This is a genomic window from Nonomuraea sp. NPDC049758 (assembly GCF_040674635.1).
Taxonomy (GTDB): Bacteria; Actinomycetota; Actinomycetes; order Streptosporangiales; family Streptosporangiaceae; genus Nonomuraea.
The window spans coordinates 1-113,466 of sequence record NZ_JBFAMZ010000016.1; the positions used below are offsets into that span (position 1 = coordinate 1).

The following is a 113,466-nucleotide window of genomic DNA, read 5'->3' on the forward strand; positions in this document are numbered from 1 at the left end:
GGCCGGTTCTCGACCGGCCGCGCGCCTCACGGACGAAGCACAGCGCCACCGCGCCCGCCACGGGCCCGGCGGCCAGGGTGGCGAACGCGGCGGAGAAGGAGCCGCCGGCCTGGTAGACCGCCCCCACGACGACCGGCACGGTCACGCTGCCCAGTTGCGCCACCGCGTTCGTCGCGCCCGCCGCCGAGCCGGCTCGCGCCGTCCCCGACAGGCCGGGCACCATGGCGATCAGCAACGGCGAGTACAGGTACGCGCCCAACCCCGCGAACCCGGCCGTCACCAGGAACGCCGTCTCCGTCTCCATGCGGCCGAACAGCAGCAGGCAGCCGGCGAAGGCCACCAGCACGGCGACCGCCGGGCGTTTGCGCCCGCGTCCGGCCAGGTCGGTGGCCAGGCCGATGACCGGTTTGCCCACCGCGCCCGCCGCCGCGAACACCACGACGACCGTCCCCGCCGTCACCGGGTCCAGCCCGTGCCCCTTCACCATGAGGGTGTTGGACCAGGTCACGAAGCCGTACGTGCCCCACAGCCCGCCGAAGCCGGCCAGGCCGATCAGCAGCAGGTCGCGGTCGCGGGCCAGGCCGCGCAGCGACGGGCGCGCGGCCGGCGGCTCGCGCCGGTCGCGCAGCAGTGTCAGGCACACCAGCGCGAGCCCCATCGACACGATCCCGAACAGGTGGTACGAGGCCCGCCAGTCGTACCACTGGATCAGCCGGGGCACGAGCACGTTGGCGATCATCGTGCCGAGCGAGGAGGCCATGGTGAACACGCCCATCGCCAGCCCGCGCTCCCGCTCGCCGAACCAGGACGCGATGAGCTTGACGCCCGCCGCGAAGTCGGCCCCCGCGCAGAGCCCGATCAGCGCCTGCACCGCGATCCCGGCCCCGGCGGACGGCACGGACCCGAAAACGATCATGAAGCCGCCCGCCGTGAACAGCGACCCCGACAACACGACCCGGCTGCCGATCCGGTCGCCGAGCAGCCCGCCGCCGATGTTGGACAGCACGTAACCGACGTAGTACGCCGTCGCGAACGCCCCCAGCCCCGCCAGCGACACCCCCAGCGCCTCGCCCGCCTGCAGCGACGCGGGCCCCCAGGTGGAACGGTCGACGGAGGTCATGGTGAGCGAGGCCCAGCAGAGCAGCAGCACGACCCACCGCCGCAGGGACCGGGGGCCGACCGACGGTGACAGTGTGTAATCGCTCACGTGCGCAGACGCTACTGCCTCACCCCACGCCTTGTGACTGTCTGTACTTGAGCAATGACAATCTGCTACTCTCGGCGGTCCTTCCAGACCACGTCGAGGGGACCTCGAAATGTTCAAGAGAAGACGCGGATCAGCCGGCCTCGCGATCACCGCCGCCGTGGCCGGCGTGCTGGCCTCCGCCGCGCTGGCCGGGCCGGCCCGCGCCGCCGCTCCCGTCCCGCTGCCCCACCCCTACCCCGGTTTCGGCCCCGCCTGGCCGGCCCCGGCGGGCACGGCCCACGTCCACAAGCCCGCCCAGGCCGCCTCCGGCGGTCAGGGCCTGCTGAACAAGATCGCCTCCGGGGTGTCGTGACCCCCGCACCGGCGCAGGCGCCGGGCGTCGGCGTACGGCGGCGCCCGGCCCGTCCACTCCGCCGGGAACTCCTCGCCTGATCACCCGCAGAGCCGACGCGGCACGGAGATCAGGCGCCGGGCGCTCCTCCGGGCCCGTCGGCGAAGTGCCGCAGCACCATCTCGGTCAGCGCGTGGACGTCGGCCTCGACCATCGGCTCGCCGGTCATGCCCATCCGGTGGAGCAAGGTGCCGACGACGACGTCGATGTAGAGCAGGACGCGCTGCTCCGGCTCGCCGAGCGCCTCCTGGAGCGCCAGCCGGTACGGGTCCTGGAACCGGGTGGACAGGACCTCGCGCAGGGCCGGATCGCTGACGGCGTCGCTGAACACGCCCGCGAACGCGTCGCCCGTGCCCGGCTCGCTGACCTTCCCCGCGATCCAGCGGATGGTCGAGGACATGATCTCGGCCCGGTCGGCGCCCTCCAGCGGCGCCGGGCCGAACGCGTCGAGCAGGCAGTCGACGATCAGCTCGCCCTTCGTCGGCCAGCGCCGGTAGACCGTCGTCTTCGCCACACCGGCCGCGGCGGCGATGCGCTCGACGGTGGCCCGCGCGTAGCCGAGCTCGTGGACGGTGCGCAACGTGGCGGCGAACACCTCGGCGTTGACGCCGGTGCGCGGGCGACCGGGCGGTCTGGCGGAAGTGCTCGCTCGGGACATGCCTGAACGATATCCGATTGCGCTACCTCGAGTATCGATACTTCAGGTAGCGGAATTGGAGGACCCATGACCGGCAGCCGCGATCCGAGCCGGGGACACCGGCCCGCCCCCGAACCGCCCGAGGCCGTCCCGCCGCCGGAACCGGGTGCGGGCGGGCTGCTGCGCCCGCACGTCCCGGCGTTCGTCGCCGTCGTCGTGTCGCAGGTGATCGGCGCGGTCGCGGGCCTGGCGCCGCCGCTGCCGGAGCCCGCCCGTCCGGTCGTGCCCCGGGGGCACCGGATCGAGCTGCGGGACGTGCGGTTCGGCTACGACGACGGCCGCGAGGTGCTGCGCGGGATCGACCTGGAGCTGGAGCCCGGCACGGTCACCGCGGTCGTCGGACCGTCGGGCGGCGGGAAGTCCACGCTGGTGCGGCTGCTGCCGCGGTTCTTCGACCCGACGCACGGCTCGGTCGTCCTGGGCGGGGTCGATCTGCGCGAGATCGGCAGCCGGGAGCTCTACCGGCGGGTCTCCTTCGTCTTCCAGGACGTCCGCCTGCTGCGCGCGTCCGTCGCGGACAACATCGCGCTCGGCGTGCCGGACGCCGCCCGCGAGGAGATCGTGCGCGCCGCCCGGCTCGCGCACATCCACGAGCGCGTCCTGGAACTGCCCCGCGGGTACGACACGGTGATCGGCGAGGACACCGGCCTGTCCGGCGGTGAGCGTCAGCGCGTCTCGATCGCGCGGGCGCTGCTGAAGGACGCCCCCGTCGTGCTCGACGGCGGCCGGATCGTGGAGGCGGGCGGCCACGACGAGCTGCTGCGCCGCGGCGGCCGGTACACCGGATTCTGGCACGTCTCGACGGCCGTCCCGGACTCGATAATGGAGTGAACCTTCTGGATCATGTGCGTACCGTGACGAAGGTGGATCCAGCTGACTTCTACACCGGCCTCGTCGCGGAGCTCTACGGACCGCTGAAATCCGTCTCCCAGGACCCGGAGCCCTATGCCGCCTTCGTCGAGCGTACCGGCGTCCCCGCGCTGGAACTGGGCTGCGGGGACGGCGATCCCCTGCTGGAGCTGCGCCGGCGCGGCCTGGAGGTCGACGGCGTCGACTCCTCGGCGGACATGCTGGCGCGGCTCCGGCGCCGGGCCGGCGAGCTGGACGTGTCGGTGACACTGTTCCACCAGCGCATGGAGAGCCTGAGCCTGCCCCGCCGGTACCGGGCGATCTTCCTCGCCGGGCCGACCTTCACCCTGCTTCCCGACGACGCCACGGCGCTGGCCGCCCTGCGCGGCATCCGCGCCCACCTGGACGAGGGCGGTGTCGCGCTGGTGCCGCTGTTCACTCCCGACCCGGCCCCGGCCGACCAGATCGGCCGGGCGCGCACGGCCGTCGGCCCCGACGGCGCCGGCCTGCGGGTGTCCGTCGTCTCCCAGCGACGCGACGAGACCGCCCGGACGCAGACGACCCTCCTGCGCTACGAACGCCACCACGGCCCGGACGTCACCGTCGCCGAACGCCCGTGGGTCCTGCACTGGTACCCCCGCGAGGTGTTCGCGGAGCTGGCCGCGGCCGCCGGCCTGGCCGTGACCGCCGTCACCGACCCGGACGGCCACCCCGCCCCCGCCCACGCCACCGACCTGCACGTCCACCTCCAACCCGCCACCTGACGCGGCGGCGGGCCCGCGCAACATCGTCGTGCGTCTTCGGGCGTTCGCGGCACGTCCGCCGCGCCGCCCGGGGCATCATGCCCCATGCCGAACACGCAGGCCAGGAGCCTGTTTCCGATCGAACTGGGGCGTAACGGGCTGCTGGTCGTCGCGGCACGGGCGCTGCGGACCTTCGGCTACGGATGCACCAGCGTGCTCCTCGCCGAGCTGCTCACCCAGGACGGCGACGCCCCCTGGCAGACCGGCCTGCTGCTGGCCGTGGCCGCCGCCGGATCGGTCTTCGCGAGCCTGCTGCTGGGCCTGTTCGCCGACGTGTGGGGGCGGCGCCGGACGCTGGTCGCCTGCGGCTGCCTGATGGCGGTGACCGGGGCCGTGTTCGCGCTCAGCGAGTCCTACCCCGTCCTGATCGCCGCCGCCTTCATCGGGACGATCTCGCCCTCCACCAACGACAACACGCCCTTCTCCGGGGTGGAGCAGGCCATCCTCGCCCAGACCTGCGCCCCGGCCCGGCACACGTCCGTCTTCACCTGCTACAACGTCACCGCCCTGGCCTCCGGCGCGCTGGGCGCGCTGGCCGCCGCCGGGCTCGGGCTCCAGACCTGGACGTCGGCCCCCGACGCCGCCTTCGCCCTCTACGCGCTCCTGGCGGCCGGGGCCGTGACGCTGTTCTGGAACCTGACGCCGCAGGCCGAGCCGCCCCGGACCGCGCCCGCCGGCCCGGAACGGCGTCGCGGGCGGGTGCCCGGCCAGATCCGGCTGCTGGCCGGGCTGTCCGCGCTGGACGCCCTGGCCGGCGGGCTGGCCGTCCAGGCGGTGCTGGCCTGGTGGTTCGCCCATCGCTTCGGCGCGACGACCACCCAGCTGGGCCTGGTGTTCTTCGCCGCCAACCTGCTCCCTGCCCTGGCCCAGCTCACCGCGCCGCTGCTGGCCGCCCGGCGCGGCCTGCTGGCCACGATGCTCCTCCCCCACACCGTGGCCAACCTGCTGCTGGCCTGCATCCCGTTCGCCCCGGACCTGGCCACCGCCGTCGTCCTGCTGCTGCTCCGCCAGACGGTGTCCAAGATCGACGTACCGGCGCGGCAGGCGTTCACGGCCGCGGTCGTCCCGCCGGGGCAGCGTACGGCCGCCGCCAGCATGACCAGCCTGGCCCGCAGCGTCGCCGTCTCGGTCGCCCCGATCGCCGCCACCACCATGCTGACCGGCACGCTGGCCGCGCTGGGCGCTCCCCTGCTGCTCGGCGCGGCCCTGGGCCTGGGCTACGACCTGGCGCTCTGGCGCGCCTACCGCGGCGTGCCCCTGTCCTGAGGAGGACGCCGGTCAGCGCCGCAGCCTCGGGTCGCGGGTGGGGTCGGCGTACCGGCGCGGGCAGCCGCGATCGACGGCTTCCGGACGCAGTTCGTAGTGCCAAGGCTCGTTCCGGTAGATCTGGCACAGCCCGTACGCGGCGCCGTGCGCCGACAACCATCCGGCGGCGGCCGCTCCGAGGTCCACCGCGTCCCCCGACACGTGCAGCGACGTGTCCGGGGAGGCGACCCATCGGGCGGCCTCCCGCTCCGAGCCGTACCGGGCGACCGCCTCCCGGCGCAGCCGTTCCTGGTAGGCCGGGGAACGCCGGCCGCTGTTGACGACGAACTCGACGCCGTCGCCCGCGGCCTCGGCCGCCGCCCGGCGCAGGGCCCGGAGCAGGTCGGCGTCGAGGCCGGCGACGGCCGGGATCCCGTCGTCGAAGACCGTCACGCCCTCGGGCACGGCCCCCTCGGCCTCGTCGTACGCCGAGACGGTCAGGGACGTCGCCGCCCGGTGGACGACGACGCCGGCCGCGAGCGTCACGCCGAGGACGACGAGCGCGGCCACCAGGGCCGACCGGGTCCGGCGGGCTGCCGTTCGTGCTGGTCCGCTGGGTATCATGCCGCCAGTCAAGGCAGCGGGCCGTTGCCGGCCCGTATGGGATTTTTCATATGCCGGCGATAGGCCGCGGGCCGTACGGTCAGGGGTATGCGGGTACTGATCGTCGAGGACGAGCCCTATCTGGCCGAAGCCGTCCGCGACGGCCTGCGCCTGGAAGCGATCGCCGCCGACATCGCCGGCGACGGGAACACCGCCCTGGAGCTGCTGAGCGTCAACGCCTACGACATCGCCGTCCTCGACCGCGACATCCCGGGCCCGTCAGGCGACGAGATCGCCGGGCACATCGTCGCCTCCGGCAGCGGCATGCCCATCCTCATGCTCACCGCCGCCGACCGGCTCGACGACAAGGCCAGCGGGTTCGAACTGGGCGCCGACGACTACCTCACCAAGCCCTTCGAGCTGCGCGAACTCGTGCTCCGTCTCAGGGCGCTCGACCGCAGGCGGGGCCACAGCAGGCCGCCGGTGCGCGAGATCGCGGGCCTGCGCCTCGACCCGTTCCGCCGCGAGGTCTTCCGCGACGGCCGCTACGTCGCGCTCACCCGCAAGCAGTTCGCCGTGCTGGAAGTCCTCGTCGCCGCCGAGGGCGGGGTCGTCAGCGCCGAGGAGCTCCTGGAGCGGGCGTGGGACGAGCACGCCGACCCCTTCACCAACGCCGTCCGCATCACGGTCTCGTCCCTGCGCAAGCGCCTCGGCGAGCCCTGGGTGATCGCCACCGTGGCGGGGGTCGGCTACCGCATCGACACGGCGCCCGCCGCCGGGCGCGAGGGGGAGGACCGTGGGTAGGGCCCCCGGGCTGAGCGTGCGGCTCAAGCTCACCCTGAGCTACGCCGGGTTCCTCGTGGTCGCGGGCCTCGTGCCGCTCGGCGCGGTGGGCGTCTACTACATGCGCGGTCTGCCCGATGACGCCATCTACTCCACCGGCGACTTCCTGGTCAACCGCTCGGCCATCGTGCGGTCGTTCACCCCGGTCGCGGCTCTCGTGCTGGCGTTCCTGCTGGTGTTCGGGCTCGTGGGCGGGTGGCTGCTGGCCGGCCGGATGCTCGCGCCGCTGACCCGCATCACCGACGCCGCCCGCAGGGCCACCGCCGGCTCGCTCTCCCACCGCATCCGGCTGCCGGGCCGCGCGGACGAGCTGCGCGAGCTCGCCGACGCCTTCGACACCATGCTCGTACGGCTCGAAGCGCACGTCGCCGAGCAGCGGAGATTCGCCGCCAACGCCTCCCACGAGCTGCGCACCCCGCTCGCCGTCGCCCGGACGCTGCTCGACGTCGCCCGCACCGACCCCACCCGCGACCCCGCCGAGCTGGTCGACCGCCTCCATCTGGTCAACACCCGGGCGATCGACCTCACCGAGGCGTTGCTCCTGCTCAGCCGGGCCGACCAGCGGTCCTTCCCGCGCGAGCGCGTCGACCTGTCGCTGATCGCGGAGGAGGCCGTCGAGACGCTGCTGCCCCTGGCCGAGCGGCGTGGCCTCGCCGTCGAGACCGCCGGAGACCTGGCCCCCGCCACCGGCTCACCCGCGCTGCTGCTCCAGATGACGACGAACCTCGTGCACAACGCGATCGTGCACAACCTCGCCGGACAGGGCACGGTGTGGGTCACGACCGCCGTGCACGCCGGCACGGTGACCCTCACCGTCGAGAACACCGGCGACGAGCTGCCCCCGGACGTGGTCCCCACGCTGGTGGAGCCGTTCCGGCGGGGCACCGACCGCGTCCGCGCCGACCACGCGGGGGTCGGGCTGGGCCTGGCGATCGTCGGCAGCATCGTGCGGGCGCACGACGGGACGCTCGACCTCGTCCCCCGCCCGTCCGGGGGCCTCCGCGTCACCGTGCGCCTCCCGGCGGGCGTCACGGAGGGCATCCACCGTCGGCGATCGCCCGCCGCCTGAACTCCGTGGGCGTCAGGCCGGTCGACTCGCCGAAGGCCCGGTAGAAGCTCGACCTCGTCTGGAAGCCGCTGGCGTGCGCGACCCTGTCGACGCCCCAGCCGGTGACCAGCAGCAACCGGCAGGCGTGGGCGACCCGCAGCCGGGTGACGTACTGCCAGACGGGCATGCCGAGGGCCCGCTTGAAGGCCAGGGCCGCGTAGGTGGGGTGCACCCCGGCGGCTTCGGCGATCTCCTCGACCGTCAGCCGCTCGGTGTAGCGGCGGGCGACGACGGCCAGCATCCGCTCGGCCGATCCGGCCGCCGCGGCTTCGGTGGGCGCCGTCTCGCGCGGCCCGCCGGTCAGGCGGGCCAGCCGGGCGTGCATCTCCAGTAGGCATACCTCGGCCACGGCGGGGGCCGGCTCGTGGCGCAGCTCCCGGTCCCAGCGGCTCATGAGGAAACGGTCGTGCTCGCCCTCGGCGGCGGTGCCGTACAGGAACTCTCCCGACAGCGCCCGCTCGACCGCGCCGCGCAGCGGGTCGTGGCCGATGACGGCGCTCAGCGGGACGGTGGCCCAGAGGAAGTCCACGCCCTCGGCCGTGAGCAGCCGGTGCGGGTAGCCGCCCCAGAAGACGGCGAGCCGGCCGGGCGGCAGGTCCACCTCGCCGCCGACGGTCGCGTACCTGGCGGTGCCCGACAGGACGAGGTTGAACTCGACCTCGGGGTGGATGTGGGAGCGGGGCATGGGGCCCGACGTCACGTGGAACGCCTGCAGGCCGATGACCTGGGCGAGAGACTGCACACCTTGAGGATATGCGACATCTCGGATCTTTCGGGTGGATGACCGGAATGAGGTCGTCGCGGCAGAGTGGCGGCATCTCACCACACCCCGGAGGTTCCACCATGTCCGAGCTGGACGACTTCATGTTCGACCTCAACGGCTACCTGATCCTCAGGAACGCCGTGGACGCGGATCTGCTGCGGCGGCTCAACGAGGAGTTCGACGCCTTCCCCCGCCACCTGGCCAGGGGCGAGTGGTACCGGGGCGCCCAGCGCCGCGACTACACCCCCGAGACCGGCTTCGAGCTGCACCAGGCCGTGGCGGCGGGCCGGCCGTTCGAGGAGCTGGTCGACCACCCGAGCTGGTTCGACCTGGTCAGGCACTACGCGGGCGAGGAGGACAGCTACATCCCCGGCGTCTTCGTCGACGAGACGATCGCCTCGATCCGCGAGTCGGGCGGGCACCACCCCGTGCACTCCGGCGGCTACCGCACCGCGCTGCGCTGCGGCTACCGCTACGACCACGGCGTCTTCCGCTGCGGCCAGGTCAACATCATCCTCGCGCTGACCGACATCGGCGAGGGCGACGGCGCGACCATGGTGGTGCCGGGCTCGCACAAGTCGAACTTCCGGCACCCGCTGGGCGGCGACTACGCCAGGGGCGACCGCATGGACACCCTGCCGGGCGCGATCCCCGTCCACCTGGAGAAGGGCGACGCGCTGCTCTTCGTGGACGGGCTCATGCACGGCGGCTCCACCCGGACCAACCCCGGCGAACGCCGCGTGGTCATCTACCGCTACGGCCCGGTATGGGCGGGCAGCAGGTACGGCTACGTCTACGACGAGTCCTGGCTCAGCGGCCTGACCGAGCAGCGTCGCAAGGTGCTCTACCCGGTGCCGCACGTCCACGTCGGCGACCCCTGCCCCGCGGAGCCCGGCGACAGGTGAGCGACGGCCCTGCCCGCCCGCGCATGTGACAGCCTGGAGGCGTGACTGTCGAGTGGTCGCGGGCCGATGCGCTCGCAGCCGTCAGGGCGCGGCTGCTGCGTCCGGGCGCCGTGACGGCGGGGTTCGCCGGGGTCGAGGTCGTGGCGGAGGGCGACGGCCTGCTGGTGGTCTTCCGCTGGCGGCGGGACCCGAACACGTACGCCGTGCGGATCGGGTTCCCGGCGGCGTCGGCCGGGCGCTGGGCCGCCTCGCGGTCCACGAGGTGGCCGAGGCGGGCGCCCTGGGCGTCGTCACCGCGATCGACGTCCCCGAGCTGCGGGAGCTCGGGTTCGGGCCCGCGGACGACGGCGGCCTCGTCCTGCACACCAGGAGCGGTGCCTGATCCCGGAGTGACGGGCCCGCGCCGAGGTCAGCGCACGGGCTCAGCGGCGGGGGCAGGCGAACTCGCCGTGCGGGCCCCAGGTGGTCTTCACGTCGCCGCCGTCGCGGCGGCCGCACTCCATGGCCACCACCGGCCCTTGGGGGGTGTCCCGGAGGATGAGGAACCTCTTGTCGGACGGCACGACGGTCACCGCGCCCGACGCGTTGCGGGGATCGCTCGGGTAGACGATCGTCCCCGTCGCGCCGCGCAGGCCGGCGTCGCCGCCGACGCCGAAGGAGGACAGGACCTGCACCGAGCCCCGCCCGCACCCCGCCGCCTTGTTGAGCTGGCAGACGGTGTTGACGGCCGTGGCCATGGTCATGAGGGCGTCGTAGGCGAGCGGCCCGCGCCAGTGGTCGTACCAGGCGTCGTGACCGTAGGCGGCGGAGTAGCGGGCGAGGTACTCCCTGCCCATCTCGTTCGGCGGCCGGCTGGGGAGCGCGTGCGCCGAGTAGTACAGGGTGACGCCGTCGAACGACAGTTGCTGCGCGCGCGTCACCGTGGTGGTGACGTCGGCACCGGCCAGCACGGTGAGGGCGCTCGGGCACGCGTTCTTGCCCTTGACGGTCTGCAGGAAGTCGCGCAGCCGCTGGGCCCGCCCCGGCCAGAGGACCAGGGTGCGCCGCGGGTCCTTGGCGACGATCGCGCAGGTCTCGTCGGCCAGCGCCGACAGGCTGTACACCGTCTTGCCGCCGGGCTGGGGGCTCTTGTTCGACGGCGAGAACCACAGCTGGGTGCTCGGCCGGAACTCGGCGGCGAAGTCGTCGCTGAGGGTCTTGCTGTAGTCGTCGTCGGGATCGCCGAGGATGACGGCCGAGGCGGCGGGGGCGCAGGTGCCGTCATCGGCGGGGATGACGCCGGCGTTCCTGACGAAGGCCGCGATGAGCCGGGCCTGTTCCGGATTGTCGTAGGAGACCTGGTGATAGAGCGGGTGCGACTGGAAGGTCTCCGAGGTCGCGCCGATGCCCAGCATGGGCAGGCCGCCGTCGCCGAGGATCCGCTGGGCCTCGATCGTCTCCTTCCGGCTCTCGCCCAGCCCGATCACGCCGAGCACCTTCCGGTCCGGCTGGGCCGCGATCCGGCGCGCCATCTCGGGCGCCTTCGCGTACCCGGCGCCGGCCTCCTCGACGTTCACCCGCACGAAGACGTTGCCGTCGTAGTTGCGCCGGCTGTGCGGTGTCGCCTCCGCCATGTCGTTCATCTTCTGCTGGGCCAGCCGGATCCCGCGCAGTTCGGGGAGCACGCCGTTGTACTCGGGATGCTCGAAGGTCGCGACGCCGGAGCCGAGATACACCACGGTCTTGACGGTGTATCCCTGTTTCTCCTTGGCCTCGACCCTGGCGTTCTCGGCCTCGATCCGCTGCTTGTCCGCGGCATAGAGGCTCTGCGCCCCGGCGGCGTCCGGGACCTGGGCGGGCGGGCTCGCCGGGCCGGGCGCGGGCCGCGCGAGGCAGGAGGTGTCCGGCGGCCGGATCGGGGGCAGCCAGGGGATCGCGAGCACGGCCGCCAGCCCGACGGCGGCCAGGCCCTGCGCCACGGCCTCCGTCGCGGCGAGCGCGGGGCTGCCGAGCCGCACGGGGATCCTGGTCCGGCCCGCCAGGGCGGCGGCGTCGAGGCCGCCGGTCCCCTGGATGACGCCCTCCGTCGTGGCGAGGGCCGTCTGGCCGTCGAGAGCGCTCGCCGTCCACCTGAGGTCCGGGTCGGCGGCCTCGGCGCCGGACGCCGTCGCGGCGATCACAATCGTGCGGCGTACGCGGGTGTCCCGTACGGCGTCGGCGACGCGGTCGGTGAGCGCGGCGTCGCCGGTGACGAAGAGCACGAACCTGCTGCGGCGACGCCGCCGCCACGGTGACAGCCTGGGGGTGAAGGCGGCCTCCAGGTCGCACAGGAGCGCCCGGAGCAGGGCTCCCTCCTGTTTCGCCCGGTCGGGGCCCCACATGAGCCGGCCGGCCTCCGGGAAGAAGTCGGCCTTGTCATGCCCGATGTGGCCGGGGAACCAGCCGCGGGTCCGGCGGCGCCACGACCAGCGGAAAACTCCGCGGATCGCCCAGCCCGCCAGAATGAACAGGAGAACCTGGAAAAACAACGACAATCCGCCTACCTGGTTGGCATTCCGCACGAAATAGGCGAGATTTGGGTGAAGGTCGTGAAAAGCCAGCTCTAGTGCACCGGTTGCCTGCTCACCATCCTTTATCGCCTTCAAGACCCGATAACGGGGAAAACGTACTGTGCCCCAGCCGCGTGGCGTCGTGTTCCCCAGCTGGACGACGATCCCGTCCAGGCCGGTGGCCTCGTCGACCTCGGCATGCGGGACGAGGGACCGGTCGTCCGCCGTGCGCAGCCGGCGGGCGAGCGCCTTGACCACGACGCCGGGGGCGGCCGCCCGGGTGCCCTTACAGATCTTCACGACGAGCGCCGGAGCGGCCCTGCGTGCCGTGACTCTTTCGTCGATCATCGAGGCGAACGCGTCGAAATCGCCGTTCAGGGGAGCCATGCACCCAGTATTGGGGGCACGGGCAATTCGGCCCGCCCGCGATACGAAAGTGAAATCGAACGTTCGCGGTCATCGGCTCTCGCCCAGGAGCGAACGCAGCCCGGCGGTGTCGACGACGTGGGCCGTTCTCGGGAACACGCCGGTCATCAGCGTCCGGTGGAGGTCCGGGTCCGGGTCGGCGACGCCGTCCGACAGGACGTGCAGCCGGTAGTCGCGGTCGGCGGCGTCGGCGACGGTGGACAGGACGGCGCCGCTGGTGGTGAGCCCGGCGACGACCAGGGTGGTGATCCCGCGCTCCCGCAACCGCCGGTCGAGGTCCGTCGTGGACAGCGCGCCGACCCGGGTCTTGCGGACGACGAGGTCCCCCGGCTCGGGCGCGACCCGCCGGTGGAAGTCCGTGCCGGGGTCCTCGTGGTGCAGCAGGCGTCCGCGGCCGATGAGCGAGAACGTCGGGTTGGCGGCCGGGATCGCCGCCCAGTCGGCCTCGGTGAAGCCGAGCCGCACGTGGACGACGGCGGCGCCGTGCGCGCGCATGGCGGCGGCGGCGTCGGCCACCCGGGACAGCAGCGCCTCCTGCTCCGCCAGGCCGGGGAGCGCGGCGAGCACGCCCTGCTGGAGGTCCAGGACGAGCAGCGCGGACGTCCGGGGGTCGAGCTCGGGGGACGTGACGGTCATCGTTGTCTCCTTGGTGATGAGGGGATTCAGGCGTGGGGCGCGGGCACCGGCTCGGAAAGGGCCGCGGCGGCGCGCCGGGGAAGCAGCAGCGGGGTCGCCAGCAGGAGCACGCCGGCCAGGCCGATGGCCGGACGGGGGCCGAGCAGGGCGCCCAGCACCCCCCACGCGGCCGTCAGCAGCGCGGTCGACGCCTTGGTCGTCACCGACCAGGCCGACAGCGTGCGGGTGATCCGGTCGTTCGGGGTGCGTTCGAGGCGGTAGGTGGCCGAGACGGGGTTGAAGACGCCGCAGCAGAAGATGAGCCCGAGTTCGACGGCCATCACCAGCAGCAGCCCTCCGGTGCCCGGCCCCACGAAGGCCAGCCCGACCGGCCACACCGCGCGCAGCGTCCCGGTCACGACCAGGACGCGGTGCTGCCCGAACCGGGTGACCAGCGGACGGGCCAGCCGCGCCCCGAGCAGCCCGCCGATCGCGGGCACGGCGAAGGCGAGACCGTACTGCCACGAGGTGAACCCCAGCCGGCCGAGCATCAGGACGGCCAGCAGCGCGTCGGCGGCCATCAGCAGCCCGTTGAACAGGGCGGTGTTGAGGAACAGCGGGCGCAGCGCGGCGTCGGCGAGGATGTGCCGCCAGCCGTCGAGCAGGTCGCCGGCGCGCATGCGCGCGGGCTCCCGGCGTTCGGGGCGCGGCTCGCCGCCGCCCGCCGCGCGCACCCCCAGGGCCGACAGCAGGTAGCTGACCGCGTCGGCCACCACCGTCGCGACCGGGCCGAGGAGCGCGATGGCGGCGCCGCCCAGCGGCGGCCCGACGATCGTGGTCGTCCAGGTCGTGGACTCCAGGCGGGCGTTCGCGACGAGCAGGTGCTCGCCCGGCAGCAGCGTCTTGAGGTACGCCCCGGAGGCGGCGCGGAAGGTGATGTCGGCCGCCGCCACCACGACCGAGACCAGCAGCAGCTGGACGAAGGTGAGCACGCCGAGCGCGAACGCGGCGGGGATCGTCAGCAGCGCCGCGAACCGCACCAGGTCCGCCGCGATCAGCACGGGCCGCTTGCGGCGGAACTCCACCCACGGGCCGAGCGGCACCGCCACGGCCGCGCCCACCGCCGCGCCCACGGCCGACAGCGCCGCGACCTCCGCCGGCCCGGCGTGCAGCACCTGGACGGCGATCAGCGGGAACGCGCCGAAGGCGAGCCACGTGCCGAGCGCGCTGGTGCCGTACGCCGCCCACAACCATCCGAACCGGCGGCCCAGCCGGTGCCCGTCCCTCATGTCCCCGACGCTCCTCGTCACTCGCCCGTACAACCGATACGCGATCGGGAGCATCCAATCGGGCCGGTGAGCAGGAGATCAAACAACCGGGTGGCCCGATCTGCACAACGGATGGTTGTGTCCGTAAGGTGTGCGCATGGACCTCGACATCGTCCGGACCTTCGTCGCCGCCGCCGAGGCGGGGCAGTTCCAGGAGGCCGCCGCCGACCTGGCGGTCACCCAGCAGGCCGTCTCCAAGCGCATCGCCGCCCTGGAACGCGACCTCGGGGTGCGGCTGTTCACCCGCACCCCGCGCGGCACCACGCTCACCATCGACGGTCAGGCGTTCCTGCCGCACGCCCGCGAGCTGCTGCGGGTCGCCGAGCGGGCGGTCGCGTCCGTGCGGGCGGGCAGCCGTCCGCTGCGGGTCGACGTGCTGGCCTCGCGCGGCGTGGGGTCGGGCCTGATGCGCGGCTTCCATCACGCGTACCCCGGCATCGACCTCGACGTGGTGATGTTGTTCGACATCGACGCGGCCGTCTCCGCCATCCGGTCCGGCACGATCGACGCCTCCTTCCGCGCCGTCGCCATGCCCGGCCGGCCGCTTCCCGACGACGTCGAGTCCGCCTGGGTCGCCGACGAGGCACTCCAGCTCCTCACCGGCCCCGCCCACGCGCTGGCCGACGCCCGCTCGGTGACCCTCGACCAGCTCGCCGGACACCGGATCTGGATGCCCGGCCTCGCCCCCGGCACGGAGTGGACCGCCTTCTACGACGACCTGGTCGCCGAGTTCGGCCTCAGCATCGAGGCGACCGGCCCCAATTTCGGCTCCGACGTGCTCCTCGACACCATCGCCGACACCCCGGCCCTGGCCACGTTCATGGGCGACCGGACCCGGCTCGTCTGGCCCGCCGGTCACGGGCTGCGCCGCATCCCGGTCACCGGCCCCACGCCCGTCTACCCGCACTCCCTCCTGTGGCACCGCGACAACCCGCACCCGGCGCTGGCCACCCTGCGCGCCCACCTCGCCGCCACGGCGGCCGAGCGCCAGGCCGGGACGTGGACCCCGGCCTGGGCGCGGCGGGCGACGGCCTGACCGCGCCCTCGCCGGTCAGCCCTCCTGAGGGCCTTGGGTGACCCAGTAGTCCTGGAGCAGGGTGTTCTTGGGGCACCACTCCTCCGAGACGGACGTGCCGCCCACCATGGGCCCGGGGCGCTCCGGCTCGATCCCGCAGCGGATGTGGACCTGGTGCCAGTGCTGGTAGGTGCCGGCCGGGCAGACGGACCGCGCCCCGAACTGCTCGTACTTGATGACGCTGCCGCCGACGCGGTGGGTCTGCTCGGCCCGGCACGGCCCGTCGGCCGCCCGGAGGTCCGGCCCGGCGTGCGCCGGCCCGCCGGGCAGCGTCAGGGCGCCGGCGACGGCGGCGAGGACGGCGGCTGTGCGTGCGCTGCGTGCGCGCATGGTGGTCTCCTTCGGTCGGAGTCGGCGGAAGCGGCCGAAGCGCTCCGGGGCGCGCCGGGCGTGCCCGACCGGCCGCGTCCGGTGGACGACAGCGAAGCCGCCCCGGCGCGGTGTCCAACAGCACCTCGGCCGGACTCGGCCGGACCCGTCCGGTGTGGGACGTCGCACCGGCGGCTCTCGCCTGCGCCCCGGTAGGGTCATCCGGGCATCTCCGGATAGAAGGACCCCCTCTGGTGAATCTGGGCATCGTCGGGCAGGCCGCGGGGCTGTTCGCCGTCACCAACATCGACGACATCCTGATCCTGGCGTTGTTCTTCGCCCAGGGCGCGGGCAGGCGGGGCGTCGCCGTCCGGATCGTGGCGGGACAGTACCTGGGCTTCCTGGCCCTGGTGGCGGTGGCCGTGGCGGCGGGCTTCGGGGCGACCTTCCTTCCCGGGGCGCTGATCCCGTACCTGGGGCTGCTCCCCCTCGCCCTGGGCGTCAAGGCCGCCTGGCAGGCGTGGCGGAACCGGCGCGACGGCGACGACGGCGACCCGGACGGCGAGCCGCCCGGCGGCCCGAGGGCGCTGGAGGTCGCCGCGGTCACCTTCGCCAACGGCGGCGACAACATCGGCGTGTACGTGCCGGTCTTCGCCACCGCCGGACCGGGCGGCACCGGCGGGTACGTCGCCGTGTTCCTCGTCCTGGTCGGCGTGTGGTGCGCGGCCGGACGGCTCTTCGCCACCCGTCCCCTGGTCGCCCGCGCCCTGAGCCGGTGGGGGCACGTCCTGCTGCCCGTGGTCCTGATCGGCCTGGGCCTGCTCATCCTCGTCGAGGGCGGCGCCTTCGGCCTCTAGGTCCGGGGAAACTTCGGCGCGGCCCGAACCAAGGGCCGGACGTCGACGTCCAACAAGATCACGGCATCGGAAGGGGGTCCGGATGTTGATCCGCTCGGGCGGCGCCTCGGGGGCGCGGGCATGGTGACGCGCCGACGCGCCGCCCGTCCGGCGCCGCGGATCGACGTGGCCCGCCTGCCCGAAGACGTGGTGGCGCTCGTCGACGCCCTCGAACCCGGCGAGAGCCTGGTCCTCACGCGGGACGGCGCGTCGATCGCGACGATCTCCAGCACCGTCGACGTGGTCCAGGGCGCCGTCGTCGGCCGCGGGGCGCCGGACGAGCCCGGCGATCCGCCGCCGGCCGACCACGACAGCGTGACGGTCGTGGCCACCGCGATGGAGCTGTCGAACGCCGCCCGGGTCGCGCTGTCCGACCGGCTCGGGGCCGACTACGTGGTGCTCGACATGCACGCCGCCCCGGCGACGGCCGACGTGCTGCTGGTGCCCGCCGGCAGCCCGCAGCTGATCGCCGGGCTCCGGTCGATGTTCCCGAAGGCCCGCGTGGTCGTCACCGAGATCGAGGACCCGGAGCTCGGCGTCCGGTACCACGGCCCGGTCCGGCGGCTGCTCGACGCCGGCGCGGACGCGTACCTGCCGCCGGCGACCGTCCCGATCCTGGCCAGGCAGCTCGGCCATGTCCTGGACCAGGGGCGCGAGCTCACCGGCGAGGCCACGGCACCGCTGCAGATCGCCCCGGCCCCGGCAGCGGACGGCGACCCGGAGGAGCAGGTCTAGCCGGGCGGCGGCTGGGACGGCGGTCCGAACAAGGTGGCGGTGTCGACGGTGGCGACGTCGCCCGAGCCCGTGCGCTTGGGTTCGCCGTCGGCGCCGATGAGCGGCAGGCGGTCCGGGAGCCTGCTCGGGTCGATCGCGCCCGTGCCGGTGATCCAGGACGGGCGCGGCGGCTGCGCCGGTGGCGTCTTCGCCTGGAGGCCGTACTTGGCGGTGATCCACACGTTGCCCGACGGCAGGGAGCCGCCGTTCCAGCCGTCGTCCCAGACGTATCCGAAGGCCTGCGTCGCGTACCAGGCGGTGCCGCAGGGGGCGGGGTTGGACCCCTCGCCGCTCCACATGTACCAGTCGGCGTGAAAAGTGGTGTTGGGGGTGTAATGCCAGCCGGAGTCCAGGTCCGGGCAGGCGCCCCAGACCTGGTGGGTCAGGTCGTAGACGAGCACGACTTGACGTATCAGGAGATGGCCGGCGGGCACGGCCTGCCAACGGCCGCACGGGATGCCGTCCCTAGGCCCGTAGACGTTCGCCGCGGACGTCTGGTAGGAGCCGCCGTTGCTGCTGGAGAGGTCGAGCATCTCGGCGTAGACCAGGACGCACAGGGAGTCCGAACGGTAGACCCAGTCCTCGTTGCGGGCCTGGTTGCCGATGGCGTGGGCCGGGGTCGTCGAGGTGGCCGCGACCAGGAGGGCGGCGGCGGCGCACAGGCCGCGGCGGGCCCGCCGGCCTGTCGTGCCGGGTGTCCGGGGGTGTCTTCGCATGTCGTTCTCCTCAGCGACGGGCGCGGGCCGTTCGCTGCCATGGTCGGGGCGCGCCGGGGTGCGCACAATCTCTTCGGCCGGGCACCGAAGAGCTCCTCCGTCAACCGGACGATTGCTTGAAATCGATCATCAGGCGACGATTGGCGCATGCGTCTGAACTTCCAGGTGGGCGACCTCGCGGCCACCCGGTTCGTGGTCTCGCCCCTGACCCACGCGATCTTCGCGGCCTTCAGCGTCCACCATCCCGACCTGACCGAGAAGGGCTCGATCTGGCGGGACATCGCCAGGGCCGTGCCACGCCGGACGCTGCCGCTGCTCGACATCCTCAACCGCGGCGCCTCCCGCGTCACCCTGCATGAGGGGCTGGTCACCTCCGAGGTGGCCCCGCCGATCGAGACCGCCGCGCTCTCCGACGAGCTCGACGCGCTCGCCGCCCTGGACACCCCACCCGAGGAGCGCGAGTTCGGCGGCGACCTGTGGCGCTTCAGCGGGGTGCCGGGACGGCCCGACCTCGACATGGACCCGGCGCGGTTCCGCCGGGCCCTGGCCGACAGCATGTACGTGCTCTTCCACCGTTTCCTCGCCCCGGAATGGCCCGGCATGCGCCGGCGGCTCGAAACCCGCCTGGCCGCCTACCAGGAGACGGTGGCGCGGATCGGGCTCGGCTCCGCGCTCAGCACCCTCAGCCCGCGACTGTCCTGGGACGGCGGCGGCATGGTCGTCGCGGGCGGGCCGCCGATCACCGTCGATCTCGGCGGACGCGGCCTGCTGCTCCATCCGATCTCCGGCGCCTCGCCCCGCTACCTGGGCATCGCGACCACCCGGGACCGGCGCAGCTCGGTGCTCACGGTCCCGATGCCCGACGGCGGCCGCCAGGTGCTGCCGTCACCGGCCTTCGACACGCTCGCCGCGCTGGTCGGGCGGGCGCGGGCGCGGGTGATGCGGGCCGTCGGCGGACACGGCTGCCGTACGGACGAACTGGCCGGGCGGCTCAGGGTCAGCGCGTCCACCGCCTCCGAGCACGTCACCGTGCTGCGCAACGCCGGGCTGATCGCCACCCGCCGCAACGGCCAGGCCGTCCACCACCACCTGACCTCACTCGGCGCCCGCCTGCTGGAGGCCAACGGCTGACCCGGCACGGACGGGCTCACCCGCTCCCGGGGGCGGGCAGCCGACGCGGCGGTACTTGCCGGGGGGCATGCCGTACTCGCGTTTGAAGGCGTTGGCGAAGGCGAACTCCGAGCCGTAGCCGACCGCGGCGGCGACCGTGCTCAGCGCGGCGTCGGAGTCGCGCAGCATGCGCGCGGCCGTGCTCAGCCGCCACCAGGTCAGGTAGGTCAGCGGCGGCCGGCCGACGAACTGGGTGAACCGGCGGGAGAACGCCGCGCGCGACAGCTGAGCGCGGCGGCCGAGCGACTCGACCGTCCAGGGGTGGGCGGGATCGCGGTGGATGCCGTCGAGCGCGGCGCCGACGGCCGGGTCGGCCAGCGCGGCGGCCCAGTTGCCCGCCTCGCAGTGGTCGGCCGAGGCGTCGAACCAGGCACGCAGGATGTACAGCAGCAGCATGTCCAGCAGCGCCGGGACCACCAGGTCGGCGCCCGGCCGCGGGTCGTCGATCTCCTTGCCGAGCAGCTCGACGGCGGCGCGCAGGTCGGTGTTGCGCCCCAGGCCGGTGGGCAGGTGGATCATCTCGGGCAGCCCGCCGAGCAGCGGATGCGCCCGGCCGGCGTCGAGCCGGTAGCCGCCGCAGAGCGTCACGGTGACGGGCCCGGCGCCCTCCATCGAGGCCGAGGCGAACAGCTCGGCCGGGGCGTAGGGGTCGCAGTCGGGCTCCAGGAGGGCCCGGTCGGGCGAGTCGGCCAGCCCGTAGCCGTGGCCGTGGGGGAAGAACAGCACGTCGCCCGTGCCGACCGGGAACGGCTCGCCCTCCGGCGGGATGGCCCAGCACGAGCCGCGCAGCACGACCTGGAAACCCGCCGACCCGGGCACCGACGGGAAGCGCTGCCCCCACGGCGCCGGCCACTCGACCCGCGCCGAGCGCGGCACGCCGATGCGCATGGAGGCGACCACGTCGCTCAGTACGTCCATGGCCGAAGTCTAGTGCGGAAGACGATCGCGTATGAATCAAGCACGCGGACTCATTGGACGCCTCGCACCCGGCTCCTAGGGTTGACGGCATGACAAGAGTCCTGGTCAGCGGGGCGACCGGCACGATCGGCCGTCCGCTGGTTGAGCAGTTGAAGGAGGCGGGCGCCGGCGTCCGCGCGGTGACGAGGGAGCTGACCGACCCGGTCGCGCTGGCGGCGGCCCTCGACGGGGTGGACGCGGTGTTCCTGCTGTGGCCGTTCGCCTCGGCGGAGGGGGCCCGCGAGGTGCTGGAGCTGATCGGCGCCCGGCGGGTGGTCTACCTGTCCTCGGCCGCCGCGCGTCCGCACGAGGTCGAGATCGAGCGCCTGATCGCCGGGACCGCCCGGGAGTGGACGGTGCTGCGTCCGCACGCGTTCGCGGCCAACGCCCTGCGGTGGGCCGGGCAGGTCCGGGCGGGCGTCGTGCGGCAGCCGTCCGGCGAAGCGGTCTTCTCCCCCGTCCACGAGCGGGACGTCGCGGCCGTCGCGGTGCGCGCGCTGCTCGGCGGAGGGCACCACCGCGCGGTGTACACGCTGACCGGGCCGCGGCCGCTGACCCAGCGGGAGCAGGCGCGGCTGATCGGCGAGGCGATCGGCCGGCCGGTGCGGTGGGTGGAGGAGCCTGCCGAGGAGGCCAGGCGGCGGCTGCTCGGCCTGGGCTGGCCCGCGTCCGCCGTGGACGGCATGCTGAGTGCGCTCACCGAGCCGGGCCCGTCCACCCGGACCGTGGAGGAGGTCACCGGAGTGCCCGCGAGCGACTTCGGGACGTGGGCGAGCGAGCACGCCGCGGACTTCCTCGGCACCATGCGGGCCGCCCGCCTGCACGAGTACGGCGACGCCTCGGTGATCAGGGTGGAGGAGGCGCCGGTGCCGCGGCCCGGCCCCGGCGAGGTGCTCATCGAGGTGGCCGCCACGTCGTTCAACCCCTCGGAGGTGGCGCTGCGCGCGGGCCTGCTGCGGGAGGTGTTCGGTGGCACCCTGCCGCACACGCTCGGCTGGGACGTCGCGGGCACCGTGCTCACCGGGGCGGGCGGCCTCGTCCCCGGGGACCGGGTGATCGGGCTCATCGACGGCGCGGCGGCCCAGTACGCGGTCGCCAAGGCGGACGTGCTGGCCAGGGCGCCGCGGCGGATCCCGCTGACGGCCGCGGCGGCCGTGCCGGTGGCCGGGCTCACCGCCTGGCAGGCGGTCTTCGAGCACGCCCGCATCGGCCCCGGCAGCCGGGTGCTGATCAACGGCGCGGGCGGCGGCGTCGGGCTGTTCGCCGTGCAGCTGGCCAAGCACGCGGGCGCGTACGTGGTGGCCACCGCCGGGCCGCGCAGCGCCGCCGCCGTACGGGCGCTGGGGGCGGACGAGGTCGTGGACTACACCGCCGGCCCCTTGCCGGGCGGCAACGACGTGCTGATCAACCTGGTGGCCGACGTGCCCGACTCGGTGACGGAGCTGGCCGCGGAGTTCGTCTCGATCACCCGGCCGATCGACCATCCGCGCGCCGTCCGGTTCGTGGCCCGCAACGACCCTGGGCAGCTCGCCGAGCTCGTGGCGCTGATCGACGCGGGCGTGGTGGACGTCGAGGCGGCCGTCCGCCCGCTGGAGGCGCTGGCCGACGTGCACCGGGAGGCCGAACGAGGTCTCGTCCGCGGCAAGGTCACGCTGACGACCGGCGCCTGATCACGCCCATTCCTCCGGTCATCGGTCCGGGGGCTCAGGTCCGGGCGGCGTCCCCGGAGAGGAAGTCGCGGACGAGACGGTCGTAACGGGCGCGGTCGACGTTCCACGCCTCCGTGTGCTCGCCCCGCTCGAACGGCTCGAACCGGATCTCCCACCCCAGCCGCCCGCCCGCGGCCACGAGATCGCGCGCCTCCTGGATCGGGTGCTCGGCGTCGGGCACGGTGTGGATCAGCAGCAGCGGCGGCCGGACCCGCGGCGGACGCCGGATCAGGCTGAGCCGGTCCGGATCGACCCCGGTACGCCACCGGACGACCTGGTTCGACAGCCCGGCCAGGAAGCCGGGCAGGCGGTGGTTCCTGACGCCCTGTTCGGCGGTCATGCCGACGTCGATCATGGGGGCGTCCATGACGACCCGGTCTACCAGGGCCGCCAGCGGCGACCGGTCCAGGAACTGCCCGACGACCTGGCCGCCCATCGAGGTGCCGTACAGGACGAACCGCCGCGCCCCCATGGTCCGCGCGTGGCGCAGGGCGGCCTCCAGGTCGCGCCACTCCGAGTCGCCCAGGTGCAGCAGCCCGTCGGGCGAGGCGGGCGCGCCCTGGTCGTTGCGGTAGCTGATGTCCAGGAAGGGCAGCCGCAGCCCGTGCACGACGGGCAGGACCTTCAGCTCCGCCTTGCGCCGCCCGTTCTGGCCGTGGACGGCGACGACCCAGGTGTCGCCCTCGCCTGGCACGTACCAGGCCGGCGCGGGCCCCAGCTCGGTGGGCACCATGGTCTCGGTGTAGCCGATCCCCCAGGCCACCTCGGGATCGCCGGGCGGCACGTTGCCGAACCAGCCGGGCGTGCCGACCGAGGGGACGTGGCCGCGCAGCACCTTGCGCGTCACCCGGTCGGCGGCGCCGGAGACGACGTCGCCGAGCATGGCGTACGAGCCGGTCCACTCCAGCCAGTACGTGCCCGGCTTGCCGGTCTCCGGCGTGCGCGTGAGCGTCACCAGGTCGCCCGCCACGGCCAGGACCTCGGTGTTGGCCGTGCCGTAGCGGACGACGCCGACCGACTGCTCGCTGCCGAACCAGGCCCCGGCCCCCGCCGCCCCGGCCAGGACGACGACGACCGCCAGACCCGCGATCCACAGCCGTCTCTTCTTCAGTGCTCGCATGTATACAGAGTAAACTATGGACGTTTACGGCGTATACATCATTGGCTCAGGCCGTTCCGGCCAGGAGGTCCGAGAGCCGGTGCAGCCCGCGCGAAATGCGGGCCTTGACGGTGCCGATGGGCACCCGCAGGTGCTCGGCGATCTCCCGCTGGGTCAGGTCGGCGAAGTAGGCCAGCTCGATGGCCTGCCTCTGGGCGTCCGACAGTTCGGCGAGCGCGCGGTCGATCTGGTCGCGGTCGCCGAGCGCGTCGGGCGCCGGCCGGGCGCGTCCCGGCAGGTCTCCGGCCTCCTGCAGCGGCACGGTCAGCAACCGCCGCACCCGCAGATGGTCGACGGCGCGGCGGTGGGCGATCGCGAAGACCCACGCGGCCTGGCTGCGCCCGGGGTCGTACCGCCCGCGCGAGCGCCAGACCTCGGCGAAGACGACCTGCAGCAGGTCCTCCACCTCCTCGGCGGGTACGAACCGGCGCAGGTAGGAGCGCACGGAGGGAGCGTGCGTGCGGTAGCACTCGCCGAGCGCTTCCTCGTCACTGATGTCCATGCGCCTGCCCCTCACCGCAAAAACCTATTCAAAACTTATTCATACCGAGGCACGGCAGGCGGTCACAAGCTCATCGGGGGAAAGGGCGGCTCAAATCAGGGTCGACATGACGCATGCGACGGCGTCGGGCAGCGTCGACACCCGGACGACGCCCTCGGGGGCCGGGCCCTGCCAGCCACGCCCGCCGATGACGATCCGGCAGGCGGGACGCACCTGGGGCAGGGCGGCGAGAGGCGCGGTTTCGCCGGTCTCCGCCCGCTGCGACCAGACGAACACGGCCGCGGGCCCGAGCCGCCGCATCGCGTGCGCCAGCGCCGGATAGGGAGTGCGGGCGCCGAGCACGCGGGTCTGCACGCCGCGTTCGGCGAGCGCGGCGGCCAGGGCGTGCACCGGAAGGCTGTGCTGCTCCTCCTCGGCGCAGGCCAGGAGCACCGGCCGGTCCGACCGCGGCGGCACGTCGCCGGCGAGCCGGTGCAGCGCCGCCTGGAGGTGGCCGGACAGCAGGTGCTCGGCGTCGATGCCGGACCCGGTCGCGTCCTGGCCCCGGCAGACGGCGTCGAGCGCGGGCAGGAAGAGGTGTTCCCACGTCCACACCACGCCCTGCGCGGCCAGCGTCTCCTCGACCAGGGCGGCGACGGCTCTGCCGTCGAGCATGACCGCGGCGCGGGCCAGCGCGGCGACGACCTGCCGCGGCGCGGGCCGCCCGCCGGGAGGCCGCGGCGTCCGCCGGCCGCCGGAGGGAACGGCCGCCGTCCGCGCGCCAGGGGTGTCGGGCAGCGCGAGGGCGAGCCTGGCCGCCTCGGCCGGCACCAGACCGGTGGCGATCAGGCGTTTCATCTCGGCCAGCCGCCGCACGTCGGCGGCGCCGTAGCGGCGGTGGCCCCCGGGGCTGCGGCGGCTGGGGCCCAGGCCGTAGCGCAGGTTCCAGGTGCGCAGCGTCGGCGCGGGGATGCCGAGGCGCCGGGAGACGGCTCCGATGCCGAATCCCGCGTCCTCCTCGCTGACCGGTGTGTCCTCATCCATGATGTTCCCGCTGCCGCTCGACGTGTCCGACTATCTTTTCGCGCTTGCGGGGTGCTTGGGCGCATGGCTGGGCGCGTCCGGCTTGATCCCGTTGTCCGGTGACGTGCAACCGGGCGCGCTCCTGGCACGAATTCTGTTCATAGCGACAGAAGGAGCTGCGTGCATGGACACGGTGACCTCGCAGGCCGGGCACGTGCGTGGGACGGCCGACCGATGAGCCCGGTGGTCGTCGTCGGGGCCGGGCTGGGCGGGCTGGCCGCGGCCGTCCACCTGGCGGCCGCCGGTCGTCAGGTCACCGTGGTCGAGGCCCTCGACGAGCCCGGCGGCTGCTGCGGCACCGCCCGCCTCGGGCCGTACCGCTTCGACACCGGCCCCTCGGTGCTGACCATGCCGGGCGTGCTGGCCGAGGTCTTCGGCGCGGCCGGGCAGGAGCTGCGGCACTGGCTGCCGTTGCGCCGCCTGGACCCGTCGTACCGGATGGTCTTCGACGACGGGTCGCGGCTGGACGTCCGGCCCGAACGCGAGGCGATGGCCGAGCAGGTGCGGACGGTGTGCGGGCCCGCCGAGGCGGCGCGCTACGACCGCTACCGGGCGCTGCTCGACGAGCTGTTCCGGGTGGAGTGGCCGGCGTTCATCGACGCGGACGTGAGCCGGCTGCGCGCCCTGGCCCGGCCGGCCGCGCTGCTCCGGCTGGCCCGGCTGGGCGGCTTCCGGCGGCTGGACCGCCTGGCCGCCCGGCACCTGCGCGACCCCCGGCTGATCAAGGCCCACACCTTCCAGTCCCTGTACGTGGGGCTCGCGCCGCAGCGCGCGCTCGGCATCTACGCCGTCATCGCCCACATGGACACCGTCGGCGGCGTGTACTTCCCGCGGCGCGGCGGCATGCACGCCATCCCCTCGGCCATGGCGGCCCTGCTGGCGAAGCTGGGCGGCGACCTCCGCTACGGCGCCCGCGCCGACCAGGTCGAGACGGACTCCGACGGCGTCACCGGGGTGCTGCTGGCGGGCGGCGAGCGGCTCGCGGCGCGGCAGGTGGTCGTGGCCTGCGACCGCCTGGCCGCCCGGCGGCTGCTGCCCGGCCCGGCGGCCGACTGGCGGTTGCGCCGCCCCCACCACTCCCCCTCCTGCCTGGTGCTGCACGTCGGCCTGGACCGTCCCCTGGACGGCCAGGCCCACCACACCCTGCATTTCGGACGGGCCTGGCGGGAGACCTTCACGGCGCTGGCGGCCGGCCGTCCGCAACCCGATCCCAGCCTGCTGATCACCCATCCCGAGCCGGACGGCGAGGCCGCGCCGCCCGGACAGGCCACGCTCAGCGTCCTGGAACCCGCGCCCAACCTGCGGACCGCCGACTGGGACCGGTTGCGGCCCGAGTTGGAGACGCGGCTGCTCGACCGCCTGGCCGCGCTCGGCCACGGCGACCTGTCCGGCGCGCCCCGGCTGGTGCTCGACCCGCCCGCCTGGGCGGCGCGCGGGCACAGCGCGGGCACCCCGTTCGCGCTGGACCACCGCTTCACCCAGACGGCGTGGCTGCGGCCCTCGGCCGTCGCCCGGCGGGTGCCGGGACTGCACTTCGCCGGCATGTACACCGCGCCCGGCGTCGGGATCCCTCCGGTGCTGATCTCCGGCCGGCTCGCCGCCGAACGCATCATGAAGGAGGCCCGTTGACGCTCACCGCCAGCTACGAACGCTGCCGACAACTCCACGCCCGCTACGGCCGCTCCTACTACCTGGCCACCCGCCTGCTGCCCCAGTGGAAACGCCGGCACGTGCACGCCCTGTACGGCTTCGCCCGCTACGCCGACGAGATCGTCGACTCCTTCACCATGACCGGCGACCGCGCCCGCGCGCTCGACGACCTGGCCGCCAAGGTCGAGGCCGGGCTGGCCGGGGCGGCGACCGGCGATCCGATGCTGCCCGCGTTCCTGCACACCGTGCACTCCTTCGGCATCGACCACGGCGACGTCCGCGCCTTCCTCGCCTCGATGCGCGCCGACCTGTCGGTGCGGCGGTACGCGACCTACGACGACCTGCTGGGGTACATGTCGGGATCGGCCGCCGCGATCGGCACGATGATGCTGCCGGTGCTGGAGCCGGCGCCCGGCCACGAGGAGGCGGCCCGCGAGCCGGCCCGCCAGCTCGGCCTGGCCTTCCAGCTCACCAACTTCCTGCGCGACGTCGCCGAGGACTTCGCCCGCGGCCGGGTCTACCTGCCGATGGAGGACCTGGACAAGTTCGGCGTCGTGCCCGGCATGCTGGGCGAGCGGCGGACCCGGCGGACGGTGCGCGACCTGCTGGCCTTCGAGGCCGGGCGGGCCCGCGAGCACTACCGGGCCGCCGACGAGGGCATCGGCCTGCTCGTGGCCTCCTCGCGGCCGTGCGTGCGCGCCGCCTTCGAGCTGTACGGCGGCATCCTCGCCGAGATCGAGCGCCGCGGCTTCGACGTCCTGGCCGGGCGGGTGCGGGTGCCGCGCCGCCGTAAGGCCGCCGTCTTCGCCCGGCACCTGCTGGCCTCCGCCGGGTCGGGCCGGGCCGAGCGGCGCGTCCGCGTGGAGCTGCCGTGACCGGCGCGGCCCCTGTGGTCCTGGACGCGATGGGCGGCGACCACGGGCCCGCCGAGGTGGTCGCGGGGGCGGTGCTGGCCTGCCGCGAGCACGGCGTGCCCGTCGTCCTGGCCGGTCCGGCGCCGCGGCTGGCCGAGGAGCTGCGGCGGCACGGCGCCGCGGACGAGATCGCGGTGGTCCACGCCGAGGACGCCGTGCCCATGACCGAGCGCGGGGCGGGCGCGACCGCGCTGGCCGCCTCCAGCCTGGCGATCGGCTGCGACCTGGTCGGACGGGGGGAGGGCGGGGCGCTGGTGTCGGCCGGGTCCACCGGCGCGGTGGTCGCCTGCGCGGTGCGCGGCATCGGCCGGGCGACCGGCGTGCTGCGGCCCGCGCTGGCCGTGGCGCTCCCGTCGCTGCCGGGCGGGGCGAGCGTGCTGGTGGACGCCGGCGCGATCACCGATCCGAGCCCCGCCATGCTGGCCCAGTTCGCGCTGCTCGGCGCGGGGTACGCGCGGGCCGTGCTGGGCGTGGCCGATCCGGTGGTGGGGCTGCTGTCGATCGCGGCGGAGCCGGGCAAGGGCAACCGGCTGGCCCGGCAGGCCGAGGAGCTGCTGAGCGAGCTGCCGGTGCGCTTCCACGGCCCGGTCGAGGGGCACGACGTCCTGGCCGGCACGGTGGACGTGATCGTCACCGACGGCTTCACCGGCAACGTCGTGCTCAAGAACGTCGAAGGCTGCGTGCGCACGGCGCTGACCATGGTGGCCGACGCCGGCATCGCCGCCCCCGACCGGCTCGCCGAGGTGGCGCGCCGCTACGACCCGCAGACGCACGGCGGCGCCGTCCTGCTCGGCCTGCGCGGCACCGTCGTGGTCGCGCACGGCTCCTCGCGGGCGGCCACGATCGCCCGCGCCTGCGTGGTGGCCCACACGCTGGCGGGGCGGGATCCGGCGGCCGGGATCGCGGCGAGCGCCGTCACGGCGGCGGGATGAGGGGGTCAGCCCAGCGGGTCGCGCCCGTCCCAGCGGCCCTCGCTGGCATAGGGGACGAAGCGGGCGAACAGCTCTTCGGCGTACCAGTCGCGGGCCCGTACCCGCTCGATGACCCGCCGGTGGGCGTGGCCCCGGTAGGCGAAGTCCCGTACGGCACTCCGGTCGCGCCACAGCGAGAAGGTGGCCTGCCGGGCGAGCGGCCACTCCCCCATGCCGACCGAGGCCAGGCAGCCGTCCTGCCGCCGCAGCAGCTCCTCGACCGGCGGGACCGACCGGTAGAAGGCGACCAGCCGGCCGGGCCGGATGGACGCCCTGGTGAGCACCGCCACCGGGCCGGGCCCGCCGTCGTCGCGGGCCGGCACGCCGCCGAACGGGTCGCGGCCGCCCCACGCGCCGCGCGAGGCGAGCGGGGCCAGCCGGGTCTGCCAGTGCTCCGCGGACTCCGTCCGCCAGCGGGCGGCGATCGGCGAGTCGCGCAGGAACTCCTCCAGGTCGCTCTCCCGCCGCCAGACGGCGAACAGCGCCCAGCGCCGCAGGTCGGCGCCCAGCGACATCGAGCGTCCCCTGCCGGTGCCGAGCAGCCGCCAGAAGAGCGGGCCGCCGGGGCGGCGCAGCAGCGGCCGGTCGAAGGCCATGTGCTTCATCGCCCCCCTGCCGCCGTACCGGACGAGGTGGAACGACGCGATGGTTGAGGTGCTCGTGTCGGTCGTCATCGGCTACCTGCTGGGGTCGGTGCCGGTCGCGGTCCTGACGGCGCGGGCGCACGGCGTCGATCCGCGCGACGTCGGGGACCGCAACCCGGGGTACTGGAACGTCAAGGAGCAGCTCGGGCGGTGGGCGGGCGTGCCGGTGTTCGCCGGCGACACGCTGAAGGGCGCTCTGGCCGCCCTGGTCGCGCTGGTGATCGGCGGCGGCCACACCGCAGCCTTCGGCGTGGTGTCGGGGGCGAGCGTGGCGCCGGTGTACCTGGCGGTGGCGGCGGCCATGGCGGGGCACGCGTGGCCGCTGTTCGCCGGCTTCCGGGGCGGCCGGTGCGTGCTCACCTTCGCCGGCGGGGTCGCGGTCATCTGCCCGCCGGCGTTCGGGCTGGCCGTGGCGGCGCTGACGCTGGTGGCGCTGGCGACGCGGTCGTTCGCGGCGGGCGCGCGCCTGGCGGTGTTCGGGGTGCCGTTGCTGCAGCTGCTGTTCATGCCGGCCGAGCTGGTGGCGGCCACCGGGGGGCTGATGTGCCTCATCGGGCTGCGTTTCGGGCAGGCCGCGCTGGCCGGCCGCCGCTCGTCCCACCGCTGACGTCGCCGACCTCGCCATCGATGTCGCCGCCGCCGTCGCCGTAGGTGCGGCCGCGCCAGCTGCGCACCGGGCGTACGGTGGCCTGCGTCAGGCGGAACGCGGTGGCCGGGTCCAGCAGCGGCGACAGCAGCAGCCCCACTCCGGGCCGCCGGTAGCTGCCCCGCAACGCCGCCGTCAGTGACACCCGCAGTCCCAGCAGCGCCAGGTCCAGGCCGGTCGGGCGGCCCGCGGCCAGCCGCAGCACGGGCAGCGCCGCCGTCAGCCAGATGACCGCCAGGTCGGCCGCCTGCCAGCCGGGGCCGGTCACGTCGGCCAGCGGCAGCGAACGGCCCCACTCCCGCCACAACTCGCCCGCCGAGTCGTGCATGTCGACCTCCAGCAGGCCGCCGGCGTCCAGGAAGCCCACCGACCAGCCCTGTGCGGCCAGGCGGCGGGCCAGCGCCACGTCGTCGGTCATCCGGTCGCGCACGAGCGCGAAGCCGTCCGCCTCGGTCATCCGGGAGCGCCGGAAGGCCATGCACTGGCCGTTGGCGATCGCCCGGTGCGGCGGCGGCGGGCTCGGCGGGCCGACGGGGCCGAAGCGGTAGACCAGCGTCGCCAGCATCGAGGCGTGCAGGGCCTGCTCCAGCGCGCCGTCGCAGACGAAGCGCGGGCCGGCGCTGACCAGGTCGTAGCGGTCCAGGGCCGCGGCCAGGGCGCCGAACAGGCCGGGCGCGGGCCGGACGTCGGCGTCCAGCGTGACCACCACGCCGGCGCGGGCGGCGGCCACCCCCTGCCGCAGCGCCCACTGCTTGCCGACCCAGCCGGGCGGCAGCGGATCGGCGGTGACGACGGTGGCGCCCAGCGACGCCGCCAGCCTCGCCGTGCCGTCCCGGGAGCCGTCGTCCACGACGATCACCTCGCGCACGCCGGGGGCGGCCAGCGCGGCGCGCAGGCACGGGCCGATCCTGGCCTCCTCGTCGCGGGCGGGGATCACCACGGAGACCGGCTCGCCCGCGACCGGACGGGGCCGCAGCGCGGGCAGCCGCCGCCGCCCCCGCGCGAGCCGGGCCGCCACGACGGCCGCCGCCACGCCCTGCGCGACGGTGAGCGCCCTCATCGCGAACCGCCCGCGAGGTCCTGGGACACCAGGCCGGCCACGATGCGGGCGCCCAGCGTCACCATCGGCAGGCCGCCGCCGGGATGGGCCGAGCCGCCCACCAGGTACAACCCGCGTCTCGGCCCCCGGTTGCCCGGCCGGGCGAAGGACGCCAGCCTGCCCCGGTAGGCGCTGCCGTAGATCGCGCCGCCCCAGGAGCCGTACCGGTCCCGCAGGTCGGCGGGGGTGAGGACGTCGACGAAGCGCAACCGGCCGGCCAGGTCGCAGCCGCGCCCGGCCAGCCGCTCCAGCACCAGGTCCCGGTACGCCTCGACCCCGATCCCCCACCGGGCCGGATCCCGGGCGGGCACGTTGACCAGCATCGTCCAGTTCTCCGCCCCGCCCGGCGCCTGGGAGGCGTCGTCCACCGCCGAGCAGCCGACGTAGACCGTGGGGTCGAGGGGCGGACGCCCCCGGTCGAAGATGTCGGCGAACTCGCGCTCGTAGTCGGCCGAGAACAGCACCGAATGGTGCGGCAGCCCCGGCGTGCTGCCCTCCACCCCGGCCAGCAGCAGGAAGGCCGAGGAGGAGGCGCCGAGCCGGGCGATCCGGCGCAGCCGCCGCCGGTCCGGCGACAGGCGGCCGTACAGGGCGGCGGCGTCGGTGCCGGCCACCACGACGTCGGCCCGCACTCTGCGCCCGCTCGCCAGCCGTACCCCGGTGACCCTGGACGCGTCGGCCTCGACGGCGGCGACGGGCTCGGACAGGAAGATCTCCACCCCGGCGGCCTTCAGCAGCAGCGTCAGGTCGTCGGCCAGGCGGGCCAGACCGCCGGGCGCGTACCAGACGCCCTCCCCGTGCTCCAGCGCCGGGACGCAGCCCAGCGCCGCCGGCGCCCGGTACGGGCTCGACCCGGCGTACGTGGCGTAGCGGCCGACGTACTGCCGCAGGCGGGGGTCACGGAAGTGGCGCTGCGCCAGCCCGGCCAGGGTGCGGGCGGGGGCCACCGCGGTCAGGTCGGACAGCCGCGGCCGTCCCTGCCGCCGGATCGGCGGACCGGCGAACACGGTCCGCTCCGCCGCCCGCAGGCAGCCCCGCGCCCACTGGTGGAAGGCCGTCCAGGCCCGGCCCTCGCCCGGCGCCAGCCGCTCCACCTCGGCGGCCATCCGCGCCGGGTCGCGGTGGGCGTCCAGGACCGCGCCGTCGGCGAAGCGGTACCGGCACAGCAGGGCGGGTTCGATCAGCTCGCGCTCCAGCCCCAGTTCGCGCAGCACGCGCGGCATGGTGAGCAGCGAAGGGCCGAGGGAGAAGGTGAAGCCGTCACGGCGATGCTCGGCCAGCTTGCCGCCCAGCCGCGGCAGCTGCTCGTACAGCCGCACCTCGTGCCCCTGGCGGGCCAGCAGCAGCGCGCACGCCATGCCGCCCATGCCGCCGCCGATCACCGTCACCTCGGCCATGACCGCCTCCAGGCCGGCGCGGCGAACGCGCCCATCGTGATCCCTCCGGCGGCGGCGACCAGCAGGTCCGGCGGCCGGAACACCGCCGCGAAGCCCACCGTCTCCATCACCGCCATGACCGTGTACAGCGCCAGCAGCCCGCGCGCCGGGGAGCCGGGGCGGACGATCCGCCCGACGACCACCATGACCAGCGCCGACACCAGCAGCCAGCCGGCGAAGTTGCTCAGCGGCACGCCGCGGTAGAAGCCCTCCCGCGCCCACGTCCACAGGCCGAGCCGGACCATCTGGGGGTCCAGGAACAGGTCCCACGCCGTCAGCGCGCCCGCGCCCGCGCACATCCGGGCCACCCCGCCGGACGGCACGACCGCGACCGCCACCGCGTGGGCCGCCAGCCCCATGCCGCCCCACGCCAGCACCACCACCACGGGAACCCCGGCCACCTGCGGCCACAGCGCGTCGCTGTAGCTGTAGGAGCCGAACGGGAACCCGGTCAGCAGCCCCGCCAGCTCGGCCGCGTACCCGGTCAGCGCCGCGCCGGCGAAGGCGGCCGACGCCCTGGCCGCGCCCCAGGCGTCCGCGGCGAAGGCCAGGGCGCACGCCGCCAGCAGCACGACGATCACCCCGGTGAGCCGTTCGGGCCGCGCGGCCAGCCCGGACGCCACCTGGCAGCCCATCATGGCCAGCACCGACAGCACGCCGAGCGCGCGGCCCGGCCGCAGCGCCGATCTCAGCGCCGCGCCCGTCACCTGCCGGTCTGGTGTGCGTTCCACATACCTGTGTTTCGCACGTGCCGCCCGCGGGGTTGCACGTGCCCCGAGCCGGTAGGGGACGAAGAGGATCTTTGTCGCGTTCCCCGCACACGACGGCTGCCCGCTTGAAATGCTGGGACCGTGAGCCGGCGGACGAAGACATGGTGGTTCTGGGCGGGCGTGGCGGCCGGGATGGTCATGCTGGTGGCCGCCGCGCTGCGGCTGTGGTCGCTCTACCCCGGCGACGTCGACCCGGTCGGCGCGGGGCTGGCGCTGGCCGGAACCGGCATCGCCGCGATGTCCTGGTGGCAGGCGCAGCGGCTGGCCGACACCGACGTGCAGGCGGCCGCGATCCTGCTGGCCGGGCGGGTGCTGGCCGAGGAGCGGGCCCAGCGGGCACAGCTGCTGGGCCGCAAGGGCAGCGACGCGGTCATCGACGTCGACTTCTCCTTCCACCCCACCGGCGGTTCCGCCTCCGCGCCGCCGACCGGCAGCCTGAAGCGGGTGGCCGCCTACTTCCGCGAGCTGGGCGGCCCGGGGCGGCTGGTGATCACCGGGGTGGCGGGTTCGGGCAAGACCGTCCTCGCCATCGAGCTGATCCTCCGGCTGCTCGACGGCCGGCGGCCCGACGACCGCGTCCCGGTGCGGATCACCGCGGCGAGCCTGGATCCCGACGTGCCGGTGCGGGACATGCTCGCCCGGCACCTGACCGCCGCGTACGGCCTGAAGCCGGTGACCGCGCGCACGCTCGTGGCGGCGGAGCGGATCCTGCCCGTCGTGGACGGGCTCGACGAGATGGACGAGACCGACGAGCCGGGCTACGGGTCGCGGGCCGCCCGGGCGCTGCGCGCGCTGGAGGAGTACGAGCACGGGCTGGACCGCTGCAGCATGGTCCTGACCTGCCGCACCGACCAGTACGACGCCCTGGTCGCCGACCGGGCCGTCCCTCGCGGGATCGTCCGGGTCGACGTGGGCAAGGTGGGCGGCGACAAGGCGTGGAGCTTCATCCAGGCCGTCACCGACCAGGAGGACCCCGACCGCTGGCGGCCGGTCCTCGATGCGCTGACCCGCGACGGCCACGTGCTGGCCGAGGCGCTGAACACGCCGTGGCGGCTGACCCTGGCGGTCAGCGTCTACGAGCAGCGCGACCCGGTCACCGGGCGTTATGTGCGCTCTCCCGAGGTCCTCACGCGCTTCGCCGACCAGCAGGCCGTACGGGAGCATCTCCTCGGCCTGTTCATCCCCGCCCGCCTGGCCGCGGCGGACCCGGCGGGCAAGGGGCCGGACGCCCAGCGCACGCACGCCTACCTGGCCGTCCTGGCCGCTCACCTGCGCGCCAACACGGGCCGGCCGCCGTTGCACGGGCGTGTGTTGTCCGGCACGGATCTCGTGCTGCACCAGTTGTGGCCGCTGGCCGGAGACCGGGCGCGGCTCTTCGGCGCGCTGGTGACCCTGGCGACCTGTCTTCCCGGGGTCGCCGCCACCGTCGTCGCGGCCGTCGTGGTGTTCTCGCAGGTCGAGATCGTGGACGGGAAGATCTCGGGCGCGACGGTGATGGCCGTCGGCCTGCTCCTGCTGCCCGGCGCGGTGGCGGTGGGCCTGCTGACCGAACCGGTCAGGGCCTGGCGGGAGGCGTGGTCCGCGGCGGACGAGGACGGCCTGCTCCGGTCCCGCGGCGGACAGAGCCGCAGGAGGAGCGTCGTGAACGGCGTGCTGGCCGCCCTGTACGGCAGCGTGACGAGCGCGGCGGTCATCATGGAGTTCGGCGCCGCGCTGCCGCTGTGGGTGCCGATCGTCTTCGGCGTCCTGGTGGGCGTGGGGATGGCGAGCGGGAGGGACGTGGAGCAGGGCTATGCCGGCTCCTGGGACGGCGTCGACCCGAGGACGGTCATCCGGAACGACGTCGTCTCCACGCTCGTGGCCGCGCTCACCTTCGGCCCCGGCTTCGGGTTCATGCTGGGCATCTGGTTCGTGAAGCTGCTGGAGGGGATCCCGGTCGTCGCGGCGGTCGCGGTGGGCGCGGTGTTCGGCATGTCGCTGGTGGCGTCCTGGTCGCCGCTGCTGGCGCGCCGCTACCTGGGGCTGCTGCTGGCCACGCGAGGGCGGCTGCCGTGGCGGCTGGGCCGGTTCCTGCACCGCTGCTACGGCGCCGGGCTGCTGCGGATCTCCGGGATCGCCTACCAGTTCCGGCACCGCGAGCTTCAGGACTACCTGGCCACGCATCCCCAGGCCGGCACGGCGTCCCCCGTCCCCTGCCTGGAGGGAGAGCCCTCATGACGACTCCTGCGAGCGCCACACGCCCACGATGAGCGCGAGCGCCGACGTCACGACGATCAGATCGAAGATCACCTGCACGACGACCAGGGCCTTCGCCCCCTGCCCGAGGGGGACGACGTCGCCGTAGCCGACCGTGCCCAGGGTGATCACCGAGAAGTAGAGCGCGTCCACGCGCGTGCGCAGGCCGTGGAACTGCGCGGCCATCAGGAAGTACAGCGTCGCGAAGAAGACCACCACGACGATGACGACGGTCAGCAACATCGCCAGCTGCTCCGCCAGCGACCGTCCGGGCCGCAGCGCGCGCCCCACCTGCCGCCCCAGCAGCCAGGCCAGCACGATCACCCCGGCCAGGCAGGCCACGACGCGCAGCTCGGGCGAGCCGTCCTGGAGTTTCTCGGTCGGCAGCGGCACGGCGAAGTAGACGCCGGTGATCAAGGCGGCGGCGACCGCGCTCCGCACCCATGCCAGCACGCCGGCCGGAGAAGCACACATGAGAGGAACGTTCCTCGGACCGGCGGCCGCATCGCCGGGAATGCTCTTTCTTGAGGCTCTCCTTGCCCTTATCGCAGACTGCCGAGGGCAGGACGCTCACATGGCAGACCTTCCCTTCCAGGACCGGACGGACTTCGAGCACGCCGATCGCGGCTTCGTCGCCAGGCTGACCCCCGGCGTGGTCAGGACGTCCGGGGGCGAGGTCGTCTGGGACAACGACGTCTACGGCTTCCTGACCGGCGACTGCCCGCCGACCGCCCATCCGAGCCTGTGGCGGCAGGCGCAACTGTGCGCCCGGCAGGGCCTGTACGAGGTGACCGACGGCATCTACCAGGTGCGCGGCCTGGACCTGTCCAACATGACCCTCGTGGAGGGCGACACCGGCGTCGTCGTCATCGACCCGCTGGTCTCCGCCGAGTGCGCCGCCGCCGCGCTCGGGCTCTACCGCGACCATCGCGGCGACCGGCCGGTCACCGGGGTCGTCTACACCCACAGCCACGTCGACCACTTCGGCGGCGTGCGCGGCGTCACCGACGGCGGCGTGCCGATCGTGGCGCCCGCCGGCTTCATGGAGCACGCGGTCGCCGAGAACGTCTACGCCGGCAACGCCATGAACCGCCGCGCCCTCTACATGTACGGCCAGCTCCTCCCCCGGTCCCCCGAGGGCCAGCTCGGCTGCGGGCTGGGCATGGGCACCTCGCAGGGCACCGTCTCCCTGATCCCGCCGACCGTCGACGTCACCCGCACCGGCCAGGAGGAGACGATCGACGGCGTCCGCGTCGTCTTCCAGCTCACCCCGGGCACCGAGGCCCCCGCCGAGATGAACTTCCTGTTCCCCGACCACCGCGCCCTGTGCCTGGCCGAGAACGCCACGCACAACCTGCACAACGTGCTCACCCTGCGCGGCGCGGTGGTCCGCGACGCCCGGGTGTGGGCCCGCTACCTGACCGAGGCCGTCGAGCTCTTCGCCGACCGGGCCGACGTCGCCTTCGCCTCCCACCACTGGCCCACCTGGGGCCGGGACGACATCGTCACCTTCCTGTCCCAGCAGCGCGACCTGTACGCCTACCTGCACGACCAGACCCTCCGCCTGCTCAACCAGGGCCTGACCGGCCCCGAGATCGCCGAGGTCATGCAGGTGCCGCCCGCTCTGGAGCAGGTCTGGCACACCCACGGCTACTACGGCTCGGTCAGCCACAACGTCAAGGCCGTCTACCAGCGCTATCTCGGCTGGTTCGACGGCAACCCCGCCCACCTGTGGGAACACCCGCCCGTCGAGCTGGCCCGCCGCTACGTCGAGTCCTTCGGCGGCACCTCGGCCGTGGTGGCCCTGGCCGGCCGCTACGTCGAGGAGGGCGACCTGCGCTTCGCCGCGACCCTGCTCAACCACGCCGTGTACGCCGACGGGAACGACGCCTCGGCCCGCAGGCTGCTGGCCCAGGTCTACACCCGGCTCGGCCAGGGCGCCGAGAACGCGACCTGGCGCAACTTCTACCTCACCGGCGCGGCCGAGCTGAAGGACGGCCCCTCACCGGGCGCCACCGACACCACCTCGCCGGACGTGCTCGCGGCGCTGTCCAGCGAGCAGATCTTCGACTCCCTGGCCATCCGGGTGAACGGCCCCGACGCCTGGAACGAGCGCTTCGCCATCGACTGGCACCTCACCGACCTGGACGAACGCCACCGGACCACGATGTCCAACGGCGCCCTCATCCACCAGCGGTCACCCACGGGCGACGATGCCGACCTGACGCTGCGGCTCACCCGGCAACGCCTGCTCACCCTGCTCTCCGGCGACGGCGACGGGCTCGACCACGACGGCGACCTGACCGTTTTGGGACGCCTGTTCTCCCTGCTGGAGCAGCCCCAGCCGGACTTCGCCATCGTCACCCCCTGAGACCACGGGAGACGGGCGGCCGCGCGCTCACGGCGGGCGGATGAGGCCCCGCTTCGAGGCCGCCGCGACGGCCGCGGTGCGGGAGTCCACGTCGAGCTTGGTGTAGATGTGCGCCAGATGCGTCTTGACGGTGGTCTCGCTGAGGAACATCACCTTGCTGATCTGCCGGTTCGACAGGCCGGCGGCGACGTGCCCGAGCACCTCCAGCTCGCGCGGGCTGAGCGTGGCGTCGGGGGCCCGGACCCGGCCCAGCAGGCGGGCGGCCACGCTCGGTGCCAGGGCGCTGGCTCCCGCGGCGGCCGACCGGATGGCGGCGTGCAGGTCCTCCGACGGGGCGTCCTTGAGCAGGTAGCCGGTCGCGCCGGACTCGATGGCGGCCACGATGTCGGCGTCGGTGTCGAACGTCGTGAGCACCAGGACGCGGGGGCCGTCCAGGGCCACGATCCGGCGGGTCGCCTCGCTGCCGTGCATGCCCGTCCCCAGTTGCAGGTCCATCAGCACGACGTCGGGGGCGAGCGTGGCGGCCAGCCGCACGCCCTCCTGCCCGGTGGCGGCCTCGCCGACCAGGTCGAAGTCGGGCTGCCCGGCGAGCATGGCGCGCAGGCCGGAGCGGACCACGGGATGGTCGTCCACCAGGACGATCCGGATCACGGCCCCTCCAGCGGCGGCAGCGGCAGGGTCGCCACGACGGCCGTGCCCTCGCCGGGGGCCGACTCCACGGTGAGGCTGCCGCCCAGGGCGCTCACCCGTTCGCGCATCGCGCGCAGGCCGTAGCCGGCCGAACGCCCGGGGTCGAACCCGCGGCCGTCGTCGTACACGTCCAGCATGACCACGTCGTCCAGGTAGGTGAGGGTCACCCCGGCGTGGCCGGCGCCGGAGTGGCGGCTGACGTTGCCGAGGGCGCCCTGGGCGACGCGGAGCAGCGTCGCGTCGTAGTCGGCGGGCAGCGGCGCCGGGGTGCCGGAGACCTCGAAGCGCGCCTGGATGGGCGTGCCCGCCACGGCGGAGTCGCCGGCCCTGCGCAGCGCGGCGGCCAGCGACGAGTGCCGCAGCGCCGCGGGGGCCAGGCCGCGGACGAAGTTCCTGGCCTCCTCCAGGTTCTCCTTGGCCGCGTCCGCCGCCTCGGTGATGCGGCGTTCGGCGGCCGGGAGGTCGTCGGCCAGGTCCCGCCGGGCCGCCCGCAGGAGCAGGATGATGCTGGACATGCCCTGCGCCAGGGTGTCGTGGATCTCTCTGGCCAGGCGTTCCCGCTCGGCCAGCCGTACGGCGTCGCCCTCCGCCTGGAGGAGTTTCCCGCGCGTGCGGACCAGGTCGTCGATCAGCAGGCGGCGCTGCTCGCTCTCGGCGTGCAGCGCCTTGTAGACCATCGCCATCAGGGTGGCCACCGCCGCGCCGATCGTCGGGCCGATGACCAGGGCGGCGGTCAGCCGGCCCTCGTGCCAGGCGGCTGCCAGGACGGCCGCGACGGTCAGCGCCGCCACGCCCGGCAGCGCGACCGCCAGCGGCAGCAGGTGCAGGTAGGCGAAGAAGAGCGGGAAGGCCAGCCAGACGAACTGCGGCGCGGCCAGCGCGAGCAGCGCCCACCCGGCCGTGGTGAGCACCAGCCAGATCCGGCCCAGCAGCAGGTGCGTCGGCCCGCCGAAGTGCGGCAGCCGCGCCTCGATGGTGATGCCCGCCGCGTAGAGGACGCCGAGGAGCGCTCCGCCCAGCGTCGGCGCGAGCCGTCCGGTCCCGGCGACGCCGGCCAGCGCGATCGCCAGGAGGGTCGCGAACGTGCCGTGCACGGTCCAGCGCAGCAGGCGGAGGGCGGGCGGGAACGGATAGTCAGACATCTCTCACCAAGCGTATGCGACGGCCCTGCGCCACAAATCGTCCGAAAGAAGTATTACGGGCGGACCGCATGCACGATGCGCGGCCGATCCTGCGGCGCGCACGCTGGAGGACGTCAACGTGACCTTCAACCGCAACGGGGGACGCGCCGTGTTCGTGGCGCTCAGAGACCTGCGCTTCGCGAAGGGACGGTTCGCTCTCATGGGCGCCGTCGTCTTCCTCATCACCCTCCTGGTGACCATGTTGTCCGGCCTGACCGCCGGGCTGGCCCGGGAGAACATCTCGGCCGTGGAGGGCCTGCCCGCCGGGCACCTCGTCTTCGCCGGCGGCGGGAAACCGTCCTTCGCCGACAGCCGCGTCACCGACCGGACCTGGCAGGAGTGGCGGCGGGCGACCGGCGACGCCGCCGAGCGGCTGGGCGTCTCCATGTCGCGGCTCGGCTACGGCGACGACGGGAGCGCGGGGGTGGCGCTCTTCGGCGTCCAGCCGGGCGGCGCCCTCGCCCAGGGGCGGCCGGTGGACGCCGGGAAGGTCGTCCTGTCCGCCGCGCTCGCCGCCGACACCGGGGTGGGCGCCGGGGACACGGTGCGGATCGCGGGCCGGGACTTCACCGTGTCCGGCGCCGGCGGCCAGGCGTCCTACAGCCACACGCCCGTCGTCTGGATCGGCATCGGCGACTGGGAGCAGATGGGCCGCCAGGCCGGCGCCGACAGCGTGGCGACCGTCCTGGCGCTGCCCCCCGGTGACACGGCGCTGCCTGCCGGCGGCCTGGCCGCGGCCGACGCGCGGCTCGGCACCACGACGGTCCCGCTGTCGCAGGCGCCCGCCGCGATCGGCTCGTTCTCCTCCGAGAACGGCTCGCTCCAGCTCATGCGCGGATTCCTGTTCGCGATCTCGGCCCTGGTCATCGGGGCCTTCTTCACCGTCTGGACGATCCAGCGGCGCGGCGACGTCGCCGTGCTGAAGGCCCTGGGCGCGAGCTCCGGCTACCTGCTGCGGGACGCGCTCGCCCAGGCGGTCATCGTGCTGCTGGGCGGCGCGGGCGCCGGCGGCCTGCTCGGCGCGGGCCTCGGCGCGCTGGCCGAGGGCACCGTGCCGTTCGTGTTGTCGGCGGCCACCACCGTGGCGCCGGTGGCCGTGCTGATCGTCCTCGGAGCCGCCGGGGCCGCGCTGGCCATCCGCAAGATCACCTCTGTCGACCCGCTGACCGCCCTGGGAGCCTCCCGATGACACTCAAGCTGACCGACGTCGTCCTGACCTATCCCGACGGCGACCGTACGCTGACCGCGCTCGACCACGTCAGCCTGGCCGTCGCGGCGGGCGAGTTCGCCGCTGTGGTCGGCCCGTCCGGCTCAGGCAAGTCGAGCCTGCTCGCCGTCGCCGCCACCCTGATCACGCCCGCCGCGGGCAGCGTGATCATCGCCGGGCAGGACGTCTCGAGAGCCGGCCAGGCGGCCCGCACCAGGGTCCGCCGCGACCACGTCGGCATCGTGTTCCAGCAGGCCAACCTGCTGCCCTCGCTCACCGCGCTGGACCAGCTCCTGGTGATGGCGCACCTGGCCGGCGAGTCCCCGCGCGCGGCCGGCCCGCGGGCGCGGGAGCTGCTGCTCGCCGTCGACCTGGGCGGCAAGGAGCACAAGCGCCCGCACCAGCTGTCCGGCGGCGAGCGCCAGCGCGTCAACATCGCCCGTGCTCTGATGAACTCCCCCGAGGTGCTGCTGGTGGACGAGCCCACCAGCGCGCTCGACCACCACCGGGGCGAGCGGATCGTCTCCCTGCTGGCCGACCTCACCAGGAGGAACGACCTGGCCACCGTCATGGTCACGCACGACCTGGCCACCCTGGACCAGGTGGACACCGTCCTGTCCATGGACGACGGCAGGCTCGGCGAACGCGCCGCCACCCGGGTCGCCTGACCGGGGCCGCGCCGAGAGCACCGGCCGGGGTCAGCCGCGGGGGGTGAACTGGTCGAGGTCGTAGATGCCGAGCGCCTTCTCGATGTCGGCCACCTGCGCGACCACGCCGGTGAAGCCGGCCGCGCCGAATCGGCGGTGCTCCTCGTCCTCGAACGTCTCGGCCAGCTCGGCGAACTCCTTGGGCGGGATGACGGCCCGCATGGCGGGGAAGACCACGGTGTCCTCGCGCGCCTCGTGCGGCTCGTACATGCGGACGAAGGCGGCCAGGTCGGCGGTCAGACCACGGCGGACGCTCTGGGGGACGGGCCGCGCGGTGACGTCCAGGATGCGGCCGGTCAGGACGCGTCCGCGCCGGTGCTGCCGGATCAGCACGGGCACGACGTCGGTGAGCCGGCCCGCCCCGACCAGGCGCGGGAAGACGTAACGCTCTTCGAGCCGCTCGTGGTAGTCCTCGATGAACGTGCGGATGATCCCGGCGCCGGCGTGCAGGGGGCCGACCGGCACCCGCTCCCCGGCGCCGATCCGCCGGACGCCCTCCCGGTAGACCAGCAGGACGCGCTTGAGGACCCCGTGCTCGCGCATGAGGTCCTCCGGCGGCGTGACCGGCACCTCCCCGGCCCGCTCCGGGCCGGGGGCGGGGCTGGCCGTCGTGGCACTGCGGGCCGGCCGCGCGGTGTCGCAGCCGGTCAGCATCGCCGAGCCGCAGGCCAGGGCGACGGGCATGGCCAGCATCTCGCGACGGCGCACGCTCGCCGGCCCGCCGCCTGCTTCGTCCCTCATCGTCCGCCCCCGTTCCCGAGCCGTCCCTTCCAGGTGCTGCCCGTCGGCCGGCGGTCCGACGCGAAGGCGCGGGTAATCCTTGTGCCGGGAACGCGTCTACCCGCGGGCTACCACTCCTCGTTCCATGCCTCGTCAGGCATGGACCACTCCTGCGGGTGCGGGCAGGCGAAGGCCGATTTGTGGCAGACGTCGTGCCAGCCCGGGTGCTCCTCGCAGTGGTCCCAGTACGGATGCCCGCCATCGCAGTGCCCCGGATGGGTCGGCGTGGGCTTCGGCGTGGGCGTCGGGGTCGGCGCGGGCGTGACGGTCGGCGGGACCGTGGGCGTCGGGGTGACCGTCGGGGTCGGGGTCACCGTCGGTGTCGGTGTGGGCGTCGGCGTGGGTGTGGGCGTCGGGGTCGGGGTGGGCGTCGGGGTCGGCGCGGGCGGGCGGTTGTAGACGGTGCAGCTGACGGCCGCGTCGCTCGGCACCTCGACCGTGAAGCCGAGGCCGCCGCTGTTGGTCACCGGCACCTCGACGCCGGTGTCGATCTGGCGGCAGACGGCGTTCCGCCCGTCCTGGGTGACCAGGGTGTGACCGGGGTGCTGGGCCTCGGTGACGGTGACGTCGGCCGACGCGGTCTGGCTGAAGGTGAGGTCGAAGTTGACCGACCCCGTGCCGTCGCCGGTCGTCGACTCGGTGGCGGGCAGCCCGCCGATGCCCGGCGTGGTGGTCTCGGCGGTGAAGTCCCAGCCGGGGCCGGCCGGGGTGGCGCCGGCGACGTCCTCACCGGTGTTGCCGGACGGGACGAGCTGCTTGATCACCGACAGCGACCCCTCGCACTGGGCCCGGACGATCTCCCGCAACGCCTGCCCGGCGGCGGCGTAGTCGCTGGTCTGGAAGTAGTCGGCGGCGACCGCGTTGGAGCCGTCGAAGGCGGTCGTGCCCGAGATGGCGCGCAGGTTGAGCGCGGTCAGGCCGGTCACGCCGTTGCCGACGCCGACGGCCAGGACGCGGGTGCCCTCGGCCTTGACCGCGTTGGCGGAGAAGATCCCGGCCTCCACCTCGGCGATGCGGGTGTTGCTGCCGTCGCCGAGCAGGGTGTCGTAGTAGGTGGGGTTGCCGTCGGTGAGCACCACCAGCAGGTCGTAGCGCGGCGCGGCCTCGGCGACCGCCCACAGGCCGCGGTCCCAGTTGGTGCCGCTGCCGAGCTGCCAGTCGGCGTACTGGTTCTTGAACGCCTCGGCGCCCGCCTCGGTGGACACCGGCATGAGGTCGGGGTTGTTCGTGGTGCCGGCGCTGGGCGAGTTGCGGTCGAAGGTGAACAGCGCCATCCGGGACGGGGTGCCGGTCAGCGCGTCGGTGAAGGTGTCGGCGGCCGCCTTCAGGTCGGGCAGCGCGCTGCCCACCGAGGCCGACAGGTCGAGCAGCAGCGCGACGTCGAGGCCGCAGGTGAGATCGGGCCGGGGGTTGACCCGTGACTGCTGCCAGATCCCGGTCGAGGCGGTGGCGTCCCCGCGGGTGTTGTTGATCATGAAGTCGCTGGTGGAGGAGTACGTGGTGCCGCTCTCCAGCGCGGGGGTCTGGAAGACGTACGGCGTGGCGACGGAGTTCGACCCGCTGCCGCGGCCGGTGCGCAGCTCGGGGTTGGTGTACCAGCCGCCGGGGGCGGACAGCTGCTTGACGTAGAAGCGGGCGCCGGCGTTGTCGCCGCCCGGCTCGGTGCCTGGGACGACGAAGCTGCAGTCGCCGTCGTCGTCCGAGACGCACACGCCCCAGTCGGCGTCGACCGGGACGGCGGCGTCGGGCGCGGTGAACAGGCCGAGCTCGACCCCGGCCAGCGGCCCCACGGTGGTGTCGCCGGTGCGGTCGCCGCCGGTGCGCACCGTCACCACCGACGTGTCCGGCGACGGATCGGGCACGACCAGCGGGGACGACGGGACCGCGAGCAGCCCCGCGCACAACACTTTCGCCATCCTGCCGGCGACTATGCGAACACTCTTCATCTTCCCCCCAGAGCAATCCGATCACTACGGACTGTAACCAGGAGTGGATCAAAGGGCGCTTCCGCCGTCCCCGGCCGCGCGATCAATGCCGACCGCACCTTGGGACGCGCTTGACCTGGGCCGGCCCGCCGTCAGCCCGCCGTACGGTCGCTGATCCAGCGGGCGGCGAGCAGGCCGGAGACGGCGGTGAGGACGGCCCCCGCGACGACCGTGGCGCCGAGGCCGAGCACGTCGGCGAGCACCCCGGCGACCAGGGCTCCCGCCGCGTAGCCGACGTCGCGCCAGAAGCGGTAGGCGCCCAGGGCGTTGGCCCGCCAGGAGGGGTGGGCGTGGTCGGAGACCGAGGCGATGAGGGCGGGGTAGACCATGGCGGTGCCGAGCCCGAGGACGACGGCGGACAGGACCCCGGCGAGCAGGGCGTCGCCCAGCGGGGCGACGGCCAGGAGCAGCCCGCCGGCCTGGACGAGCATGCCGGTGACGATGAGGGGTTTGCGGCCGAGGCGGTCGGCGAGGTGCCCGGCGGGGATCTGGCCGACGCCCCACAGCAGCGGGTACAGGCCCTTGATCAGGCCGACGGCGGCCAGGCCCAGGCCGTGCTCGGTGAACAGGAGGGGGAAGACGCCCCAGGTGAGGCCGTCGTTGAGGTTGTTGACCAGGCCGGCCTGGCTGACGCCGCGCAGCGAGCGGTCGCGCCAGGACGTGCGGGCGAACGCGGCCGCCGGACCGACGTCCCCGCCGGCCGGCCGGGGGTGCCGGTCCAGTTCGAGGGCCACGTGGGCGGCGGTGTCGCGGACGGCCAGGGCCAGGGCCAGCCCGGCCACGACGAAGACGACGCCGACGAGCTCGGGGACGGGCCGCAGGCCGTGCCGGGTGGCGAGGTAGCCGGTGAGCAGCGCGGTGGCGCCGACGGCGGTGTACCCGGCGGCCTCGTTGAGGCCGGTGGCCAGCCCCCGCCGGGCGGGCCCGACCAGGTCGATCTTCATGTTGACGGTCATCGACCAGGTCAGGCCCTGGTTGAGGCCGAGCAGGACGTTCGCGGCCACGATCCACCCCCAGGAGGGCGCCCAGGCCAGGACGAACGGGACGGGGATCCCGATCAGCCAGCCGGCCACCAGGAGCTGCTTGCGGCGGAACCGGGCCGTCAGGGCTCCGGCGGCCAGGTTGGTGACCGCCTTGGTGAGCCCGAAGGCGACGATGAAGGAGAAGACGGCGAGGTCGCTGGTCAGGCCGAAGGCGTGGGCGCCGATGAGCGGCACGGTGGTGCGTTCGAGGCCCACCAGGCCGCCGACGGCGACGTTGACGACGACCAGCAGCGAGAACTGCAGGGCGTTCGCCCGGAGCCCGAGGCGTACGGGGGGCCGGCCGGCCGGGGCGGGCGCGGAGATGTTCTGCACGGCGAAGGTCCCTTCGCGCCTGGATTGCCGGGTGCATATGTCCAGGTCACCATACCCCCCCAGGTATCCTTGGCAATACCACGGGGGTATTTGACATCCTCGCCGCGGAGAACCTACTGTCGGGTAGGCGATACCCCCCGGGGTATCAATCCACTGGCCGCGTTCCTCACGAAGGGATTGCCGTGTTCTTCACCCAGTACTACCTGGACTGCCTCTCGCAGGCGTCGTACATGATCGCCGACGAGGGGACCGGCCGCGCCGTGGTCGTCGACCCCCGGCGGGACGTCTCCGAGTACCTGGCCGACGCCCGCGCGCACGGCCTGACCGTCGTCGGCGTCGTCAACACCCACTTCCACGCCGACTTCGTCGCCGGCCACCTGGAGCTGGCCGACAGCACCGGCGCCTGGATCGGCTACGGCCGCCGCGCCGAGACCGAGTACCCCATCCGCAAGCTCGGCGACGGCGAGCGCATCTCCCTCGGCGACGTCACCCTGGAGATCATGGAGACGCCCGGCCACACCCCGGAGTCGATCAGCGTCCTGGTCTACGAGCACGCCGAGGACCCGGTCCCGTACGGGGTGCTGACCGGCGACGCCCTGTTCATCGGCGACGTCGGCCGCCCCGACCTGCTCGCCTCCGTCGGCGTCACCCCCGGGGAACTGGGCGCGATGTTGTACGACAGCGTGCAGAACAGGCTCATGGGCCTGCCCGACGCGGTGCGGGTCTTCCCCGCCCACGGCGCCGGCTCGGCCTGCGGCAAGAACCTCTCGGCCGAGAAGCAGTCGACCATCGGCGAGCAGCGGGCCACCAACTACGCCTGCGCGCCGATGGACCGCGAGACGTTCGTCGCGCTCGTCACCGCCGGGCAGCCCGCCGCCCCCGGCTACTTCGCCTACGACGCCGACCTCAACCGCAGGGACCGCGCCCGCTACGACGCCTCGGCGGCGCCCGTGCCGCTGACCCTCGACGAATTCACCAGGCTGCGGGCCGCCGGCACGGTCGTGGTGGACGCCCGCGACCCGCAGGACTTCGCCGCCGGGCACCTGCGCGGCGCGGTGAACGTGCCCGCCGACGGGCGCTTCGCCGAGCAGGCGGGCACGGTGCTCGACCCGGCCGCCGAGCTGGTCGTCATGGCGCCGCAGAACCGTGAGGAGGAGGTCGTCACCCGCCTGGCCCGGATCGGCTTCGACCGCGTCGCGGGTTACCTGCGCAACCCCGACGACGCGCTGGTGGCCCTGGCCGCCGAGGTCGCCCCGGCCAGCCGCCTGACCGCCGCGCAGCTGCGCGCCGCGCTCGCCGGCGACGCTCCGCCCGTCGTCGTGGACGTGCGCACCGCGGGCGAGCGCGAGGCGAACGGCTTCATCGACGCCGCGCTGCACATCCCGCTGAGCGAGCTGCCCGCCTGCAGCGGCGAGCTGCCCGCCGACCGGCCCGTCGTCCTGCACTGCGCGGGTGGTCACCGCTCCTCCGTCGCGGCGAGCCTGCTGCGGCACCGCGGCTTCCAGGACGTCTCCGACGTGCTCGGCGGCTACGCCGCGTGGTCCCTGTCGGCCGAGCCCGCCGCCGTCTGACCCGACCGTTCCCCGTCCCTGTCCTACACATATGTCTCCTCTATACCCCCCTGGGTATCAGCGAAGGAAAGATCCATGAACACCTCCTCCGTCCTCACCCCCACCGTGCTGCAGCGGCTCGTCCAGGAAGGGCGGGCGCCGCGCCTGCTCGACGTGCGCACGCCCGGCGAGTTCCGCACGGCGCACATCCCCGGCTCGTACAACGTGCCGCTGAACACCCTGCGCGAGCACCGGGCTGAGCTGCTGGCCCACCTGGACGAGGACGTCGTGCTCGTCTGCCGCTCCGGGGCGCGGGCCGCGCAGGCCGGGCAGGCCCTCGCCGAGGCCGGGCTGCCGAACCTGCGCGTCCTGGAGGGCGGCATCGTCGCGTGGGAGACGGCCGGCGCGTCCCTGGAGCGGGGGCCCGAGCGGTGGGACATCGAGCGCCAGGTGCGGCTCGTGGCCGGTTCCGTCGTCCTGGTCACCGGTCTGGCCGGGATCTTCCTGCCCGGCGCGCACCTGATCGGCACCGCGATCGGCGCGGGCCTGACGTACGCGGCCGTCAGCAACTCCTGTGCCATGGGCGTCCTGCTGTCCAGGCTGCCCTACAACCGCGGGCCGCGCACCGACATCCGCACGGTGCTCGCGGAGCTGCGGAGCACCCCGTGACCGTGCTGATCGTCGCGGCGTCGCTGCTCGTCGGGGTCAGCCTCGGCGTGCTGGGCGGCGGCGGCTCGATCCTGACCGTGCCGATCCTGGTCTACCTGGCCGGGCAGGACACCAAGGAGGCGATCGCCACCTCGCTGTTCGTCGTCGGCGTCACCAGCCTGGCCGCGCTGGTCCCGCACGCGCGGGCCCGGCGGATCCGCTGGCGGACCGGCCTGCTCTTCGGCGCGTTCAGCATGGCCGGCGCGTACGGCGGCGGACGCCTCGCCGAGTACGTCCCCGGCACGGCGCTGCTCGTCGCCTTCGCCCTGATGATGCTGGCCACGGCGGTCGCGATGCTGCGCAGGCCCCGCAACCCCAGGAAGCGGGCGCGGCCCGCCCACGGCGACCTGCCGCTGCCGCACATCGCGGCGGAGGGCCTGGTCGTCGGGGCGGTGACGGGGCTGGTCGGCTCCGGCGGCGGCTTCCTCGTCGTCCCGGCGCTCGCCCTGCTGGGCGGGCTGCCGATGGGCGTCGCGGTCGGCACCTCGCTGCTCGTCATCGCGATGAAGTCGTTCGCCGGGCTCGCCGGGCACCTGGCGGGCGTCGCGATCGACTGGCGTCTCGCCCTGATCGTGACGGCGTCCGCGGTGATCGGCAGCCTGGCCGGCGGCCGGCTCGCGGGCCGGATCCCGCAGGACGCGCTGCGCACGGCGTTCGGCTGGTTCGTCGTCGTCATGGGCGTGTTCGTGCTCGTCCAGCAGATCGACGCCGCCGTCTGGAGCCATCCGGCCACGTGGGCGGGGGTCGTGGCCGTGCTGGCCGCCGCCCTCGCCGCCCGTCGGTGGCGCGCCTCAGGCGCCGGCTGACGGTCCGGAGGACGCCGGTTCGTCGCGTACCTGGGCGGCCGTGACCGCCACGGTGGTGACGATGTCGGCCACGGTGGCGCCCCTGGACAGGTCGTTGACCGGCCTGCGCAGCCCCTGCAGCACCGGCCCCACCGCGACCGCCCCCGCGCTGCGCTGGACGGCCTTGTACAGGTTGTTGCCGGTGTTCAGGTCGGGCACCACGAAGACGGTGGCGTGCCCGGCCACCTGGCTGCCGGGCATCTTGGCCCGCGCCACGGCCGGGTCCACCGCGGCGTCGTACTGGATCGGCCCTTCCACCTGGAGGTCCGGGCGGCGCCGACGGACCAGCTCGGTGGCGGCGCGCACCTTGTCGACCTCGGCGCCCGCGCCCGAGGTGCCCGTCGAGTACGACAACATCGCGATCCTGGGCTCGACGCCGAACATCGCCGCGGTGCGGGCCGAGGCGATCGCGATGTCGGCGAGCTGCTCGGCGGTGGGGTCGGGGTTGACCGCGCAGTCGCCGTAGACCAGGACCCGGTCGGCCAGGCACATGAAGAACACGCTGGAGACCAGCCCGAGCCGCAGGATCTCGAACGCCGGCCTGATCGTGTGCGCGGTGGTGTGCGTCGCGCCGGAGACCATGCCGTCGGCCAGGCCGGCGTGGACCATGAGCGTGCCGAAGTAGGAGACGTCGGTGACGGTGTCGCGGGCCAGCTCGACGGTCATGCCCCGGTGCGCCCGCGCCTCGGCGTAGGCGTGCGCGAACCGCTCGCGCAGCTCCGGGTCGAACGGGCTGAGCACCCTGGCCGCGGCCAGGTCGAGGCCGAGCTGAGCGGCCTGGACCCTGATGCGTTCGGCGTCGCCGAGCAGGGTGAGGTCGGCCACGTCCCGGCGCAGCAGGATGTCGGCCGCGCGCAGGATGCGCGGCTCCTCGCCCTCGGGCAGCACGATGTGCCTGCGCCGGGCGCGTGCCCGGTCCAGCAGCTCGTACTCGAACATCAGCGGCGTGACGACGTCGGTCTTGGCGATGTCCAGCCGTTCCAGCAGCAGCGGGCCGTCCGCGTGCTCGGCGAACAGGCGCAGCGCCGCGTCGATCTTGCCGCCCGCCTCGGGCGTGAACCGCCCCTCCACGGCCGACAGCCGGGTCGCGGTGTCGAACGTGTCGTGACCGGTGGCGATCACCGGCAGCGGGATCTCCATGCCGCGCAGCAGCCGCTCCACCGAGCCGGGCAGCTCGGTGCCGCCGGTGAGCACCACCGCCGACAGGGCCGGGAAGCCCGGCGAGGTGTGCGCGGCGATCAGGCCGGGCAGCAGCGCGGCGGCCCGGTCGGACGGGATGATCACCGCCGCGCCCTCGGTGAGACGCTCCAGGATGCCGGGCAGCGACATCGCGCCCACCATCAGCGCGCTCGCCTCCCGGCCGAGCCCGTCGCGCTCGCCGAGGAAGAACCAGCCGTCGCACGCGTCGAGCAGGTCGGCGACCGTCGGCGCCCGCAGCGAAGGGGTCTCCGGCAGCACGAACACGGGCGTCGCATGGCTGAACGTGAGCGGCCCGCCGGTCGAGCGGGTGACCACGACCGCGAGCTCCTGGGCGTGATGGTGGGCCAGCTCCCTGGCCGACACCTCGACCGCCGCGGCGGTGCGGGCGGCCGTCCGGCCCCTGCCGCTCACCACGTTGATCACGGGAGTGCCCAGGTCGGCGGCCAGCCGGGCGTTGAACCCGAACTCCGTCGGCGCGCCCACGTCGGTGTAGTCGGTGCCGACCACCACGACCGCGTCGCAGCGCCGGGCCAGCGCGCGGAAGCGGGCCACGATGTCGCCGGCCGCCCGCTCGACGTCGGCGTGCACCTCGTCATAGGTGACCCCCGCGCACGCCTCGTAGGGCAGGGCGAGCTGGAACCGGCTGCGGATGGTGTTGACCAGGCCGTCCTCGCGTCCGGCCCGTACCACGGGGCGGAACACGCCCACGCTTCCCACCTGCCGGGACAGCAGCTCGACCAGCCCCAGGGCGACGGTCCCCTTGTTGCTTCCCGCTTCGCCGGCGGCGACGTACACAGCTCGTGTCATGACACTCATTCTCGACGCCCTCGCCGGGTCCGGAACGCCATCGGGCCCGGATCAGTGTCGTACGCCCCCGATGGCAGGGACCAACGTCCCTGTCTTGGGGGGAAGGCAGGTGGGTAGCGTCATCGTCATGGCCGCCTTGACCCGGTCCGTGGGGTCGCGATGAACCCGTGGACGCTCACCTACGAGGGCTTCGCCCCGGGCTCGGCCGGGCTGCGGGAGGCGCTGTGCACGCTCGGCAACGGCCGGTTCGCCACCCGCGGCGCCACGCCCGAGGGCCGGATCCGCACGCCCGGCACCTACCACGCGGGCTGCTACGACCGCCTGGCCTCGCAGGTGGGCGGCCGGACGGTCGTCAACGAGGACCTGGTCAACCTGCCCGACTGGCTGCCGCTCGGCTTCGCCACGCCCGGCCAGGACTGGTTCAGCCCGGAGCTGGCCGACCTGCTCGGCTACACCCAGGAGCTCGACCTGCGCCACGGGGTGCTGCGGCGGGAGCTGCGCTGGCGCGACGCGCTGGGCCGGGTCACCCGGGTGCGGCAACGCCGCCTGGTCTCCATGGCCGATCCCGCCCTGGCCGCCCTGGAGACGACCTTCACCGCGGAGAACTGGTCGGGCCCGCTGCGCGTCCGCGCCGGGCTGGACGGGCGCGTCACCAACAGCGGCGTCGAACGCTACCGCGACCTGCGCGGCGACCACCTGACGGAGCACGCCACGGGCCACCGCGACGGGCTGACCTGGCTGACCGCGACCACCCGCTCCTCCCGCGTCACCGTCGCGCTCGCCGCCCGCGCCGACGCCCCCTCCCCCGGCTCGCCCTCCATGGAGCCCGACCACGTCGCCAGCGAGCACGTGCTGACGGTCGCCGAGGGCACGCCGGTGACGTTCACGAAGGTCGTCGCCCTGCTGACCTCGCGCGATCCCGCCGTGCACGACCCGCTGTCGGCCGCCCTGCGCCGCGCGGCCACGGCCCCGGGCTTCGCCGAGCTGCTGGAGGCGCACGCCGCGGCCTGGGAACGGCTGTGGGAGCGGGCCGAGCTCAACGTGGACGGGCCGGAGCTGTCGCAGATCGTCCACCTGCACATCTTCCACCTGCTCCAGACCCTGTCGCCGCACACCGCCGACCTCGACGCCGGGGTGCCCGCGCGCGGCCTGCACGGCGAGGCGTACCGGGGGCACGTGTTCTGGGACGAGCTGTTCGTCCTGCCCTGGCTCAACCTGCGCTTCCCCGAGATCTCCCGCGGCCTGCTGCGCTACCGGTGGCGCCGCCTGCCCGAGGCCCGCGCGGCCGCCCGGTCGGCCGGGTACGACGGCGCGATGTTCCCCTGGCAGAGCGGCAGCGACGGCCAGGAGGAGACCCAGACCTACCACCTCAACCCCGCCTCTGGACGCTGGCTGCCGGACGTCTCCCACCTGCAGCGCCACGTCGGCCTCGCGATCGCCTACAACGTGTGGCAGTACCGCCTGGCCACCGGCTCCATGCCGTCGTGGTGCGCCGACCTGCTGATCGCCATCGCGCGGTTCTTCGCCTCGCTGGCCGTGCTCGACCCCGTCTCCGGCCGGTACGAGATCCGCGGCGTCATGGGCCCGGACGAGTACCACACCGCCTACCCCGGCGCCGCCGAACCTGGCCTGGCCAACAACGCCTACACCAACGTCATGACCGTGTGGCTGCTGCGGCACGCCCTCCGGCTCGGCGTGGCCGGCGCGCGGGAGGCGGCGCGGTGGGAGGACATCACCCGCCGCATGCGGGTCGACTTCCACGACGGCGTCATCAGCCAGTTCACCGGCTACGCCGGGCTCGCCGAGCTGGACTGGGAGCGGTACGCGGGCGTCCGCCGCCTCGACCGCGCCCTGGAGGCCGACGGCGACGACGTGAACCGCTACAAGGCGTCCAAGCAGGCCGACACGCTGATGCTGTTCTACCTGCTCGGCGCCGACGAGCTGCTGGCGATCCTCGACCGGCTCGGCTACCCGGCCGACCCCGGCCTGATCCCGCGGACGACCGCCTACTACCTCGACCGCACCAGCCACGGCTCCACGCTGAGCGCGGTCGTGCACGCCTGGGTGTTGTCGCGCTGCGACCGGGCGCGCTCCTGGCAGTTCTTCGCCGAGGCGCTGGTCGGGGACGTGCACGACGTCCAGGGCGGCACCACCGCCGAGGGCGTGCACCTGGGCGCGATGGCCGGGACGGTGGACATGCTGCAACGCTGCTACCTGGGCCTGGAGCCGAGGCCCGAGGGCCTGCTCCTCGACCCTCTGCTGCCCGGACGGCTCGGCACGCTCTCGTTGCCGGTCCTGTTCCGCGGACGCCGGATCACCATCGAGGCCGGCCACGACGGCACGCGGGTCGACGGCGTCCCCGTGCCCGGCGGTGCGGGCCTCGTCCTCACGGAGAAGGAGATGATCATGACGAACAGCGGTGACTTCGGACGCCGGGTGGCCCACCACCGCGACCGGCTGGGCCTCACCGTCGACCAGCTGGCCGAGCGCGCCGACATGTCCCCCGGGTACGTCACGTACCTGGAGGGCCACCTCGGCATCCCGGACAGGAACACGGTGACCCGCCTGGCCACCGCCCTGGAGACGACCCCGCAGGACCTGCTGGGCGGTGGCCGCGACCGTCCGCCGGGCCCCGGCGCCGGCCCGGACGAGCCGGTCCTGGAGGTCCTCGACCCCGAGGAGTGCCTGCGCCTGGTCGCGCCGGGCGGGATCGGGCGGATCGCGTTCAACGGCTCGCACGGGCCCACGGTGCTGCCCGTCAACTACCGGTTGCACGAGGGCGCCGTGCTGTTCCGCACGTCCCGCGGCGGGCCCATGGACCAGGACCTGCGCACCGGCCTGGAGGGCGTGGACATCATGATCGGCTTCCAGGTGGACCGGATCGACGAGGTGCGCAAGGAGGGCTGGAGCGTGCTGATCCAGGGGCCCGCCCATCACGTGCCCGAGGACGAGGTCGCCAAGCTGGCCGACGCGGGCGTCACGCCCTGGGCGGGCGGGGAGCGTCATCTCTACATCCGGGTCGTGCCGCACCAGGTCACCGGCCGCCGGATCCACGGCCTGTGAGCCGGCCGCCGCCGTGGACCCGCGTCACACGGGGGCGGCGGGCCGCAGCAGCGCCTGTTGCAGCGCCCGGCCGAGGTCGGCGTCGGTGATCATGCCGGTGACCACGCCGCCCTCGACGACCACCGCCGACAGGCCGCCCACCCGGGACGGACGTTCCAGCAGGGCGGCCGCGTCGTCGTCCGGCGACAGCACGCGCGGCGGCTTCTGGGCGGCGACCAGCGTCTCCACCCTGGTGTCCCCCCTGCGCTCGGCGGGCACGGCGAGCAGGGTCTCCAGCGAGACCACGCCGAGCGGCGCCCCGTCGAGCCCCACGACGGGGAAGACGGACTGGTGCGAGCCGAGCACCACCGTGTCGACCAGCCCCTGCACGGTCAGCCACGCGGGGGCCAGGTCCGGTGTGACCGTCATGACGTCCCGCACCAGCACTCCGCCGAGGCCGCGCCGGGCCGCCCTGCTCATGATCTCGCCGCGGGCGGCGCCCGCGATGTACCAGCCGGTGATCACCACCCACATCCCGCCCAGCGGGTTCCACACCCAGATCACGACGAACCCGGTGAAGGTCAGCGCCATGCCGATCGCGTAACCGGCCCGCGCGGCGCCGGCGTCGGCGCGGGCGCGGTCGCCGTGGCGGCTCCACATCAGGCCGTGCAGCACCCGCCCGCCGTCGAGGGGGCTGCCGGGCAACAGGTTGAACACGCCCAGGACGAGGTTCATCATGGCCAGCCACGCCGCGGCGGCCCTGGGCACGCCCGGTGGCAGCACGGCCGTGACGGCGAGGGCGAGACCGCCGAGCAGCAGGCTCGCGGCGGGGCCGGCGGCCGCCGTCACCACCTCGGCCCCGGGCGTCCGCGCCTCGTCGCGGAACTGCGTGACGCCGCCCAGCGCCCAGAGGGTGACGGACTCCACCTCCATGCCGCACCGTTTGGCCACCAGCGCGTGCGCCAGCTCGTGCGCGAGCAGGGACACCATGAGCAACAGCCCAGTGAGCGCGCCGGCGACCCAGTACGTCGTCCTGCCCGCGCCCGGGGCGGCGACGGCCAGGACCCCGGAGCCCAACCCCACCGCCACGAGCGTGACGATGGCCAGCGCGGACCAGTGAGCGCCGACGGGGATGCCCGCCACCCGTCCGAAGCGCAGGGTTTGCCTCATACTTCCAGCTTGCATGCTTCTCGACCCTCCTGACCAGGGACGACCTCTACGGGCGGACCACCGCGACGGCGCAGCGGGCGTGGTGCAGCACTCCCCTGCTGACCGAACCGAGCATCAGCGAGCCGAACGTGCCCCGCCCGTGGGAGCCGACCACGATCAGGTCGCAGGGAGCCCCGGTGAGCGCCTCGACCGGATGCGCGCTCTGGACGTCCTCCACGACCGTCACCTCGGGACACCTCTCCCGCCATCCGGCCGTCCGGGCGCGGACCGCCTCGTGCTGGGCGGCGCGGACCTCGTCCAGGTCGTAGGCGATCTCGGGGGCGAAGGCGTGCACGGGGATCTGCCAGGCGCGGATCAGGCGCAGCCGGGCGCCGCGCAGCCTGGCCTGCTCGAAGGCGTAGCCGATGGCCGGCTGGCAGACGTCGGAGTCGCCGATCCCGACGCCGACCTCGCCGACCGGCCCGCCGCCCTCGGCGCGCACCACCACCACGGGACAGGCGGCGTGCCCGGCCACGTGCATGGTCACCGATCCCAGCAGCGCGCCGGCGAACCCGCCGAGCCCCCGGTTGCCGATGACCAGCTCGTCCGCCTGCCGCGCCTGATCCAGCAGGACGGCCGCGGGCGTGCCCTCGACGACCTCGGCGTGCAGCCGCACCGACGGCTGCCGGGCGCGCGCGGCGCTCTCGGCCGCCTCCAGCACCTTGGCGGCCGCCATCAGCAGGTAGTTGCCCTGGCCGTAGTCGGGGAACCTGGTGACGGCGTACGGCTGCCGGTCCAGGGCGTGCACGATCCGCAGCTGCGCGCCCGTCCGCGCGGCGTCGTCGGCGGCCCAGCCGACCGCCGCGGCGGCGGGGGCCGAGCCGTCGGCTCCCACCACGATCACACCGGCCATGACGCCCCCTCGTCCGACACTCCGAACACCTCCGGTCCCGTCATCCCTTCTCCGCGCGCGGCCGTACCACCGCCACCGGGCAGACCGCGTGGTGCAGCACGCCGTGGCTCACCGAGCCGAGCACCGCGGAGGAGAAGCCGCCCCGTCCGCGCGAGCCGACCACGACCAGGTCCGCGGCGGCGGCCGCCTCGGTGAGCGCGGCCACGGGGTGCCCGCGCACCTGCTCGTCGGTGATCTCGACGTCGGGGTTCTCGCTCCGGCACGGGTTCACCCGCGCCTGGGCCGCCCTCGCCTCCTCCTGGAAGGAGTCGGCCAGCAGGTGGCTGTAGGCCGCCCAGTACGGCGAGACCGCCGGCGCCTGCCAGGCGTAGACCACGTGCAGGCGGGCGCGCCGCGCACGCGCCTGCTCGACGGCGTACGCCACGGCCTGGCGCGACCCCGCCGAGCCGTCGTCGCCGGCCACCACCAGGTCGTGCCGGACGGCGACCACCCCGCGGACGACCACGACGGTCCCCGCGGCGTGCCCGGCCACCGCCCGGCCCACCGACCCCAGCACCATGCCGGCGAAGCCGCCCATGCCCCTGCTGCCCAGCACCAGGCTGTCGGCCGTGGCCGATTCGACGATCAGCGCGTCGATCACGTTGCCCGCCAGCATCTCGGCGGTGACCTCGACGCCCCCGCCGATCGCGCGGGCCCGGCCGGCGGCGGCCTCCAGCGCACCCAAGCAGGCCCGGGCCCCGTCCACGCCGAGCACCCACTGCTCGCACACGTGCACGAGCCGGAGCGGCAGCCCTCTGCGCTGCGCGTCGCCGGCGGCCCATTCCACTGCGGCGGTCGATGACGCGGAGCCGTCCACCGCGGCCACGATCCGTCCGCGCATCTTCCCTCCTTCGCGCCTTCGACGTCCCCATACCCGCCATAACGGATATAAGAGGCGTAAACACACCAAAAGTCGCCGCTGTCCCCTCCAACTTCGGGACGCGGCGCGCGACGGGCAAGCAGGCTAGGCCAAGAGTTTCCGCGTCTGTGGGGCTCGTCCCGCCGGTCCAGGGAAGGCTCATCCGCGCAGGTAACCGGACAGAATTCGCTCCCGGAGGCGGCAGTGATCGACACCCATGCCGGCCGGCCGGTGCTCGTCGGGTACGACGACTCGACCGAGAGCCGCCACGCGCTGCACTGGGCGGTCGCCGACGCGCGCCTGCGCGGGCTGCCCGTCCTGGTCTGCCACGCCCTGCACTGGCCCTACGCCCCCAGACCCGTCGCCCAGGAGATCATGCGGCACGTCGAGCCGGTGGCGCTCGGCGTCGTGGACGAGGGCGTCCGGCGGGCCAGGGAGCTGGCGCCGGAGCTGGACGTGCAGCCGCTCCTGGGCCGGGGCACCCCCTCGGCGGTGTTGCTGGAGGCCGCGCGTGAGGCGGAGCTGACGGTGCTCGGGTCCCGCGGGCAGGGCGGGTTCGAGGGGCTTCAGGTGGGGTCGGCCGCCGTCCAGGTGCCCGCGCACAGCGTCACGCCGGTCGTGGTCGTCCGGCCGCCGCTCCAGCCGCCCACCCGCCAGGACGTCAGGATCGTGGCCGGCCTGGACGGCTCACCCGCCAGCCTGGCCGCCTTCGACCTCGCCCTGGACGAGGCCGCCCTGCGCGAGGGCACCGTGACGGCCCTGTGCTGCTGGGCCGACTGCGGGTCGTCGTCCTGGCAGGAGCCGCTGCCCTTCGTGGACTCGCACGCGCTGCGCAAGGGCGCGGAGAACCGCTTCCGCGAGGTCGTCGCCCACCTGGCCCGCAGACGCCCCGAGGTGACGGTGGTCACCGAGTTCCTGACCGAACGCCCCCAGCGCGTGCTGATCGAGGCCTCCAAGGACGCCACGCTCCTCGTGCTCGGCAACCGGGGGAACGAGGCCCCTCCCTGCCTGCTGCTCGGAGCGGTGACGCAGGCCGCCCTGCTGGAGTCCAGGTGCCCGGTCGCGGTGGCGCCCGCGGCCGTGCTGAACCCGCGGCTGCCGCCCGCGTCCGGGTGACGCGGGGAGCTCAGGGGCGGTCGCCCGGCACCACCGCGACCGGGCAGGGCGCGTGCTGCGGAAGGGAGCTCGCGGTGCCGAGATGCGCGGCCCGCGTCCGGCCGACCACGACCAGCGTCGCCCGCTCGTGGGGCTCACCGTGCTCCACCTGGACCTCCGGACGGCGAGCCGCCCACTCCCCCAGGTCGGCGGAGGCCGCGAGCGGCAGCCCGCGCATGGCCGCCTCGGCGAACGCGAACTCGACGACCGCCGCGTCCGGCTCCCGCTCGGCCAGGACGACCGGGCCGGGGCGGGTGGCCTTGGGCAGCGGCCCCGGCCCGCGTACGACGATCACCGGACACTCGGCGTGCGCGGCGGCGTACCCGGCCACCGAACCGACCACCACCCTGGGCAGCGCGCTCAGCCCCCGCGAGCCGACCACGACGAGCGTGGCGTCGGCGGACAGCTCCACCAGCCGCTGGGCGGCCGGGCCCTCGTACAGGTCGGTCTCCACGCGGACGCCCGAGCTGGTGGAGCGGGCGCACTCGGCGCCGTGCCACAGGACGTGCTCGGCCGCCTTGCGCAGGTGGGCCTTGGCCTCCTCCTCCGCCTCGCCGTACGGCCATTGCCAGGCGTGGACGACGGTCAGCGGCAGGTTCCTGAGCTCGGCCTCGTCCAGCGCCCAGTCCAGGGCCTGGACGGAGAAGTCCGAGCCGTCGTAGCCGAGCACGATGCGATCCATGTCCGTGATCCCTTCAGACGTCGCCAGCCTTCAGCCTCGGTCCCGCGAGGCCGGCCACCCGTGGTGCGGCGGCCCGTCTTGACGGGACCTTGACCCTCCTTTTCCGGCCGCGCGGGGCCGGCGTCCTTCGCGCGTCACCAGGTCCAGTCGCGGACGGCGGGGGCGTCCTCGCCGTGCTCGCGGGTGTACGCCCGCGCTCGCAGCCGCTCGTCGGCCATGCGCTGGCGCAGGTGCGCCTGGGTGGCGCCCAGGCCGGGCACCCGGTCGATGACGTCGATGACCAGGTGGTAGCGGTCGATGTCGTTGAGCATGGCCATGTCGAACGGCGTGGTCGTGGTGCCCTCCTCCTTGTAGCCGCGCACGTGGATGTTGGCGTGTCCGGCGCGGCGGTAGGTGAGGCGGTGGATGAGCGAGGGGTAGCCGTGGAAGTTGAAGACGACCGGCCGGTCCACGGTGAACAGGGCGTCGAACTCGGCGTCCGGCAGGCCGTGCGGGTGCTCCGACGGCGGCTGCAGCCGCATCAGGTCCACCACGTTGACGACGCGCACCTTCAGCTCGGGCAGGTGCTCGCGCAGGATCGCCGCGGCGGCCAGCGTCTCCAGGGTGGGCACGTCGCCCGCGCAGGCCAGCACGACGTCCGGCTCGGCCCCCTCGTCCGAGGACGCCCAGGGCAGGACGCCGAGGCCGCGGGTGCAGTGGGCGACGGCCTCGTCCATGGTGAACAGGTCCAGCACCGGCTGCTTGCCCGCCACGATCACGTTGACGTAGTCGCGCGAGCGCAGGCAGTGGTCGGCCACCGAGAGCAGGGTGTTGGCGTCCGGCGGCAGGTAGACCCGGACGACCTCGGCCTTCTTGTTGACCACGACGTCGAGGAAGCCGGGGTCCTGGTGGCTGAAGCCGTTGTGGTCCTGCCGCCACACGTGCGACGACAGCAGGTAGTTGAGCGAGGCGACGGGCCGCCGCCACGGGATCCTCTTCGCCGACTGCAGCCATTTGGCGTGCTGGTTGAACATGGCGTCGATGATGTGGATGAACGCCTCGTAGCAGTTGAACAGGCCGTGCCGGCCGGTCAGCAGGTAGCCCTCCAGCCAGCCCTGGCACAGGTGCTCGCTGAGCACCTCCATCACCCGGCCGCCCGGGGCCAGGTTCTCGTCCGTGGGCTCGACCTCGGCGTTCCAGGCGCGCGTGGTCGTCTCGAAGACGGCCTGCAGCCGGTTGGAGGCGGTCTCGTCCGGGCCCATCAGCCGGAAGTCGTGCGGGTTGGCGGCGATCACGTCCCGCAGGAAGGCGCCCAGCACCCTGGTCGGCTCGGTCGACTGCGCCGCGGGCGACTTGACCTCCACCGCGTGGTCGCGGAAGTCGGGCAGCGCCAGCGGGCGCAGCAGCTCGCCGCCGTTGGCGTGCGGGCTCGCACTCATCCGCAGCGGCCCCTCGGGGACCGTCCCCAGCAGGACGGGCGCCGGGCGGCCCTCGGCGTCGAACAGCTCCTGCGGCCGGTACGAGCGCATCCACTCCTCCAGCATGGCCAGGTGCGCCGGGTTGTCGCGGACGCCCGACAGCGGCACCTGGTGGGCCCGCCAGGTGCCCTCGACCGGCTTGCCGTCCACCTCGCGCGGGCCGGTCCAGCCCTTCGGCGTGCGCAGGACGATCATGGGGAGGCGCTCCAGGCGGCCCTCCTTGTAGGCGGCGATCTCGTCGAAGACGGTGTCGAGCGTGCGCGCCATCTCCTCATGGTCGGGGCCGACGAGGTGGGGGCAGTAGCCGTAGCCCTCCATGAGCTTGACCAGCTCGTCCTGCGGGATGCGGGCCAGGACGGTCGGGTTGGCGATCTTGTAGCCGTTCAGGTGCAGGATCGGCAGGACGACGCCGTCGCGGTAGGGGTCGAGGAACTTGTTGGAGTGCCAGCTCGCGGCCAGCGGGCCGGTCTCGGCCTCGCCGTCACCGACGACGCAGGCGACCACCAGGCGCGGGTTGTCGAACGCGGCGCCGTAGGCGTGCGCGAGCGAGTAGCCCAGCTCGCCGCCCTCGTGGATGGAGCCGGGGGTCTCGGGCGCGACGTGGCTGGGGATGCCGCCGGGGAAGGAGAACTGCCGGAACAGCCGGCGCATCCCGGCGGCGTCCTGGGAGACCTCGGGGTACTTCTCCGAGTAGGAGCCCTCCAGCCAGGCGTGCGCGACGGCGGCGGGCCCGCCGTGGCCGGGACCGGCGATGTAGATCATGTCCTGCCGGCGTTCGGCGATGATCCGGTTGAGGTGGGCGAAGCAGAAGTTCAGCCCCGGGGTGGTGCCCCAGTGGCCGAGCAGCCGCGGCTTGACGTGCTCGGGGCGCAGCGGCTCGGTCAGCAGCGGGTTGTCCAGCAGGTAGATCTGCCCGACGGACAGGTAGTTCGCCGCGCGCCAGTAGGCATCGATGTGCTGCATCGTCGTCATGATGACGATGATTGCCGGATGCGCTCCCGCGCCCTAGGGACCTTGGTCCCCTTCTCGGGGGGCGGAGGGCGGACGTCCGGCGGCGAGGGCGGCGGCCACCGTGCTGAACCGGTGGGCCCTGCGGTGCGTCGGGTGCGCGGCGGTGCGCCCGCCCCCGGCCAGGGTCTCCGGGGCGGCCCGGTAGAAGCGGCGCTTGGCCAGCTCGACGAGGGCCAGGTAGGCGACCACCATCAGGCCCAGCACCGCGAAGAACGGGCCGGGCAGCGGCTGGAAGCCCAGGGCGCCGGCGAGCGGGGTGACCGGGATGACCGCGCCGAGCACCACGACGCTCAGTGCGGCGACCGTCAGGGGCAGGCTCGGACGGCTGCGGAAGAACGGCACCCGCCTGGTCCTGATCGCGAAGACCACCAGCACCTGGGTGGCCAGGGACTCGACGAACCAGCCGGTGCGGAACAGCGGCGGCCCGGCGTGCAGGACGCCGAGCATGACGGCGAAGGTGGCGAAGTCGAACAACGAGCTGACCGGCCCGAAGAACAACATGAACCGCCGGATCAACGCCACGTCCCACCGGGACGGGCGCCGCAGCTGCTCGGGATCGACGTTGTCGGTGGGGATGGCGAGCTGGCTGGAGTCGTAGAGCAGGTTGTTGAGCAGGATCTGGGACGGCAGCATCGGCAGGAACGGCAGGAACGCCGAGGCCGCGGCGGCGGAGAACATGTTGCCGAAGTTGCTGGACGTCCCCATCAGCACGTACTTCATGGTGTTGGCGAAGATCTGCCGGCCCTGGATGACGCCGTCGGCCAGGATGGCGAGGTCCTTCTCCAGCAGCAGCACGTCGGCGGCGTCCTTGGCGACGTCGGTGGCCGCGTCGACGGAGATGCCCACGTCGGCGGCGTGCAGCGCGAGCGCGTCGTTGACGCCGTCGCCGAGGAAGGCCACGTCCAGGCCGTTGCGCCGCTGGGCCCGCACGATGCGCGCCTTGTGCTCGGGGCTGACCCGGGCGAACACGACGGCCTGTTCGATGAGCGCGGCCAGCCGGGAGTCGTCGGCGGCCTCGACGTCCTGGCCGGTCAGCACCCGCCCGCCGGGCAGGCCGAGATCGGCGCACAGCTTGGCCGCGACCGCGGGGTTGTCCCCGGTGAGCACCTTGACGGTGATGCCGAGGCCGGCCAGGCGGCGCAGCGCCTGCTCGGCGCCGGCCTTGGGCGGGTCGAGGAAGACCAGCAGGCCGCGGAAGACGAGGTCGTGCTCGTCGGCCTGGCTGAGGGTCGTCCGGCGGGCGGCGTCGCCGGTCAGCCGTCGGGTGGCCACCGCCACCACCCGGTTGCCGGCGGCGAACTCGGCCTCCAGCACGGCCCTGGCCCGGTCGGCGACCGGGGTGCAGCGCGCCAGCACGGCCTCCGGAGCGCCCTTGGTGACGATCATCCGGCCGTCGTCGTCCTCGACCAGGACCGAGGCCGCTCTGCGTTCGTGGTCGAAGGGCACGACGGCCAGGCGCCGGCCGGGCGGCCCGGGCCGGAGCGCGGCGGCGGCGGGCGCGTCCCACAGGGCGACGTCCAGGGAGTTGCCGCTCGCCGAGTGGCCCGGTTCCCCGTCCTGGCCGCTCACGACGGCCTCGTTGCAGAGCAGGCCCAGCTCCAGGACGCGGTCGTCGGGGCTGCCGTCCGGCCCGAGTGCGCGCGTGAAGCTGATCCGCCCCTCGGTCAGGGTGCCGGTCTTGTCGGTGAACAGCACGTCGATGTCGCCCAGGTCCTCGATGCAGACCAGCCGCTTGACCAGCACCCGGTGCCGGGCCAGCCGGTGGGTGCCGGCGGCCAGGCTGGTCGAGACCACGGCGGGCAGGAGCTGCGGGGAGATGCCGACGGCGATCGCCAGCGAGAACAGCAGCGCGTCCAGCACCGGGCGGTGCAGCACGAGGTTGACGACGAAGATCCCGGCGGTGAGCGCGGCGGCGACGCGCACCAGCAGCATGGAGAACCGGCGCAGCCCGATCTGGAACTCGGTGTCCGGATGACGGTCGCCGAGCCGGAGCGCGATGCGCCCGAACTCGGTCCGTCCGGCGGTGGCCACCACCACGCCGGTGCCGGACCCGGCGTGCACGACGGTGCCCATCAGCGCGCAACTGGCCAGCTCGGCCAGCGCGCGGTCCGGGCCGACGGGCTCGACGGCCTTGGCCACCGGCAGCGACTCGCCGGTCAGCACCGACTCCTCGCACTCCAGCCCCGCCGACGACACCAGCCGCAGATCGGCCGGGACGATGTCGCCCAGCCGCAGTGTGACGACGTCGCCCGGGACCAGCGTGACGACGTCCACCAGCCGGGGAGCGCCGTCCCGCAGGACCAGGCAGCGGTGCCGGATCTGGGAGTGCAGCGCCTCGGCGGCCTTCTCCGCCCGGTACTCGTTGAAGAAGCCCAGCCCGACCGACACCGTCAGGATCACGCCGATGATGATCGCGTCCGTCGACTCGCCGAGGAAGAACGACGCGGCGGCGGTGACCGCCAGCAGGATCAGCAGAGGCGAGCGCAGCTGGCGGGCCAGCACCGCGGCCCGCCGGGCCCGGTGGGTGCGCAGGGAGTTGGGGCCCACGGCGGCCAGGCGGCGCTCCGCCTCGGCCTGGCTCAGGCCGCCGCCGGTGCCGCCCAGCCGGGCCATGACGTCGTCGACCGGCAGCGCGGCCGCGACCGCGACGTCCAGCGCGCCCTCTCCGGTCATGTCACTGTCCGAGCCGTCCCGCTCGGCCTCCTCCTGGTTCTGGTAACCGGCCCGTCGCCAAGACAAAGGCAAAGGTGCTCCACGCCCATCCCAACGCCCGCGGCGACGTGCCGTCAATCCCGCGGCCGGACGACCGCCACCGGGCAGCGGGCGTGGTGCAGCACGCCGCGGCTGACCGACCCGAGCAGCGCCGATCCCAGCCCGCCGCGCCCGTGCGACCCCACCACCAGCAGGTCGGCGTGGTCGGAAGCCGCGGTGAGCGCGTCCACGGGGTGCGCCGACGGCGTCTCCCGCACGACGACGACCTCGGGGTAGTCGGCGGCGAACACGTTCACCCGATCGTCGACGACCTGCTGCTGCGCGGCGCGGACCTCGTCCATGGCGTAGGCGGCCTCCGGCGCGAACGCGTGCACGGGCAGCTGCAAGGCGTGCAGCACCCGCAGCGTGGCGGCCCGCAGCCGGGCCTGCTCGAAGGCGTGGGCCAGGGCGGGCTCGCACTCCGGCGAGTCGTCCACCCCGGCCACCACCTCGCCGCGCACCTGCTGCCGGTCGCCCCGGACCACCACGACGGGGCAGCTGGCGTGCCCGGCGACGTGCGTGCTGACCGAGCCCAGCAGCGCGCCGGCGAACCCGCCGAGGCCGCGGCTGCCGAGCACGATCTCGGCGGCCTCCTTCTCCTGCCCGCGCAGCACGACGGCCGGCAGACCTTCGACGTCCTGCGTCGTGACCTCGACGGACGGCTGCCGTTCCCGGGCCAGCGCCTCGGCCTCCCGCAGGATCCGCTCGCCCTCGTCCGCCGGCAGGTCGGGCGCCCAGCCCGGGGAGAACCGGTGGATCTGGTACGGCGTGCGGTCCACGGCGTGCACGATCCGCAGCGGCAGCCGCATGCGGAAGGCGTCGTCCGCGGCCCATGCGACGGCGGCGCGCGAGGCCACCGAGCCGTCGGCTCCAACAACGATCATGATGTTCCCTCCTTCGTCACCTCCCATGAGACCCGGCCTCCCGCCGTCCCTCGCAGAGCCGAAGGTCGGCCGGGCCAGGGCCGAAGGGCCTTCCCCGATGCCGTCCGGCGAGGGCGGGCGGCCTCGACGGCGTCCCGCCGTCCGTCGCCGCGGCCTGCACCACGACCACGGGGCACGGCGGCAGGCGCAGGCACGACAGCAGCACCGCGCCCAGCCGCCCGTCCCCGGCGGGCCGCGCGGCGGAGCCGAGCACCAGCAGGCCGGCTTCGCGCGCCTGGTCCGCGAGCGCCGTCTCGGGGCGGCCCCGCACGAGCCGCGCCTCGACGGCGACGCCGGGGAACCGGTCCATGACCAGGGCGACCGCCTGATCGAGCACGGCGCTCGCGCGCGCCTCCTCAGACCCGGCGGGCCGGGACGGGCAGGGCGCGTACGGCGCCCTGTGCTCGATCGAGGGCTCCCAGGCGTGCACGACGACCAGCCGCGCCGCGCGACGGGCCGCCTCGTCGGCGGCCCACAGCAGCGCGGCCGCGCAGTCCTCGGTGCCGTCGGTCCCGGCCACGATCAGGCGAATGCTCATACCTCCACGATCCGCCCGCGCGACCGGCGCGGAACAGTGCCGAAGGCCCCGCTTCCGGTGACTTTCGGCCCTGCCGCCGTCCGGCCGGTCTCGGGAGGCTGGAGGAGCGGGGAGACCTGCACGTTTACCGCCCTGAGCAGGGCGAAGACTAGATCCTGAAGACATCTCGCAGCGACTCCGCCGGCCCGAGGGCCACGGCGGGCAGGAAGGACACCCACGTGACGCCCTCGTCCTCTGGCCTGTCGTCGGCGGAGGCAGCCGTCCGCCTGGAACGCGACGGCCCCAACCTGCTCCCGCGCAAACCGCCCACCCCGCTGTGGCGGCGCGTCGTCACCCAGCTCCGCGATCCGCTGATCATCGTGCTGCTGATCGCGGCGGCGCTGACCGTCGGCACCGGCGACTGGACGGACGCCGCGGTGATCGCGCTGGTCATCGTGGTCAACACGGCCGTCGGCGTGACGCAGGAGGTGCGCGCCGACCGCGCCATCACGGCCCTGGCCGAGCTGGCCACCCCGGAGGCCCGCGTGGTGCGCGACGGCCACCAGCGGCAGGTCCCCGCCGGTGACGTCGTGGTCGGAGACCTGCTGGTGCTCGCCGAGGGCGACATCGTCCCGGCCGACGCCGAGGTGGTGGAGTCGGCGGCGCTGCTGGTCGACGAGTCGGCGCTGACGGGCGAGTCCGTCCCGGTGGACAAGGACGCGGGCGCGGCGGTCTCCTCGGGCACCGTCGTGGCCCGCGGCAGGGGCCGGGCGGTGGTCACCGCGATCGGCGCGGCCAGCGCGAGCGGGCGCATCGCCTCGCTCATGGTCAAGGGCGCCGGGCTCACGCCGCTGCAGCGCCGTCTGGTCGGGGTCGGACGGCTGCTGGCCGCTGTCGCGGTGCTGCTGTCGGCGCTGGTGCTGGTCCTGGGCCTGGTCCGCGGCCAGCCGGTCGAGCTGATGGTGGTGACCGCGATCAGCCTGGTGGTCGCCGCCGTGCCCGAGTCGCTGCCCGCGGTCGTGACCCTGAGCCTGGCCCTGGGAGCCCGCCGGATGGCGGCCCGTGACGCGCTCGTCCGCAACCTGCCCGCCGTGGAGACGCTGGGCTCGGTGACGGTGCTCGCCACCGACAAGACGGGCACCCTCACCGAGGGCCGGATGGTCGCCCGGCACCTGTGGACCCCTGCGGCCGAGGCCACGGTCACCGGCTCGGGGTACGGGCCCGACGGCGAGATCACCGGCGGGGACCCGGAGGAGTTCCGCGCGCTGCTGACCGCCGCGGCGCTGTGCAATGACGCCCGCCTGCGCCCGCCCCAGGAGAGCGGGGAGGAATGGACGGCGCTGGGCGACCCGACCGAGGCCGCGCTGCTGGCCGCCGCCGCCCGGCTCGGCCTCGACCGCGCGGGCCTGCAGGAACGGTTCCCCAGAGTCGCCGAGCTGCCCTTCGACAGCGACCGCAAGCGAATGAGCACGGTGCACCTGCTGCCGGGCGGCGGCGTCCGCCTGATCTGCAAGGGCGCCCCGGAGGCGCTGCTGCGCCCGGACGTGCTGACCGACGCCCCGGAGCTGCCGGCCCGCGCCGCCGAACGCGCCGACCGGTTCGCCCGGGACGGCTACCGCGTGCTGGCGGTCGCCGCCGCCGACCTCGACGCCGTCCCGCATCCCGTGCGGGAGGAGGGACTGAGACTGCTCGGGCTGGTCGCGATCCTCGACCCGCCGCGTGCGGCGGCGGCCGCGGCCGTGGCCGACTGCGCGCGGGCCGGCATCAGGACGGTCCTCATCACCGGCGACCATCCGGGCACCGCCCGCGCGGTCGCCGCCGACCTGGGCATCATCGGCGCCGCCGACCGGGTCGTCGACTGCCGGGAGCCCGGCGCGCTCGCCGCGGGCCCGGCCGGCGTCTACGCGCGGGCCACCCCCGAGCAGAAACTCGACATCATCGAGGGCCTGCGCGGCCGGGGCGAGGTCCTGGCGATGACAGGCGACGGCGTCAACGACGGCCCGGCGCTGCGCCGCGCCGACATCGGGGTGGCCATGGGCAGGCGCGGCACCGAGGTCGCCCGGCAGGCCGCCGACCTCGTGCTCGCCGACGACAACCTGGACACCGTCGTGGCGGCCGTCGAGGAGGGCCGCCGGGTCTACGCCAACATCCGCCGGTTCCTGGTCTACGGCCTGTCGGGCGGCGCGGCCGAGATCGCGGTGATGGTGCTGGGCCCGTTCCTCGGGTTGCCGCTGCCGCTGCTGCCCGCGCAGATCCTGTGGATCAACCTGCTCACCCACGGCCTGCCCGGCGTGGCGCTGGGCGGGGAGCCGACGGTGCCGGGAACCATGTCGCAGCCGCCGCGTCCGCCGGGTCAGAGCATCATGGGGGCGGGCCTGTGGCAGCGGGTCGTCCGCATCGCCGTGGTGCTCACGGCCGTCACCCTGGGCGTCGCCGTCTGGGGGTCGATGACCGGGCGGCCGTGGCAGAGCATGGCCTTCTTCGCCCTCGGCGCGACCCAGCTCGGCGTGGCGCTGGGCACCCGGACCCGCCCCGGCACACTGGCCAACCCGATGTTGCTGCTCGCCGTGGGCGGCGCGTTCGTCCTGCAGCTGGCCGGGATCTACCTGCCGCCGCTGCGCGAGCTGCTCGGCACCCGGCCGCTGTCGCCGGGAGACCTGCTGGTCGTCGTCGCGCTGTCCACGCTCGGCTACGCCGCCGCCCGCCTGGACCGGATCCTGCACCCGTCCCCGACGCCCGCGCAGGACTGAGAACGGCGCCCGGCGGAGAACCGCCGGGCGCCGTTCCAACAGTCGTCAGGACGCGGGGACCGGGAAGGACGCCGCCAGGCTCTCGCCCCACTGCCTGGCCCGCTCCAGCTCGCCCGGCACCAGCGGCCCCTGCGTGCCGGTCACGTAGAAGCTGCACGGCGGCACGGCGAGCCGGACGCCGAGGCGGCGCAGCCGCTTGGCGACCGCCCGGCCCGCCGACCCCGGCAGGCGGGGCTTGGCCACGCGGGTGTCGAAGGCCGCCGAGCAGAGCCCGGCCGACGACGTGCTGAGCGTGGCCAGCCACTCGCGCACGCCCCTGTCCCGCGACACCAGCGGCCCGGCGGCCTGCTGGGCGGCCGACTCGCGGGTGGAGGCGCGGCTCATGGAGAAGGCGTGCGTCGGGCCGCCCACCACCAGGAGGGTGACCTCGTCCCCCACGTGCGCGGGGGCCGAGCCGACCTCCGCCACCTCGGCCCGCATCCGGGTGGCCAGCCCCTCGGCCACGGCCTGGGCGATCCGCTCGGTGTTGCCGTACATGGACTCGTAGACGACCAGTGCCTTCATCTCACGCCTCCCGCCGTTCCGGCAGGATGGGTTCGAGGTGGAACATCCCGGTCACCACCTCGCTCGGCTCGGGCCGCGGCTCGATCCGTCCGGCGACCGCCGACAGGACGTCCCGGGCGGTGATCAGGCCCACCAGGCCGTCGTCGGACAGCACGGGCACGGCGTCCACGTCGGCGTCCAGCATGGCGGCGGCGACCCTGCTCAGCGGGGTGTCCGGCCCCACCCGGGGTGTGCGCGCGCCGCCGAGCAGGTCGCGCACCTCGCGGCCGGCCTGCTCCTGCGGCCCGCCGGACCAGGACGCGGCCAGGTACTCTCTGGTCAGGATGCCCAGCAGGCGCCCTCCGTCGAGGACCGGCAGGTGGTGCACGCCGGCCCGGCGCATCAGCTCCCACGCCATCAGCGGCGACTCCTCGGCCTTGACGGCCACCAGGACCCGGCTCATGACCTGTCCAGCCGTCGGCGACCCGTTCATGACCTGTCCAGCCGTCGGTGACCCGTTCATGACCGCTCCTCCGCGTCCGGCCGGACCACGGCGACCGGGCAGGTCACGTGGTGCAGCACGCCGTGGCTGACCGAGCCGAGCACGGCGGAGGCGAAGCCGCCCCGCCCGCGCGAGCCCACGACGACCAGGTCGGCCGATCCGGCCGCCTGCATCAGGGCGGTGACCGGGTGGGCGCACGGCTGCTCGTCGGTGATGACCAGGTCCGGGTTGGCCTCCCGCCACGGCACGACCCGCTCGCGCGCCGCGCCGGTCTCCTCGCGCATCAGGTCCTGGATCAGGGTGTTGTACGTGACCGCGTACGGGGAGAAGACGGGCATCTGCCAGGCCGAGACCACGTGCAGCCCGGCGCCGCGGGCCCTGGCCTGCTCGACGGCGTACTCCATGGCCGCCTGCGCGTCAGGCGACCCGTCGTAGCCGACCACCACCCTGCCGTGCTCGGCGGGGGCGGCGGGGGCGCGGACGACCACGACCGGCCCGGACGCGTGCCCGGCCACCGCCAGGCTCACCGAGCCGACCGTCATCCCGGCGAACCCGCCGAGCCCCCGGCTGCCCAGCACCACTCCGCCGGCCGTCGCCGACTCGCGGATCAGCTCCCCGGCCACGTTCCCGGACAGCAGCTCCGTCGTCACCTTGACGCCGCCGGCCAGCGCGCGGGCCCGGTCGGCGGCCTCCTCCAGCAGGCGGGCGCACTGCTCGGCGTTCGCTTCGTGCAGCCACTGCGGGCCGACGTGCACGAGACGCAGGTCCAGGCCCCGCCGCCGCGCGTCGGCGGCCGCCCATTCCACCGCTCCGGTCGCCGGGACGGACCCGTCCACACCGACGACGATGTGAGTGCTCATCGCGCATCTCCTTCACCGGTCGAAGCTCTCACCCTCAGGCTCCTGCGGGCGGCGGCGCGGCGCCGGAGGAGGAAGTCCCGCCCGGCAGGGCCGTTGGTCCTCATCCGCGTGGCGGGGAGGAGTTCTGGCACGATCCGGTCACGCCGCCGCCTCGCCGTCCTACGCTCTGTAGTGTCGGGAAGCGACCCTCGCGCAGTAGCCCGCTCAACGTGAGGACGTCCTCATGACCGAAGAAGCGGTTCCCCCCGTCGCAGCACCCGCCGCGCCCGCCCGCACCGGCGGCCTGCTGGAAAAGCCCCTGCTGGTGGACATGTTCGCCCTGGCCAAGAAGCTGGACGGCACCTGGCCGCTCTTCGCGCGGAGCCTGGACCCCGCCGACGACCCGGCGCTCCTGCGCGGCCGCTACCGGGCGGTGGCCGCGTCCACCGCCCGCTGGTCGGTGCGGCGCAAGCACGTCGAGGACAACCTGAGCGCCTACGTCCTGCTGCCCATGCTCGGCGTGGCCGTCGTCGTCCTGGTGTGGGTGTTCTCCGTCACCTCCGTGCAGAAGATCTTCCTGGCCGTCGTGGGCCTCACGGTCTTCATCTGGATCTCCGTCTGGATCGAGAACCGGCGGCATCGCCCGTTCTTCCGCTACCTCCTCGACCCGCTGGTCAGCGTCCTGGGGGTCGGCTGCTTCCCGGCCGTCCTGTACCTCCGTCACGCCACCGGCCCCGCGTGGGCCGTCGACCTGGCGGGCCGGGGATGGCTGCCGATCCCCCAGAGCATCGGCACCGCCTGCTGCGCCCTGGTCCTCGGGATTATCCCGGTCAAGGTGGTGATGTGGCAGTGGGACCGCGAGTCCCGCGCCTCGCCCACCGAGCCGCTCTTCGAGCAGCTGGCGGCCATCCTGGCCCGCGCCGAGCCCGACCGCCGCGGGCAGCTCGCGCCGGGGGCGCGCAGGGAGATCCTCACCCTGCTGGGCCGGGTCGCCTTCCTGCTGCGCGTCGGCATCCCGACCGTCGCCCGGGGTGGGACGCCGCTGACCAGGGCCGTCGTCCGCGCCCGCGCGGTCGAGGCGGCCAAGGCCGTCATCGACCTGCAGTTGTGGGTGGCGCTGCCGTCCACGACCGCCTACGACGACCTCCGCACCCGCGTCGCCGAGCTGACCCGCACCGTCATCACGGGCGAGTACGACCGGCTCCCCACCCGCGACACCACCCCCGAGGAGACCCGCCGGACGTGGCACGCCCGCGTCCTGGAGACCGTCCGGACCCTGGTCATCGCCCTGCTGCCGGTGGCCGGCCTGGTGACCGCCGGCCGGCTGGGCCTCAGGCTCCCGGCCCCCTTCGACGACGGCGCCATGATCGCCGTCGTGGCCTGGGCCGTCGTGCTCCTCCTGGGGTTCCTCGACCCGAACTTCGCCTCCCACCTGGCCGCCGCCCGTGACCTGACCACGCTCCCGACGTTCAACCGGAGCACGGACAAGGGCGCGTAGCGCGGCCCGGTCCCGTCAGGAGGACGTCAGCCGCGCGAACGTCTGGTGGGCGATCTCCCACTCCTCGTCGGTGGGGATGACCAAGACGGGCACCTCGGCGCCGGGGACGGACACCGCGCGCTCGCCGGCCGTCCCCGCGGCGTTGAGCACGGGGTCCACCGCGATGCCGATCCGCTCCAGCCCCGCCAGGCAGGCGGCGCGGGTGGCGGCGTCGTGCTCGCCGACGCCGCCGGTGAGCACGATCGCGTCCACCCGGCAGCCGAGCAGCGCGTGGTAGGCGCCGACGTACTTGCGGATGCGCCGGGTGTAGATCTCCAGGGCCAGCCTGGCCTCGTCGTCGTCGCGGGCGCGTACCTGGCGCATGTCGCCGGACCCGGTGAGCGCGAGCAGGCCGCCGCGGTGGCTGAGCTCGTGCTCCACCTGCTGGGCGTCCAGGCCGCCGGTGCGGGCCAGGTACGCGGCCAGCGCCGGGTCGACGTCGCCCGAGCGGGTGCCCATGACCAGCCCTTCCAGCGGTGTCATGCCCATGGAGGTGTCGACGCTGCGGCCGCCGGAGATCGCGGTGGCGCTGGCGCCGTTGCCGAGGTGGAGCACGATCAGGTTGAGCCCGGCCAGGTCGCGGCCCAGGACGGCGGCGGCGCGGCGGGAGACGTACGCGCACGAGGTGCCGTGGAAGCCGAAGCGCCGCACGCCCTGCGCCCGCCACTCGCGCGGCACCGCGTACGTGTACGCCTCGGGCGGCAGCGTGCGGTGGAACGCGGTGTCGAACACGGCCACCTGCGGCACGTCCGGGAACACCTTGAGCGCCAGCCGGATGCCGGTCAGGTTGACCGGGTTGTGCAGGGGCGCGAGCGGGGCCAGCTCCTCGATCGCGGCGATGACGTCGTCGTCGATCAGCACCGCGTCGGTGAACCGGGTGCCGCCGTGCACCACCCGGTGCCCGACCGCGACCGGCGCCGGCTCGGGCCCGGCGGCGGCGAACGCCGCCAGCATCGCCTCCAGCCCGTCCCCGTGGCTGGGGAAGGGACGTTCCCGGACGTACGGCGGCCCGTCCCCGCCGTGGTGCGTGATCCGCCCGCGGTCCTCCCCGATGCGCTCGACCAGCCCTCGGGCGGCGCGCTCGCGGGTGTGCGGATCGACGAGCTCGTACTTGATGGAGGAGGATCCCGTGTTCAGCACGAGAATGGGGTCGGCCATGCCCATGACCCTAAGTCCGTTCCGGGGGTCGGGTGGCGGCTCGGATCATGTTCGGGACTTCCGGCCCTACCGGCTCTGCCTCGCCCGCGTTGTGATGGGAGAGCCACGAGGCCGCCACCCCGGGCGGAGCGGGCCGTGGGGCGACCGTCGTGGCAAGCTGACCTGGAAGACCGACGACTCCGAGTGGGAGGCCAGACAGCGATGCTCGTCCGCGAGGTCATGAGCAGCCCGGCCGTCACCGTCCGCGACACCGATCCGGTGCGGCGGGCCGTGCGGGTCCTGCACGGCCACGACATCACCGCCGCGCCCGTCGTCGGCGACGACGGGCGGCTCGTCGGCGTGGTCAGCGAACTGGACCTGCTGCGGGGGGAGTTCGAGCCGGATCCCCGTGCGACCGTCCGCCCGGCCGCGCCGGTCGACGAGCCGCCGCCCCGCCAGGTCATGGACGTCATGAGCCGCGACGTCGTCACGGTCACCGAGACCACCGACGTCACCGTCGCCATCGATCTCATGGTCCGCGAGCGGGTCAAGAGCCTGCCCGTCGTGACCGGCGGCCGGATCGCCGGGATGGTCAGCCGCCGCGATCTGATGGCCATGCTCGCCCGCCCCGACGAAGACCTGCGGCAGGCGGTCGAGGCCGCGCTGCGCGAGCAGTACCCGGCGGGCCCGAGCTGGGACGTCGCCGTCCGTGACGGCGTGGCCGAGCTGCGCGGGCCGTCCCGGCAGCAGGCCGACCACATCGCCGGCGTGCTGGCCCGCACGGTGCCCGGCGTCGTCCGGGTCAGACACGTCCGGCCGTCACCGTGAAACCGGCCGTCGCTGTGAAGGCCGGCCGTCCATGACGTGGTCGCTTTCTCGGCCGGGTCAGCCGACCAGCACGTCGTCGCCGGCGCCGACGCCGATCGCGGCCAGGCCGTCGCGCATCGACCGCGGGGTGACGTCGTCGTCGAAGCGACGCCGGTCGACGACGCGGCCCGTGCGGGCGTCGAGCTTGACCAGCGTCGTCGTGTCCTCGGCGACGTAGGTGTGCACGCCGTCCGTCAGCACGGTGCCGTTGCGCGCCGCGTCCAGGTCACGGCGCCAGGCGACCGCGCCGTCGGCGATCCGGTAGGCGGTCACCGCGGTCTTCGAGCGCACGGTCAGCAGTTCGTCCGACACCCCCATCGCGCTCCCGTACGGGTTGTCCCGCAGCCCCGCCGACGGGACGCGCCACAGGACCTTCCCGTCCCGTACCCCGCGGACGACCAGGACGCCGCCGCCGTCCACGGACGCCAGACGCCCGGCGCCGAGCGCACGCGCGTGCCACAACTCGCCGCCGTCGAACCCCCACAGCCGCCTGCCGTCCGCGGCGGCCAGCGCGACGTTCGACTCCGCGCCCGCGCAGTTCCGGAAGACCAGGACGAGCTCGCCCTCGCCGCGGGCCCCGAGATCTGCGTCCCCCGTGGGGCAGGAGGCGGACGATCCGGAGGGGAAGGACCAGCGGATCGCTCCCGTGCGGCCGTCCAGCACGTCGAGCCGGCCTTCGTGCAGGATCACCACGAGGGGCACGGAGCCGTCCCTGGCCACCGAGATCTCCCAGGCCGCCCCCCATTCCTCGTCGTAGGCCCGGTTGGCCTCGTGGTACGGCCCCTGCGGCAGGTCGGCCCGCCAGACGACGCGACCGTCCGGCACGTCGACGAGGCTGACCCGGCCGTCCCGCCGGACGGCCGCGATCCGGCGGTCGTCCACCCGTACGGGGCCCACCAAGTCGTCGGCCCAGGCGTTCTCGTACCGCCAGACCGGGGATCCGTCCGTGACCCGCTCCGCCGCCAGCCCCTCGGCGTGCGGGCCCCACACCGGGCGCACCGCCACGTCACCGAAGACGTCGGCGGCGAAGGGCATGCTGCCGACGACGTCGATCGGCGGCGTCCCCCATCCCGCCGGACGCCAGGGGTAGGAGGACTTCCCCGCCGTCGTCATGGTCTCGCCCGGCAGCCCGGCGAGGCCGAGCAGCAGGACGCTGAAGACGGCACACGACACGATGTGGATCATCCGCACATTCCCAGCATGCCTCGGGATGGGGGTCGCCGTCGTACGGCGGGCGGCTTCGGCGGGGGCGCGGCGGGTCGCCCGGGGCTGGGATCCGGGTCGTTTGTGTCCGCCCCAGGGGCAGGGTCCATACTCGGGCGGTGTCCGATTTGATGACCACTGGACAGTTCGCCGCGCGGTCCGACCTGACGCTCAAAGCGCTGCGCCTCTACGACGCCAAGGGGCTGCTGCCGCCCGCCGAGGTCGATCCCCGCACCGGTTTCCGCCGTTACGGCCGGGCGCAGCTCGCCGTGGCACGCCGCATCACGCTGCTGCGCGCCATCGACATGCCCCTCGCCGAGGTCGGCAGGGTGCTGCGACTGGACGGACCCGCGGCGGTCGAGGCCATCGCGAAGCACTGGAGTCACCGCGAGGAGCAGTGGCGGGCACGCCAGTCGCTGCTGGCCTACATCCGCCAGGTCTTCCTGGACGAGGCGACCCCCGCGTACGAGGTGCGCCTGCGGGACGTGCCCGAGCAGCGTGTGATCTTCATCCACGGCCATGCGCGCGCCTCCGGCCTGGCGGACTTCATCACGGACGCCTCGGCGGCGCTCTTCGCCCACCTGGGGGCGGCCGGCGGCTGCCTGTCCGGGCCGCCGTTCGCCGTCTTCCACGGCACGGTGGGCGAGGACTCGAACGGCCCGGTGGAGGTGTGCCTGCCGACCGGGAGCCCGATCGAGCCCGCCGGCCGGATCGGCGTCCGGCTGGAGCCGTCACACCGGGCCGCGTACGTCGAGGTCAGCAAGGAGCGGTCGCACTACCCGGCGATCCTGCCGGCGTACGACACGCTCAAGGCCTGGCTGGACGACCACGGGCTGGTCCCGGCGCTGTCCATGCGCGAGATCTACCACCCGAACCGGGAGACGGCGGCCCCGGCGGAACACGTCACCGACGTCGCGGCCCCGTTCGCGCCGCCCTCCTGAGCGACGGTCCTCGGCGCGGCTCGGGCCGGACCGTGTCGAACAGCGAGGGTCATCGTGTCCAGGTCCACCTCTGGTTGGTTCCGCCGTGGCAGGTGCAGAGCTGGAGCCGGGTGCCGTGGGCGGCGCCCTGGCCGACGGCGTCCATGCACAGCCCGGACTGCGTCCCCGGTGCCGTCGGAGTTTCGCTTCATGGTTCCGCCTGTTCGTGTGTTAACGCTCACAAGTCGGGGTGCCGCGGGACGGAGCAAATACGAGCCGCACGACCCCGTCAAGAGCCCCCGAAGCCCGAAGCGGCCGGAAACGCACCCTCACCTCGGACCGGCCGCCGCCCGTCCCGTGAAACTTTCACGACCCGTCGGCCGAAAACTTTCAACAGCTAGCAGCCCTGGATGACACGCCCACACAAGCAAGACAGCTCCGAAAGTTTTACCCGAATCTTGACAACTTTCGGCGAGATCCACACACTGAGTGCCCGAGCCCGGCTCCCCCACCCGCTACCGAACGCCCTGGGCGCACCCCTCCGAAGTGCGTCCGCACGACCTTCCCCCCATGATTCGCGTACGGAGGCTCAAGCATGCGTGTCAACGCCATGTCCCCACCGACCGCCGGACGGCCGCCCGGCGCGCGCCGCCGGGCGCTGATCACCGGCGCCATCGGCGCGCTCGGCCTGCTCACGGCACTGGCGACGGCGATTCCGGCCGATGCCGCGGCCAGCACGCTCGGCGCGGCCGCCGCGCAGAGCGGCCGCTACTTCGGCACCGCCATCGCCGCGGGCAAACTCGGCGATTCCGCCTACACGACGATCGCCAACCGCGAGTTCACCATGGTGACGGCCGAGAACGAGATGAAGATCGACGCCACCGAGCCCAACCGGGGGCAGTTCACCTTCACCAACGGCGACCGGGTCTACAACTGGGCCGTGCAGAACGGCAAGCGGGTACGCGGCCACACCCTGGCCTGGCACTCCCAGCAGCCCGGCTGGATGCAGTCGTTGTCGGGCAGCTCGCTGCGCCAGGCGATGATCGACCACATCAACGGCGTCATGGCCCACTACAAGGGCAAGATCTACGCCTGGGACGTGGTCAACGAGGCCTACGCCGACAGCGGCGGCGGCCGGCGCGACTCCAACCTCCAGCGCACCGGCAACGACTGGATCGAGGTGGCCTTCCGCACCGCGCGCGCCGCCGACCCGGCCGCCAAGCTGTGCTACAACGACTACAACATCGACAACTGGACCTGGGCCAAGACGCAGGGCGTCTACAACATGGTCAAGGACTTCAAGGCCCGGGGCGTGCCGATCGACTGCGTCGGCCTCCAGTCGCACTTCAACGGCAACAGCCCCTACAACAGCAACTACCGCACGACCATCCAGAGCTTCGCCGCGCTCGGCGTGGACGTGCAGATCACCGAGCTGGACATCCAGGGCGGCTCGGCCACCACGTACGCCAGTGTCGTCAACGACTGCCTGGCGGTGGCGCGGTGCACCGGCATCACCACCTGGGGCGTTCGCGACACCGACTCCTGGCTCGGCGCCGGCGCCACCGCGCTGCTCTTCGACGGCAACGGCAACAAGAAGGCCGCCTACACGGCCGTGCTCAACGCGCTGAACGGCGGCGGCACGTCGCCGCCGCCCGGCGGCGGCGACGCGGGACAGATCAGGAGCACGGCCGCCGGCCGCTGCGTCGACGTGCCCAGCTCCAGCACCACCGACGGCACCGCGGTGCAGCTGTGGGACTGCAACGGTCAGAGCAACCAGCAGTGGACGCGGACCTCGGCAGGGGAACTGAAGGTGTACGGCAACAAGTGCCTGGACGCCGGGGGCACGGGCAACGGCGCCAAGATCCAGATCTACTCCTGCTGGGGCGGCGACAACCAGAAGTGGCGCGTCAACACCGACGGCACGATCGTGGGCGTGCAGTCCGGACTGTGCCTGGACGCCGTGGGCGGCGGCACCGGCAACGGCACGGGGTTGCAGCTGTACACCTGCTGGGGCGGCAGCAACCAGAAGTGGACCTACAACGCGGGCGCCGCGTGAGCGTCACCGGCCCGGCGCGCCGGGGCCTGGCGCCCCGGCGCGGCCCCGCCCGCTGACCGCCCCCTCCCCCGGCCCGGCGAGGCCGGGGGAGGGGGCCGGGTGACGCCCGTGAAACTTTCATGGTGACGGGCCGTATCCGTGGAGACAGAACTCCAGGCGGGAAGGCGTGCGCAGGACAAGGCCCAGCTCGGCCGGCAATCCCCTCGTTGACACCGGAACGGCCCCTCGGTTGTACTCCCTCACTACGGAGTAGTCCCATCGGCAGAACGATGTTAGCGCTAACACCCCTATCCACCCAAGGAGCCCCTGACATGCCGGAACCGATGGCACGGGACACGACGGTGACCAGATCGACCAATTGTTAGCGCTAACAACACCCGCCGAAAGACCAGGCCACGGCCCTTCGCAGGCCCTGACCTGCTGACCCCCGTGACCGGCCCCGGGCCGTTCACCGCCCCCCATCCCAAGGAGCTCCGCATGTCCTTGAGCCGCCGTCAGCTCTTCCAGGCCACGGGCGCGACCGCCGCGCTCTCCGTCGTCGGTCAGATGGCCGGCGCGTCCCCCGCCCTGGCCGCAGTCCCCTGGAGCAGGCCCGACCTCGGCGTCTCAGCCTACGAGTTCGACCTCGGCCAGGTCCGGCTGACCTCCGGTCGCCTGCTGGACAACCAGAACCGCGCCCTCGCCTACCTGCGCTTCGTCGACGTCGACCGGCTGCTGTACGTCTTCCGCGCCAACCACCGGCTGTCCACCGGCGGCGCCGCGCCCAACGGCGGCTGGGACGCGCCCGGCTTCCCGTTCCGGTCGCACGCGCAGGGCCATTTCCTGACGGCGTGGGCGCAGGCGTACGCCGTGCTCGGTGACACCGCCTGCCGCGACAAGGCGCGCTACATGGTGGCGGAACTGGCCAAGTGCCAGGCGAACAACCCGGCCGCCGGGTTCACCGGCGGTTACCTGTCCGGTTTCCCGGAGGCGGACTTCACAGCCCTGGAGAACCGCACGCTGACCAACGGCAACGTGCCCTACTACTGCGTCCACAAGACCCTGGCCGGGCTGCTGGACGTCTGGCGGCTGATCGGCGACACCCAGGCCAGGACCGTGCTGCTCGCCCTGGCGGGCTGGGTGGACGCCCGGACGTCGCGACTGTCCGCCGCCCAGGCGCAGGCCATGCTCGGCACCGAGTTCGGCGGCACGAACGCCGTGCTGACGGACCTTTACCAGGCGACCGGCGACCCCCGCTGGCTGGCCACGGCCCAGCGCTTCGACCACGCGGCCGTGTTCGACCCGCTGGCCGCGAACCAGGACCGGCTCAACGGCCTGCACGCCAACACCCAGGTACCCAAGTGGATCGGCGCGGCCCGCGAGTACAAGGCGACGGGCGCCACCCGCTACCGGGACATCGCCGTCAACGCCTGGGCCATCACGGTCGGCGCGCACACGTACGTGAACGGCTCCAACAGCCAGGCCGAGCACTTCCGCGCGCCCGGCGCGATCGCCTCCTACCTGACCAGGGACACCGGCGAGGCGTGCAACACCTACAACATGCTCAAGCTGACCCGGGAGCTGTGGCTGCTGTCCCCCGACCGGGCCGACTACTTCGACTACTACGAGAACGCCCTGCTCAACCACCTGCTCGGCCAGCAGAACCCGGCGGACGCGCATGGGCACGTCACCTACTTCACCCCGCTCAACCCCGGCGGACGGCGAGGCGTCGGACCGGCCTGGGGCGGCGGCACCTGGAGCACGGACTACGGCACGTTCTGGTGCTGCCAGGGCACCGGGATCGAGACCAACACCAAGCTCATGGACTCGATCTACTTCCACGACGACACCACCCTGTTCGTGAACCTGTTCGTGCCCTCCGTCCTCGACTGGAGCCGGCGCGGCATCACGGTCACCCAGACCACCTCCTATCCGGTCAGCGACACCACGTCGCTGCAGGTCACCGGCGACGTGAGCGGATCGTGGACGATGCGCGTCCGGATCCCGGCCTGGACGCAGGGCGCGACGATCAGCGTCAACGGGGTCCGGCAGGACATCTCGGCCGCGCCGGGCAGCTACGCCGGCCTCACCCGGTCGTGGTCGTCCGGCGACACCGTGACCGTGCGCCTGCCCATGCGGGTGGTCATGAAGGCCGCCGCGGACAACCCCGGCGTGCAGGCCGTGACCTACGGCCCGGTCGTGTTGTCGGGCGACTACGGCGACACCGTCCTGTCGTCGGCCCCGGCCCTGAACCCCTCCTCGATCACCCGGACCGGCGGCTCCTCCCTGGCCTTCACGGCCACGGCCGACGGCGCGCCGGTGCGGCTGGGCCCCTTCCACGACGCCACCGGCCACAACTACGTCGTCTACTGGAACGTCCAGGGCGGGACCGGCACGGCGAGCTTCCGGCTGGTCAACGCGGCCAGCGGGCTCGTCCTGGGCATCAGGGACATGTCCACCGCCGACGGCGGCGCGGCCCTGCAGTGGACCGACAGCGGCACCGCCGACCACGACTGGGCCTTGATCGTCGACGGCGACGCCCTGCGGTTCCGCAACGCGCACAGCGGCAAGGTGCTCGGCGTCGAGAACATGTCGACCGCCGCGGGCGCCCGGGTGCTCCAGTGGGGCGACACCGGCACCGCCGACCACCGCTGGACGGTCACCGACGCCGGCGACGGCTCCGTCAAGATCCGCAACGTCCACAGCTCCAAGCTGCTCGGCATCCTGAACGGCTCGACCGCGAACGGCGCCCAGGTGGTCCAGGACGCCGACGACGGCAGCCCGGACAACCAGTGGCGGTTCCTGCCGAACGGCGCGCGCCGCCTCCAGAACGTGGGCACCGGCATGGTGCTCGGGGTCACCGGCATGTCCACGGCCGACGGCGCGCTCGTCGTCCAGTGGGGCGACAACGGCACCGCCGACCACCTGTGGACCGCCGTCGCCGACACCGGCGGCTACCTGCGGCTGCGCAACTCCCACAGCCAGAAGGTGCTGGGCGTGGAGAACATGGGCACCGCCGCCGGGTCGCGGGTCGTGCAGTGGGCCGACAACGGCACCGCCGATCATCGCTGGCGGCTGCGCCACGGGTCGGGCGTCGCCTTCCGGGTCCAGTGCGCGGGCGGCGGCCGGGTCCTCGGCGTCGCCGGCGCGTCCCAGGGTGCGCAGGTCGTGCTCGCCGACGACAACGGCTCGGACGACAATCTCTGGAGGTTCCTGTGAGACGTGTCCTCGCGGCTGTCTCGGCCCTGCTTCTCGTGGGCGTGCTGCTCACCGCCCAGGAGGCGTCGGCCGCGACGGTCGACACCAACATCTGGTACGTCCTGGTCAACCGCAACAGCGGCAAGGCCCTGGACGTCTACAACCTGTCCACCGCCGACGGCGGCCGCATCACCCAATGGACCAGGAACAACCAGAACCAGCAGCAATGGCAGTTCGTCGACGCAGGCGGCGGCTACTACCGCATCAAGTCCCGCCACTCCGGCAAGGTCCTGGACGTCTACAACTTCTCCACCGCCAACGGCGGCGCGATCGTCCAATGGACCGACCTCAACGGCGCCAACCAGCAATGGAAACTCGCCGACAGCCCCGACGGCTACGTCAGGCTCATCTCCCGCCACAGCAACAAGGCCCTGGAGGTCCAAGGAGCCTCCACCGCCGACGGCGCCGACATCGTCCAGTACGACGACTGGGGCGGCGCCAACCAGCAATGGCAACTCGTCCCGGTCAACGGCAACGGCGGCGGCAACTACGCCAACCCGGTCGTGTGGCAGGACTTCGCCGACGGCGACATCGTCCGGGTGGGCGACGCCTACTACTACTCGGCCTCGACCATGCACTACTCGCCGGGCGCGCCGATCCTGCGTTCGTACAACCTGGTCGACTGGGAGTACGCCGGGCATTCCGTGCCGAGGCTCGACTTCGGCTCCGGCGCCTACGACCTCAACGGCGGCCGGGCGTACGTGAAGGGCATCTGGGCCTCGGCCTTCAACTACCGGCCCGGCAACGGCACCTTCTACTGGCTCGGCTGCGTCGAGTTCAACCGGACCTACGTCTACACCGCCTCCGCCGTGGACGGCACGTGGACCAAACGCTCACAGATCAACAACTGCTACTACGACGCGGGCCTGCTGGTCGACTCCGACGACACCATGTACGTCGCCTACGGCAACAGCACCATCAGCGTGGCCCAGCTCTCGGCCGACGGTCTCAGCCAGGTGCGCGCGCAGCAGGTGTTCCAGACGCCGAGCAACGTCGGCACCCTGGAAGGGTCCCGCTTCTACAAGCGGAACGGCTACTACTACATCTGGCTGACCCGCCCCGCCAACGGCCAGTACGTGCTCCGCTCGACCTCGCCATGGGGCCCGTACGAGATGCGCCAGGTCCTGCTCGACCTGCCGGGCCCCGTCGCCGGCGGCGGCGTCCCGCACCAGGGCGGGCTCGTCCAGACCCGGAACGGCGACTGGTACTACATGGCGTTCGTCGACGCCTACCCCGGCGGACGCGTCCCGGCTCTGGCGCCGATCACCTGGACCGGCGACTGGCCGGTCGTGCAGACCGTCAACGGCGGCTGGGGCGTGAACTACCCGAAGCCGAACATCCAGACCAGCCGGACCGTGACGTCCATGATCGGCCCGGACACCTTCACCTCGGCCACGCTCGGCCCCCGCTGGGAGTGGAACCACAACCCCGACACCAGCCGCTTCTCCACCGGCGACGGCCTGCGCCTGCAGACCGCGACCGTCACCGGCGACCTCTACGCGGCCCGGAACACGCTGACCCACCGCATCCAGGGCCCGTCCTCGACGGCGACGATCGAGCTCGACCCCGCACAGATGGCCGACGGCGACCGCGCCGGGCTGGCGATGCTGCGCGACCAGTCGGCCTGGATCGGCGTCAAACGCGACAACGGCGTCAGCCGGGTCGTGATGACCAACGGCCTGACCATGAACGGCTCGTGGCAGACCACCGGCACCGGCGCCGAGGCGGCGAGCGCGAACGTCCCGGGCGGCCGGATCTGGCTGCGGGTCACCGCCGACATCCGGCCCGGGTCCGGCCGTCAGGCCCGTTTCTCCTACAGCACCGACGGCAGCACCTTCGTGGGCCTCGGCCCGGCCTTCACGCTGAACAACGCCTGGCAGTTCTTCATGGGTTACCGCTTCGGCATCTTCAACTACGCCACCAAGTCCCTCGGCGGCGCGGTCACCGTGCGCCGCTTCGACCTGACCACCCCCTGACACGGCATCGGAGCTCATGGTGAAGAGACACAGTCCCCTGACCGTCCTCGCGACGCTGGCCGTCCTGCTGGCGAGCCTGTTCGTCGCGAGCCCGCCCGCCGACGCGGCCACCGTCGACACCAACGCCTGGTACGTCCTGGTCAACCGCAACAGCGGCAAGGCCCTGGACGTCTACAACCTGTCCACCGCCGACGGCGGCCGCATCACCCAGTGGACCAGGAACAACCAGAACCAGCAGCAATGGCAGTTCGTCGACTCCGGCGGCGGCTACTACCGCATCAAGTCCCGCCACTCCGGCAAGGTCCTGGACGTCTACAACTTCTCCACCGCCAACGGCGGCGCGATCGTCCAATGGACCGACCTCAACGGCGCCAACCAGCAATGGAAACTCGCCGACAGCCCCGACGGCTACGTCAGGCTCATCTCCCGCCACAGCAACAAGGCGCTGGAGGTCCAAGGAGCCTCCACCGCCGACGGCGCCGACATCGTCCAGTACGACGACTGGGGCGGCGCCAACCAGCAATGGCAACTCGTACGGACGGACGGTGGCAACCCCGGCATGTGTGACCTCCCCTCGACCTACCGCTGGACCTCGACCGGCCCGCTGGCGACCCCGAAGGCGGGCTGGGTCTCGCTCAAGGACTTCACCGTCGCCCCCTACAACGGGCGGCATCTGGTCTACGCCACGACCCACGACACGGGGACGAAGTGGGGGTCGATGAACTTCAGCCCGCTCGCCAGCTGGTCCGACATGGCCTCGGCGACTCAGAACACGATGTCATTCTCCGCCGTCGCGCCCACGCTCTTCTTCTTCGCCCCCAAGAACATCTGGGTGCTCGCCTACCAGTGGGGCGGGCCCGCCTTCTCGTACCGGACCTCCACCGACCCCGCCAACCCCAACAGCTGGTCGGCGCCGCAGACGCTCTTCTCCGGCAGCATCTCGGGGTCCGGGACGGGCCCCATCGACCAGACGGTCATCGGCGACAACACTGACATGTACCTGTTCTTCGCCGGGGACAACGGCAAGATCTACCGGGCGAGCATGCCCATCGGGAACTTCCCCGGCAGCTTCGGCACGGCCTCGACCGTGGTCATGAGCGACACGACGAACAACCTGTTCGAAGCCGTCCAGGTCTACAAGCTCCAGGGCCAGACCCGGTACCTGATGATCGTCGAGGCGATCGGCGCGCAGGGCCGCTACTTCCGCTCGTTCACCGCCACCAGCCTGAACGGTTCCTGGACGCCCCAGGCCGCGACCGAGGGCAACCCGTTCGCCGGCAAGGTCAACAGCGGCGCCACCTGGACGAACGACATCAGCCACGGCGAGCTGGTCCGCACCGGCGCCGACCAGACCATGACCGTCGACCCGTGCAACCTGCAACTCCTCTACCAGGGCCGCAGCCCCAGCTCGGGCGGCGACTACGGCCTCCTGCCCTACCGGCCGGGGGTGCTGACGCTGCAGCGCTGACGCCGTGAGCCGGCGACCCTCGCGGCTCCCCCCTGAAATGCCACGGGCCCACCCCTCCGCCGAGGGGTGGGCCCGTGACGGGTCCGAGCTACCTGAGCCAGGCGTTGCGGCGGACGATCGGCAGGTTCCCCAGCCCGAGCGTGGCGCCCGCGCCGGTCATGGCCAGGCCGATCAGCACGATCGCGTAGATGATGTGCTCGTCCATGAAGGGGTTGTTGGCCAGCGGAAGCTCGGCCGCCCACATCAGGGTGAGCATGAGCGTGCCGGCGACCGCCGCGATCCGGGTGCCCACGCCCAGCACCAGCGCCAGGCCGATGCCGGCCAGGCCGGCCATGAACAGCCAGTCCACCCACGCCTGTCCGGCCAGGTTCGAGAACAGGCCGCCCAGCGCGTTCTCGCCGGCGCCCTTGAGGAAGCCCGTCGTCGGGCTGCCGCCCGCGATCCACGCCTTGCCCGCCGGGGTGGCGAACCCCCATCCGAACGTCTTGTCCAGGAACGCCCACAGGAAGATCCAGCCGATCGCGATCCGGGCGACGGCCCAGACGTAGTCGACCGGGGTACGCGCCGCCTGCACGGTGGTGACGTCCATCGCGGGCCGGTTGATGGTGGTGGCCATGGCGGGCCTCCCTTTCGGTGGGGGGTGTACGTCCTTGTCTCACCCCTATTCCACTGCGGGCGCCCGCTCCCGGGCAGTGTCGTACGCCCCTCGCTGGAAGGACCTTGGTCCTCAGGGCCGTCCGTTCCGGGGCCGCCCGGCCGGACCCGGTCCTTCGGCTGCCGGAGGCGGGACTTTGGGCCCTATGCCCGTGGCCGTCGTTCTCGTAGCTTCGCTTCGGGGGCATCGTGCTTCCGCTGACCAACGCCGGCCACCGGCCGCCCGCCGAGAGCAAGGAGACGGACATGGGTTCTCAGGCGCGGCCTGGCACGGGCAGGCGGGCGGTGCTGAAGGTCTCCGGCGACCTGGACCTGGCCACGCAGGCGGGGTTCCGCGCCCGGATCGCCGCCGCCCTCGCCGAGCAGGGCACGCGTCTCGTCCTCGACCTCAGCGGGGTGACCTTCATGGACGCCCGCGGGCTGGCCGCACTGGTGGCCGCGCGCGACCTGGCGGCCGCCCGCCACGGCAGCCTCCGGCTGACGGGGGTGACGCCGGCCGTCCTGCGGTTGCTGGAGGTGACCCGGCTCGACCGGACGTTCTCGCCGGTCTCCCTCGCGGACGTGCGCCCCGCCGCGTGAACGGCGGTCAGCGGGGTGTGCGGCTCTGTTCCCGGCGGTGCAGCAGGCCGGGCAACTCGGCGAGCAGGAACTGGTAGAAGTCACGCATCTCGGCCAGCCGGCGCTTCGGCGAGCTCATCGCGGAGATCTTCAAGCCGGCGGCGCGGCTGGTGTTCGGGGCGCTCATCACGCCGTCACCATCGTGGCCTCGATCCTGCTCCACTCCTCCACCGACATCGTGGTGGCCCGCGGCTTCGACGACGAGCACGACGTCCCGGCCTGGTTCGGACGGCCGCGCAGACGCGACCAGACGCCCTGAGACGCCTTCGCCCGCAAGAGCGGGAGATCGCCGCTATCGCAGGCCCGTGAGCAGCGCGTCGAGGCCCGCCTTCACCGCGGAGGCCGTACGGCCCCGGTGGAGGACCAGGTTGGCCGCGACCGGCGCGAGCAGGGCGTCGGCGAGGAAGCCCGCGTCCGCCTCCGGCCTGATCTGCCCGATCAGCATGACCAGGTGCTGGTGGTACGCCTCGTAGGCCCCGCCGAAGCGGGTGAACTCCCCCGCGGTCTCGGCCATCAGCAGCAGGTCGAGCTGGGCGAAGGTGCGATCGGTCAGCGCGTGCAGGAAGGCGCGCAGCCGCTCGATCTCCGGCGCCCCGGGGCCCAGCGGCGGCGGGCCGGTCAGGAACGCCTGCTGGAACTCGCGTTCCTTCTCGTCGATGAGCGCGTACGCCAGGCCCGACCTGTCGCCGAACCGCCGGTACAGGGTGCCGATGCCGACGCCCGAGGCGGCCGCGACGTCGGCCATCGCCAGCCCCTTCATTCCCGAGGTGGCGACGATCTCCGCGGCCGCCGCGAGGATCTTCGACCGGTTCCTGGCGGCATCGGCCCGTTCCTGTGCCACGGGTTCACCTTATCGGCTTGAAAAGCGGAACGCATTCCGCATATCCTCAACCGGAATCAGTTCCGCATAGTGGAGGCAACATGCTCGACGGCAAGGGCGTACTCGTCACCGGCGGCAGCAGGGGCATCGGCGCGGCCATCGCCCGCCACCTGGCCGCGGCGGGCGCCGATGTGGCGATCACCTACGCGACGGCGGCGCGCCGCGCGGAGGGCGTGGTGAAGGAGATCGAGGCGCTCGGCCGGCGCAGCCTGGCCATGGCCGCCGAGGCGACCGACGCCGAGGCGCTCCAGGCGGCCGTCGCCCGCACCGTCTCCGCCTTCGGCCGGCTCGACATCCTGGTGAACAACGCCGGAATCGCGCCCTTCGGCCCGCTGGAGGACGTCTCCCTGGACGAACTCGACCGCACCCTCGCCATCCACGCCAGAGCCGCCTTCGTCACGTCGCAGGCCGCCGCACGTCACATGCGGGCCGGCGGGCGCATCGTGAACATCGGCAGCAGCCTGGCCGAACGCGTCCCCTACCCCGGCTGGACCCTGTACTCGATGAGCAAGTCCGCACTGATCGGCCTGACCAAGGGCCTCGCCCGCGACCTCGGCCCCCGTGACATCACGGCCAACCTCGTCCACCCCGGCTCCACCGACACCGAGATGAACCCCGCCGACGGCCCCGACGCCGACGCCGAACGCTCCTACACCGCCCTCGGCCGCTACAGCACGCCGGACGACATCGCCGCCACCGTCCTCCACCTGGCGGGCCCGGCCGGCCGCACCATCACCGGCACGTCCATCACCGTCGACGCCGGCACGACGGCCTGACCTGCGACGGCCACCCGGTGGCAGCGTGGCGGGGCTAAGGCTGCGGGGTCCGCTGCTGCGATCTCACCCGGGCTGTGAAGGCCTCGATGGCGTCGACGAGCGCCTCGAAGCGGACCGAGTGGTACAGGTCGAAGGCGTGGTTGCCGCCACGCAACTCGGCGTAGACGACGGGGGAGGCCGACGTACGGCGGAGCTGGTCGGCGAAGTGCCTGGCCTCGGCCACCGGCACCAGCGGGTCCAGATCGCCGTGGGCCACGAAGAACGGCGGCGCGTCCGCGGTGACGTGGGCCAGCGGCGCGGACTGCGGGTCCCCGTCGAAGTAGGCGCCGTACCAGCCGTTCAGGTAGATGGCGCCGGTCACGGAGGTGTCGGCCTGCTCGAAGCCCGGCTGGTAGGCGGGGTCGTCGGGGGTGAGCGCGGCCAGCGCCGCCATGTGCCCGCCCGCCGAGCTGCCCGCGACGAACAGCGTCGAGGGGTCCGCGCCGTACTCGTGGCCGTGCTCACGCACCCAGGCGATGATCTTCTTGAGGTCGATCAGGTGGTCCGGGTGCTGGAACTGGGGCCGCAGCCGGTAGTTGGCGCTGACGCACACCCACCCCTGGGAGGCGAGCCGGTAGAGCAACGGCAGCGACTGGCTGTTCTTGTGGCCGCCGGTGTAGCCGCCGCCGTGCAGGTGGATCAGCACGGGGGCGCCCCGCGGACGCGAGCGGTGGTGATAGACGTCGAGCAGGTTGCGCCGGCCTGCTTCGCCGTACGGGAGATCGGCCACCCGGCGGACGTCCGCGCGGCGCTTGAGGATGGGCAGGAACAGGATGCGACCCCACGGCGGACGGCGACGCAGTCCGGCGGCGAGGTCGGCGTCGATGGCGGCGCGCCAGCCCGCGCCCAGGCCGTCGTCCATCGCCCGCCAGATCCGTGCCCGGTCCCCCAGACCGCGGCAGGCGATGACGGTGAGCCCGATCGTCGTCACGGCGGCCAGGGCGACGACCGCCCAGCCGCCCGCCGTGTGGATGTCCCCCTCGGCGAACGCCAGCGCCGTCGGGGCCAGCAGCAGCCAGAAGAAGGCCGCGAACGGCAGTTCGTTGGCGGCCAGCCCGAAGAAGTAGCTCACCCGGCCGAGCGCGCTCCAGCCCGGCAGCGGCCGCAGCGCCAACAGCGTCCCGATGGCCACGAGTGCCACAGGGATCAGATATCCGACGGGCACCGAACCTCCAAAGCCGCACGTCCTTCGAACGCGCCAAGCCTCTCCCACCCGGCCGCCCCGCATCTACGACGGATCCGATAACGTCCTTTAACCCTGAGATGAAGAATGCGGAGGCCCGCCCGTGGAGATGCGGGAGATCGAGATCTTCCTGACGCTGGCCGAGGAGCTGCACTTCAGCCGTACGGCCGAGCGGCTGGGCATCAGCCCCGCCCGCGTCAGCCAATCGATCAAGAAGCAGGAGCGGCGCATCGGCGCGCCCCTGTTCGACCGCACCACCCGAGCCGTCCGCCTCTCCCCGCTCGGTGAGCAGCTGTACCAAGCGCTCAAGAGCGGCCACCGGCAGATCACGCAGGGGATCGCGACCGCTCAGGCCACCGCCGACGGCACCGCGGGCACACTGACCCTCGGCACGGTCGGCCCGCTCTCCACGCAGATCAAGAACGTTCTCGACCTGTTCCTCGCCCGCCACCCGAACGCCCGGCTCCAGCACCGCGAGATCCAGCCCGCCTCTCCGCTGGACCTGCTGAAGTCGGGCGAGGTGGACGTGGCGCACCTGTGGCTGCCGATCCGTGAGCCCGACCTGACCGTCGAACCGACCTCGTACGCCTCCGACGTGGTGTTGATGGTCTCCGCCGACCACCCCTACGCGGGACGGGACTCCATCTGCCTGGAGGACCTCGGCGACTGCACCGTGGTCGAGGGCCGGTCGATCCCCTCCTGCATGGAGGAGGTCTTCAACCCCCACCACACCCCTTCCGGCCGCCCCGTCCGCCGCGGGCACAAGGTCACCACCTGGCAGGAGACCCTCAGCGCCGTCGCCACGGGTCAGGCCACCGCCGGGGTCACCGCCGAGGCCGCGGCCTTCTACCCCTGGCCCAGCCTCGCCTTCGTCCCGATCCGGGACGCTCCGCCGTGCCGGTGGGCGTTCGCCTGGCGTACGGCGGCCGAGACGCCGCTCATCCGCGCCTTCGCCCGAGCAGCGGCCGACGCCTCATGAGGGAGCCCGCGCGGGGCGCGGGCTCAGGACAGGGGCACCTGCAAGGGGCGCCAGGTGGCCACCTTGACGGTCAGCGCGTCGGCCTGGGCGGGCAGGGCGTACAGCGACCAGAACTCCTTCGTCTCCCCCGCCTCGAAGCTCATCGCCGACAATGCCACCCCGGAGGTGTTCGTGCACGCGCAGTACGTGCCCGGCTCCTCGCCCTCGGCCACGATCACGCGGGCCGGGCGGTACAGGCGGCGCGCGGCGGGGTCGGTCACCTGGATGTTCGTCGCGGCGTGGTGCTTGAAGGCGTTCCAGTCGTCGGCCCAGTTGAGGTCGTGGTACCACGCCTCGCCGTCACCCCGGTTGGTGATCGTGTAGCGGAGCAGGCCCAGGTCACCAGGCATCCGGCGGAAGGACGTCACCTGCAGGTCGAAGGGCACGCCCTTCGCGCGCACCGTCGCCGTCGTCCCCTCGCCTTCGGGCAGCGGGGACGCCGCGGTGCCGGCGGCCGGCACGTCAGCCGGCGCGGGCTTGGCGAACGTGATCGTCACCCGGCGGTTGCGGCGCCGTCCCTCGTCGGAGCTGTTGCTGTACAGCGGGCGGCGGGAGCCGTATCCGCGGGCCCTGAACGTCACCTGGTCGCGCGTGATCAGGGGCATGAGGGCCCGGCGCACCGCCTCCGCGCGGCGGCGGGACAGCGGTTCGTTGACGGCGTCGGTGCCGGAGGAGTCGGCGTGGCCGTCGACCTCGATCGTCGTGTCCCCGGACGTGTCGATGAGCTTGGCCGCCTTGGCCAGCACCGTGCGGGCGCGCGACGTGAGCGTCGCCTTGTTCAGCGCGAACAGCACGTCGGAGGAGAGGCTGACCTTGAGGTCGGCGCCGTCGTCGGTCGTCTCCTCGGTGCGGTCGAGCGACTGCGACGGCGTCTCGATGCGGTGGCTGACGGTCTCGACCTGGGACGCGTCGGCGTCGGGCAGTTGCTGACCGGGCGGCGGCACGGGCGGGTCGTCGCTGATCGGGACGTCAACCATCGGCGGGCCGATCGGTGTGACGATCGTCGTGGTCGCCGGGTTGCCGGACGGCGCGGGCAGCACGGCGTAGACCGTCAGCGACTCGCCGGGGTCGATGATCGCTTCGAGGTCGTCACGGTCGGTGTCGCTGCACAGGCATTCGCCGTCGGCGGGCTTGTACGGCATGAGCCATCGATGGGCCGGGGCGTCGAGCACCGCGATGCCGGAAGGCCCGCGCCACTTGAGCGGCCGCATCGGGTCGGCGAGCGGCGCCTGCCAGTGCAGCGGCTTGCCGGCGCCGGCGGACAGGCGCAACTGCACGATCAGGTGCTTGCCACCGACGCGGTTGAGCCCGACGAGTTCGGCCTTGTAGTTCGGCTCGACGGTGCCCTGGACGGTGGCCAGCGCGGGCCGGGTGTCGCCGCCGCCGGACGTCGCGCTCCCACTCGCGGAGGGCGAAGGAGCGCCGGCCGAGGGCGCGGGAGGCGGTGCGGTGGTCTCGGCCGCCGAGGGCGCGAGAGGTGGCTGACCACATCCGGCGGCCGTCAAGGCGAGGGCGGCCAGGGCCATGATCCGGATACGCATGCCGGGCATTGTGCCATGACCACCTCAAAGGCGATCAGTCATGTACATCGTGGACGGACGCGCGCTCCTGGCCCAGCCCCCCATCGCGCGCCAGGTCAGGGGTGGCGCAGCGCTCCCCCGCTCTACCGCGGCGGCGGAACACCGACCAGGTCGTCGTGGTCGGCGGTCACCTCGCTGGTGACGTCGACGACGCCCTCGACGGCGCGCACGGCCGCCACCGCCGCGATCGCCTGCGACCGGCGTTCCACGCGCCCGCCGAGCTTCACCACGCCCTGCTCGATCTCCGCCGAGATCGCCCCGGACGCCGGGAGCACGGCCCGCACCTCGGCCTCCAGCTCCGCCCGCGGACGGGCGAAGACGCGCAGCACGTCGCGCCGGTGCAGGGTGCCGACGATGCGCCCGCTCGCCGGGTCGATCACCGGGAGCTGCTTGATGCGCCGGTCGTGCATGATCCGGGCCGCCTCGCGCACGGACGTGCCCGGCGTGACGCTGATCGCCGGGGTGGACATGAGCTGGGCCGCGGTGACGGCCGCCGCCCGGTGGTGCTCGTCCCGCCGGCGGTGGGGTTCGTACATCGACACGCTGTGCCGTACCGGGTCGATCTCCTTGGGCAGCAGGTCGTCCTCGGAGACCACGCCCACCGGGCGCCGGTCGGCGTCTATCACGGTGACCGCGCCCACCGCGTACCGCTTCATCGCGTTGAGGACGTCGGCGAACGACGCGTCCGCCAGCACGGCGATGGCCACCCGGCCCATGACGTCCTTGACCTCGATCGACATGGTGTACCTCCTTGCCACTCTCTCTCCATCCTGCTCCTGTCTGGACCGGTCCACGCAGGAGCGAACGTCCCCGGGCGGCGGGGCCGAAGGCACTCACATGACGGGGCTTTCGTCCCTGTGCGTGCCCGGCACGGTCTGCGGTGACGGCGGAACGCCCACCCCGGGGTGCGGGGTGGGCGTCTGCGTCCGGGCACTACCTGAGCCAGGCGTTGCGGCGGACGATCGGCAGGTTCCCCAGCCCGAGCGTGGCGCCCGCGCCGGTCATGGCCAGGCCGATCAGCACGATCGCGTAGATGATGTGCTCGTCCATGAAGGGGTTGGTGGCCAGCGGAAGCTCGGCCGCCCACATCAGGGTCAGCATGAGCGTGCCGGCGACCGCGGCGATCCGGGTGCCCACGCCCAGCACCAGCGCCAGGCCGATGCCGGCCAGGCCGGCCATGAACAGCCAGTCCACCCACGCCTGTCCGGCCAGGTTCGAGAACAGGCCGCCCAGCGCGTTCTCGCCGGTGCCCTTGAGGAAGCCCGTCGTCGGGCTGCCGCCCGCGATCCACGCCTTGCCCGCCGGGGTGGCGAACCCCCACCCGAACGTCTTGTCCAGGAACGCCCACAGGAAGATCCAGCCGATCGCGATCCGGGCGACGGCCCAGACGTAGTCGACCGGACGGCGTCCGGCGGCGGTGATGTTCGGGTAGGTGACGGGCCTGTCGATCGTGGCGGCCATGACGATCCCCTTTCAGCGATGGTTCGTCGTTCTCTTCCGCGCCTCCATCGCACCGTTTTCCGAGCGCCGCCGGCAGTGCCCTACGACCGTCGGTCGAAGGACCTTGGTCCTCGCCGCCGTCGCTGCGACCCGTCATTGATGACGCCGTAGATGACGAAAATATGGCCATTCACCGACGCCTAAGTGACCGGCCGTAATGGCACCTTTCTCCCGAATTTCTCAGCGGAAAAACGTGTGGATCTTCTGTCTTGACCTGCGTGATGGCGCGTGTAAGGCTTCGAGCCAAATGATCTAGCGCCCGCGATCTGCCACGAAAGGCTGGGGCTTAATGGCGCATTTATCCTCTCTTCGTACCGTAAAGAACTCTCTCCTCCAACTTGAGGTCGAGGACGCCGAGGCCGCCTCACTGGCCTCCTGGGCCGGCCACGTCCGCTACACCCCGAAATACGGGTCGCGGAAGACCACCGCGGAAACCTGGGGGCTCGAACTCGCTCCCCTGTCCTCCCTGACGGCAGGCGTCAACTCGGTCCGCGGACGCGAACGAGAGCGCTTCTCCCTGGCGGGCGGCGAGGTCGTCGTCTACGACTGCGAGGACCCGTCCGACGCCAGGTGGGCCGCCTGGCTCGGCCCCTGGCACATGGCGCACGGGCTCTTCTACACCCCCGAGTGGGAGTCGGCCGACATCGTCGACATGTTCAGCCGCGTGACGTGGCAGGACACCCCAGAGGGCATGATGGCCGACGGCGGCAAGCGGTTCGACGTCTCCATGGAGCTCTACGCGATCTCGATCGCGGGTGTCGGCACCATGACGGTCGAGCCGAAGCAGGCGGGGATCAACCGCATTCCCAAGTGGCGGGGCTACGGGGCGCCCTCGGGCGAGCTGTGGCGGCTGCCCGCGCCCCCGTCCGACTCGGTGGCCCCCTTCCTGCTGGTCACCGACACCGCCATCGTCACGCTGCATCCCTGGAACGCCCCGAGCTACAACAAGGCGGGCGTGGCGGCCCGCTCGGGCGCGGGCACCCCGGAGACCGCGGCCGACTTCCTGAACAAGGTCAAGCGCGTCGAGTGGCGGGCCTGACGTGGAACCGCTGACCGCGGTGGTCATCATCCTGGCCGTCCTGGTCGCTCTGCTGTTCGCGGCGGGGGCCGGGCTCTACCGGCGGGTACGCGAACTGGAACTGGCCACCTACAACGGGGTCGGCGTGCGCTTCGCCGCGGCCGGGTCCGAGGCCCAGGCGAACGGGCTGGGCGTGCCCGGCGCCACGACCATGGTCATCAAGGTCAACCGTCGCTGCCCCATCTGCGACGACGTCCTGCGCGCCGCCACCGGGATGGCGGCCGGCCTGCCCTCGGACCTGTCGTTCACCGTGTTGTCGGACGACCCCGGGTTCGACAAGTCCCTGCCCGGCTCCATCCGGGTGATCAAGGACCCGGCGATCTGGCGCGCGGCGAGCGTGCCCTACAGCCCGGCCCTGCTCGTCGTGGACGAGAACGGCGTCGTGGTGTTCACGGCTCCGGTGGGGTCGGGAGAGGCGCTCACGGAGATCGTCGACCGAGCGGTCGCGAACAGAAAGGGAGTGAAGCTGTGAAGGCCGAGAAGCGGACCTCGATACTCGATCAGATACCCAGCGCCGAGGAGATGCCCGAGCAGGCGTTGCCGACGCGGGTGGGCGCCACGCGCGAAGGCTGGAGCAGGCGGCGCGTGCTCGGCATCGCCACCGGCGCCGCCGTGGCGACCGGGCTCGGCGTCCTCGACCTGCTGCCCTGGTCGAAGCCGCGCGGCGCGACGGCCGCCGCCTACACCGCGTGGGAGACCTGCCACGGCTTCGCCGACGCCGGTTCCGTCTGCGTGCCGTCCTCCGCGCTGTACTCGGGCAACTGCTCCGGCTCCTGGCACCGCAACGACGGCGCGTCCGGCACCTGCTACAACCTCCGCTACACCCACAACCCCTCCAGCTGTGACGGCAACAACGCCTGGAAGTGGTACGGCGGCGGCACCACCAGCACCCGCCGCATGTGCTCCGACGGCTGGTACGAGTACCACGACTGCGGCGGCGGCAACGTCTCCCGCTTCTCCATCTGCCGTACGGCGATCTGACCTGAGTCCATGAGCGACTCCGCCACCAGAAAATCCGTCCGCCTGCTGGTGCCCGGACTGGCACTGATCGCTGCGGCGGAGGCCCTGGTGCTGTGTTCGAGGGTTGCGGGCGCGGACACGAAGGGCTTCACCTGGCTGGTGGCCGCCCTCGTCGCCGGCTTCTCCCTCTCGGGCTCCGTTTGAAGCCTGAACAGCGCCTGGGTGCTGTCCTCGTCGGTCCGGCGGGGTGCTGATGTCGCCGGCTTCATCGCCGGATTGTTCGTGGGAGCGGGCGCCGTCACGTTCGTGCTGGTGGTCGTCGGCTCCGTGCTGCGGGCTCCGTTCCCCGCAGTGGTTCTGCAGATCATGGTCGCCGCGGCTGCGGTGATCTTCCTGCTGCGCGAGCTGGACGTGCTGTCCTTCCCGTTGCTCCAGAACGCGCGGCTCGTGCCGCAGTTCGTCACCAGGATTCCCTTCTGGGGCGCCGTGCAGTTCGGCGCCGAGATGGGCACGGGGATGCGCACGTACTCGCCGACAGGGCTGCCGCACATCATGGCGGTGGCGATCCTGTTCCTGGCGTCCTGGCAGGAGGCGCTCCTGGCGGGCGCCGGCTTCGCGGCGGCGCGGGCGATGATGCTCCTGACCTTCGCCCTCGCGCGGGACCGGATGGAGGCGGACACGGCGTTCTCCTTCACACTGCCGAAGATGAAGGTCCTGTTCGTCGTGCTCGCGGTGCCCGTGGTGGCGATGCTGGTGATCGGATGATCGCCCTCGTCGCCCGCTACGGGCTGGGTCTGGTCCTGGTGCTGGCGGTGCTCGGGAAGGCGCGCAACCTCGGCGCCTTCCGGAGCGGCCTGGCGGCCTTCGGGCTCCATGGACGGGTGGCCCGGGCGGGCGCCTTCACGGTGGTGACCGTGGAGGCGCTCGTCGCCCTCGCCGCCTTCTCCCCCGTCGCCGGCGACGTGCTCGTGGGCGTGGCCGGGACGTGTCTGGGCCTGTCGTTCACGGTGGCGCAGACGTATCTTCTGGTCATGGGCGAGCAGGCGGCTCCCTGCCTGTGCTTCGGCGCCGCGGAGCGGGCCTCGGCCCGCACGTTCGGCCGGGCGGCGCTGGTCCTGCTGATGGGGCTGGCGCTGTGGGGCGCCGCGGTCTGAGAACCGGCCCAACCTTCCGCCGGCCTCGTCGGGTGTTGCAAGTGAGGCGTCCACGACGGAGGGTTGGACCGGTGACCGACGACGGGTTCGGCGAGAAGGTCATGATCGATCGGCTGCGCACGTGGCGGCGGCCCCGCGGGCCGGCGTTCGTCCCGCGCAGGGCGCTGGTCGCCGGGTCGGCCGCCGTCATGGTGGTGGTCGGCGGTCTCGCCGTCTTCCAGGCGCGTTCGCCCGCCGGTCCGGACACCGGCGTGACGGTCGCCTCGCCGCCGCGCACCGTCCGGCCGCCCGCCCAGGCGCCGGCGCTGCCCGTCACCGGCCCGGCCGGGCGGGGCGTCCTGGTGTACACCGCCTGCCAGTCGCAGTGCCCCACCTTCCTGCTGCTCGCCGACGGCCGGCAGTTCCTGCTGGGCGCGCGGACCGTCAGCCCGCCGGGCAACATCACGCTCTCCCCCGACGGGCGCTGGCTCGGGCAACCCGTCAGAGGCGGGTACGAGGTCAGAGACCTGCTGGGCGTCGCGGTCCACCGGCTCGAACCGCCGGCCGGCGGCGGCGCGGACAGCGCGTACAGCCCATGGGCGTGGTCGGCGGACTCCCGGCGGCTGATCGTCGGCTACCACGCCAGCGGGGACGTGCGCTCCTACCGGACGCTGGAGCTCCCGAGCGGCCACGCCCGCGAGCTCGACCTGCCGCCCGGACGTGAGCCGGTCGGCCTGCCGCCGTCGGGCGAGCCGCTCCTCCTCGACACCGGCCGGCACGACAGGCCGCCGCTCGACCGGGTCACGCTGGAGCACGCCGGCACCGGCCGCGCCCTCACCCTGACGTCCGGCGCGGGCGTCCTCAGCGACACCGACCACGGCCTGTCGGTCCAGGTGAGCGGCGAGCGGATCTTCATCCTGGGGTACTCCGGCGACCGGATCACGGTCCTGGAGTTCGACGTCACGGGCCGGCAGGTGGCCCGCCTGCCGCTGCCGGCCGGCAGCTTCCCGGTCGGGCCGGTGGACGGCGGCTTCGCCGTCGTCCAGGTGCCCGAGGACCAGGTCCGTGGGCGGCAGGAGCTGGCGGTGCTCTCCCCGTCGGGCGGCCGGCCGCTGTTCGACGTGCCCGGCCTGGCGGCCGTCGTCCTGCCGGGCGGGGCCCGGCACTAGACGGCCGCGGGGTTCCGCCCGGCGTCGGCGTTCAGGGACGGATGACGACGGTGTGCCCGGTGTGTTCGATCAGCTCGCCGACCACCGGGGCGCCGGGGATCTCCCCGGCGACCAGCAGCCCTCCTGACGTCTGCGCGTCGGCGAGCAGCAGCAGGGTCTCCTCCGGGACGCCGCCGGGGTCGAGATGCGGGGCCACCCAGTCGAGGTTGCGCCGGGAGCCGCCGGGGACGAACCCCTCCTTCACGGCCTGCGCCGCGCCGTCCAGCATCGGCACGGCCGAGGCGTGCAGCACGGCGGTGACGCCGGAGGCGCGCGCCAGCTTGTGCAGGTGGCCCAGCAGGCCGAAGCCGGTGACGTCGGTGGCGCAGCGGATCCCGGCGGCCACGGCCTGGCGCGAGGCGTCGGCGTTCAGCCGGGTCATGGTCTCCACGGCGTGCGGGAACACCTCGCCGGTGTTCTTGTGCCGGTTGTTGAGCACGCCCAGGCCGAGCGGCTTGGTCAGGGACAGCGGCAGGCCGGGGCGGCCGGCGTCGTTGCGCAGCAGGCGGTCGGGGTCGGCGACGCCGGTGACGGCCAGGCCGTACTTGGGTTCGGCGTCCACGACGCTGTGCCCGCCGGCCAGGTGGCAACCCGCCTGGGCGGCCACCTCCGCGCCGCCCCGCAGCACCTCGGCGGCCAGGTCGTAGGGCAGGAGGTCGGAGGGCCAGCACAGGAGGTTGAGCGCGACCACGGGCCGCCCGCCCATGGCGTAGACGTCGGAGAGGGCGTTCGCCGCGGCGATGCGGCCCCAGTCGTAGGGGTCGTCGACCACCGGGGTGAAGAAGTCGGCCGTGCTGATGAGCACGGATCCGTCCTGGGTGCGGACCACGGCGGCGTCGTCGCCGGATTCCAGCCCCACCACGAGCTCCGCCTCGGGATCTCGGGGGAACGGCATGCGTGCGTTGCCGAGCAGCGATTCCAGGTCCGCCGCGGGGATCTTGCAGGCGCAGCCGCCGCCTTGGGCGTACTGCGTGAGCCTCTTCATGATCACACCTTAGGGCGACCACGGCCATCATGATCGCTTTTCTGGCGGTTGATCATATGATGCCTGATCGGCCCCGGTACGAGACCTGGAGACATCGTGCTTCTCACGCCGAACGGACGTCCCTAGCATGACCGACCATCGTCGATCCATCCCGCGGACGGACACGCTGCTCGCCGACCCCCGGCTGGTCGAGGCCCGGCGGCGGTTCGGCCACGCCCAGGTCAAGGCCGTGATCGTCGCGGCGCAACGGCGGGCCAGACAGGGAGAGCTCGCGCCGGAGGACGTCCTGACCGCGGCGCTGGCGGCCCTGCCCGCCTCCGCCGCCGGCCTGCGGCCGGTGATCAACGCCACCGGCGTGCTGCTGCACACCAATCTGGGCCGCGCCCCGCTGTCGGACGCCGCCCGCCAGGCGGTGGAGCTGGCCGCCGGGGTCACCGACGTCGAGCTCGACCTCGACACGGGCGACCGGGGCAGACGGGGACGTACGGCGCTGGCCGCCCTGGCCGCCGCGGTGCCCGCGGCCGAGGCGGTCCACGTCGTGAACAACAACGCGGCGGCGCTCGTGCTGGCGGCCACCGCGCTGGCGGCGGGCGGCGAGATCGTGGTCAGCCGGGGGGAGCTGATCGAGATCGGGGACGGCTTCCGCCTTCCCGACCTGCTCGTCTCCACGGGGGCCCGGCTGCGCGAGGTCGGCATGACCAACCGCACCGCCCTGGCGGACTACGCCGACGCGATCGGGCCGCGGACGGGCCTGGTGCTGAAGGTGCACCCGTCCAACTACCGGATCGAGGGGTTCACGGCCGACGTCCCGGTGTCGCGGCTGGCCGCGTTGTGCCGCGAGCGGGGTGTCCCCCTCGTCGCGGACGCGGGCTCGGGACTGCTGGCCCACGAGCCGCTGCTGCCCCGCGAGCCCGACGTCACGAGCTGGCTGACCGAGGGCGCGGACCTCGTCACCACCAGCGGGGACAAACTGCTCGGCGGCCCTCAATGCGGGCTGCTGTTCGGCCGCGCCGACCTCGTGGACCGGCTGCGCCGCCATCCCCTCGCCCGCGCGCTGCGGGTGGACAAGATCACGCTGGCGGCGCTGGAGGCCACGGTCGCGGGCCCGCCGACGCCGACCTGGGAGAGCCTGCACGCCGATCACGTCACGCTGCGCTCCCGCGCCGAGGACCTGGCGGCCCGGCTGCGCGACAAGGGGATCGACGCCGAGGCCGTCGACAGCCGGAGCGTGGTCGGCGGCGGGGGCGCGCCCGGGGTGTCCCTGCCGAGCGCCGCCGTCGCGCTGGACCGGCGGGCGGCCGCCGCGCTGCGCCGGGCGCAGCCGCCCGTGCTCGCCCGGGTGGAGAACGGCCGCTGCCTGCTCGACCTGCGCGCGGTGCCGTCCGGCCACGACGGGACGCTGCTGGCCGCCGTCCTCACCGCGTGGCCGGAGGGCTGACCGGGCCCGCCGTGGACGACCGCGGCGGCGCCGCGCCCGGGTAGCTCCGTGCCACCAGGGCCGCGTCGTGCCCCACCCAGCCGAGCAGGGCGGAGCCGCGGTTGCGCTGGAAGGGCAGGCCGACGTACGTCAGGCCGGGCACCGGGCTGATGCCGCCGGTGTGCAGCGGCACGCCGCCGGCCAGCGCGCCGGGCACCCGCAGCCAGCCGTAGTCGGGCCGGTAGCCGGTCGCCCAGATCACGACGGACGGCGTGACGGTCTGCCCGCCGGCCGTCCGCAGCCGGCCGTTGTCGGCGGAGACGACTCTGTCGACGACGCGGACGCCCAGGCGGCGCAGCTGCCCGGGGCCGATGCCGATCAGCGGGTCGCGCTCGCGGACGAAGCGGCCGAACCGCCCGCCGACCGGGGCCGTGACCACCCCGAGGGCCCGCAGCCAGGCGAAGACGTCGCGGCCGAGGACACGCTGGGGCAGCACCGGCTGACGCTTGCCGACCGCGAGCGTGACCTGCCGGTCCCGGCTCAGCTCGGCGGCGATCTGCAGGCCGGAGTTGCCGCCGCCGACCACGAGCACGGGCCCGTCGGGCAGGAGGCCCGGGTTGCGGTAGCCGGCACTGTGCAGGGCGACGACGTCCGGCCCGAGCGGCAGGCCGGGGACGTGCGGCCGCTGGAAGGGGCCCGTCGCGACCACGACGCCGTCGGCGGTCAGGACGTCCCGGTCGATGACCGCCTCGAACCTCCCGTCCGCGGCGCGGCGCAGTCGTGAGACGGAGGCGCCGAGCCGGACGGGCAGCTCGAAGTGCGCCGCGTAGTCCTCCAGGTAGCCGGCCACCTCGTCCTTGCCGGGGTGGCGGTCGCCGTCGCTGGGCAGCGGGAGGCCGGGGAGCGAGCTGAGCCGGGCGGGGGTGAACAGGCGCAGGGAGTCCCAGCGCCGCCGCCAGGACTCTCCCACGCGGGAATGGGCCTCAAGGAGGAGCACGTCGTGCCCGGCCAGGCGCAGTTCCCGGCCTGCGGCGAGCCCAGCCTGGCCGGCGCCGATGATGATGATCACATGGACCAGCCTGGCGTGGCCGGGGCCCGGCGGGCTTGAACGAACCTGCTAACCCTCCAGCCAGCGCACCCCCGTGGCCAGCGCCGAGGGCGCGTCGCCCATCATGCGGCGCACGGTCCGGGTCAGGTGGGCGGCGTCGGAGAAGCCGGCCGCGTGCGCGGCGGCGGTCAGCGTGGCTCCCCGCGACAGCGAGGAGAGCGCGACCCGCAGCCTCATCCACAACACGTACGGCCGGAACGGCAGGCCCGCCTCCTGCCGGAACAGGTGGGCCAGCCTGCTCTCCGACAGGTGCACGGCGCCGGCCACCGTGGCGAGCCGCACCTGCGCGGGCAGGGCCGCCTCGACCAGCCGCATCGCGTGCGCCAGAGCGGGGTGGAGGGGTGGCGGCGGCACCGTGCCCGTCAGCTCGTCGGCCAGGGCGGCCAGGCCGGGCAGGTCACGACGGGCCGGCGGGCGCACGTCGAGGCCCCACGAGGCGGCCGGACCGGCGGCCTGTCCGCGGGACGGCCGCCCGGCCCGGGCGGGGTCGATCAGGACGAGCAGGGCGTCGTCGGCGCCGCGCACGATCTCGTGCGGGGTGTCGGCCGGGATGAGCGCGGCCGGCACCTCGTGCGCCGGCCCGGTGCCGCCGCGCAGGACCAGGCCGTCGCCGATCAGGAGTTGCACCGCGTGGTGGGCGTGCAGGCCGCCCGCGCCGACGTGCCCGGCGTAGTAGAGGCGGCCGGGCGTGATCGCCGCCCACCCCCGCCGCGGGCTCGGCGCGTTCACAGGCCGCCATGGTGATCGATCGCCATATGGCGATGATGCCATGCGATCCGCTATGCCCGATGACCGAGCGAATGTCGCTCGATATAGCCTGTGTCAGTCAACATAGACACGAAGGAGCTCCCCCATGCGTTGGGTGACCTACGCGACCGGCACCGGCGACCGCGTCGGCGTGCTCGGCGAGGACCTGATCCACCCCGTCGCGCCCGGTGTCCGGCTGCTCGACCTCCTCGGCGGCGGCGCCGAGGCGCTGCGCGCGACGGGCGAGCAGGCGCTCGCGTCGTCGGCGGAGACGGTTCCGCTGGCCCAGGCGAGGCTGCGGGCGCCCGTCCCGCGCCCGCCCTCGATCCGCGACTGCCTGTGCTTCCTCGACCACATGCGCAACTGCCGGCAGGCCGCCGGTCAGCCGCGCACCCTGCCGGACGCCTGGTACCAGGTCCCGGCCTTCTACTTCGCCTGCCCCTCGACGGTCGTCGGCCCGTACGACGACGTGACGATCTCGCCGGGCAGCGCCTGGTTCGACTTCGAGCTGGAGATCGCCGCGGTCATCGGCCCGGGCGGCCGGGACCTCACGCCGGAGGAGGCCGAGGAGCACATCATCGGCTACACCGTCTACAACGACTGGTCGGCGCGGGACCTGCAACTGCGCGAGTCCCCGCTGGCGATCGGCCAGGCCAAGGGCAAGGACGGCGCGACCACGCGTTCCCCGGCTGGCTGGGGGACGGCGACGTCGTCGAGCTGACGGTCGAGGGGCTGGGCCGGACCCGCCAGACCGTCCGGGCGCCCGCCAGGCCGTACCCGTTGACGCCGCGGCACGACCCCGACCGCCGCCCGCCGCGCCCGCGCGTCAACGGCGCCCGGTCCAGGCTGCCCTACACCCGCGGCCTGCACGAGGTCGGCGCGGGCGTGTGGGCCTGGCTGCTGCCCGACGGCGGGTACGGCCTGAGCAACGCCGGGCTCGTCACCGGCGAGGGCGCGTCCCTGCGGGTGGACACGCTGTTCGACCTGCCGCTGACCGCCGAGATGCTGGACGCCGTGCGGGAGATCACGGACCGGCATCCGCTGACCCACGCCGCCATCACGCACTCCAACGGCGACCACTGCCACGGCACCCAGCTGCTGGGCGAGCACGTCGACATCGTCTCCGCGGCGGCCACCCGCGCCGAGATGCGGCACGAGATGCGGCCCGACCTGCTGACCGCCGCCCAGGTGATGGACATCGGCCCGGCGACGCCCTACTTCCGCGAACGCTTCGGCGCCTTCGACTTCAGCGGCATCCGCCTGCGGCTGCCCACCCGGACGTACGACCGGGAGCTCACCCTCGACATCGGCGGCCGCGAGGTGCGCCTGATGGACCTCGGCCCCGCCCACACCAGCGCCGACAACGTCGTGCACGTGCCGGACGCGGGCGTGCTCTTCGCGGGCGACCTGCTGTTCGTCGGCTGCACGCCGATCGTGTGGAGCGGCCCGATCGCCAACTGGATCGACGCCTGCGACAGGATGCTCGCCACCGGCGCCCACACGATCGTCCCCGGCCACGGCCCGGTCACCGACCTCGACGGGATCCGCGCGGTGCGCGGCTACCTCGCCCACGTGGTCGGCCAGGCGGACGCCGCCCACGCCCGCGGCCTGTCCTTCCCCGAGGCGGTCGGCGCGGTGGACCTGGACGAGTACGCCACCTGGCTGGACGCCGAGCGGATCGTGGTCAACCTGCACCGCCGCTACCGCGAGCTCGACCCCGCCGCCACACCTCCGCTGGACCAGATGACGCTGATGGCCATGATGGCCGAGAGGGCGCTCGCATGAGGCTGCCGGAGACCGCCCCGGGAGAGGGAGCGGCCTCCCCCTCGCGAGGGAGCACATCGGACGGCTCCCGGGAAAGGCTGGCAGGCATGAGCACCTCCTCCCCGCTCGCGACGGCCACACCGCCGAACCGGCTCACCATCTGGGCCGGGCGAGCCATGATCTTCATCGCCCTGGCGCACACCGCTATGTTCGTCCCCCTCGCTCCCTGGGCGAGCTGGCTCGCGGGAGACCTGCGCAACGGCAGCGCGGACGGCGACTCACAGGCGGTCTTCTGGGCGCTGCCCGGCGGGTTCGTCGTGGTGCTGGCGCTGCTGGGCCTGCTGGTGGCGCGGGCGGGGCGCCAGGGGCAGCAGGTTCCCGGATATGTCGGCTGGGCGATCCTCGCCTGGGGGGCCATAGGCGTCGGCCTGATCGGAATGAGCGGTTTCATTACCGCGATCGTCCCTTCCGGGCTGCTCATCGCGGCGAACGTCATCGCCGTGCGGGAAAACCGCGACCGGCGTGCCGTCCGCGGCGGCCATGACCGTCCCGGCGGCATCACCCGACGTCAGACCCCCTGAGAGAGCGCGATGCCCCGCTCCCGTTCCGGCGGGCCCGTTTTTCGGACGTGTCGTTATCGGGTTTTCGCCTAATTGGCCGCTTAACGGCCTTGAGGCGACATAGTAATTTTCTCAAATGCCTCAATCACGTGGTAGGCGACGGCCGGTCATCGCACGATGGCTGGCCGTCCTCGTCATCGCCGCCGTCATCCCGGCGGGACCGGGCTCAGCAACCGCGTACGCGTCGGGCTCACAACCGCCCGAGAACGCCGTCGTCGTCTGGGACCGCAACGCCCAGACCGCCATCTGGGACGTCGCCGGCCAGCAGCCGCAGGTCCAGGCGCGCAGCTTCGCCATGGTGCACGGAGCCGTCTACGACGCGGTGAACGCGATCGCCGGCACCCCCTACCAGCCGTACCTGACCGCGCCCCGGGCCGACGGCGGGGAGTCGACGGAGGCCGCCGTCGCCACCGCGGCCTTCCGCGTGCTCAACAAGCTCTTCCCCGCCCAGCAGGCCCGGCTGACGACCCAGTACGACGAATACCTCGCCACGATCGCCGACGGCGGCGCGAAACGACGCGGCGTCGCCGTGGGCGAGCAGGCGGCGGCCGCGATGATCGCCGCCAGGGAGAACGACGGCGCGTTCGGCGACCAGACCTGGCCGATCGGCACCCAGCCCGGCCAGTGGCGGCCGACGCCGCCCACGAACGCCTCGGACGGGGCCTGGGTCGGCGACCTCAAGCCGTTCCTCATCCCCAGCGCGTCGATGTTCCGCACCTCGGGCCCGCCCGCGCTGACCAGCTCCCGCTACGCCAAGGACGTCAACGAGCTGAAGCGGATCGGCGGGGCGGATAGCACGGTCAGGACGCAGGACCAGACGCAGGCCGCGATCTGGTGGCACGACCGGCACCTGGCCGAATGGGAGATCAAACGCCAGCTCGCCACGACGCGGCAGCTGAACCCGCTCCAGGCGGCCCGCATGTTCGCCATGGTCGACCTGGCCGAGGCCGACGCCACGACCGCCTGCTACAACGAGAAGGCGGCGTGGGCCTTCTGGCGGCCGGTGACGGCGATCCGCCTGGCCGACACCGACGGCAACCCCCGCACCACGGCCGACCCGGACTGGACGCCGCTGCTCGTCACCCCGCCGCACCCCGACTACACCTCCGGGCACACGTGCTTCACGGCGGCCAGCATGTCGGCGCTGACGCACTTCTTCGGCAGGGACGACATCCCCTTCAGCGGCTACAGCTCCGACTCGGGCACCACCAGGAGCTTCCGTGGCTTCTCCCACGCCCTGGCCGAGGTCATCGAGGCCCGCGTGTGGGGCGGCATCCACACGCGCACGGCGGACGTGCAGGGCGCGAAGATCGGCGCCCAGGTCACCGCCTACATGGTGAGGCACTACTTCCGGCCGAAGCGGTGAGGCCGGGCGACGCGCCCGCCCTCCGCTGAGACCGGAATCGCAGTGATCTCGAGACCTCCCCGTGCTCGTCGCGCACGGGGAGGTCTTCCTGATCCCGGGCCTGACAGGACGGGGGCCGACGGCTGTCAGCACCCCGCGAGGCCACTGCCAGCGGGATGACCGCCGATCTGACCGATATGGAGAATCGGACCCGACTCAATCAGTCAATAGGGACAGGGACCCCTCCAAACGACAGGACCGAAACCCTAATTACGGGCATTCCATAGAGGGACAAGATCATCACGCAGGGTGGCAGAACCCCAGAACGCGAGGGCAGGCAGAGATCATCCGCCCAGCCGGGGAGGACCACCGCCCGTAGACGCACCCACCGGAAGCGGGTTTTGTCGATGCCCGAAACCAGCATTCCATCATTGGTTTAAATTTCATCCCTTGACTGACTTTCGGACAAAATAATAGGAATGGCGTGGCTTCAGCCGTGAGCCGCCCCTCGCCAGGTCGAACCCTGACGAGCGGCCCATCTTTCCTGCTGCCCGCGCGACGACCTCGCCCGGCGCGGCAGACCTGCCGGAGGGTGACTTCGCGTCGCGATGCCAGAAGAACAGCCGCTGTCCGAGACACCGTTCGCCTCGCTGACGCGATACCCGCCCGGCGCTCGGACCCTCTTCTGCCTCCCCTACGCCGGTGGGGACGTCACCGCCTTCTGGGCGTGGCGGCAGGCGTTCGACGGCGTCCTGGACGTCCGGGTGGCCATGCTGCCCGGCAGGGAGGGCCGGGTGGCCGAGCCCGGAGCCCTCTCCCCCGAGCTGATCGCCCGGTCCGTCGCCGCCGTCGTCGCCCGGCAGCGCACGCCGTACTCGATCTACGGGCACAGCATGGGCGGCCGGGTCGCCTTCGAGGTGGTCCGCGAGCTGCGGCGGCTCGGCGTGCGGGCGCCCGAATGCCTCTACGTCGGCGCCGCGCACCCGCCGGAGCGCCAGGAGACGCTGGGACGGTGGACGGGCCTGGGCGACGAGGACCTGGTCGACGAGCTCATCCTGCGGCTCGGCGCGCCCGCGGAGTTACGCACGCAGCCCGAGGTCAAGGCCCTGCTCATCCCCGCGCTGCGGACGGACATGGAGTGGCTGCGCCACTACCGCTTCACCCGCCAGAAGCCCCTGGACGTGCCCATCGTCGCCTTCGCCGGCGCGCACGACCAGGAGGTCACCCACCCGACCATGCTCGCCTGGGCCCGCCACACCTCCTCCACCTTCCGCCTGCACACGCTCGACGCCGCGCACCTCTTCCTCGCCACGCACGGTGAGGAGGTGGCGCGGACGATCGCGGCCGGCCCCGAGCGGAGCCTGGCCGCGGACGAGGTGCACGTCTGGCTGGCCGACCTCGACGAGCTGCCCGAGATGTGCGCGTCCCTCGACGAGCTGTCGCCGCGGGAGGCGGCGCGGGCGGCCAGGTTCCGGCAGGAGGACGGCCGGCGCGGGTTCGTCGGCAGGTCGGTGCTGCTGCGGCGGCTGCTCAGGGAGTACGGGGTCGAGCCGGGCCTCGCCGAGCCGCCCGGCCGGTCCGGCGGCCTGCCGTACGGCGGGACCGAGCTGACCTACAGCGTCGCCCAGTCGGGCGGGCTCGTGCTGGTCGCACTGGCGACCGGCCGGCATGTGGGCGCCGATCTGGAGCGCTTCCGCCCGCCGGCGGACGAGCAGACGTTCTTCGAGCGGATGCTGGACGAGCGGGAGCGCGACGAGTTCGCCGCGCTGCCCGAGGAACTGCGGTTGCACAGCGCGTTGCGCACGTGGACGGCCAAGGAGGCGCTGCTGAAGGCGTCCGGTGACGGGCTGCGGGTGGATCCGGCGCGGTTCGGGTTCGCCGGGCAGCGTCCGGGCCGGACGTGGGTGCCCGAGGCGTCCCCCGAAGTGGGCACTGAGGCGGAGTGGCTGGCGGACTGGCTGGCGGGGTGGCGGGTGACGCACCTGCCGCTGGGCCGGGCGATGGCCGCGATCGCCGTGCGCGCGCCGAGCTTCCTGCTGCGTTTCGAGACGGTACGGCAAGGCCGACTGGTACGGCCGGGTGTGGAGGCCGCAGGATGACACTCCTCAGCAGTCTGATCACGGCTCAGGCCGCGCGGACCCCGGACGCCCCGGCGGTCCGGCAGTGGGAGAACGTGCTCACCTACGCCGAGCTGGTCGAGCGGGCGTGGGCGCTGGCGGCGCGGCTGCGCGAGCTCGGCGTCGGGCCGGAGGCGCGGGTGGGGTTGTGCACCCGCCGCACCCCGCTGATGCCGGTGGCGGTGCTGGCCGTGCACCTGGCGGGCGGGGCGTACGTGCCGCTGGACCCGGGGCATCCGCGCCGGCGGCTGGATGAGGTGCTGGCGGACGCCGGGATCGCGGTGGTCGTCGTGGACGAGCGCGGCCACGAGCTCCTGGACGGCTGCGCCGCCACGCTCGTCGACGCCTTCCAGCCGGGGCCGGCCGAACCCCGGGAGAGCGGCGCCGTCGCGGGCAACGCGGCGTGGGTGATCTACACCTCCGGCTCCACCGGACGGCCCAAGGGCGTGGTGGTGAGCCACGCCAACGCGGTCTTCTTCGTCACCGCGACCGTCGCGCGCTTCGGCCTGGACGCGAGCTGCAGCTCGATGGCCTTCTCCGCGCTGGGCTTCGACGCCTCGATCATGGACATGGTCCTCCCGCTGACCGTCGGCGGCTGCGTGCAGCTCGTGCCGGACGAGGACCGCGTGGACCCGGCCCGGTTGCAGCACTTCCTGGAGCAGCACGACGTCACCTGGGGCTACCTCCCGCCCGCGCTGCTGCCGCTGGTGGACCCGAGCCGGCTGCCGCACCTGCGGGACGTGGTGACGGCGGGCGAGCCGCCCCCGCCCGAGCAGGTGGCCCGCTGGTCGGCGCACACGCGTTTCCACAACCTGTACGGCCCGACCGAGCTGACCGTCGTCGTGGTGGGCGGCGAGTTCCGCGGCGTGTGGGAGCGTCCGCTGCCGATCGGCCGGCCGTTGACCGGCTGCCGGGCGTACATCGTGGACGAGGACATGAACGAGTGCCCGCCGGGCGTCCCCGGCGAGCTGCTGATCGGCGGCCCGCAGGTCAGCCGCGGCTACCTGGACCGGCCCGCGCTGACGGCCGAGCGGTTCGTGCCCGACCCGTTCTCCGACGAGCCCGGCGCGCGGCTGTACCGGACCGGCGACCACGTCGCGTGGCAGGAGGACGGCCAGATCGCGTTCATGGGGCGCCTCGACCGCCAGGTCAAGGTCCAGGGGCAGCGCGTGGAGATCGGCGAGGTGGAGACGACGCTGCGCGCCCATCCCGGGGTGCGGCAGGCGGTGGTGGACTTCGCGGGCGAGCTGGTCGCCTACGTGACGCCCGAGGACGCGCCCGACCTGGCCGCCCTGCGCGAGGACCTGGCGGTGCGGCTGCCGCCGTACATGCTGCCGACCAGGCTGGTCCGGCTGCCGCTCCTCCCGCTGAACGCCTCGGGCAAGGTGGACCTGGCCGCCCTGCGGGCGCGGTCGCAGCGGGAGCGGGGTACGGCGAGCGGGCTGGCCGGGATCTGGGCGCGGGTGCTGGAGGCGCCCGTCCCGGACGACGAGGACGACTTCTTCCAGCGCGGCGGCCACTCGCTGCGGGCGATGCGGCTGGTGGCTGCGGTGCGCGCGGAGCTGGGCCGGGTGGTCTCGGTCCAGGACGTGTACGAGGGCCGGACCTACGGCGCGCTGCGCGCGCTGGTGGCGGGCGCGGAGCGGGCGTCCGCCGCCGCGCCGCCCACCGGCAGCCCGGCCGCGTTCTCCCCCGCCCAGCGCCGGATGTGGTTCGTCGAGCAGCTGGCGCCCGAGTCGGCCGCGCACAACATCGCGATGGCCGAGCGGATCCGGGGCCCGCTCGACGTCGCCGCGCTCCGCCGGGCGCTCACCGCCGTGGTGGCGGCCCACGAGGCGCTGCGCTGGCGGGTGGCCTCGCGCGACGGGATCCCCGACGTGACGGTCGCGCCGCCGCGCGAGGTGCCGCTGCCGATCGACGACCTCTCCCCCGCCGAGCTGGACGCGGCCCTGCAGAAGGAGGCGCGGGACCGGTTCGACCTGACCGCCGGGCCGCTGTTCCGGGCCCGGCTGCTCCGGCTGGCCCCCGACGAGCACGTGCTCTGCCTGACCGCGCACCACCTGGTGTTCGACGGCTGGTCGCAGGACGTGCTCTTCCGCGGCCTGTCGGCCGCCTACCGCGGGGAGCCGGTCGAGGCGGGCGAGCACACGTTCGCCGACTACGTGCGCTGGCTGCGCGCGAACGGCGACGGCCAGGCGCTGGGCTGGTGGCGCGAGCGCCTGCACGACGCCCCGCTGGTGCTGGACCTGCCCAGGGACGCGGCCAGGCCGCCCGCGCAGACCTTCCGCGGCGCCGCCGTCCGGGGCGAGGTGGACGCGGAACTGGCCGGCCGGGTGGCCGAGCTGGCGGCGGAACTCGGCACCACCCCGTACGCGGTGCTGCTGGCCGCCTTCGGACGCCGCCTGGCCACCCTGGCGGGACGGGACGACCTGGTGGTGGGGGCGGCCTACGCCGACCGGCCGCACGTGGCGTTCGAGTCGCTGGTGGGGATGTGCGTGCAGGTCCTGCCGCTGCGGCTGCGCCCCCGGGGCGACTTCGCCGGGCAGGTGACGGCGTGCGCGGCCGAGCTGAACGCCGCGATCAGGCACCGGGACGTGCCGCTCGGGCAGCTGCTGGAGTCGCTGCGCCTGCCGCGCGACCTGAGCCGCAACCCGATCACGCAGGTCATGTTCAACATGTACAACTTCGCACAGGCCCATCTGGACCTGGACGGCTGCGCGAGCGAGACGCTGCGGCCTGGGCTGCCCGGGGCGCTGTTCGACCTGACGATGTACGTGGGCGAGCAGCGCGGCGGCTACGCGCTGGAGCTGGTCTACAACCCCGACCTGTTCTCCGCCGAGCGCATGACGGCGCTGGTCGACGGCTATGTCGAGCTGCTCGGCGAGTCGCTGACCGGGCAGCTGCGACCCGATCCCCCCGACGCCGAGTTGCCGGCCTGGGACGGGCCCGGCCTGCTGGAGCTGGCCGGCGACGCGCACGCCGGGGCGCGGCGGCGGACCGAGGCGGCGCTGCGCGGCGCGGGGGTCGAGCCGGGGGCCGTGGTTGCCGTCGTCGCCTCCCGGGTGCCCGAGCTGCCGGGGATCCTGCTCGGCGTGCTGGCGGCGGGGGCACGGTGGGTGGTGATCGACTCGGCCTATCCCGCCGCCGTCCAGGAGCGGCAGATCGCCGCCGCCGGAGCTCGGGCGGTCCTGCGGGACGACGCGGTCGAGCTGCGCGAGGGCGGCGCCCTGCTGCCGGGTCCCGGCTACCTCTCGATGACCTCGGGCACCACGGGCGACCCCAAGGCGGTGGTCACCGGCGAGCGGCCGCTGGCCCATTTCCTGTCCTGGTACGTCCGCACCTTCGCCGTCGGGCCGCACGACCGGTTCGCGCTGCTGCACGGGCCGGCCCACGATCCGGCGCTGCGCGACATGTTCGTGCCGGCCGTGGCGGGCGCCGAGCTGTTCGTGCCCGAGCACGAGCTGGTCCGCGATCCCGGCAAGCTCGTCACCTGGCTGCGCGAGCACGCGATCACCGTCCTGCACCTGACGCCGCAGCTCGCGGCGATGCTGGCGGGCACCGGCGGCACGCTGCCCGACGTGCGGCTGGCCGGCGTGGGCGGCGACCTGTTCACCGGCGTGCAGGCGGCCCGGCTGCGCGCGCTCGTGCCCGATGCCCGGATCGTCGCCTTCTACGGCACGACCGAGACGCCGCAGGCGCACGCGTGGCACGAGCTCGCGGAGCCGTACCCGGAGGTCGTGCCGATCGGGCGGCCCGTCGAGGGCAGCGAGATCATCGTCGTGACGCCGGACGGCAGACGGGCCGGTGTGGGCGAGCTCGGCGAGGTGGTCGTCCGCAGCCGCCACCTGGCCGACGGCTACCTGGATCCGGCGCTGACCGGCCGGCGCTTCGCCGGCGACCGGTTCCGCACCGGCGACCTCGGCCGGCGCAACCCCGACGGCACGATCACCCCGGCGGGGCGCGCCGACGACCAGGTGAAGGTGCGCGGCTTCCGGGTCGAGCTGGGCGAGGTGGAGGCCGCGCTCGCCGCCTGCCGGGACGTGCGCGCCGCCGCGGCCAGGGTCGAGGACGGCACGCTCGTCGGCTACGTGGTGCCCGCCCGGCCTGGCCTGGCGGCGCACCGCCTCCTGGACGAGCTGCGCGGCGCGCTGCCCGAGCACGCCGTCCCCAGCGAGGTGGTGGCGCTGCCCGCGCTGCCGCTGACGCCCAACGGCAAGGTGGACCGCGCCGCGCTGCGCGGCCGTCCGGTCGAGCAGCCGAAGGCCGGCGGCGGCCTCGACGGCCCCACCCAGAAGACGGTCGCCCAGGTGTGGCGCGCCGTGCTGGGCGTGCCGCGGCTCGGCCCCGACGACAACTTCTTCGAGATCGGCGGCCATTCGCTGGCCGTGGCGGCGGTGCAGGCCCGGCTGCGGGCGGCGACCGGCCGCGAGATCCCGATCACGGAGCTGTTCAGGCATCCCACGATCCGGACGCTGGCCGCTCATCTCGATGGAGCGGGCGGCAGTCCGGGGCTGGACCGGGCGGCGCGCCGCCTGGCCTCACGGCGAGACAGGTTGAGGAACCGCAACGAGAAGGGGATTGCCCCATGACGGACGAGCCCACGGCCGAGCCGATCGCGATCATCGGCTTGTCGTGCCGAGTCCCGGGAGCGGGTGACGCGCAGCAGTTCTGGCGCAACCTCGCCGACGGCGTCGAGTCGCTGACCACGTACACCCTGGAGGAGCAACGGGCGCTGGGCACGGCGGAGAGCCTGCTGGCCGACCCGAACTTCGTGCCGGCCGCCATGACGCTGGACGACTACGAGGGCTTCGACGCGGCGTTCTTCGGCATGTCGATCAGGGAGGCCGAGGTCCGCGACCCGCAACACCGGCTGTTCCTGGAGCTGTCGCACACGGCGCTGGAGGACGCGGGCTACGACCCGTTCCGCTACCCGGGCGAGATCGGCGTCTACGCCGGGACCGGGACGGACACCTACCAGTGGCGCAACATCCGCAGCAACGCCCAGGCCCACAAGAACGCCGGCTGGCTGGCGGTCATGGTGGGCAACCACGTCGACTACTGCGCCACGCTCACCTCCTACAAGCTCGACCTGCGCGGCCCCAGCTACACCGTGCACACCGCGTGCTCGACCGCGCTGGTGGCCTTCCACATCGCGTGCGAGGCGCTGCGCAACGGCGAATGCGACATGGCGCTGGCCGGCGCGGCCATGCTGGACCTGCCGCAGGGCGAGGGCTACATCTACGACCAGGACGGCATCGTCTCCCCCGACGGGCACACCCGCTCCTTCGACGCCGACGCCGGCGGCACGACCTGGGGCAGCGGCGGCGGCGTCCTGGTGCTGAAGCGGCTGTCGGAGGCGATCGAGGACCGCGACAACATCCGCGCGGTGGTCCTGGGCAACGCGATCAACAACGACGGCGCGGGCAAGGTCGGCTTCTCCGCGCCCAGCCTGGACGGCCAGGCCGCGGTGATCGCGCAGGCGCTGGGCGTCGGCGGCGTGGATCCCCGTACGGTGACCTACGTCGAGGCGCACGGCACCGGCACGGCGCTCGGCGACCCGATCGAGGTGGCCGCGCTGTCCAGCGTGTTCGCCCAGCACACGAGCGACACCCAGTGGTGCGGCATCGGCTCGGTCAAGAGCAACATCGGCCACCTCGGCCAGTCGGCCGGCGTCCCCAGCCTGGTCAAGACGGTGCTGGCGCTGGAGAACAAGCTGATCCCGCCGACGTTGCACTTCAAGAGCCCCAACCCCAAGATCGACTTTCCGGCGAGCCCGTTCTACGTCGTCTCCTCGCCGACGAAGTGGGAGCGCGACGACTTCCCGCGCCGCGCGGGGGTCAGCTCGTTCGGCATCGGCGGCACGAACGCGCACGCCGTGCTGGAGGAGGCCCCGCCGCGCCCGTCGCTGCCCCGCGAGCGGCCCGCGCACCTGCTGAAGCTGTCGGCCAGGACGGAGTCGGCGCTGGCCGCGGCGCGCGAACGGCTGGCCGCGCACCTGGCCGCGCACCCCGAGACGGACCTGGCCGACGCCGCGTTCACGCTGCGCGTGGGCCGCCGCGAGCTCAAGCACCGGGCCGTCGTCGTCGCCACCTCACCGGGCGACGCGGTGGCCGCGCTGTCCGACCCCAGGCGGACCGTCACCGGCGCCAAGCCGAAGCGGCCGGCGCAGGTGGCGTTCCTCTTCTCCGGCCAGGGCGCCCAGTACGGCGGCATGGCCGCGGAGCTGTACCGCAACGAGCCGATCTTCCGCGAGGCGGTCGACGAGTGCGCGGCCGTCCTGGACGTGCGCGACCAGATCTTCGCCACCGGCGAGGAGGCCGACGAGGCGCTGCGGCAGACCTCGCTCACCCAGCCCGCCCTGTTCACGGTGGAGTACGCGCTGGCCAGGCTCTGGCTCTCGCTGGGCGTCGAGCCCGCCGCGATGATCGGCCACAGCATCGGCGAGTACGCGGCGGCCACCGTCGCCGGCGTCTTCACCCTGCCCGACGCGATGCGGCTGGTCGCGGCGCGCGGCCGGCTGATCCAGGCGCTGCCGCCGGGCTCCATGCTGGCCGTGCAGCTCATGCCCGACGAGATCGCGCCGATGCTGCCCGACGACGTCTCCGTGGCCACCGTCAACGGCCCCGGCACGTGCGTCGTGTCCGGCCCGTCGGAGTCGATCGCGGAGCTGGCCGAGATGCTGGAGGAGGAGGGCATCGGCTGCACCCGGCTGCGCACCTCGCACGCCTTCCACTCGGCGATGATGGAGCCGATGCTGCGCGAGTTCCGCGAGCTGGTCGCGGCGGCCCGTCCGGCCGCGCCGAGCCTGCCGT

General features: G+C 73.7%; 99 protein-coding genes (1 of these 99 only partly in view). 51 read left to right on the forward strand and 48 right to left on the reverse strand.

Annotated features, from left to right (window positions below):
* On the reverse strand, positions 1-1,207 hold a 1,207-nt coding region (locus AB0J46_RS34695), incomplete at its 3' end, for an MFS transporter (RefSeq protein WP_364338311.1).
* A 109-nt stretch (positions 1,208-1,316) separates the two neighbouring features.
* On the opposite strand from AB0J46_RS34695, the gene AB0J46_RS34700 reads away from it, so the two are divergent.
* Positions 1,317-1,559: a hypothetical protein gene (locus AB0J46_RS34700; protein WP_364338312.1), complete on the forward strand. Its 243-nt coding sequence runs from the start codon at positions 1,317-1,319 to the stop codon at positions 1,557-1,559.
* A 109-nt stretch (positions 1,560-1,668) separates the two neighbouring features.
* Here AB0J46_RS34700 and AB0J46_RS34705 read toward each other — a convergent pair whose 3' ends face one another.
* Positions 1,669-2,256 carry a TetR/AcrR family transcriptional regulator gene (locus tag AB0J46_RS34705; protein WP_364338313.1) on the reverse strand — a complete coding sequence of 196 codons (588 nt, stop codon included), beginning with the start codon at positions 2,254-2,256 and terminating at the stop codon, positions 1,669-1,671.
* Positions 2,257-2,322: 66 nt separating this feature from the next.
* On the opposite strand from AB0J46_RS34705, the gene AB0J46_RS34710 reads away from it, so the two are divergent.
* The 3 genes from AB0J46_RS34710 (at position 2,323) to AB0J46_RS34720 (ending at position 5,213) form a co-directional block, all read left to right on the forward strand.
* Entirely contained in the window at positions 2,323-3,126 is an 804-nt protein-coding gene (locus AB0J46_RS34710) for an ATP-binding cassette domain-containing protein (RefSeq protein WP_364338314.1), read from the forward strand.
* Between the two features lie 32 nt (positions 3,127-3,158).
* Positions 3,159-3,908 carry a class I SAM-dependent methyltransferase gene (locus AB0J46_RS34715; RefSeq protein ID WP_364338315.1) on the forward strand — a complete coding sequence of 250 codons (750 nt, stop codon included), beginning with the start codon at positions 3,159-3,161 and terminating at the stop codon, positions 3,906-3,908.
* Positions 3,909-3,992: 84 nt separating this feature from the next.
* On the forward strand, positions 3,993-5,213 hold the full coding sequence (locus AB0J46_RS34720) for an MFS transporter (protein WP_364338316.1): 1,221 nt from the start codon (positions 3,993-3,995) through the stop codon (positions 5,211-5,213).
* A 12-nt stretch (positions 5,214-5,225) separates the two neighbouring features.
* Here the strand turns inward: AB0J46_RS34720 and AB0J46_RS34725 are convergent, their stop codons facing one another.
* Positions 5,226-5,816 (reverse strand): D-alanyl-D-alanine carboxypeptidase family protein, encoded by a 591-nt coding sequence (locus tag AB0J46_RS34725; protein WP_364338318.1) that lies wholly within the window; start codon positions 5,814-5,816, stop codon positions 5,226-5,228.
* A gap of 87 nt (positions 5,817-5,903) precedes the next feature.
* Here AB0J46_RS34725 and AB0J46_RS34730 point away from each other — a divergent pair, with 87 nt between their 5' ends.
* Both AB0J46_RS34730 and AB0J46_RS34735 read left to right on the forward strand, forming a co-directional pair.
* On the forward strand, positions 5,904-6,599 hold the full coding sequence (locus AB0J46_RS34730) for a response regulator transcription factor (RefSeq protein WP_364338320.1): 696 nt from the start codon (positions 5,904-5,906) through the stop codon (positions 6,597-6,599).
* A complete protein-coding gene (locus AB0J46_RS34735; protein WP_364338321.1) occupies positions 6,592-7,707 on the forward strand; it encodes a HAMP domain-containing sensor histidine kinase in 1,116 nt (371 codons plus the stop codon). Before AB0J46_RS34730 ends, AB0J46_RS34735 begins: the two co-directional genes overlap by 8 nt.
* On the opposite strand, the gene AB0J46_RS34740 is transcribed toward AB0J46_RS34735, so the two are convergent.
* A complete protein-coding gene (locus AB0J46_RS34740; protein WP_364338322.1) occupies positions 7,667-8,488 on the reverse strand; it encodes a helix-turn-helix domain-containing protein in 822 nt (273 codons plus the stop codon). The genes AB0J46_RS34735 and AB0J46_RS34740 overlap by 41 nt on opposite strands.
* 101 nt (positions 8,489-8,589) lie before the next feature.
* Between AB0J46_RS34740 and AB0J46_RS34745 the strand changes: the two genes are divergently transcribed.
* Positions 8,590-9,414 (forward strand): phytanoyl-CoA dioxygenase family protein, encoded by an 825-nt coding sequence (locus AB0J46_RS34745; RefSeq protein WP_364338323.1) that lies wholly within the window; start codon positions 8,590-8,592, stop codon positions 9,412-9,414.
* A gap of 422 nt (positions 9,415-9,836) precedes the next feature.
* Here the strand turns inward: AB0J46_RS34745 and AB0J46_RS34750 are convergent, their stop codons facing one another.
* The 3 genes from AB0J46_RS34750 to AB0J46_RS34760 all read right to left on the reverse strand — a co-directional run bounded on the left by AB0J46_RS34750 (position 9,837) and on the right by AB0J46_RS34760 (position 14,272).
* Positions 9,837-12,329 carry a hypothetical protein gene (locus AB0J46_RS34750; RefSeq protein ID WP_364338324.1) on the reverse strand — a complete coding sequence of 831 codons (2,493 nt, stop codon included), beginning with the start codon at positions 12,327-12,329 and terminating at the stop codon, positions 9,837-9,839.
* A gap of 69 nt (positions 12,330-12,398) precedes the next feature.
* Positions 12,399-13,004: a cysteine hydrolase gene (locus AB0J46_RS34755; RefSeq protein ID WP_364338326.1), complete on the reverse strand. Its 606-nt coding sequence runs from the start codon at positions 13,002-13,004 to the stop codon at positions 12,399-12,401.
* A gap of 26 nt (positions 13,005-13,030) precedes the next feature.
* On the reverse strand, positions 13,031-14,272 hold the full coding sequence (locus AB0J46_RS34760) for an MFS transporter (RefSeq protein WP_364338327.1): 1,242 nt from the start codon (positions 14,270-14,272) through the stop codon (positions 13,031-13,033).
* Positions 14,273-14,408: 136 nt separating this feature from the next.
* On the opposite strand from AB0J46_RS34760, the gene AB0J46_RS34765 reads away from it, so the two are divergent.
* Positions 14,409-15,347 carry a LysR family transcriptional regulator gene (locus AB0J46_RS34765; protein WP_364338328.1) on the forward strand — a complete coding sequence of 313 codons (939 nt, stop codon included), beginning with the start codon at positions 14,409-14,411 and terminating at the stop codon, positions 15,345-15,347.
* 15 nt (positions 15,348-15,362) lie between these two features.
* Here AB0J46_RS34765 and AB0J46_RS34770 read toward each other — a convergent pair whose 3' ends face one another.
* Entirely contained in the window at positions 15,363-15,716 is a 354-nt protein-coding gene (locus AB0J46_RS34770; protein ID WP_364338329.1) for a hypothetical protein, read from the reverse strand.
* Positions 15,717-15,949: 233 nt separating this feature from the next.
* Between AB0J46_RS34770 and AB0J46_RS34775 the strand changes: the two genes are divergently transcribed.
* Complete coding sequence (locus AB0J46_RS34775) at positions 15,950-16,552, forward strand: cadmium resistance transporter (protein ID WP_364338330.1); 603 nt, start codon at positions 15,950-15,952, stop codon at positions 16,550-16,552.
* A gap of 120 nt (positions 16,553-16,672) precedes the next feature.
* A complete protein-coding gene (locus tag AB0J46_RS34780; RefSeq protein ID WP_364338331.1) occupies positions 16,673-17,326 on the forward strand; it encodes a hypothetical protein in 654 nt (217 codons plus the stop codon).
* Here the strand turns inward: AB0J46_RS34780 and AB0J46_RS34785 are convergent.
* On the reverse strand, positions 17,323-18,081 hold the full coding sequence (locus AB0J46_RS34785; protein WP_364338332.1) for a hypothetical protein: 759 nt from the start codon (positions 18,079-18,081) through the stop codon (positions 17,323-17,325). The two genes, AB0J46_RS34780 and AB0J46_RS34785, sit on opposite strands and share 4 nt — an antisense overlap.
* A 147-nt stretch (positions 18,082-18,228) precedes the next feature.
* Here AB0J46_RS34785 and AB0J46_RS34790 point away from each other — a divergent pair, with 147 nt between their 5' ends.
* Positions 18,229-19,212: a hypothetical protein gene (locus AB0J46_RS34790; protein WP_364338333.1), complete on the forward strand. Its 984-nt coding sequence runs from the start codon at positions 18,229-18,231 to the stop codon at positions 19,210-19,212.
* Here the strand turns inward: AB0J46_RS34790 and AB0J46_RS34795 are convergent.
* The gene (locus tag AB0J46_RS34795) at positions 19,177-20,169 is read right to left on the reverse strand and encodes an AraC family transcriptional regulator (RefSeq protein ID WP_364338334.1); all 993 of its coding nucleotides are present in this window, start codon (positions 20,167-20,169) and stop codon (positions 19,177-19,179) included. The two genes, AB0J46_RS34790 and AB0J46_RS34795, sit on opposite strands and share 36 nt — an antisense overlap.
* Positions 20,170-20,258: 89 nt before the next feature.
* Between AB0J46_RS34795 and AB0J46_RS34800 the strand changes: the two genes are divergently transcribed.
* A complete protein-coding gene (locus tag AB0J46_RS34800) occupies positions 20,259-21,878 on the forward strand; it encodes a zinc-binding dehydrogenase (RefSeq protein ID WP_364338335.1) in 1,620 nt (539 codons plus the stop codon).
* 34 nt (positions 21,879-21,912) lie between these two features.
* On the opposite strand, the gene AB0J46_RS34805 is transcribed toward AB0J46_RS34800, so the two are convergent.
* The 3 genes from AB0J46_RS34805 to AB0J46_RS34815 form a co-directional block, all read right to left on the reverse strand.
* Positions 21,913-23,037: a hypothetical protein gene (locus tag AB0J46_RS34805; RefSeq protein ID WP_364338336.1), complete on the reverse strand. Its 1,125-nt coding sequence runs from the start codon at positions 23,035-23,037 to the stop codon at positions 21,913-21,915.
* A gap of 46 nt (positions 23,038-23,083) precedes the next feature.
* A complete protein-coding gene (locus tag AB0J46_RS34810) occupies positions 23,084-23,578 on the reverse strand; it encodes a sigma-70 family RNA polymerase sigma factor (RefSeq protein ID WP_364338337.1) in 495 nt (164 codons plus the stop codon).
* Positions 23,579-23,668: 90 nt separating this feature from the next.
* Positions 23,669-24,601, reverse strand: coding sequence for a MerR family transcriptional regulator (locus AB0J46_RS34815; RefSeq protein ID WP_364338338.1), 933 nt, complete (start codon positions 24,599-24,601; stop codon positions 23,669-23,671).
* A gap of 213 nt (positions 24,602-24,814) precedes the next feature.
* Between AB0J46_RS34815 and crtI (AB0J46_RS34820) the strand changes: the two genes are divergently transcribed.
* The 3 genes from crtI (AB0J46_RS34820) to AB0J46_RS34830 are packed head-to-tail and all read left to right on the forward strand — an operon-like array spanning position 24,815 to position 28,136.
* Complete coding sequence (gene crtI / locus AB0J46_RS34820) at positions 24,815-26,269, forward strand: phytoene desaturase family protein (protein WP_364338339.1); 1,455 nt, start codon at positions 24,815-24,817, stop codon at positions 26,267-26,269.
* Positions 26,266-27,165, forward strand: a complete 900-nt coding sequence (locus AB0J46_RS34825; protein WP_364338340.1) for a phytoene/squalene synthase family protein — start codon at positions 26,266-26,268, stop codon at positions 27,163-27,165. Before crtI (AB0J46_RS34820) ends, AB0J46_RS34825 begins: the two co-directional genes overlap by 4 nt.
* Complete coding sequence (locus AB0J46_RS34830; RefSeq protein WP_364338341.1) at positions 27,162-28,136, forward strand: phosphate acyltransferase PlsX; 975 nt, start codon at positions 27,162-27,164, stop codon at positions 28,134-28,136. Before AB0J46_RS34825 ends, AB0J46_RS34830 begins: the two co-directional genes overlap by 4 nt.
* A 5-nt stretch (positions 28,137-28,141) precedes the next feature.
* On the opposite strand, the gene AB0J46_RS34835 is transcribed toward AB0J46_RS34830, so the two are convergent.
* Complete coding sequence (locus AB0J46_RS34835; protein WP_364338342.1) at positions 28,142-28,849, reverse strand: spheroidene monooxygenase; 708 nt, start codon at positions 28,847-28,849, stop codon at positions 28,142-28,144.
* Here AB0J46_RS34835 and AB0J46_RS34840 point away from each other — a divergent pair.
* On the forward strand, positions 28,821-29,426 hold the full coding sequence (locus AB0J46_RS34840) for a glycerol-3-phosphate acyltransferase (protein ID WP_358301613.1): 606 nt from the start codon (positions 28,821-28,823) through the stop codon (positions 29,424-29,426). The genes AB0J46_RS34835 and AB0J46_RS34840 overlap by 29 nt on opposite strands.
* Here AB0J46_RS34840 and AB0J46_RS34845 read toward each other — a convergent pair.
* The 3 genes from AB0J46_RS34845 to AB0J46_RS34855 are packed head-to-tail and all read right to left on the reverse strand — an operon-like array spanning position 29,368 to position 32,731.
* Entirely contained in the window at positions 29,368-30,525 is a 1,158-nt protein-coding gene (locus AB0J46_RS34845) for a glycosyltransferase family 2 protein (protein ID WP_364338343.1), read from the reverse strand. The genes AB0J46_RS34840 and AB0J46_RS34845 overlap by 59 nt on opposite strands.
* Positions 30,522-31,961 (reverse strand): phytoene desaturase family protein, encoded by a 1,440-nt coding sequence (crtI, locus tag AB0J46_RS34850; protein WP_364338344.1) that lies wholly within the window; start codon positions 31,959-31,961, stop codon positions 30,522-30,524. The genes AB0J46_RS34845 and crtI (AB0J46_RS34850) overlap by 4 nt, the downstream gene beginning before the upstream one ends.
* The gene (locus AB0J46_RS34855) at positions 31,949-32,731 is read right to left on the reverse strand and encodes a carotenoid biosynthesis protein (protein ID WP_364338345.1); all 783 of its coding nucleotides are present in this window, start codon (positions 32,729-32,731) and stop codon (positions 31,949-31,951) included. Before AB0J46_RS34855 ends, crtI (AB0J46_RS34850) begins: the two co-directional genes overlap by 13 nt.
* A gap of 120 nt (positions 32,732-32,851) precedes the next feature.
* Here AB0J46_RS34855 and AB0J46_RS34860 point away from each other — a divergent pair, with 120 nt between their 5' ends.
* Positions 32,852-34,987, forward strand: coding sequence for an NACHT domain-containing protein (locus AB0J46_RS34860; protein ID WP_364338346.1), 2,136 nt, complete (start codon positions 32,852-32,854; stop codon positions 34,985-34,987).
* Here AB0J46_RS34860 and AB0J46_RS34865 read toward each other — a convergent pair.
* Positions 34,982-35,479 carry a potassium channel family protein gene (locus AB0J46_RS34865; protein ID WP_364338347.1) on the reverse strand — a complete coding sequence of 166 codons (498 nt, stop codon included), beginning with the start codon at positions 35,477-35,479 and terminating at the stop codon, positions 34,982-34,984. The two genes, AB0J46_RS34860 and AB0J46_RS34865, sit on opposite strands and share 6 nt — an antisense overlap.
* Before the next feature lie 100 nt (positions 35,480-35,579).
* Here AB0J46_RS34865 and AB0J46_RS34870 point away from each other — a divergent pair, with 100 nt between their 5' ends.
* On the forward strand, positions 35,580-37,376 hold the full coding sequence (locus AB0J46_RS34870) for an alkyl sulfatase dimerization domain-containing protein (RefSeq protein WP_364338348.1): 1,797 nt from the start codon (positions 35,580-35,582) through the stop codon (positions 37,374-37,376).
* A 27-nt stretch (positions 37,377-37,403) separates the two neighbouring features.
* Here AB0J46_RS34870 and AB0J46_RS34875 read toward each other — a convergent pair whose 3' ends face one another.
* Both AB0J46_RS34875 and AB0J46_RS34880 read right to left on the reverse strand, forming a co-directional pair.
* A complete protein-coding gene (locus tag AB0J46_RS34875; RefSeq protein ID WP_358301630.1) occupies positions 37,404-38,027 on the reverse strand; it encodes a response regulator transcription factor in 624 nt (207 codons plus the stop codon).
* Complete coding sequence (locus AB0J46_RS34880; RefSeq protein ID WP_364338349.1) at positions 38,024-39,208, reverse strand: sensor histidine kinase; 1,185 nt, start codon at positions 39,206-39,208, stop codon at positions 38,024-38,026. Before AB0J46_RS34880 ends, AB0J46_RS34875 begins: the two co-directional genes overlap by 4 nt.
* A gap of 148 nt (positions 39,209-39,356) precedes the next feature.
* On the opposite strand from AB0J46_RS34880, the gene AB0J46_RS34885 reads away from it, so the two are divergent.
* Both AB0J46_RS34885 and AB0J46_RS34890 read left to right on the forward strand, forming a co-directional pair.
* A complete protein-coding gene (locus AB0J46_RS34885; protein ID WP_364338536.1) occupies positions 39,357-40,436 on the forward strand; it encodes an FtsX-like permease family protein in 1,080 nt (359 codons plus the stop codon).
* Positions 40,433-41,122: an ABC transporter ATP-binding protein gene (locus AB0J46_RS34890; RefSeq protein ID WP_364338350.1), complete on the forward strand. Its 690-nt coding sequence runs from the start codon at positions 40,433-40,435 to the stop codon at positions 41,120-41,122. The genes AB0J46_RS34885 and AB0J46_RS34890 overlap by 4 nt, the downstream gene beginning before the upstream one ends.
* A gap of 30 nt (positions 41,123-41,152) precedes the next feature.
* Here AB0J46_RS34890 and AB0J46_RS34895 read toward each other — a convergent pair whose 3' ends face one another.
* From AB0J46_RS34895 to AB0J46_RS34905, 3 genes are all read right to left on the reverse strand, one after another.
* Entirely contained in the window at positions 41,153-41,902 is a 750-nt protein-coding gene (locus tag AB0J46_RS34895; protein ID WP_364338351.1) for a hemerythrin domain-containing protein, read from the reverse strand.
* A gap of 107 nt (positions 41,903-42,009) precedes the next feature.
* Positions 42,010-43,857 carry a vWA domain-containing protein gene (locus tag AB0J46_RS34900; RefSeq protein ID WP_364338352.1) on the reverse strand — a complete coding sequence of 616 codons (1,848 nt, stop codon included), beginning with the start codon at positions 43,855-43,857 and terminating at the stop codon, positions 42,010-42,012.
* A 161-nt stretch (positions 43,858-44,018) separates the two neighbouring features.
* Positions 44,019-45,281, reverse strand: coding sequence for an MFS transporter (locus tag AB0J46_RS34905; protein ID WP_364338353.1), 1,263 nt, complete (start codon positions 45,279-45,281; stop codon positions 44,019-44,021).
* A 182-nt stretch (positions 45,282-45,463) separates the two neighbouring features.
* Here AB0J46_RS34905 and AB0J46_RS34910 point away from each other — a divergent pair, with 182 nt between their 5' ends.
* From AB0J46_RS34910 to AB0J46_RS34920, 3 genes are all read left to right on the forward strand, one after another.
* Complete coding sequence (locus AB0J46_RS34910; RefSeq protein ID WP_364338354.1) at positions 45,464-46,852, forward strand: rhodanese-like domain-containing protein; 1,389 nt, start codon at positions 45,464-45,466, stop codon at positions 46,850-46,852.
* Positions 46,853-46,927: 75 nt separating this feature from the next.
* Positions 46,928-47,500, forward strand: a complete 573-nt coding sequence (locus tag AB0J46_RS34915; RefSeq protein WP_352323725.1) for a rhodanese-like domain-containing protein — start codon at positions 46,928-46,930, stop codon at positions 47,498-47,500.
* Positions 47,497-48,345 carry a sulfite exporter TauE/SafE family protein gene (locus AB0J46_RS34920; RefSeq protein ID WP_364338355.1) on the forward strand — a complete coding sequence of 283 codons (849 nt, stop codon included), beginning with the start codon at positions 47,497-47,499 and terminating at the stop codon, positions 48,343-48,345. The genes AB0J46_RS34915 and AB0J46_RS34920 overlap by 4 nt, the downstream gene beginning before the upstream one ends.
* Here AB0J46_RS34920 and pta read toward each other — a convergent pair.
* The gene (pta, locus tag AB0J46_RS34925) at positions 48,331-50,391 is read right to left on the reverse strand and encodes a phosphate acetyltransferase (RefSeq protein ID WP_364338356.1); all 2,061 of its coding nucleotides are present in this window, start codon (positions 50,389-50,391) and stop codon (positions 48,331-48,333) included. The genes AB0J46_RS34920 and pta overlap by 15 nt on opposite strands.
* Before the next feature lie 159 nt (positions 50,392-50,550).
* On the opposite strand from pta, the gene AB0J46_RS34930 reads away from it, so the two are divergent.
* On the forward strand, positions 50,551-53,454 hold the full coding sequence (locus AB0J46_RS34930; protein WP_364338357.1) for a pyridoxamine 5'-phosphate oxidase family protein: 2,904 nt from the start codon (positions 50,551-50,553) through the stop codon (positions 53,452-53,454).
* A 24-nt stretch (positions 53,455-53,478) separates the two neighbouring features.
* Here the strand turns inward: AB0J46_RS34930 and AB0J46_RS34935 are convergent, their stop codons facing one another.
* The 3 genes from AB0J46_RS34935 to AB0J46_RS34945 are packed head-to-tail and all read right to left on the reverse strand — an operon-like array spanning position 53,479 to position 56,375.
* Positions 53,479-54,603, reverse strand: coding sequence for a M50 family metallopeptidase (locus AB0J46_RS34935; RefSeq protein WP_364338358.1), 1,125 nt, complete (start codon positions 54,601-54,603; stop codon positions 53,479-53,481).
* A gap of 46 nt (positions 54,604-54,649) precedes the next feature.
* The gene (locus AB0J46_RS34940) at positions 54,650-55,495 is read right to left on the reverse strand and encodes a universal stress protein (RefSeq protein WP_364338359.1); all 846 of its coding nucleotides are present in this window, start codon (positions 55,493-55,495) and stop codon (positions 54,650-54,652) included.
* 40 nt (positions 55,496-55,535) lie between these two features.
* Positions 55,536-56,375, reverse strand: coding sequence for a universal stress protein (locus tag AB0J46_RS34945; RefSeq protein WP_364338360.1), 840 nt, complete (start codon positions 56,373-56,375; stop codon positions 55,536-55,538).
* 222 nt (positions 56,376-56,597) lie between these two features.
* Here AB0J46_RS34945 and AB0J46_RS34950 point away from each other — a divergent pair, with 222 nt between their 5' ends.
* Positions 56,598-57,509, forward strand: coding sequence for a universal stress protein (locus AB0J46_RS34950; protein ID WP_364338361.1), 912 nt, complete (start codon positions 56,598-56,600; stop codon positions 57,507-57,509).
* Between the two features lie 10 nt (positions 57,510-57,519).
* Here AB0J46_RS34950 and AB0J46_RS34955 read toward each other — a convergent pair whose 3' ends face one another.
* The 5 genes from AB0J46_RS34955 to AB0J46_RS34975 form a co-directional block, all read right to left on the reverse strand.
* Entirely contained in the window at positions 57,520-58,230 is a 711-nt protein-coding gene (locus AB0J46_RS34955; protein ID WP_364338362.1) for a universal stress protein, read from the reverse strand.
* Between the two features lie 134 nt (positions 58,231-58,364).
* A complete protein-coding gene (locus AB0J46_RS34960; RefSeq protein WP_364338363.1) occupies positions 58,365-60,659 on the reverse strand; it encodes a phosphoketolase family protein in 2,295 nt (764 codons plus the stop codon).
* 33 nt (positions 60,660-60,692) lie between these two features.
* Entirely contained in the window at positions 60,693-63,437 is a 2,745-nt protein-coding gene (gene mgtA, locus AB0J46_RS34965) for a magnesium-translocating P-type ATPase (protein ID WP_364338364.1), read from the reverse strand.
* A 47-nt stretch (positions 63,438-63,484) separates the two neighbouring features.
* Positions 63,485-64,333, reverse strand: coding sequence for a universal stress protein (locus AB0J46_RS34970; RefSeq protein ID WP_364338365.1), 849 nt, complete (start codon positions 64,331-64,333; stop codon positions 63,485-63,487).
* Between the two features lie 16 nt (positions 64,334-64,349).
* Entirely contained in the window at positions 64,350-64,910 is a 561-nt protein-coding gene (locus AB0J46_RS34975; RefSeq protein WP_364338366.1) for a universal stress protein, read from the reverse strand.
* Between the two features lie 218 nt (positions 64,911-65,128).
* Between AB0J46_RS34975 and AB0J46_RS34980 the strand changes: the two genes are divergently transcribed.
* Positions 65,129-67,639, forward strand: coding sequence for a cation-transporting P-type ATPase (locus tag AB0J46_RS34980; RefSeq protein ID WP_364338367.1), 2,511 nt, complete (start codon positions 65,129-65,131; stop codon positions 67,637-67,639).
* A 45-nt stretch (positions 67,640-67,684) separates the two neighbouring features.
* Here AB0J46_RS34980 and AB0J46_RS34985 read toward each other — a convergent pair whose 3' ends face one another.
* From AB0J46_RS34985 to AB0J46_RS34995, 3 genes are read right to left on the reverse strand one after another with little or no spacing between them, the layout of a single operon-like run.
* The gene (locus tag AB0J46_RS34985) at positions 67,685-68,203 is read right to left on the reverse strand and encodes a flavodoxin domain-containing protein (protein ID WP_364338368.1); all 519 of its coding nucleotides are present in this window, start codon (positions 68,201-68,203) and stop codon (positions 67,685-67,687) included.
* Position 68,204: 1 nt separating this feature from the next.
* Positions 68,205-68,705: a CBS domain-containing protein gene (locus AB0J46_RS34990; protein WP_364338369.1), complete on the reverse strand. Its 501-nt coding sequence runs from the start codon at positions 68,703-68,705 to the stop codon at positions 68,205-68,207.
* On the reverse strand, positions 68,702-69,544 hold the full coding sequence (locus tag AB0J46_RS34995) for a universal stress protein (RefSeq protein WP_364338370.1): 843 nt from the start codon (positions 69,542-69,544) through the stop codon (positions 68,702-68,704). Before AB0J46_RS34995 ends, AB0J46_RS34990 begins: the two co-directional genes overlap by 4 nt.
* Positions 69,545-69,767: 223 nt before the next feature.
* On the opposite strand from AB0J46_RS34995, the gene AB0J46_RS35000 reads away from it, so the two are divergent.
* Positions 69,768-71,021: a hypothetical protein gene (locus AB0J46_RS35000; RefSeq protein ID WP_364338371.1), complete on the forward strand. Its 1,254-nt coding sequence runs from the start codon at positions 69,768-69,770 to the stop codon at positions 71,019-71,021.
* Between the two features lie 15 nt (positions 71,022-71,036).
* Here AB0J46_RS35000 and AB0J46_RS35005 read toward each other — a convergent pair whose 3' ends face one another.
* Positions 71,037-72,218, reverse strand: a complete 1,182-nt coding sequence (locus tag AB0J46_RS35005) for an acetate kinase (RefSeq protein ID WP_364338372.1) — start codon at positions 72,216-72,218, stop codon at positions 71,037-71,039.
* A gap of 201 nt (positions 72,219-72,419) precedes the next feature.
* Here AB0J46_RS35005 and AB0J46_RS35010 point away from each other — a divergent pair, with 201 nt between their 5' ends.
* Entirely contained in the window at positions 72,420-73,025 is a 606-nt protein-coding gene (locus AB0J46_RS35010; protein ID WP_364338373.1) for a CBS domain-containing protein, read from the forward strand.
* 57 nt (positions 73,026-73,082) lie between these two features.
* Here the strand turns inward: AB0J46_RS35010 and AB0J46_RS35015 are convergent, their stop codons facing one another.
* The gene (locus tag AB0J46_RS35015) at positions 73,083-74,249 is read right to left on the reverse strand and encodes a PQQ-binding-like beta-propeller repeat protein (protein WP_364338374.1); all 1,167 of its coding nucleotides are present in this window, start codon (positions 74,247-74,249) and stop codon (positions 73,083-73,085) included.
* 137 nt (positions 74,250-74,386) lie between these two features.
* Between AB0J46_RS35015 and AB0J46_RS35020 the strand changes: the two genes are divergently transcribed.
* A complete protein-coding gene (locus AB0J46_RS35020; RefSeq protein WP_364338375.1) occupies positions 74,387-75,208 on the forward strand; it encodes a MerR family transcriptional regulator in 822 nt (273 codons plus the stop codon).
* A gap of 49 nt (positions 75,209-75,257) precedes the next feature.
* Here AB0J46_RS35020 and AB0J46_RS35025 read toward each other — a convergent pair whose 3' ends face one another.
* Positions 75,258-75,353, reverse strand: coding sequence for a hypothetical protein (locus AB0J46_RS35025; RefSeq protein WP_364338376.1), 96 nt, complete (start codon positions 75,351-75,353; stop codon positions 75,258-75,260).
* Positions 75,354-75,782: 429 nt separating this feature from the next.
* Here AB0J46_RS35025 and AB0J46_RS35030 point away from each other — a divergent pair, with 429 nt between their 5' ends.
* The 4 genes from AB0J46_RS35030 (at position 75,783) to AB0J46_RS35045 (ending at position 83,924) form a co-directional block, all read left to right on the forward strand.
* Positions 75,783-77,243 carry an endo-1,4-beta-xylanase gene (locus tag AB0J46_RS35030; protein ID WP_364338377.1) on the forward strand — a complete coding sequence of 487 codons (1,461 nt, stop codon included), beginning with the start codon at positions 75,783-75,785 and terminating at the stop codon, positions 77,241-77,243.
* Positions 77,244-77,720: 477 nt separating this feature from the next.
* Positions 77,721-80,441 (forward strand): beta-L-arabinofuranosidase domain-containing protein, encoded by a 2,721-nt coding sequence (locus AB0J46_RS35035; protein WP_364338379.1) that lies wholly within the window; start codon positions 77,721-77,723, stop codon positions 80,439-80,441.
* Positions 80,438-82,456: an RICIN domain-containing protein gene (locus AB0J46_RS35040; protein ID WP_364338380.1), complete on the forward strand. Its 2,019-nt coding sequence runs from the start codon at positions 80,438-80,440 to the stop codon at positions 82,454-82,456. The genes AB0J46_RS35035 and AB0J46_RS35040 overlap by 4 nt, the downstream gene beginning before the upstream one ends.
* Before the next feature lie 55 nt (positions 82,457-82,511).
* The gene (locus tag AB0J46_RS35045; RefSeq protein ID WP_364338537.1) at positions 82,512-83,924 is read left to right on the forward strand and encodes a non-reducing end alpha-L-arabinofuranosidase family hydrolase; all 1,413 of its coding nucleotides are present in this window, start codon (positions 82,512-82,514) and stop codon (positions 83,922-83,924) included.
* Positions 83,925-84,012: 88 nt separating this feature from the next.
* Here AB0J46_RS35045 and AB0J46_RS35050 read toward each other — a convergent pair whose 3' ends face one another.
* Positions 84,013-84,540, reverse strand: coding sequence for a hypothetical protein (locus tag AB0J46_RS35050; protein WP_364338381.1), 528 nt, complete (start codon positions 84,538-84,540; stop codon positions 84,013-84,015).
* A gap of 284 nt (positions 84,541-84,824) precedes the next feature.
* On the opposite strand from AB0J46_RS35050, the gene AB0J46_RS35055 reads away from it, so the two are divergent.
* Positions 84,825-85,157 (forward strand): STAS domain-containing protein, encoded by a 333-nt coding sequence (locus AB0J46_RS35055; protein WP_364338382.1) that lies wholly within the window; start codon positions 84,825-84,827, stop codon positions 85,155-85,157.
* 7 nt (positions 85,158-85,164) lie between these two features.
* On the opposite strand, the gene AB0J46_RS35060 is transcribed toward AB0J46_RS35055, so the two are convergent.
* Both AB0J46_RS35060 and AB0J46_RS35065 read right to left on the reverse strand, forming a co-directional pair.
* On the reverse strand, positions 85,165-85,323 hold the full coding sequence (locus AB0J46_RS35060) for a hypothetical protein (protein WP_364338383.1): 159 nt from the start codon (positions 85,321-85,323) through the stop codon (positions 85,165-85,167).
* Between the two features lie 165 nt (positions 85,324-85,488).
* On the reverse strand, positions 85,489-86,037 hold the full coding sequence (locus AB0J46_RS35065) for a TetR/AcrR family transcriptional regulator (RefSeq protein ID WP_364338384.1): 549 nt from the start codon (positions 86,035-86,037) through the stop codon (positions 85,489-85,491).
* Between the two features lie 80 nt (positions 86,038-86,117).
* On the opposite strand from AB0J46_RS35065, the gene AB0J46_RS35070 reads away from it, so the two are divergent.
* Positions 86,118-86,852 (forward strand): SDR family oxidoreductase, encoded by a 735-nt coding sequence (locus AB0J46_RS35070; RefSeq protein WP_364338385.1) that lies wholly within the window; start codon positions 86,118-86,120, stop codon positions 86,850-86,852.
* A gap of 34 nt (positions 86,853-86,886) precedes the next feature.
* On the opposite strand, the gene AB0J46_RS35075 is transcribed toward AB0J46_RS35070, so the two are convergent.
* Positions 86,887-88,056: an alpha/beta hydrolase gene (locus tag AB0J46_RS35075; protein WP_364338386.1), complete on the reverse strand. Its 1,170-nt coding sequence runs from the start codon at positions 88,054-88,056 to the stop codon at positions 86,887-86,889.
* A gap of 127 nt (positions 88,057-88,183) precedes the next feature.
* Between AB0J46_RS35075 and AB0J46_RS35080 the strand changes: the two genes are divergently transcribed.
* Positions 88,184-89,053, forward strand: coding sequence for a LysR substrate-binding domain-containing protein (locus AB0J46_RS35080; RefSeq protein ID WP_364338538.1), 870 nt, complete (start codon positions 88,184-88,186; stop codon positions 89,051-89,053).
* A 23-nt stretch (positions 89,054-89,076) separates the two neighbouring features.
* Here the strand turns inward: AB0J46_RS35080 and AB0J46_RS35085 are convergent, their stop codons facing one another.
* From AB0J46_RS35085 to AB0J46_RS35095, 3 genes are all read right to left on the reverse strand, one after another.
* A complete protein-coding gene (locus AB0J46_RS35085) occupies positions 89,077-90,633 on the reverse strand; it encodes an OmpA family protein (RefSeq protein WP_364338387.1) in 1,557 nt (518 codons plus the stop codon).
* A 122-nt stretch (positions 90,634-90,755) separates the two neighbouring features.
* Positions 90,756-91,412: a CBS domain-containing protein gene (locus tag AB0J46_RS35090; protein ID WP_364338388.1), complete on the reverse strand. Its 657-nt coding sequence runs from the start codon at positions 91,410-91,412 to the stop codon at positions 90,756-90,758.
* Between the two features lie 193 nt (positions 91,413-91,605).
* On the reverse strand, positions 91,606-92,133 hold the full coding sequence (locus tag AB0J46_RS35095) for a hypothetical protein (protein ID WP_364338389.1): 528 nt from the start codon (positions 92,131-92,133) through the stop codon (positions 91,606-91,608).
* A gap of 328 nt (positions 92,134-92,461) precedes the next feature.
* Here AB0J46_RS35095 and AB0J46_RS35100 point away from each other — a divergent pair, with 328 nt between their 5' ends.
* From AB0J46_RS35100 to AB0J46_RS35130, 7 genes are all read left to right on the forward strand, one after another.
* Positions 92,462-93,211, forward strand: a complete 750-nt coding sequence (locus AB0J46_RS35100) for a hypothetical protein (protein WP_364338390.1) — start codon at positions 92,462-92,464, stop codon at positions 93,209-93,211.
* Between the two features lies 1 nt (position 93,212).
* Entirely contained in the window at positions 93,213-93,722 is a 510-nt protein-coding gene (locus tag AB0J46_RS35105; RefSeq protein WP_364338391.1) for a hypothetical protein, read from the forward strand.
* Positions 93,719-94,231, forward strand: a complete 513-nt coding sequence (locus AB0J46_RS35110; protein WP_352328891.1) for a hypothetical protein — start codon at positions 93,719-93,721, stop codon at positions 94,229-94,231. The genes AB0J46_RS35105 and AB0J46_RS35110 overlap by 4 nt, the downstream gene beginning before the upstream one ends.
* Positions 94,232-94,240: 9 nt before the next feature.
* Positions 94,241-94,414: a hypothetical protein gene (locus tag AB0J46_RS35115; RefSeq protein ID WP_352328893.1), complete on the forward strand. Its 174-nt coding sequence runs from the start codon at positions 94,241-94,243 to the stop codon at positions 94,412-94,414.
* Positions 94,415-94,492: 78 nt separating this feature from the next.
* Positions 94,493-94,975: a hypothetical protein gene (locus tag AB0J46_RS35120; protein WP_364338392.1), complete on the forward strand. Its 483-nt coding sequence runs from the start codon at positions 94,493-94,495 to the stop codon at positions 94,973-94,975.
* A complete protein-coding gene (locus tag AB0J46_RS35125) occupies positions 94,972-95,364 on the forward strand; it encodes a MauE/DoxX family redox-associated membrane protein (protein WP_352354637.1) in 393 nt (130 codons plus the stop codon). Before AB0J46_RS35120 ends, AB0J46_RS35125 begins: the two co-directional genes overlap by 4 nt.
* A 71-nt stretch (positions 95,365-95,435) precedes the next feature.
* On the forward strand, positions 95,436-96,512 hold the full coding sequence (locus AB0J46_RS35130) for a hypothetical protein (RefSeq protein WP_364338394.1): 1,077 nt from the start codon (positions 95,436-95,438) through the stop codon (positions 96,510-96,512).
* A gap of 31 nt (positions 96,513-96,543) precedes the next feature.
* Here AB0J46_RS35130 and selD read toward each other — a convergent pair whose 3' ends face one another.
* Entirely contained in the window at positions 96,544-97,536 is a 993-nt protein-coding gene (gene selD, locus AB0J46_RS35135) for a selenide, water dikinase SelD (protein ID WP_364338395.1), read from the reverse strand.
* Between the two features lie 127 nt (positions 97,537-97,663).
* Between selD and selA the strand changes: the two genes are divergently transcribed.
* Positions 97,664-98,974: an L-seryl-tRNA(Sec) selenium transferase gene (gene selA, locus AB0J46_RS35140; protein ID WP_364338396.1), complete on the forward strand. Its 1,311-nt coding sequence runs from the start codon at positions 97,664-97,666 to the stop codon at positions 98,972-98,974.
* Here selA and AB0J46_RS35145 read toward each other — a convergent pair.
* Both AB0J46_RS35145 and AB0J46_RS35150 read right to left on the reverse strand, forming a co-directional pair.
* Positions 98,952-100,022 (reverse strand): NAD(P)/FAD-dependent oxidoreductase, encoded by a 1,071-nt coding sequence (locus AB0J46_RS35145; protein ID WP_364338397.1) that lies wholly within the window; start codon positions 100,020-100,022, stop codon positions 98,952-98,954. The genes selA and AB0J46_RS35145 overlap by 23 nt on opposite strands.
* 48 nt (positions 100,023-100,070) lie before the next feature.
* Complete coding sequence (locus AB0J46_RS35150; protein WP_364338398.1) at positions 100,071-100,790, reverse strand: helix-turn-helix domain-containing protein; 720 nt, start codon at positions 100,788-100,790, stop codon at positions 100,071-100,073.
* Between the two features lie 124 nt (positions 100,791-100,914).
* Between AB0J46_RS35150 and AB0J46_RS35155 the strand changes: the two genes are divergently transcribed.
* The 7 genes from AB0J46_RS35155 to AB0J46_RS35185 all read left to right on the forward strand — a co-directional run.
* Positions 100,915-101,529 carry a fumarylacetoacetate hydrolase family protein gene (locus tag AB0J46_RS35155; protein ID WP_364338399.1) on the forward strand — a complete coding sequence of 205 codons (615 nt, stop codon included), beginning with the start codon at positions 100,915-100,917 and terminating at the stop codon, positions 101,527-101,529.
* A 59-nt stretch (positions 101,530-101,588) separates the two neighbouring features.
* Positions 101,589-102,593 (forward strand): MBL fold metallo-hydrolase, encoded by a 1,005-nt coding sequence (locus tag AB0J46_RS35160; protein ID WP_364338400.1) that lies wholly within the window; start codon positions 101,589-101,591, stop codon positions 102,591-102,593.
* Positions 102,594-102,679: 86 nt separating this feature from the next.
* The gene (locus AB0J46_RS35165; RefSeq protein WP_364338401.1) at positions 102,680-103,153 is read left to right on the forward strand and encodes a DUF6463 family protein; all 474 of its coding nucleotides are present in this window, start codon (positions 102,680-102,682) and stop codon (positions 103,151-103,153) included.
* A gap of 115 nt (positions 103,154-103,268) precedes the next feature.
* Positions 103,269-104,558, forward strand: a complete 1,290-nt coding sequence (locus AB0J46_RS35170; RefSeq protein WP_364338402.1) for a phosphatase PAP2 family protein — start codon at positions 103,269-103,271, stop codon at positions 104,556-104,558.
* 587 nt (positions 104,559-105,145) lie between these two features.
* Positions 105,146-106,636 carry a thioesterase domain-containing protein gene (locus AB0J46_RS35175; protein WP_364338403.1) on the forward strand — a complete coding sequence of 497 codons (1,491 nt, stop codon included), beginning with the start codon at positions 105,146-105,148 and terminating at the stop codon, positions 106,634-106,636.
* Positions 106,633-111,243 carry an amino acid adenylation domain-containing protein gene (locus AB0J46_RS35180; RefSeq protein ID WP_364338404.1) on the forward strand — a complete coding sequence of 1,537 codons (4,611 nt, stop codon included), beginning with the start codon at positions 106,633-106,635 and terminating at the stop codon, positions 111,241-111,243. Before AB0J46_RS35175 ends, AB0J46_RS35180 begins: the two co-directional genes overlap by 4 nt.
* Positions 111,240-113,466, forward strand: partial view of an SDR family NAD(P)-dependent oxidoreductase gene (locus AB0J46_RS35185; protein ID WP_364338405.1) — the start only. Its footprint extends 3,182 nt past the window's final position; the window shows 2,227 of its 5,409 coding nt (coding positions 1-2,227); its start codon is at positions 111,240-111,242; its stop codon lies beyond the right edge, outside the window. Before AB0J46_RS35180 ends, AB0J46_RS35185 begins: the two co-directional genes overlap by 4 nt.

What these genes read in the sequence shown, in the direction of transcription:
- AB0J46_RS34700 (WP_364338312.1), top strand. Translation starts at nt 1,317, where the DNA reads ATGTTCAAGAGAAGACGCGGATCAGCCGGCCTCGCGATCACCGCCGCC.
- AB0J46_RS34705 (WP_364338313.1), bottom strand. Translation starts at nt 2,256, where the DNA reads ATGTCCCGAGCGAGCACTTCCGCCAGACCGCCCGGTCGCCCGCGCACC.
- AB0J46_RS34710 (WP_364338314.1), top strand. Translation starts at nt 2,323, where the DNA reads ATGACCGGCAGCCGCGATCCGAGCCGGGGACACCGGCCCGCCCCCGAA.
- AB0J46_RS34720 (WP_364338316.1), top strand. Translation starts at nt 3,993, where the DNA reads ATGCCGAACACGCAGGCCAGGAGCCTGTTTCCGATCGAACTGGGGCGT.
- AB0J46_RS34725 (WP_364338318.1), bottom strand. Translation starts at nt 5,816, where the DNA reads ATGATACCCAGCGGACCAGCACGAACGGCAGCCCGCCGGACCCGGTCG.
- AB0J46_RS34730 (WP_364338320.1), top strand. Translation starts at nt 5,904, where the DNA reads ATGCGGGTACTGATCGTCGAGGACGAGCCCTATCTGGCCGAAGCCGTC.
- AB0J46_RS34745 (WP_364338323.1), top strand. Translation starts at nt 8,590, where the DNA reads ATGTCCGAGCTGGACGACTTCATGTTCGACCTCAACGGCTACCTGATC.
- AB0J46_RS34750 (WP_364338324.1), bottom strand. Translation starts at nt 12,329, where the DNA reads ATGGCTCCCCTGAACGGCGATTTCGACGCGTTCGCCTCGATGATCGAC.
- AB0J46_RS34755 (WP_364338326.1), bottom strand. Translation starts at nt 13,004, where the DNA reads ATGACCGTCACGTCCCCCGAGCTCGACCCCCGGACGTCCGCGCTGCTC.
- AB0J46_RS34760 (WP_364338327.1), bottom strand. Translation starts at nt 14,272, where the DNA reads ATGAGGGACGGGCACCGGCTGGGCCGCCGGTTCGGATGGTTGTGGGCG.
- AB0J46_RS34765 (WP_364338328.1), top strand. Translation starts at nt 14,409, where the DNA reads ATGGACCTCGACATCGTCCGGACCTTCGTCGCCGCCGCCGAGGCGGGG.
- AB0J46_RS34770 (WP_364338329.1), bottom strand. Translation starts at nt 15,716, where the DNA reads ATGCGCGCACGCAGCGCACGCACAGCCGCCGTCCTCGCCGCCGTCGCC.
- AB0J46_RS34780 (WP_364338331.1), top strand. Translation starts at nt 16,673, where the DNA reads ATGGTGACGCGCCGACGCGCCGCCCGTCCGGCGCCGCGGATCGACGTG.
- AB0J46_RS34785 (WP_364338332.1), bottom strand. Translation starts at nt 18,081, where the DNA reads ATGCGAAGACACCCCCGGACACCCGGCACGACAGGCCGGCGGGCCCGC.
- AB0J46_RS34790 (WP_364338333.1), top strand. Translation starts at nt 18,229, where the DNA reads ATGCGTCTGAACTTCCAGGTGGGCGACCTCGCGGCCACCCGGTTCGTG.
- AB0J46_RS34795 (WP_364338334.1), bottom strand. Translation starts at nt 20,169, where the DNA reads ATGGACGTACTGAGCGACGTGGTCGCCTCCATGCGCATCGGCGTGCCG.
- AB0J46_RS34800 (WP_364338335.1), top strand. Translation starts at nt 20,259, where the DNA reads ATGACAAGAGTCCTGGTCAGCGGGGCGACCGGCACGATCGGCCGTCCG.
- AB0J46_RS34805 (WP_364338336.1), bottom strand. Translation starts at nt 23,037, where the DNA reads ATGCGAGCACTGAAGAAGAGACGGCTGTGGATCGCGGGTCTGGCGGTC.
- AB0J46_RS34810 (WP_364338337.1), bottom strand. Translation starts at nt 23,578, where the DNA reads ATGGACATCAGTGACGAGGAAGCGCTCGGCGAGTGCTACCGCACGCAC.
- AB0J46_RS34815 (WP_364338338.1), bottom strand. Translation starts at nt 24,601, where the DNA reads ATGGATGAGGACACACCGGTCAGCGAGGAGGACGCGGGATTCGGCATC.
- crtI (WP_364338339.1), top strand. Translation starts at nt 24,815, where the DNA reads ATGAGCCCGGTGGTCGTCGTCGGGGCCGGGCTGGGCGGGCTGGCCGCG.
- AB0J46_RS34840 (WP_358301613.1), top strand. Translation starts at nt 28,821, where the DNA reads ATGGTTGAGGTGCTCGTGTCGGTCGTCATCGGCTACCTGCTGGGGTCG.
- AB0J46_RS34835 (WP_364338342.1), bottom strand. Translation starts at nt 28,849, where the DNA reads ATGACGACCGACACGAGCACCTCAACCATCGCGTCGTTCCACCTCGTC.
- AB0J46_RS34845 (WP_364338343.1), bottom strand. Translation starts at nt 30,525, where the DNA reads ATGAGGGCGCTCACCGTCGCGCAGGGCGTGGCGGCGGCCGTCGTGGCG.
- crtI (WP_364338344.1), bottom strand. Translation starts at nt 31,961, where the DNA reads ATGGCCGAGGTGACGGTGATCGGCGGCGGCATGGGCGGCATGGCGTGC.
- AB0J46_RS34865 (WP_364338347.1), bottom strand. Translation starts at nt 35,479, where the DNA reads ATGTGTGCTTCTCCGGCCGGCGTGCTGGCATGGGTGCGGAGCGCGGTC.
- AB0J46_RS34870 (WP_364338348.1), top strand. Translation starts at nt 35,580, where the DNA reads ATGGCAGACCTTCCCTTCCAGGACCGGACGGACTTCGAGCACGCCGAT.
- AB0J46_RS34880 (WP_364338349.1), bottom strand. Translation starts at nt 39,208, where the DNA reads ATGTCTGACTATCCGTTCCCGCCCGCCCTCCGCCTGCTGCGCTGGACC.
- AB0J46_RS34890 (WP_364338350.1), top strand. Translation starts at nt 40,433, where the DNA reads ATGACACTCAAGCTGACCGACGTCGTCCTGACCTATCCCGACGGCGAC.
- AB0J46_RS34895 (WP_364338351.1), bottom strand. Translation starts at nt 41,902, where the DNA reads ATGAGGGACGAAGCAGGCGGCGGGCCGGCGAGCGTGCGCCGTCGCGAG.
- AB0J46_RS34900 (WP_364338352.1), bottom strand. Translation starts at nt 43,857, where the DNA reads ATGGCGAAAGTGTTGTGCGCGGGGCTGCTCGCGGTCCCGTCGTCCCCG.
- AB0J46_RS34915 (WP_352323725.1), top strand. Translation starts at nt 46,928, where the DNA reads ATGAACACCTCCTCCGTCCTCACCCCCACCGTGCTGCAGCGGCTCGTC.
- pta (WP_364338356.1), bottom strand. Translation starts at nt 50,391, where the DNA reads ATGACACGAGCTGTGTACGTCGCCGCCGGCGAAGCGGGAAGCAACAAG.
- AB0J46_RS34930 (WP_364338357.1), top strand. Translation starts at nt 50,551, where the DNA reads ATGAACCCGTGGACGCTCACCTACGAGGGCTTCGCCCCGGGCTCGGCC.
- AB0J46_RS34935 (WP_364338358.1), bottom strand. Translation starts at nt 54,603, where the DNA reads ATGAGGCAAACCCTGCGCTTCGGACGGGTGGCGGGCATCCCCGTCGGC.
- AB0J46_RS34940 (WP_364338359.1), bottom strand. Translation starts at nt 55,495, where the DNA reads ATGGCCGGTGTGATCGTGGTGGGAGCCGACGGCTCGGCCCCCGCCGCC.
- AB0J46_RS34945 (WP_364338360.1), bottom strand. Translation starts at nt 56,375, where the DNA reads ATGCGCGGACGGATCGTGGCCGCGGTGGACGGCTCCGCGTCATCGACC.
- AB0J46_RS34955 (WP_364338362.1), bottom strand. Translation starts at nt 58,230, where the DNA reads ATGGATCGCATCGTGCTCGGCTACGACGGCTCGGACTTCTCCGTCCAG.
- AB0J46_RS34960 (WP_364338363.1), bottom strand. Translation starts at nt 60,659, where the DNA reads ATGACGACGATGCAGCACATCGATGCCTACTGGCGCGCGGCGAACTAC.
- AB0J46_RS34970 (WP_364338365.1), bottom strand. Translation starts at nt 64,333, where the DNA reads ATGATCGTTGTTGGAGCCGACGGCTCGGTGGCCTCGCGCGCCGCCGTC.
- AB0J46_RS34975 (WP_364338366.1), bottom strand. Translation starts at nt 64,910, where the DNA reads ATGAGCATTCGCCTGATCGTGGCCGGGACCGACGGCACCGAGGACTGC.
- AB0J46_RS34985 (WP_364338368.1), bottom strand. Translation starts at nt 68,203, where the DNA reads ATGAAGGCACTGGTCGTCTACGAGTCCATGTACGGCAACACCGAGCGG.
- AB0J46_RS34990 (WP_364338369.1), bottom strand. Translation starts at nt 68,705, where the DNA reads ATGAACGGGTCACCGACGGCTGGACAGGTCATGAACGGGTCGCCGACG.
- AB0J46_RS34995 (WP_364338370.1), bottom strand. Translation starts at nt 69,544, where the DNA reads ATGAGCACTCACATCGTCGTCGGTGTGGACGGGTCCGTCCCGGCGACC.
- AB0J46_RS35000 (WP_364338371.1), top strand. Translation starts at nt 69,768, where the DNA reads ATGACCGAAGAAGCGGTTCCCCCCGTCGCAGCACCCGCCGCGCCCGCC.
- AB0J46_RS35005 (WP_364338372.1), bottom strand. Translation starts at nt 72,218, where the DNA reads ATGGCCGACCCCATTCTCGTGCTGAACACGGGATCCTCCTCCATCAAG.
- AB0J46_RS35010 (WP_364338373.1), top strand. Translation starts at nt 72,420, where the DNA reads ATGCTCGTCCGCGAGGTCATGAGCAGCCCGGCCGTCACCGTCCGCGAC.
- AB0J46_RS35015 (WP_364338374.1), bottom strand. Translation starts at nt 74,249, where the DNA reads ATGATCCACATCGTGTCGTGTGCCGTCTTCAGCGTCCTGCTGCTCGGC.
- AB0J46_RS35025 (WP_364338376.1), bottom strand. Translation starts at nt 75,353, where the DNA reads ATGGACGCCGTCGGCCAGGGCGCCGCCCACGGCACCCGGCTCCAGCTC.
- AB0J46_RS35030 (WP_364338377.1), top strand. Translation starts at nt 75,783, where the DNA reads ATGCGTGTCAACGCCATGTCCCCACCGACCGCCGGACGGCCGCCCGGC.
- AB0J46_RS35035 (WP_364338379.1), top strand. Translation starts at nt 77,721, where the DNA reads ATGTCCTTGAGCCGCCGTCAGCTCTTCCAGGCCACGGGCGCGACCGCC.
- AB0J46_RS35050 (WP_364338381.1), bottom strand. Translation starts at nt 84,540, where the DNA reads ATGGCCACCACCATCAACCGGCCCGCGATGGACGTCACCACCGTGCAG.
- AB0J46_RS35055 (WP_364338382.1), top strand. Translation starts at nt 84,825, where the DNA reads ATGGGTTCTCAGGCGCGGCCTGGCACGGGCAGGCGGGCGGTGCTGAAG.
- AB0J46_RS35060 (WP_364338383.1), bottom strand. Translation starts at nt 85,323, where the DNA reads ATGAGCGCCCCGAACACCAGCCGCGCCGCCGGCTTGAAGATCTCCGCG.
- AB0J46_RS35070 (WP_364338385.1), top strand. Translation starts at nt 86,118, where the DNA reads ATGCTCGACGGCAAGGGCGTACTCGTCACCGGCGGCAGCAGGGGCATC.
- AB0J46_RS35080 (WP_364338538.1), top strand. Translation starts at nt 88,184, where the DNA reads ATGCGGGAGATCGAGATCTTCCTGACGCTGGCCGAGGAGCTGCACTTC.
- AB0J46_RS35085 (WP_364338387.1), bottom strand. Translation starts at nt 90,633, where the DNA reads ATGCGTATCCGGATCATGGCCCTGGCCGCCCTCGCCTTGACGGCCGCC.
- AB0J46_RS35090 (WP_364338388.1), bottom strand. Translation starts at nt 91,412, where the DNA reads ATGTCGATCGAGGTCAAGGACGTCATGGGCCGGGTGGCCATCGCCGTG.
- AB0J46_RS35095 (WP_364338389.1), bottom strand. Translation starts at nt 92,133, where the DNA reads ATGGCCGCCACGATCGACAGGCCCGTCACCTACCCGAACATCACCGCC.
- AB0J46_RS35100 (WP_364338390.1), top strand. Translation starts at nt 92,462, where the DNA reads ATGGCGCATTTATCCTCTCTTCGTACCGTAAAGAACTCTCTCCTCCAA.
- AB0J46_RS35115 (WP_352328893.1), top strand. Translation starts at nt 94,241, where the DNA reads ATGAGCGACTCCGCCACCAGAAAATCCGTCCGCCTGCTGGTGCCCGGA.
- AB0J46_RS35125 (WP_352354637.1), top strand. Translation starts at nt 94,972, where the DNA reads ATGATCGCCCTCGTCGCCCGCTACGGGCTGGGTCTGGTCCTGGTGCTG.
- selD (WP_364338395.1), bottom strand. Translation starts at nt 97,536, where the DNA reads ATGAAGAGGCTCACGCAGTACGCCCAAGGCGGCGGCTGCGCCTGCAAG.
- selA (WP_364338396.1), top strand. Translation starts at nt 97,664, where the DNA reads ATGACCGACCATCGTCGATCCATCCCGCGGACGGACACGCTGCTCGCC.
- AB0J46_RS35155 (WP_364338399.1), top strand. Translation starts at nt 100,915, where the DNA reads ATGCGTTGGGTGACCTACGCGACCGGCACCGGCGACCGCGTCGGCGTG.
- AB0J46_RS35165 (WP_364338401.1), top strand. Translation starts at nt 102,680, where the DNA reads ATGAGCACCTCCTCCCCGCTCGCGACGGCCACACCGCCGAACCGGCTC.
- AB0J46_RS35170 (WP_364338402.1), top strand. Translation starts at nt 103,269, where the DNA reads ATGCCTCAATCACGTGGTAGGCGACGGCCGGTCATCGCACGATGGCTG.
- AB0J46_RS35175 (WP_364338403.1), top strand. Translation starts at nt 105,146, where the DNA reads ATGCCAGAAGAACAGCCGCTGTCCGAGACACCGTTCGCCTCGCTGACG.
- AB0J46_RS35180 (WP_364338404.1), top strand. Translation starts at nt 106,633, where the DNA reads ATGACACTCCTCAGCAGTCTGATCACGGCTCAGGCCGCGCGGACCCCG.